The sequence below is a fragment of the Amycolatopsis sp. NPDC051903 genome, assembly GCF_044452505.1.
Classification (GTDB): Bacteria; Actinomycetota; Actinomycetes; order Mycobacteriales; family Pseudonocardiaceae; genus Amycolatopsis.
Genome location: NZ_JBITBT010000033.1, coordinates 1 through 95,025 on the forward strand (window position 1 = coordinate 1; position 95,025 = coordinate 95,025).

The window sequence follows — 95,025 nt, forward strand, 5'->3', positions numbered from 1 at the left end:
TGCCAACGGCGACGCCATGCAAGCCATACCCGGAGCCCCAGGGCCCACCGATCCTACGAATGACCAGTTCAGACCCAACAAAGAAGGTAGGACACCTCCATGGACTTCGAACGTCGCGTCGCCGGGATCGTCGAGCAGACCGAGCTGCTGCGCGCCGCCGCGCGGGGCGCGGATCCGGCCACGCGGATCGCGGCGTGCCCCGACTGGAGCCTCGGGCAGCTGCTGAACCACGTCGGCGCGGGGCACCGGTACGCGGAGGAGATCGTGCGCAGCGGCGCGCCCGAGCCGCCGTCGGACGAGTACCTGCGCAACCCCGGCCACGCGGTGCGGCCCGGTGAATGGCTGACCGCGGGCGCCGCCCACCTGGCGGCGACGCTGCGCACCGCCGGGCCCGGCGCCGTCGTGTGGACCCCCGTGCCCGCCGGGCCACCGTGCGCCGCGTTCTACGCACGGCGCTTCCTGCACGAAACGGCGATGCACCGCGCCGACGTGGCGCTCGCCCTCGGGCAGCCGTTCGAGCTCGACGCCGAAACCGCCGGCGACACGATGGGCGAGTGGCTCGAACTGGGCTCGCTGCCGGTGATGTTCGACTACTTCCCCGAGCGCCGCGCGCTCCAGGGGCCCGGCCACACGATCCACCTCGCCCCGACCGACCACACCGCTTCGTGGACGGTCGACCTCACCGGCGAGCTGCCCGCGTGGCAGCCCGGCCCCGTCGAGCACCCGGCGGTCACCGTCGAGGCGCCGCTGACCGACCTGCTGCTGATCGTCTACGGCCGCACTCCGGCCACCACCGCGAAGGTCACCGGCGACACGGATTTCCTCGGCCGGTGGCTGTCGCTCGTCAGCTTCGGCTGAGGCTCACCGCCGGGGTCAGCCGCACGGCCGAGGCACTTCGGACCCGCGCAGGAGGCGAACGGCCGCCGGGCACGGCACGATCGGCAGATGACCACCCAGCGGCTGGGCCCGCGCATCGCGTTCGTCGCGGAACTCGCGGCGCTCGTCGTGCTCGTGGTCCTCGACGCGGTGGTGTTCGCGCGATCGGGGCCGGCGCAGGGTGCGCTCGCGCTGATCGCCGTGGATTTCGCGCCGGGGCTGGGGCCGGTGGTGGCGGTGCTGGCGGTGCTGCGGCGGCGGTTTCCGCAGCACATCGTGCTGATCGCGGCGGCGGTGTCGGGGCTGTCGCTGCTCGGCACGGCCGTCACGGCGGGCGTCGCCGCGCTCGGGCAGCGGCTGCCGGTGCAGCCGAGCGGGGCCGAGGCGCTGGCGATCGCGCTGGTCGTCGGCGCGTGCTGCCACCGGTTGCAGCGCACACCGGCGGCGGCGCTGTCGATCCTGGGCGGCATCGCGGCCGTGGCGGCGCCGGTGCTCCGCTACGGCATCGGCTCGCCGGCCGCGCTGTTCTCCGCCGCCGCGGCCGTCGCGTGGGGTGCGGCGCTCGCGATCGGCCTGCTGCTGCGCGACGCCGACGCGCGGGCGCGCGCCGAGGCCGTCGAGGTGCGCACGGCGGAGCGGCTGAACCTCGCGCGCGAGCTGCACGACCTCGTGGCGCACCAGATCACCGGCATCGTCGTGCGCGTGCAGGCCGCGCACCGCGTGACCGAGCGCGCAGGCGGCGACACGAGCGCGTTCACCGAGATCGAGCAGGCAGGCGCCGAAGCGCTCGCGTCGATGCGGCGGCTCGTCGGCACCCTGCGCACGGAGGGCGAGAACTTGTTCAGTCCACCGTCCGGGCTCGCTTCGGCCGTCGACCGCGCGGTGCCCGACGACGGCAGCGTCACCCTCGACGTCCCCGACGACCTCACCGGCCTCACCGCGACGCCCGAGGTCGTGACCACCGTGCACCGGCTGATCACCGAGTCCCTCACCAACGTCCGCCGCCACGCGCCGCGCGCCAGCGAAGTGCACGTGCGCGTCCGGCGCGATCAGCACCACCTCGTCGTCGAAGTCGGCAACAACGGCGCCGCCAAACCCGCGCGGCCCGGTGGTTACGGCTTGATCGGCATGACCGAACGCGTCACCGCCGTCGGCGGTACGGTTTCGGCGGGCCCGGAGCCCGGGCACCGGTGGCGGGTCGCCGCCCGCCTGCCGCTCGACCCCGCGTGAAACCCCGCCTGACCCCCCGTTTGACCCGAAGCGACCTGGAGGAACCCCGTGCCCATCCGCGTGCTGATCGCCGACGACCAGGCGATGGTCCGCACGGGCTTCCGGCTCATCCTCGAAGGCGAGCCGGACCTCGAGGTCGTCGGCGAGGCCGCCGACGGTCAGGACGCCGTGCGCCTGGCCCGCGAACTGCGCCCCGACGTCACGCTCATGGACATCCGCATGCCCGGCGTCGACGGCCTGCAGGCCACGAAACTCCTGGCCGGCCCCGACGTCGCCGACCCGCTGCACGTCGTGATGGTCACGACGTTCGGGCTCGACGAGAACGTTCACGCCGCCCTGCGCGCGGGCGCGTGCGGCTTCCTGCTCAAGGACGCCGGCGCGACGCTGCTCATCGAGGCCGTCCACGCGGCCGCACACGGGGAAGCGCTCGTCTCCCCGGCCATCACCACCCGGCTGCTGGCCCACTTCGTCGGCAGCGCGAACAAGGCACAGTCCGAACCGGACAGTCCGCTCACGAACCGCGAGGTCGACGTCGTCAAAGCCGTGGCGCACGGCCAGACCAACGCGGAGATCTGCGAATCACTCGTCCTGTCGCTCTCCACCGTGAAGACCCACCTCGCGGCCGCCCAGCGCAAGCTGCGGGCTCGCAACCGCACCGAGATCGCCATCTGGGCGTGGGAGACCGGGCTCGTCCGCTGACGACACCACGACCGTGCCGGCCACGAGATCGCCGAGGCGCTGCCGCCGCGGCGTGCACAGCATGATCACCACACCCGCGAGGCCCCAGCAGAACCCGTCGACGACCATCAGCAGCGCCCGGATCACGAACGCGCGCAGCGGCGGCTGACCGCCCTCGAGCGTCACCACGCGCAGCTTCAGCCAGCGCATCGCGGGGGTCCGGCCGCCGTGGCGGTGCGGCCACCAGATCGTGATGAACCAGAACGCGAGCGCCCACACCACGAACACCGTGTACGCCTCGATCTTCAGGAACGTCACGAACGCGCCGAAACCCCGCGGGTGCAGGTACTTCGCGACGAGCACCGCCAGTACCGCGATCGGCACGGCCACGAGCAGCGCGTCGAGCAGGTACTGCGCGATCCGCCGGGCCACCAGTCCGGGGCCGGGCCGGGGAGTGGTCATGTCTTCATCATCACCGGTGCGGCCCCGCGGCGCAGTCTGGTCTCGTCCGCACGGCCGAGGCCGCGGCCGAAGTTCGTACCGCAGGCTGATCGCCGCCGTCCGCGCGCGCCCGACACTCGGTGGCGAGCCGACCACGGACGAAAGGACTTGCGGTGCGTACACCCAGAACAGGACTGGTGGCGGTCACGGCGCTGCTCGCGGCGGCGGTGCCGGCGACCGCGTCCGCGGCGGCCGACCCACTGGCGCGCTACACGAGCCAGCAGATCGCGTGGAGCGACTGCGCGTTCAAGACCGCCGACGGCGCGAAACCCGCGCAGTGCGCCGAAATCACCGTGCCACGCGACTGGGCGAACCCGGCCGCGGGCGTCGATCTGAAGGTGTCCATCAGCCGCGTCGCCGCCACGGGGGCGCGGCAGGGCGCGCTGCTGGTGAACCCCGGCGGCCCGGGCGGGCAGGGCACGTCGCTCGCCGGCCAGCTCGCCGGGCTCGAGCCGACGGTCAACGCGCAGTACGACTTCATCGGCATGGACCCGCGCGGCACCGGCCGGGAAGGCAGCTCCGACAAGGGGTTCCAGTGCCAGGTGCCCACAGACCGCCTGCCGGAGGGCACCACGCTCGACGCGCGCGACCGCTCCGCCGCGAGCATCGCCGCACACCAGGCGAAGCCGCGCGCGATCGCCGAAGCGTGCCAGAGCGACGCACTCGCGCCGTACATCACGACGTGGCAGACGACGCACGACATGGACCTCATCCGCACGCTGCTGGGTGAGCAGCAGCTCAACTACCTCGGCTACTCCTACGGGACGTGGCTCGGCGCGAAGTACGCGTCGCTGTTCCCCGGGCACGCGGGCAAGATCGTGCTCGACTCGAGCGTGAACTTCGAAGGCCGGTTGCAGGCCGACTTCGAGGCGTTCCCGGTGATCGACCAGCGGCAGTTCGACGACGTCTACGTGCCGTGGCTCGCGCGCCAGTTCCCGGACCAGCTCGGGAAATCCCCGGCGGCCGTGAAGCAGGAGTACGAGCAGGTGCGCGCGTACTACGCCGCCCACGGCGTGTCGCCCGACGCCTTCGACCAGTTCTTCGTCGGCAACGGCAGCAAGCTGCAGTGGCTGCTCGGCGCGCTCGTCTTCACGCAGGGCGCGGCGGCGCTCGACGGCACGAAACCGGCGCCGCCGGAGGACCTCGCCGCGGACCTCGACGCCGAGTCACGCGCCGCGTTCGGCGTGCCGGCCGCGGACCTGACCACGGCGGAGGTCGCCGCGGCCACGCCCGACTACGCGCCGGTGAGCGGCACCCGTTACGCGGTCGCGTGCGGCGACCAGCCGACGCGGTCGGCGAGCTGGTACCGGCACCTCAGCGACCGCCAGGGCCCCGCCGACCCGCTGTACGGCTGGGCCTACGGGCTCAGCGAAGCGTGCGGCTACTGGTCGGAAGCACCGCAGCACGAGCTGCCGGACCTGCCGGCCTCGGTCGCGAGCCACGTGCTCGTCGTCCAGGGCGAGTTCGACCCGCAGACCGGCTACGAACAGGCCCACGCCGCGGCTCGCGCGGCGGGCGTGCCGCTGATCTCCGTGGCCGACGCCCCGTTCCACGGCCAGTACGCGATCAACGGCAACCCGTGCGTCGACGGGCTCGTGAACACGTTCCTCACCGAGAACTCGCGGCTGGCGTCGACCACGTGCCCCGGGGTGCCGCTGCCGGGCGAGGACGAGGTGCACCCCGTGGCCGGTCCCGTCGGCCACCCGGCCGGCGGCGTCGCGACCGAAGTGCACGACGCGCTGTCACACCTGCGCCAGACCGTGCAGGACCTGATCCACACCCTCAACACCGGGAGGTAATCATGGGACTCCGCTGGTTGCCCCGCACCCGCGCCGCGGCCTGGGCCTACGTCGCGATCGGCTTGGTCATGCTCGGGCTCCTGATCGCCGAGCTGGCCACCGGGTTCGCCGGGGATTCGCTGGTGCAGTACGCGATCCTGGCGTTCATCGTGCTCGGCTTCACCTCGACCGGCGTGGCCAAGCTCGTCCTCACGAAGGACTAGCCCCACCGGATGGGGAGGCTCTTGAGGCCGTTCTGGAAGTTCGACCGCAGCCGCCGCGGTTCGCCCGCGAGGCGGACTTCGCCGAGCTGGTCCAGGACGGCCTCGAAGAGCGCCCGCAGCTGCACGCGCGCGAGGTGCGAGCCGAGGCAGAAGTGCGGGCCGTGGCCGAACGTCAGGTGCTCGCTCGGCGCGCGCGTGACGTCGAAGGCGTCGGGATCGGCGAACACGGTCTCATCGCGGTTGGCCGAGGAGAACCAGACCACGACCTTGTCGCCCGCCTTGATGTCCACATCGGACAGCCGTGTGTCCTCCGTGGCGGTGCGGCGGAAGTGCATGACCGGTGTCCACCAGCGCAGCATCTCCTCGACGGCGCCGGGCAGCAGCGTCCGGTCGTCGAGGAGCTTGCGGTACTGGACCGGGTGCGCGATGAGCGCCGCGAGCCCGCCGGGCAGGCCGTTGCGCAGGGTTTCGTTGCCCGCCACGGAAAACAGCCAGAAGAGGTTCTCGAACTCCGCGATCGACACCCGGCCGCCGTCGTCGTCGACGTGCTGCATGAGGTTGCTCATCACGTCGTCGCCGGGGTGGCTGCGTTTGTACTCGCCGAGCGCGTTCGCGTACGCGTAGAGGTCCGGCATGCCCGCCCGTGTGCGCGGGTCCGGCATCGCGCCGCCGGGCCCCGGTTCCGGCCGCACGGCCAGCGCTTCGCGGGCGAGGTCGGTGACGTCCTCGGGCCGGACCGTCGCGCTCACCGCGTATTCGGCGTCCTGGTAGCCGATCACGCGGTTGCTCCAGTCGAACATCAGCCGCCGGTCCTGCTCGGGCACGCCGAACACCTCGGCGAGCGTGAGCAGCGGCAGGTCGGCGGCCACGTCCTTGGCGAAATCGCACTCGCCGCGGCCGGCGACGGCCGCGACCAGGTCGTGAGCCCACGTCTCGATGCGCTCGGTGAGCCGGCCGACCGCGCGCGGGGTGAACGCCTTCGTGAGCAGGCCGCGCAGGCGCCCGTGCTCGGGCGGGTCCAGGTTGAGCATCATCCGGCGCACGTAGCGCAGGTCTTCCGAAGTCGCGGGGTCGCGGATCTGCGTGCCGCCGAGCTGCGACGAGAACGTGGCCGGGTTGCGCAGCACGTGGCGCACGTCGGCGTGGCGGAGCACGGCCCAGAAGTCGCCGACGCGCGTCACCGGCGTCTCGCGGCGCAGCCGCGCGAGCAGGTCGTACGGCACGCCCTCGACGTAGGTCTCCGCATCGGCGATCACGGCACTCGACACGGTTCCGACCCTAGCCCCGCGAGCCCCGGCTGCGGGAGGATCCGTCCGGTGGAAACCCTGAAGCTGCGCACCGGCGGCCGCGGTGAACCGGCCGTGCTGCTGCTCCACGGCCTCGGCGCGACCGGCGCGGTGTGGCACGGCCTGACCGAAGTGCTGGACCACCGGCTGCTCGTCCCCGACCTGCCCGGACACGGGGGTTCGGCGCCGCTGCCGGGGTATTCCTTCCCCGCGCTGGCGGCCGCGGTAGCCGCCGGTCTGGACGAGTCCGGGCCGGTGGTGGTCGCCGGGCATTCGCTGGGCGGGGTGCTCGCGCTGGAGCTGGCGAGCGGGCGGCACGGGCTCGACGTCGCCGGTGTGCTGGCGTTGGGCGTGAAAGTGGTGTGGAGCGAAGCCGAGCTGGACCGGGCCGCGGCGACGGCCGCCCGGCCGCCGCGGCTGTTCCCGGCGCGCGAGGACGCGGAAGTCGCGTACCTCAAGGTGTCCGGCCTCACCGGGATCGCGCCCGCGGATCCGGCCGGCGTCGTCGAAACGCCCGACGGCTGGCGGCTTTCGCTCGACGCGGCGGCGTTCGGTGTGGGCGCGCCGGACCTGCCGAGCCTGCTCGCACAAGCCCGGTGTCCCGTCGTGCTGGCAGCCGGGGAGAACGACCCGATGTCGCGGCCCGAACAGCTGCAGGCGCTGGCCGCCGACGCCGTGACGTTGCCCGGGCTCGGGCACAACGCGCACGTCGAAGACCCCGCGGCGCTGCTGCCGTTGTTGACGAAGCTCACCGAGCGTGACGGCTGAACGGTCACTTACGATGGCGGCGTGATCAGCGACCCCGTGCACCCCGGCATCGACCAGCTCCTGAAGCTGGAACCGCTCGAACGCAACCTCTTCCGCGGCTTCAGCCACGAGGGCTCACCGCAGCGGGCGTTCGGCGGCCAGGTCGCGGCGCAGGCCCTCACGGCGGCGGGCGCGACCGTGCCCGAGGACCGCGGGGTGCACTCGCTGCACGGCTACTTCATCCGCGGCGGCCGCACGGACCTGCCGATCGTCTACGAGGTCGAGCGCACGCGCGACGGCGGCTCGTTCACCACGCGGCGCGTGGCGGCGATCCAGAACGGGGAGACGATCTTCAGCCTGTCGGCGTCGTTCCAGCGGCCCGCGGAGAGCAGCGAGCACCAGGCGCGGATGCCGGAAGTGCCGCAGCCGGACGACGTCGAGGTGCGCGACGAGGACGAGCTGCCGATCATGCTGTCGGTGATCGAAGCGCGGTTCATCAGCGACCCGGACGCCGGGCTGCCGGACCTCGGCGCGGGACCGCGGCAGCGCATCTGGGTGCGCGCGAAGGGCCGGCTGCCCGACAACCCGCTCGCGCACGTGTGCGCGCTCACCTACATCTCCGACATCCGCCTGGCCGGCACGGCCGCCCTGCCGCACCGCGACGAGCCGGGCAAGCCGCACCTGACGTCGCTGGACCACGCGGTGTGGTTCCACCGCCCGTTCCGCGCCGACGAATGGCTGCTGTTCGACATGGAGAGCCGCAGCTTCTCGAGCGAACGCGGCCTCACCCACGGCGAGTTCTACACCACCGACGGGCGGCTCGTGGCGTCCGTCACGCAGGAAGTCCTGCTGCGGCGCCGGTGAGGTTCTCGTCCACAACGGACACTCCATTGAGGACTTTCGTAAGGCTCAGCGTCTCGAGCACCGCGAGCGCCGTGTTCCCCGCGGCCAGCACGAGGTAGAGCGCGGCCTGCAGCGACAGCGTGAACGGGTGCAGGCCCGACGCACCGGCCAGCAGCACGACGTGACACACCGCGACCAGCACCAGCGACGCGGCCGACAGGGCGGCGAACGCGAGGAGCAGGCCGCGCAGCACGCGCGTGCGGCGCCAGCGCAGGCGGCCCGTTTTGACGAGGTCGGGTGTGCTCACCATCACGAGGCCGCAACCGTAGCCGCAGAAGCCCCCGAGCACGCCGCCGCCGGCGACCAGCGCGGTGGTGGTGTGGTACGACACGGGCACGCGGTAGGCGGCCAGGATCGCGGCGACGCAGACCAGCAGGCCGAGCGGCAGGTGCGGCCACCCGAACCAGGGCAGCTTCCGCTCCATGCGGACGATCGTCGGCAGGTCGACGTCACGGTACGACCCGGAGTCAAGCAGGGGCATGTCGCCTGTTCCTGTTCTTCCGGTTCTTCTTCCGGTCCAGCGGTGGTCCGCGGTACTCCCGGTGATTCGGCGCAGCCTAGGCCAGCGGGCGCCCGCTCGCAAAAACGCCGGTCACGACGGTGGTCCACGGTGGACCGTTTTTTGTCGGTGGGCGCCGATAGGCTTCGCCCATGACTTACGACGAAATCCCCACCCTCGGCCGACACACGGCTGCCGGTGCCGAGGTTGCCGAAGACACCGTCTTCGCCGAGGACCTGACGCAGGGCCAGTGGTTCTGGCACGAGCCCGCCCCGGGCCTGGCGGGCTGGCCCCTGCAGGTCGCCACAGCCGAACTCCTGGACGACGCAGTGCGCATCATCACGACCGACGAGGTGCGTGAGCTGGTGTCGTACTCGCGCACCCGCCGCGTGCGCTTGGCCGCGGCTTCCTGAGTACGGAAACCGCTCGATGGGGGTTCGCCCACCCGGGTTTCCCGGGGGTGTGGAGGGGGAAGGTTCAGTCCAAGGGCGCTGACCTGGGCTGAACCGGTTCCGGCATGGGTGGCGCGCAGGCTTGTCCGGGCTCGCGGTGAACACCGCCGCCTCGTCCGGACCCGTGCCGGCCGTACCGCGGAACTCGACTCAGCGGGCGGATGTGCGCAGGTGCTGATTTCCGCGTCAGCAAGCGTGGCGGGCGAACGAATCCGCAACCACCACGCGTCCGCCGGTGCCCGAAACCCTGCTGGGCAAGGCAAACGCAGGGCAAAGCCGCCACCACGCCGGCTCGATCCGGTGCTCACTCCAGCAGGTGCAGATCCGATGCCAGCCGCACCAGTTCGGCGCGGCGGTGCACCTCGTGGCGGCGCAGCATCGACGCGATGTGGTACTTCACCGTGTGCGGGCTGATGTGCAGCTGTTCACCGATTTCGTGGTTGTTCTCACCCCGGCTGATGCCCCGCACGATCTCCAGTTCCTGAGCGCTGAAGGCGGCGGGCGCGGCGGTCCCCGCACGGCGCTGCAGGAGTTCGCTGGCGATGCGCGGTTCGAACCAGCTCCCGCTCGCGGTGATCTCGCGCAGGATGCCCGGCACGCGCCCGACCGAAGTCTCCTTGAGCATGTAGCCCGCGGCGCCCGCGGCGATGGCCTGGGCGAGCAGTTCCCCGTTGCCGTACGCGCTGAAGAGCACCACCGCCAGCCCCGGGTAGCGCGAGTGGAACGTGCGGCACAGGTCGATCCCGTTGCCGCCGTCGCGTTCGCCGATGCGGAGGTCGAGGATGGCGACGGCGGGGTGCACCTGCTCCACGAGGTGCTCGCCGTCCGGGACGGTCGTGGCGCCGCCGAGGAACTCGAGGTCCGGTTCGCGGTCGGCCATGGCGCGGAGGCCGTCGTGCACGACCTCGTGGTCGTCGATGACGCAGAAGCGGATCACGACGGCACCGTCCGGGGCGCGGGCCACACCGGGATCGTCGTGTGGACCACGGTGCCGTGGCCGGGCGCGGGAGCGACGGTCAGCTGCCCGCCCAGCTCCTCGACCGCCGAACGCATCGCACGCATCCCGAAGTGGCCCGAAGACGGCGTGAGCGCGGCGGCGTCGAACGTCCCGTTGTCCGTGACCTGCAAGCTCACCACCCGCGCGGTCGTCGTCGCCACCCGCACCGCCAGCCGCGAGCCGCCCGAGTGCTGCTCGGCGTTGGCCACGGCTTCCCGGCCCACGCGCACCAGCGCGTCGGCCACTTCACGCACCAGTGGCACGTCATCCCCCTCGAGCTCGACCACCCTCGGCACGCCACGGTCCGGCAGGCCGTCGATGCGTTCCAGCACCTCCGAAGCCCGCACCACCCCCGGGTGCGACCCGACGACGAGCGTGCCCAGCTCCCCGCGCAGCCGCGCCATGCACGCCTCCGCGGCGCGCGCGATCGCTGCCAGCCGCGACGCGGTTTCCGGGTCTGTAGCGGAAAACCCCGCCTGTTCGGCCTCGAAGCCGATCGTCACGAGCCCCCGGACCACGGAATCGTGCAAGTCATAGGCGACCTGCTCGCGCACGGACCGCTCCACCGTCGCCAGCCGGCGGCTTTCGCTCAGCCGCCGGCGCAGACCCAGCGACGCGTGCCCCGCGAATTCCTCCAGCAGGTCCTCGTCGACGGGCGTGAACGCGCGCATCCGCCGGTCGCCGACGTAGAGCACGGCGGCGATCTCCCGGCCCACCAGCACCGGCACGGCCATCGCCGAGATGATGCCCTCGTCGCGCGTCTCGCTCACGGGCGCAGCCTGCAGCCGCGCGTCGGCCGCGTAGTTGGCCGAGCGGATCGGCCGGCCCAGTTCGCGTGCGAGCCCGCCGAGGCCCTGCCCCAGCTGCACGCGCAGGCTCCGGAACGCCGGCGTCCGGATCCCCAGCACCTGGTCGAACACGAACGTCCCCGGCCCGCCGTCCGGCACGGCCAGGTACGCCACCTCCGAGCGCATCAGGTCGCGCGCCGACGTCAGCACCGCCGACAGCACGGTCGGCACGTCCGGGCCGTCCACCGCGGCCTCGGCCACCAGCCGCGCCGCACCCCGCAGCTGACGGCCCAACTGCACGGCGCCCGAGCGGCGCGCCTGGCGCAGGGCGCGCGCGATCGTCGTGCGGTAGTGGGTGCGCAGCGCCTCGTCGCCCAGCTGCGCCGGATCGCACACGGGCGCGCCGAGCGTCCCCACGACGACCGCGCCTGTGCCGTGCGCGTCGCGCCACGGCACCACCACGCACGCCGCGAGCCGCACGGCGTGGTTGCGCAGCTTCGACCGGATCTCCAGCTCCACGAGCGAAGCCGGCTCGCGCTGGGGCAGCGGCTGGTTGGCGACCACGGGTTCGTGCGGCAGGAACCGCTCGCTCCAGCCGGTGGTGCCCGACAGCACGACGTGCGGCGGCCCGCTGCGGCGCGGTTCGTAGACGACGAGGCCGACGTCGGCCGCCAGCAGTTCGCGGATCTCGTCGAGGATCGGGCGCAGGGCGTCGTCGATCGCCTGCAAACCACCACCGTCGACGAGGTAGTCCACGAGCGTTCGTCCTCTCTGCGCGCCCGCCAGCGTCCCACACGAGCCGCGAACCGTCACGGCTCCGGATGCGGCGAACCGGCCCGGACCGGCGGTTCGGGCGACAGGTCAGGCCTGCCGCGCCCAGCTCGAGTCCGCCGGAGGCGGTTCCACCCCGCGCACCTCGGGCAGGGCCTTGAGGCGCTCGTCCTCTTCGTCGTCGACCCACGCGCGGGCGATCTCGTCGCACGTGGCGAACCAGACGCCGTCGCGGGAGACGATGTGCTCGATGAGCTTCTCGTACCAGAGCATGTTGTGCGCCTGGCCGATGATCTGCGGGTGCACGCAGGAGGCGAACACCGGGTTCGGCACGCGTTCGTAGGCGTAGTCGAAGATGTCGCGCCAGCGCCGGAAGATCGTCTCCGTGTCCTGCATGCCGGTGGACGTCCCGGTGTAGGCGAGCGGCGGGAAGTCGTCGAGGTACCAGTTCACCGGGATCTCCAGCACAGAGCTGGCCGGGCCCGCGACGTTGCCCTTCTCCCAGTTGATCTGCCAGCGCTGCGGGTGGTACGGCACGAGGTCGCGCGCCATCAGGCTCGTGTCGTAGCGGAAGCCGGACTCCTCGATGATGTCGAGGGTGTTCTCGCTGTAGTCCCAGTAGGGCGAGCGGTAGCCGGTGGGGCGGATGCCGAGCACGTTCTTGTACGTGGCGAACGCGAGGTCCACGAGCCGGCGCTCGGTGTCGCGTTCGATGCCCGGCGGGATCTCGTGGTAGTAGCCGTGGTGGCCGAATTCGTGGCCCGCTTCCAGCACCGCCTTGCACTGCTCGGGGAACGTGTCCACGGAGTGCCCCGGGGTGAACCAGGTCGTGGTGATGTCGAAGCGCTGGTAGAGCTCCAGTAGCCGCGGCACGCCGACCTCAGCGCCGAACTGGCCGCGCGACATGAACGACGGGCTGGGCCGGTTGAACCCGCCCAGCCACAGCGACTGGGCGTCGAAGTCGGTGCCGAGGTTCACGGCGATCTTCTTGCCGGGCGGGAGTTGCAGGTGACCCATGGGTCCTCCTCTTTCCGTGGTGAGTTTCAGGCGGGGGTGGTTTCAGGCGGGCGGGTTCAGCTCGATCACGGTCTCCGCCTCCGCGTCGATCCGCTCCCGGCTGTAGAGCAGGGGGAAGGCCTCGCCGCGCGTCCACGCGGCGAACAGGTCGGTCAGGTGCGGGTCGTCGAGCTGGCCGGACTGGCCCGGCGCGTTCATGGCGAGCGACGAATCCCACTCGCCGACGTCGACGACGAGCCGGAACGTCGCGCCGGCCGACTGCACGAAATTCGGGCCGTACGCGGTGTTCCCGACGGTGTCGCCGCTGCCGCCGCGCGGAAGCGGTTCCGTCGCGAGCCGGTCTTGGGGCAGGTTGCCCAGCAACGCCTTAAGCGGGTGCTGCGCGCGGGCGACGTGCAGCCGGCCCCACGCCCACGCACTCCGGTCCGCGCCCAGCAGTTCTTCGACGTCGGCGACGGCGGCGGGCAGGGTTTTCGCGACGACGTCGGCGAACCCGTCGGAGTTCTCGACCAGCTCGAGGTCGATCCGCGCGTCGGCGAGCAGGTCCTCCGCTGGTGAGACGCGCGTGGCGGTCGCGTCGGCGGCTTCCGCGCCCACCAGCGGTTCCAGGGCCTGCGCGAGCAATGCGGGCCGCAGGTGCCGGCGGTACCAGACCTCGAACAGCGCGGCGGCCGCGCTGTCGGGGGCGAGCACCGCGTCCCAGCTCGTCAGCAGGTCCAGCCCGTCGACGTCCGCACGCAGCTCCCGCAGCCGCGCGACGATCCGCCGCGCCGGGATGGACAGGAAGTCGCTCTGCAGGGCGACCATGCTCTGCGGCGTGGCGTCCGTGGTCTGCGCGAGCACTTCGTCGATGCGGTGTTTGCGGTAAGGCGCGTACCAGTCGTAGGTGATGTGCCGCTCCGGCGGGTAGTCCGGCGGCAGGTTCATCTCGTTGGCCGTGGCCAGGAATCCCGCCTCCGGGTCGACGGCGCCGGGCAGCTGGTCGGTGTCGTAGAAGCCGGCCCACTCGAAGCGGCCGTCGCCGGGGACGGGCAGCGTGCCGTCCCAGTTGGGCCGGATCGGCGTGAGGCCACCGGTCTGCCAGGCGATGCGGCCCGACGGGTCGGCGTAGACCTGGTTCTCCGGCGGCGCGCCCCAGCGGTTCATCGCGGCCGAGAACTCGTCCCAGTTCCGGGCGCGCATGTAGTCCATGCTGCCGAGGTAGGGCGCCATGCCGGCTTCGAGCCAAGCCGCGCGCACCGCGAACGCCGTGCGCTTCTCCGGGTCCTGGTACACGACCGGGCCGTGACGGGTGAAGAGCAGCTCGACCTCGACCGGATCGCCGTCGCGCACCGCGATCGTCTCCGTGACGCGCCGCATCGGCTCCCAGCGGCCGTCGTAGCGGTAGTTCGCGGGGTCTTCGGGATCGGTTTCGTAGACGTAGAGATCTTCCTGGTCGATCGCGAAGATCGTGAGCCCGAACGCGATCTGCCCGTTGTGGCCGATGGAGATGCCGGGCAGCGCCGGCTCGCCGCCGCCGATCACGTCGAGGCCCGGCGCGTTGAGGTGCGCGATGTAGCGCAAGCCGGGCAACGCGGCGGCCGCGCGGTGCGGGTCGTTGGCCAGCAGCGGACGGCCCGAGCGCGTCCGCGAACCGGCGAGGACCCAGTTGTTGCTGCCTTCGGGCAACACGTCGCCCTGCGGGTCGTCCGGCGCGGGCGGCGCGAAGACCGGCGCGGTCGTCGCCAGGTCGTACACGCGCAGCACGTCGTCGGGGATCGCGGCGAGGTCGAGGCCGTCCGGGACCTCGACCGGCCGCCACGGCTCACGCCGGCGCCGCAGCTCTTCGACGTCCGTCGGCAGGTCGCGCAGCGTCCGGGCGCGGGCGACCTCCTCTCGGACGTTGTAGAAGAGGCCGTGGCTACGGATGCGCGCCACGTCTTCGGGTTCCCACCGCGCCGGCTCGTAGCCCAGCTCCCGGAACTCCGCGGGCAGCAGCTCGGGGTCGCTGCGCGTGAGCTCCACGAACGCGTTGACGCCTTCGACGAACGCCGTCGTCGCGCGTTTCGTGTCCGAGCCGTACGCGAGCCACTCGCGGTGCATGTCGCCGCGATAGAGGAACAGCCGCGCAGCGCGGTCGCGTTCCACGTGTTCGGCGCCGAAGACTTCGGCCAGCCGGCCGAGGCCGCGCCGGCGCCAGAAGTCGATCTGCCACAACCGGTCGCGAGCGGCGTTGAAGCCCTGCACGCGGAAGGCGTCGTACGTGCTCGCCGCGTAGATGTGGGGCACGCCCCAGCGGTCGACCACGATCTCGGCCGGCGCCGTCAGCCCGGGCAGCGTGTGGGACGTTCGTTCAGGTGCCACCACTGTCTCCCGTCTCGTCATCGAGGTGGCTGCAGTCAAACAGCCGGAGCGGTCGCCGCGTCGGCAGAAGTTCGCGGCCGCGCGGGTGGCGGGTGACTACCCGTTCGGGCAGCCGGGGACCTAAATCAAAAGTTAGTTACTTCGGCTACCGTGGTCGCCGTGCCCCAGCGACCGCGCGACTCCCGCGCCACGAAAGAGCTGCTACTGGCCGCGGCGACGGCGGAGTTCGCCGACCACGGCCTGGCCGGCGCGCGCATCGACCGCATCGCCGAACGGGCGGGCGCGAACAAGCGGCTCCTGTACGTCTACTTCGGCGACAAGGACCAGCTGTTCGAGGCCGTGCTGCACCGGCAGATCGGGCTGCTGCACGAGGAAACGCCGCTCGTCGACGGCGATCTCGAGGCGTACGCGGCCGCGCGGTTCGACTTCATGCGCACCCACCCCGACACAGCCCGGCTGGCCGCGTGGCGCCGCTTCGAGCGGATCCACCACAGCGAAGCCGAGATCACCAGCTACCGCGAAGCGATCGAGGCCGTCGCGGGCGCGCAACGCGAAGGACGGCTGGACGACCGGCTGCCGGCGGCCGACCTGTTCGCGATGGTCCTGCGGATCACCGAGAGCTGGCTCGACGCGCCGCCCGCGCTGATCACCGCGTCGGGCCGCGACGGGCTGGGCGAGCACCGGGCCGCGCTGCTGGAAGCCGTCCGCCGGATCACGGCGCCGCGCTCGTGATCACCCCGCGCTACGTGCGGGATCGGGCGGAGGACACCACCGAGGTCACGTTCGTCGAGCTGTTCTTCGACCTCGTCTACGTCTACGCCGTCACGCAGATCTCCCACCTGCTGCTGGGCGACCTGAGCTGGCTGGGCGCGTTCCACGCCGCGCTGGTGCTGCTCGCGATGTGGCAGGCGTGGATGTACTCGACGTGGCTGACGAACTGGCTCGACCCCGAGGTCCTGCCGGTGCGCGCCGTGCTGATCGCCACGATGCTCGTCAGCCTCGTCACGGCCGCCGGCGTGCCCGGCGCGTTCGGCGATCGCGGGTTCTGGTTCGCGGGCAGCTACGTGCTGATGCAGATCGGCCGCACGCTCGCCGCGTTGTGGCTCAGCCGGCGGGACCCGGCACTGCGGCGGACGTTCCAGCGCATCACGGCGTGGCTCTGCACTTCTGGAGCCCTGTGGCTCGCGGGCGCCACTGTGGACGGTCCGGCGCGTGATTTCCTGTGGCTGGCCGCGGTGATCGTGGACAACGTCGCGCCGCTGACGGGGTTCCGCGTGCCGGGGCTCGGCAAATCCGGGACGGCCGATCGCGTGATCACCGGTTCGCACCTGGCCGAACGCTGCCACCTGTTCGTGATCATCGCGCTGGGCGAATCCGTGGTGGTCACGGGGACGACGTTCGCGTCGCAGCACTTCTCGGCTTCCGCGGTGGCGGCGCTGATCGTCTCGTTCCTGACGTGCGTGGCGCTGTGGTGGACGTACTTCGACCGCTCAGCCCACTTCGGCGCGGAGGCGATCGCCGCGTCGGCGGACCCCGCGCGGATCGGGCGCACGGCGTACACGTACCTGCACATCCCGATGGTCGCGGGCATCATCGTCACGGCCGTCGCGGACGAGCTGACCATCGCCGAGCCGCACCACCACCTCACGCCCGTCACGGCGGCGGTTTCCTTGCTGGGCCCGGCGCTGTTCCTCGCCGGTCACCTGTGCTTCCAGCGGACGGTGTCGGGACGGTGGGTGGTGTCGCGGCTCGCCGGCCTGTGCGGGCTGGCGGTGCTGGTGCCGGTTTCCCTGGTGGTTTCCCAGCTCGTGCTCTCGTTCGTGATCATGCTGGTGGTGCTGGCCGTCGCGGTGCGCGACGCGGTGCGATGAGCCGGCGCCGCCGGTCAACCCGCCGCGTTCCACCAGGCGTTCCGCTGCTCGCCCGTCTGGTCGACGGCCGGCCGGTCGGCGTCACCCGTATCGGCGGCAGGCGGCGTGGGGAGGTCGAACAGTTTCGGAAGCCGGGCGTTCATCAGCTCGTCGTCCGCCCGCTCGTGCTGCATCACGCGGACCACGCGCTCCTGCTGCGTCGCGTCGTGCAGGTTCGCGCGCCGGCGGGCGCGGCGCACTTTGCGCGTCCACCGCGCCGCGGCCGACCACCGGCGCTCGCCGTCGCCCGGCGGTTTGCCCTCGCTCAGCAGCCGGGCGTAACGGTCGGCGGCCCGCTCCCGGCGACGCTGCAGCGCGTCCCGCTCGGGCTCGCCCAACCCCGTCCACGACAGCGCGGCGTCGCGCAGCTCGCGCACCAAGCGGCCGAAGTAGGACTGCTCGCCGGTCGTGCCGCTGTGGCGGCGGGCTTCGCGGACGTCGACGCCGAGGGCCTGGTGGATCGCCAGCAGGCCGAGCCCGGCGAAGACCAGCCGCACGACCAGCTCGCGCGGGTCGATGTTGAGCGCCACCGCGACGATGGCCTGGCCGCCGAACAGCGTCCACAGCAGCGCGCGGGCCTTGCCGAGGCCGGCTCGCTCACCGTCGGGCCGGGTGAGGATGTCGCGCATCTCCAGGGCCGCCGACAGCAGGCCGATCTCGATCAGCAGGAAGACGACCGCGGTCTCCCACGGGTGGAAGTGCAGCACTTGGGTGAAGTACCGCGCGGACGTGTCGCCGGACAGGAACAGCGCCCCGGCGAACATCGCGTACCAGCCCTTGGCGTGCAGCGGCGAACCCGCCTGCACCTCCACGGTCCGCTTCGGCGCCACTGCCACCAGCGTCCCGCCGATCGCGAGCAGCACGGCCGCCGTGCCACCGACCGCGATCAGGCTGTGCCACCAGCCCGGGCCCTCGGTGAGCCACGAGAGCCAGCCCGGAGCCACGTTGAGCAGCCGGAGCGCGACGACCAGTGCCAGCGCCACGACCGCCACCAGGCCCAGCGTGACGATGGCCCCGCCGACGGAGGCGCGCCAGCCCGTCCGGCGCTCGCGCAGCTCGGCGGGGACCGCCGCGGGTGACGGCTCGGCGGGCGCTGCCGCAGTGGGCTGGTCGTCGGACGGCTCGGCGGCGGTCCGGCTGGTCGAGCGGAGTGGTTCAGTCCTGTCGGCGAGGACGACCGGCGCGACGGTGGGCGCCTCGTCGTGCTCCTGCCGCGGGGGCGACGGCGGTGGGTCGGTGTGCGGTTTCGCCGAGACGGTCCGCGCGTCGAACAGAGGATTGGTCCGGTCAACAGTGGCCGCCTCGGCTCGTCCAGCGACAGGATCGGCCTCAACCTGCGGAGACGTCATGCGCAGCCCTTCGTTCCTCTCGATGCCGGCGGCTTGCGTTCCTCGATCAACATCCCACAGCCGACGAAGAGGCCCGGCGCCCCACCCCTTTTCCGCCCGGCTCCGTACGCGCGCCCTGCGGGACAAGGGTTCCCGGTGACCGAGAACCCTCAGCTGCCGATGGTCCGGACCAGGCAAAACGGTTCGGAAAACAGCGCCACGTCCGCCGGGTCCGGCAGCGACACCGCGGGGCCACCGGTCAACGGCTTGCACAGAAGCCGCCGGAACTGGTCCGAATTGACGGGCCCGTCGAGACTTTCGAGCAGGGCGACGAAATCGCGGTCCGCGGCCAAACGCGGGAACTGGGCCGGCAGCTCGCGTTCCAGCTCGGCGAGCAACTCCGCGAGCGACCCCTTGGCCAGGTCCGGTGGCCGGAGTCGCTTGTCCGTGAACAGTTCCCGCCAGTCGTGCCGGTCCTCGGCGTCGCCGTGGCGGACCTGCGTGCGGAATTCGTGGTAGCGCAGGAAGTCCCGGATCGGGCCCGGCTCGCGCGGGCTGACGATGACGCCGTAGAAGGTCGGGTATAAGTGCTGCAGCAGCACCACCCGCACGAAGTTCGCGACGCCGAGCTCCCAATCCGGCGTGGGACGTCAGCCGGGCTCGGCGTTGTTCATGGCGACTGGAGGTTCAGTCATCCCGCGTCGAAGACCAGGCAGAAGGGGTGACCGGCCGGGTCGAACAGCACCCGGACGTTGTCCTGCGGCTGGACCTCCGCCAGCGTGGCTCCCAGCGCGACCGCCTCGTCGACCGCCTCGGCGAGATCACCGACCTGGAAGTCGAAGTGGATCATCGGCCGCTGCTCCCCCTCGACCGGGGGCCAGGTCGGCGCCTGGTAGCCGTCGGCCTTCTGGCACACGAAAAACGGCCCTTGGGCAGATGCGGCCACGACCGCAGTACTCGGCTCCTCGTGCACGACCCGCCAGCCGAGGAGTTCGGCGTAGAACCGCGCCAGCAGACCGGGGTCCGGCGCTTCGATCGCGGTGCCCCACCACATCCCACCAGTACGAGATTTCATGCCGACAGTCTCACCGATGCCGGATGCCGTGTCTGCCCTTGGCGCAGCCGACCTCCACAGTCACCGCAACTGCCACCGGTGGCCCTCGCTCGTACCTGCCTGGAACGACAACTGAGACCGAAACTGAGACGGAACGCGGCCAGGGAGTTTCTCGTAACGGGAAACGCCCCGGTCAAGAGTGAGCCGCCAAGGGGGATCGAACCCCTGACCTTCTGTTTACAAGACAGATGCTCTACCAGCTGAGCTATAGCGGCCTGCGCCCCGCGCACGAGGCGAGGGCGCAGGCAGTATATCGGCCCGCCCGGGGTTCGCGGCACCCGGAAGGCGGCTGCGCGAAAGCGGCCGCGCGACCGGGTGCCGCTGCGCCGGCGGGCGTCAGATCCGGCGGGCGTTGTGGAACGGCATCGCGGACAGCGGCGAGATCTTGACCGGCTGGCCGGGCTGGCTGGCGTGCAGGACGTTGCCGCCGCCGGCGTAGATGCCGACGTGGCTCACTGGGGTGTAGAAGAACACCAGGTCGCCGGGCTGCAGGGCCGCGCGGGACACGGGCGTGCCGATCGTGGACTGCAGCCGCGAGCTGTGCGGCAGGCTGACGCCGACCTGCTTGAACGCCCAGACGACGAGCCCGGAGCAGTCGTAGGCGTTCGGGCCGGCCGCGCCCCAGACGTAGGGCTTGCCGCGCTGGGTGAGTGCGCGGCCGAGCGCGGCGGCGCCCTTGCCGGCCTGAGCGGTGGCCGAGGCCGGCGCCGGGGCCGCGGCGGAGGCGGTGCTCGCCAGGACCGGGCCGGCGGTGGCGGCCATCGCGGCGGCCATCGCCGTCGCGGTGAGGGCTGCGCGGATGACGGACCGCCGACGCGCGGGCGCGGCTTCCGGGCGATCTTCGGGGCGGTGGTGTGCCATGTCGGGGAGGGCTCCTTCCGGGGGCCGTCGGGGGGCTTGCCACGGTGACCCGCACCGTCCGGTCCGTTCGGGTGATCGGGGGTATCACCTCGGCCGGCGGGCAGCTTGCGGCCTTTGATCGACTTTCGATCGCAGGTCACCGCGAGAACACGGGCACATTACGAAACGAAATACAAGAATGCACGAAAGAGTGATTAGCGGCACAGATCAACAATTTCCGAGGGTTCAGACCTGCAAATACCCGGAGGTATCAACCACGATTTGCGCGCCGGATAACCTATTTCTACCTGCGGAAACTCACGAAACTTGAGCCACCCATTTCACCCGTCGAAGCCCGGCGAGGGACCATTTCGCAACCGGTTCCACCACGATTTCGCCCTCCGCGGTGGCGCGAAGCCGGAGCGCGGCCCGCGCAACCCGCCCCGAAAGCACCAAACCCCCAGCTCAACCCCCCGAAACGAGCACGGCCGGGGCGTCTGAGAGACGATCGACACCAGACGTGGTGCACACCACGCCGGCGGGTGTGCAACGGCCGGGGCGCGGCCGCCGATGGTCCCCGGGAACGTCGAGCACACGGACGAGGAGGTGGGATCGATCTTGAAGATCAACGAGCGCGCCGACCAGGGGGTTCACCGCAGACGGTGGCCGATCCTGGAGCCTCCGCGGCCGCGGTCGAACCAACGGCACCGGTCGAACCTGTTGCGCCGCCGCGCGTGGCACATCCTCGAGGCGCCGACGGCGGAACAGCCGGCCGTCGACAGCGGTGAGGCGCTGGGCCCGCAGCCGCCGGACGACGCGACCGTCAACTTCGTGCTCGACCTGACCCTGCGCATCGGCGAAGTGCAGATGGCCAGCGGCGCCGGCGCGTCCGACGTCACCGCCACGATCCTCGCCCTGACCTCCGCGCTCGGGCTCCCCCACTGCGAGGTCGACGTGATCTTCACGTCGATCACCGTCACCTGCCACCGCGGCACGGAACTGGCGCCGGTCACGGCGTTGCGAGTGGTCCGTTCGCGCAGCCTCGACTACACGCGGCTCACGCAGGCCGAGATCCTCGTGCGCAAGATCGTCCGCGGCAACGTGGGCGCCGAGGAGGCGCACACGGAGCTGGAGCGCATCACGTCGGCGCCGCACCCGTACCCGCGCTGGGTCGCGACCATCGCGTGGGGCGGGCTGGCCGCGTTCATCACCCTGCTGCTCGGCGGCGGCCCCGACATCGCCGTGGTCGCGTTCGTGATCTCCTCGGTGGTCGACCGGCTCGGCCGGCTGCTCAACCGCTACCACCTGCCGTTCTTCTTCCAGCAGGTCGTCGGCGGCCTCGTCGCGACGCTGTCGGCGATGGTGATAGTCAGCAGCAACGTCCTCACCACGGACCGGCCGACGCTCGTGGTCGCCGCGGCCGTCACCGTGCTGCTGTCCGGGCTCTCCACCGTCTCGGCGGTGCAGGACGCGATCACCGGCTACAACGTCACGGCCGCCGGCCGCACGATGGAAACGGCCCTGATGAGTGCCGGCCTGATCTCCGGGGTCGTCCTGGCGCTGAAGCTCGCCGTGCTGGTCGGGCTGCCGCGGACCCCGCTGCCGGAGGTCAGCAACTCGACGCCGCAGCAGCTGCCGATCGTCGTCATCGGCGGCGCCGGCGCGGCCGCGTGCTTCGCGCTCGCCTCCTACTCGACGATGCGCGCGCTGCTCGTCGCCGCGGCCGCGGGCAGCATCGGGGCGCTGGTCTACGGCGCGCTGATGCTCACGCAGCTGGACGCCGTGAGCGCGTCGGCCATCGCGGCGACGCTCGTCGGTTTCTGCGGCGGCCTGCTCGCGCGGCGGCTGAAGGTGACCCCGCTCGTCGTGGCCGTGTCCGGGATCACCCCCCTGCTGCCCGGCCTCTCCACCTATCGTGGTCTATACCAATTGGGCGTCGAGCCGGGCGGCAACCTCTCGACCCTGATGACCGCCGTCGCCATCGGGCTCGCGCTGGCAGCGGGCGTTGTCCTGGGCGAATACCTCGCGCAGCCCGTCCGGATGCGGCTCGGCCGGCTCGAGCGCAAGCTGGCCGGGCCACGGATGGCGGGACCGCTGGAGCCGTCGGAGCGGCGGTTGGAGTAACCGGTTGCGCACTGGCCGGTCACGCAACGCGCGCTAGGGTTTCACTGGGGCCGCGACCCGCGGGTGACGAGGGAGCAGCTGTAGTGACTGACGAGCAGAAGACCGCACCGTCCGCCGATTTCGTCGTGGTGGCCAACCGGCTGCCCGTCGACCTCGAACGCACCGCGGACGGCAGCCGGCGCTGGACCGCGAGCCCCGGCGGGCTCGTCTCCGCGCTCGAACCGTTCCTGCGGGCGCGCAAGGGCGCTTGGGTCGGCTGGCCCGGCGTGCCCGACGTCGACGTCGAGGAGTTCGACGACGACGGCCTCGTGCTGCACCCCGTTTCCCTCACCTCCGCCGAGGTCCGCGACTACTACGAAGGCTTCTCCAACGCCACGCTCTGGCCGCTCTACCACGACGTCGTCGCGCCGCCGGTGTTCGACCGCGCGTGGTGGGACAGCTACGTGAAGGTCAACCGCCGCTTCGCCGAGGCGAGCGCCGAAGTCGCCGCCCACGGCGCCACCGTCTGGATCCAGGACTACCAGCTGCAGCTCGTGCCGACGATGCTGCGCGAACTGCGCCCCGACCTGCGCATCGGCTTCTTCCTGCACATCCCGTTCCCGCCGGTCGAACTGTTCATGCAGCTGCCGTGGCGCGCCGAGATCGTGCGCGGGCTCATCGGCGCCGACCTCATCGGCTTCCACCGCCCGGGCGGCGCGCAGAACTTCCTCTGGCTCGCCCGCCAGCTCGTCGGCCTCGAGCCGACGCGCGGCGCCGTCGGCGTGCGGTCGCGGCCGGGCATGGTGCAGGTCGGCGACCGCACCGTGCGCGTCGGCGCGTTCCCGATCTCGATCGACGCGACGGGCCTCGACAGCGTCGCGCGCAGCAAGGGCGTGGTCGAGCGCGCGAAGCAGATTCGCCGCGACCTCGGCAACCCGAAGGCCGTGCTGCTCGGCGTCGACCGCCTCGACTACACGAAGGGCATCGACCTGCGGCTGCAGGCCCTGCACGAGCTGCTGCACGAGGAGCGCCTGCAGCCCGAGGACGTCGCGTTCGTGCAGCTCGCGACCCCGAGCCGCGAGCGCGTGGAGCACTACCAGCGCATGCGCGGCGAGATCGAGCAGATGGTCGGGCGCATCAACGGCGAGTTCGCGCGCGTGGGTCACCCCGTCGTGCACTACCTCCACCAATCGGTGAACCGCACCGAGCTCGCCGCGTTCTTCTCCGCCGCGGATGTCATGGTGGTGACTCCTCTGCGCGACGGGATGAACCTCGTGTGCAAGGAGTACGTCGCTTGCCGCCACGACCTCGGCGGGGCGCTCGTGCTCAGCGAGTTCGCCGGCGCGGCTGCGGAACTGACCAGCGCGTTCCTGGTCAACCCGCATGATCTGGACGGGGTGAAGAACGCGTTGGTGGCTGCCATTACGCTCGACCCCGCCGAGGGCCGACGCAGGATGCGCGCCATGCGTCGCCAGGTCCTCACCCACGACGTCGACCGGTGGGCGCGCTCGTTCCTGCAGGCGCTGGGTGCGGAGCCGGTCGACTGACCTCCCCCGTACCGCGCTGGACCTCCTGAGGAGGAGTGTTGACCGCCGAGGCGTTGCCCGCGGAGCTACGGCGCGCGATCGTGCAGATCGCCCGTACCCCGCGCCTGCTGGTCGCCTGCGACTACGACGGCACGTTGGCCCCGATCACCGCCAACCCCGACGAGGCCCGGCCGCTGCCGGAGTCCGTCGGCGCACTCAGATCCCTCGCCGGCCTGCACGAGACCACCACGGCCGTCATCTCCGGCCGCGCGCTGCGCGACCTGGCGACGCTCTCGCGCCTGCCGGCCGAGGTGAACCTGGTCGGCAGCCACGGCTCCGAGTTCGACATCGGCTTCATCCACGCCCTCGACGACAAGGCGCGGGCGCTGCACCGCCGGCTCGAGGCGGAGCTGGAGAACCTGGTGCTCGAGGTGCCGGGCGTGTCGCTCGAGGTGAAGCCCGCGAGCATCGCGGTCCACGTGCGCCGAGCCGAGCACGAGGCCGGCCGCCGGGTGCTCTCGGCCGTGCACGAAGGCCCGTCGACCTGGGAAGGCGTGTCGACCACCGACGGCAAGGAGGTGGTGGAGCTCGCGGTGGTCCAGACGGACAAGGGCCGCGCGCTCGACACCCTGCGCCACCAGGTGGGCGCCACCGCCGCGATCTTCCTGGGCGACGACGTGACCGACGAGAAGGCGTTCGCGCGCCTGTCCGGTCCGGACCTCGGCATCAAGGTGGGCGACGGCGAGACGCTCGCGACCTACCGCGTGCCGGACACCGTCGACGTCGCGCTGGTGCTCGCGTTCATGCTGGAGGAGCGGCGCAACTGGCTCTACGGCGAGTCGGCGCCGCCCATCGAGCGGCTGTCGCTGCTGGCCAACGAGCGGTCGGTGGCCCTCGTGACGCCCGACGCGAAGCTCACTTGGTTGTGCCACCCGGGTCCGGACGCGCCCGCCGTGTTCGCCGATCTGCTGGGCGGCCCGAGCGCCGGCTGCTTCTCGATCAAGCCGCACCGCAACGGCCTGCCGCTGGGCCAGCGTTACCTGCCGAACACGATGACGGTGGAGACGCGCTGGTCGCGGCTGCTCGTCACCGACTACCTCGAGCCGGAAAGCCCTGCGCACCGCACGGACATGGTGCGCGTGATCTCGGGTGAGACGGCGGCCGACGTGCTGTTCGCGCCGCGGCCGGAGTTCGGTGGTGTGCCGGTGAAGATCGTCCCCGAGGGCGACGGGCTGCGCGTGCTGGGCACGTCCGAACCGTTCGTGCTGCGCTCGCCGGGCGTGGACTGGACGATCACGTCCGACGGTCTGCACGACACCGCCACCGCGCTCGTGGAGCCGACGCCGGAGAACCCCGTGGTGCTCGAACTGCGCTGCGGCACCACGGATCTCGCGACCCACGAACTGTCCGAAATAGACCGTCGCGACCGCGCGGGCCGGTACTGGAGCGACTGGGCCGCCAAGCTCAAGCTGCCGACGGTGCAGACCGAACTGGTCCGCCGGTCGGCGCTGACGCTGCGCGGGCTCGTCAACACCGACACCGGCGGCGTGCTGGCGGCGGCGACGTCATCGCTGCCGGAGGAGATCGGCGGCGTCCGCAACTGGGACTACCGCTACTGCTGGATCCGCGACGCGGCCATGACCGTGCGCGAACTGGTGCACCTCGGGTCCAACGAGGAAGCCGAGGGCTACCTGGAGTGGCTGCACGGCGTACTGTCCACTTTGGCCGGTCCGGAGCGCCTGCACCCGCTGTACACACTGGCCGGCAGCGTGATCGGGGCCGAGGCCGTGATCGAGTCGCTGCCCGGGTACGCGGGTTCGCGGCCCGTGCGCGTCGGCAACCTCGCCAACCACCAGGTGCAGCTCGACGTGTTCGGCCCGGTCGTGGAGCTCGTGACCACGCTGGCCGAAGCGCGCGGCGAGCTGCGCGACGAGGACTGGCAGCTGGTGCGGGCGATGGCCGAGGCCGTCACGCGGCGCTGGAACGAGCCGGACCACGGCATCTGGGAAGAGCGGCACGTGCCGCGCCACCGGGTGTATTCGCGCGTGATGTGCTGGGTCACGATCGACCGCGCGGTGAAGCTGGGCCACGAGTGGGGCCGCGACGTGCCCGGCGCCTGGCCGGAGCTGCGCGAGCAGATCAAGGCCGACGTGCTGGCGCGCGGCTGGAACGACGAGGTCCAGGCCTTCACCACAGCCTACGACGGCACCGACCTCGACGCCGCGTCGCTGTTCGTGGGCCTGACCGGCCTGATCGATCCGGCCGACGAGCGCTTCCAGAAGACGGTGACGGCGATCGAGGCCGAGCTGCGCAGCGGCTCCACCGTGTACCGCTACCGGCGCGACGACGGCCTGCCCGGCGGCGAAGGCGGGTTCCACATCTGCGCCGCGTGGCTGATCGAGGCGTACCTCATCACCGGGCGGCGCAACGAGGCCGAAGAGCTGTTCACGCAGATCGTCGCCTCGGCGGGCCCCACGGGCCTGCTGCCGGAGCAGTACGACCCCATCGCCGAGCGCTCGCTGGGCAACCACCCGCAGGCCTACTCGCACATCGGGCTCATCCGCTGCGCGAACCTGCTCGCCGAAAAGCTGTGAACGCCTGTCACCGGCCTAGTGCGTTAGCACAGGTCGGTGACAACTGCCGTGAAGGTCACCTTGAGAGACCCACCGTCCCTTAAGGTGACGTTCACGAGCATTTGCACGGTCATCCGGCGTTCGGGGGCGGAGGTGACGGGATGAAGCAGTACTACGGGCAGCAAGCCACGGAGTACGCCCCCTTGCCGCCGCGCTTCGCCGCCCGGGTCCGCGGAGGTTCCCTGGTCACGGGCGTCGCCCTGCTGATCGGCACGGTGCTCGTCCTCGGCCTCACGGCGTTCGTCAACCGCCCGCTGCACGGGCACAGCCTCCCCGACTCCGCGGTCGGCGTGGTCGGCCTGCTGCTGCCCACGCTGGCCGTGGTCGCCACCGCGATCGTCGTCCTCTCGTGCCGCGGCTGCCTCCAGGGCGACTACCTCGTGGTCGCCCGCGCCCGCGTGGCCCGCAAAGCCCTCACCACGTGCTTCGCGGCGCTCGTCGTCGCCTGCCTGTTCGCGCTCACCGCGTCCGCCCTGGTGGACCTCTGGAGCGACCACGACCGCCTCGGCGCCACCGACCTGCTGGCGACGTTCACCAACTTCGCCCTCGGCGTCATCGGCCACGCCGCGGGCCTCTTCTACATCCGCCCGTCGGTCACGACGCTGGAGAAGTTCAGCGACCACCCGATCTGGTGAGCGCCCTCGTGCGGAAGCCGACCAGCCGGTCGTCCGCGTCGAGCCCGAAGGCGGCGAACCCGCTGGTCACGAACCGCACCGGCGACGTCTCGGCGAACCCGACGTAAATGACCTCGGCGTCCGTCGCGATCGACAGCACCGCGTCCTCGTCCGTGTGGCGACCGGCCGCCCACGGCTGAGGCCGCAGCCGGACGGTGCCTGCCACGGCCGGCACGTCCGGCGACGGCAGCACCGCGGCCCGCGCGGGTGTCACCACCACCGTGATCGCGACGACGGCCCCGGTGGTCGCGTCGTAGCCGAGGTCGACAAATCCGGCGCGGGCGTCTTCGCCCTCGCGCAGGCGGTGGTGGCTGGTCTCGCCGGCCCGCGCGTCCGGCCAGCGGACCCGGATCGGCAGGTCGTCGTCGCCCTCGTCCACGGGGGCGGTGGGTGCACCGATGTCGATGACCTGCATGATTCCCCGACCCTAGGGAGCGCGCGGAGATCGCCGCAAAAGTATTCTGCGCGCGTGAACGCTGCGGGCGCTTGCGGGCAACACAGGACATGCAGGTGATCCACGACGGTCCCGACCCGGTGTTACCGGAGTCGCTGGACCGCCCCGACCTGGGCGTTCCCGATCCGGGACCCGTGTTCGGGCGGTTGTTCGACGCGCACTCGCGGCAGCTGCACCGCTACCTGGCGCGCCGCGTCGGCGACGATGCGGCGCACGACCTGGTCGCGGAGACGTTCCTGGTCGCGCTGCGGCGGCGGGAGTCGTACCGGCCGGAGCTGGGCACGGCGCGCTCGTGGCTGTACGGGATCGCGACGAACCTGCTGCGCCACCACGTTCGCAGCGAGACGCGCGCACTGAAGGCGACCGCGCGGCTCGCGTACGCCGGCGACCACAGCACCGCCGGGCACGACGGCCGCGTCGCCGAGCAGGTGGACGCGCAGACGCGCGCGGCGCAGCTCGCGGGCGCGCTGGCGAAGCTCAGCGCCGCCGATCGCGACACGCTGCTGCTCGTGTCGTGGGCCGGGCTGGAGCCGTCGGAGGTGGCCGAAGCGCTGGGCGTGCCGCCTGGCACGATCCGTTCGCGCCTGCACCGAATCCGCCGTTGGCTGCGCGCCAACGCCGCGACCACGACTCCCGACACCACCGAGGAGGCGAAGGAACTGTGAACGACGACAACGTGCGCCACCTGTGGTCCGACGCCGAGCTCGACGAAGCCCTCGACACCCTCCACGCCGGCGTCCGCACCGACCCCGCCGAGCTGGATCGCGCCCGCTCGACGTTGTTTCGCGCCGCCGCAGCCGAAGCCGGCCGCGCGCACCCGGCCCCGCCGTCGACGAAGAAGCGCTCCGGAACGTGGCGCTGGATCGCCGTGGCCGCCGCCGTCGCCGTGGTGACGGGCGGAGTGGTGGTGGCCCGGGAGGTGGCCGAGCGCCCCGCCGCGGTGGCCCCGGCGGCGACACCGGCCGCCGACGTCCAGCCGGGGCCGGGGCAGTACACCCACGTGACCAACACCTACACGGACGTCGAATGGGTGGCCGACCGCAGCGCGTTCTCCGTGCGGCAGAAGGTCGAGTTCTGGATCCCCGCCGACCCGTCGGACCTGTGGATGCGGAAGTGGACGCGCACCGGCGACGCGACCATCCTCACGGGAAACCCCGCGGACGAGCCGAGCCTGCCCGGCGCGGATTCCGCCACGCAGGTCGCCCCCGGCGGGGACTTCAAGGAGTCGTTCCCCCACCCCGGGGGCTGGGACGTCACCGTCGGCCCGGACTGGTACCGGCCGACCCCGCAGTTCATCGCCACCCTGCCGGCAGACCCCGTGGATCTCACGAAGCTCCTCTTGGTCGACGAAGAGCGCTGGAAATCGGGCAAACTGTCGAGCGAGCCCGAGCAAATCCTCCCGCCGATGCTGTCCTACACCGGCAACACCCGGGTTCCGGATGGCGTCACCAGCACTCCGAAGACGCCGCAACCAGCCACCTTCGGGTCGGCGGTCGCCGCTTACCCAGGCCCCGGAGAAACGCAGATGCGCCTGCTCACCGTGCTCGCCTCGGGACTCGCGCCCCGCCCGCTGCGCACGGCGATCATCGAACTCCTGCGCAACTCGGCTTCCTCGAAGGAGACGCACGCCGACGTCGAGACCTACGCCATCAGCTACGGCAACCACGAACTCGTCGTCAACGTGAACACCGCGACCTCGCAGCTGATCGGCGCGGCCAACGTCACGACCCAGAACTTCTACGGGATCTCAGCCGGCCGCGGCCTCAGCTCCGCCGAGTTCACCTACGAGATCACCAGCGACTTCGGCTCCTGATCACTTCGCGTGGTTGGCGGCGTTGAGCGCGCTGGCGACGTCGCCGACCTCCAGCACGCGGATGCCGTCCGGGAGCTTGCCGGAGTCGGGTGGCACGAGGGCGTGGGTGAAGCCGAGCCGGGCGGCTTCGGCGAGGCGGCGCGCGACGTTCGGCACCCGGCGGACCTCACCGGCCAGCCCGACCTCGCCGACGGCCACCAGCCGCGGCGAAAGGGCGACGTCGTGCAACGACGACGTCAGGGCGAGGACCAGCGCGAGGTCGATCGCGGGCTCGGTGATCTTCATCCCACCGACGGTGGCGACGTAGACGTCCTTGTCGCCGAGCTTGAGCCGGCCGCGCTTCTCGAGCACGGCGAGCACCATGGCGACGCGCGCGGAGTCGAGGCCGCTCACGGCGCGCCGCGGCTGCGGCATGCTCGTGTTCGACACCAGCGCCTGCACCTCGCCGAGCAGCGGCCGCTTGCCCTCGACCGCGACCGTGATCGCCGTGCCCGGAACCGGTTCGGCGGTGCCGCTCATGAACAGCCCCGACGGGTCGGGCACGCCGACGATGCCGCCCTCGGTGAGCTCGAAGCAGCCGATCTCGTCGGCCGCGCCGAAGCGGTTCTTCACGCCGCGGACCATGCGCAGCGTCGAGTGCTTGTCGCCTTCGAACTGGAGCACCACGTCGACGAGGTGCTCCAGCACGCGCGGGCCGGCGACCGAACCGTCCTTCGTGACGTGTCCCACCAGCACCACGGGCAGCCCGCGCTCCTTGGCCAGCGCGACGAGCCCCGCCGCGACGGCGCGGACCTGCGTGACCCCACCCGGCGAGCCCTCGACCTGCGGAGATGCCATCGTCTGCACGGAGTCGACGATCAGCACCCCGGGTTTCACGGCGTCGACGTGTCCCAGGATCGCCGACAGATCGCTCTCGGCCGCGAGGAACATCTCGCCGTGCACGTTGCCCGTGCGCTCGGCGCGCAGCCGGACCTGCCCGGCCGACTCCTCACCGGTCACGTACAGGGAGCGCCCGGCCGTGGCGGCCCATTGGTAGGCCACCTCGAGCAGCAGCGTCGACTTGCCGACGCCCGGCTCGCCCGCGAGCAGCACCACGGCACCGGGCACCAGCCCGCCGCCGAGCACGCGGTCGAGTTCGGAGACGCCCGTCGCCTTGGCGCGAACCGTCTCGACGTCGACCTCGGCGATCGGCCGCGCGGGCGCACTGGGCGCGCCCGCGGCCACGCGCGTGATCGCGGGTTTGACCCCGCCGCGCTCCTCGAGGGTTCCCCAAGCCTGGCACTCCGGGCACCGGCCGAGCCACTTGGCGGCCTCGTACCCGCACTCCGCGCACCGGTAGACGGTGCTGGACTTCTTCACCACGCGCCGAGGTTAGCGGCGCGGACCGACAAAACCCGTCAGGGCTCGACGTGTGCCGGCGCGGCGACTGGCATCTCGACGGTGATCGGCCCGGCGTTGCGGAAGGTGAAGGTGACGTTGATCGTCATGCCCGACCACAGCGGCTGCTTGAGGCCCTGCAGCACGACCGTGCCCTTGCCCAGCTCGTTCGCCGCCGCGCCGCCGTCACCCGGCGAAGCGCTGCTCGCCGGAGCACCGGAGGTACCGCCCGGCGCGGTCGAAGCCGGGCTCGACGGGGTCGGCGGGGCCTGCTCGTTGGTCGACTCGACGGCGTCGTCCGGGCCGATGACCAGCGAGTGGCCGGCGACGATGTCGGTGGCGCCGGAGATCTTCGCCGGGCCGTTCGAACCCTCCGAGGTGACCGAGACGAGCTGGTCGTCCTGGGCGCCCTGGTTGACGATGGTGAGGGTGAGCGCCGCGGCCTGACCGGCCGAATAGGCGACCCCCTGCCCCGGGTACTGGACGGCCGCGTTGCGCAGGACCAGCGTCTTCACCTGCGCGTACGTGCCGTTGACAGCGGGCTGCTGCGTGTCGGTCTGGGTGATCTGACCGGCCCCGCAACCGGCGAGTACCAGCGCGGCGCCGAGCGCCGACACGGTTACGCCGAGCACGCGACGATTCTGCAGCCTCACGTCGGAGTCCTTCCATCTCACGGCCTCGTCACGACGAAGACTAGCCGGGCGCCCGCGCGCACGAGGAACCGGTGGGGGTTGCGGGCACCCCGCCACCCAAGATCAACCGTCCACTGTGGATTCCGAAACTGCTGATCACCGGTTCCACCGCCACCTGCATGAGCACGGGGCCTTCTGGTTTGTCAAGCCCAACCAGGCCGCTGACCTGCGACGACGATCCCGGGGCGCTAGGTGGCCATCTGAAGACCGTGCTAGGATGGACTCAGCGAAAGGGGCAGAGGACACATGGTTTTCAAGGTCGGAGAGACCGTCGTCTACCCGCACCACGGTGCCGCACTCATCGAAGCCATCGAGACCCGTGTGATCAAGGGCGAGGAAAAGAAGTACCTCGTCCTCAAGGTCGCGCAAGGGGATCTCACGGTTCGCGTGCCCGCTGACAACGCCGAAATCGTCGGCGTGCGCGATGTCGTCGGGCAAGAAGGACTGGACAAGGTTTTCGACGTTCTGCGTGCTCCCCACACCGAAGAGCCCACGAACTGGTCTCGTCGGTACAAGGCCAACCTCGAGAAGCTCGCCTCCGGCGACGTGAACAAGGTGGCCGAAGTGGTGCGCGACCTCTGGCGGCGAGAGAAGGACCGCGGACTTTCAGCCGGCGAGAAGCGCATGCTGGCGAAGGCGCGGCAAATTCTGGTCAGCGAGCTCGCGCTCGCGGAAGGCACCGACGAGGACAAGGCGGAAATCCTCCTCGACGAAGTTCTGGAAACCGCGACGGTCTGACCCCCGAGGTCACGCGGCTCCCGGCGGAGGCACCGGGGAGCTGCTTCTCTACGATCACGACCCGATGAACCAGATGGTGCACAGCGTCGCGTTCGTGACTGTCGCACACCGCACCGCCGACGAAGAGCGTGCTCTTTCGACGGTGAACGGTGACGTTCTCCTTCAGCACACCGTACGGGGACTGCTCGGCACACCGGAGCTCGATCTGGTGGTCGTGTCGGTCCCCCTGCGGTGTGCTGATTCGTATTCGGCGGCCCTCACCGGGCTGCCCGACCGCTGCCGGCTCGTCACCGGCGCGTCGCTCCGGCACGTGTTCACCGCCGTCGAGCCGTTGCTCTCCCCCGACGCGGTCGTGCTGGTGCACGACGCACTCCGGGCGTTCACTCCACAACGGACTGTCCGTGAGGTACTGGACACCGTGCGTGAAGGGTCGCATGTAGTCGTTCCGGTGCTGCCGATGTCGGACACCGTGAAGGCCACCGACGCCGCCGGGCTGATCACCGCCACCGTCGACCGCGACGGCCTGCGGACCGCTCAGACACCCCTCGGGTTCTCGCTCGACGCGTTCCGCGCGGCGTTGTCCGAAAGCGCCGATCCCGGTTTCGGCTCGGTGGCCGGCGCGACCACCGTCCCCGGCGATCCCGACGCGATGCGCGTCGCGAGCGCTTTCGAACTCACGCTCGCCGAAGCCCTCGTGGCCGGCGGCGACCAGGAGGCCCCGCTGTGACCGACCTGCGTGTGGGCAACGGCGTCGACGTCCACCCGATCGAACCGGGCCGCGAGTGCTGGCTGGCCGGCCTGCTCTGGCCGGGCGTCGACGGCTGCGCCGGGCACTCCGACGGCGACGTCGCCGCCCACGCCTTGTGCGACGCCCTGCTTTCGGCCGCCGGCCTCGGCGACCTGGGCGCGGTCTTCGGCACGGGCGACCCGCGGATGGACGGCGCGCACGGCGCGGACATGCTCGCCGAGGTCCGCGGCCTCGTCGAAGCCGAGGGTTGGCGGGTTGCCAACGCGACCGTCCAGGTGATCGGCAACCAGCCCCGCATCGGCAAGCGCCGCGACGAGGCCCAGCGCGCGCTGAGCGACGCCGTCGGCGGCCCCGTGAGCGTCGCCGGCACCACGTCGGACGGCCTCGGCCTGACCGGCCGCGGCGAGGGCATCGCCGCCATCGCCACCGCGCTCCTCGTGCGGGAGTGATCCCTTAGGGTCGCCGTCATGGTGACCTTCAACGACGCCACGAAGGCGTTGCTCGACGGCAAGAACTTCCCCGTCCTCGCCACCCTCAACAAGGACGGCTCCGCCCAGACGTCGGTGCTGTGGGCCAAGCGCGACGGCGAGACCCTGATCTTCGCCACCGTCCGCGGCCGCCTCAAGGAGCGGAACATGTCCCGCGACCCGCGCGTGTCCGTGTCGGTCTTCGAGACCGACAACCCGTACAACTACGTCGAGATCCGCGGTCGCGTCGAGATGACCGACGAGGGCGGGCGCGAGCTGATCAACGAGCTGTCGCACAAGTACACCGGCAAGGACTACCCGGCCGAACCGCCGGAGAACGTCCGCGTCCTCGTCCGCGTCATCCCGGAGAAGGTCACCGGCAACGCGGCCTGAGCCGCCCCGCCGCCGGGTTTGCGCGCCCGGCGGCGGCCGTCCTGGTTAGGGTTGGCGGGTGGCCATCAACGCTGTCCTCTTCGACTTCTCCGGCACCCTCTTCCGACTCGAGCAGGACTCCACCTGGCTCACCGACGTCCGCGACGACAGCGGCTCGGCCCTCGACCTCGAGGCCCAGACGGAACTGATGCGGCGCATGACCGCGCCCGTCGGCCAGGTCGTCGAGCTCGACGAGGAGTACCAGTACGCCTGGCACAACCGCGACCTCGACCCCGCGCTGCACCGCAAGGTCTACCTCGAAGTCCTGCGCGCCTCCGGCGTCCACCGCCTCGAGCAGGCCGAGGCGCTCTACCAGCGCCTGATCACCCCGGGCGAGTGGACGCCGTACCCCGACACCGAGGCCGCGCTGAAGGCCGTCGCGACCAGCGGCCGCAAGGTCGGCGTGCTCAGCAACATCGCGTTCGACATCCGCCCGGCGTTCACGCAGCGCGGGTGGGCCGCGCACGTCGCCGAGTTCGTGCTGTCCTTCGAGGTCGGAGCCGTGAAACCGCAACCGGAGATCTTCCGGGCGGCGATCGAACGGCTCGGCGTGCGCGCCGAGGAGACGCTGATGGTCGGCGACAGCGAGGAGGCCGACGGCGGGGCGCGGCTGCTCGGCTGCGCGTTCGCACTGGTGGACCCGCTGCCCACCGCCGAGCGGCCGGACGCGCTGCTCGGGGCGCTGCGGGAGCACGGCGTCTTCTGACGTCTTGCGACATCGCTCACGCCGACCCCGTACCCTTTCAGGGTGGCCCTACACCTGTTCGACACCGCGACCCGTGCCCCTCGGGAGTTCGTTCCCGTCCGCAGCGGAACGGCGTCCATCTACCTGTGTGGCGCCACCGTGCAGGGAGTGCCGCACATCGGGCACGTCCGAGGGGTCCTGAACTACGACGTCCTGCGCCGCTGGCTGCTCCACAGTGGACTCGACGTGCTGTTCGTCCGCAACGTCACCGACATCGACGACAAGATCCTCACCAAGGCCGCCGAAGCGGGCCGGCCGTGGTGGGAGTGGGCGATGACGCACGAGCGCGAGTTCGAGCAGGCCTACGACGACCTGGGCTGCCTCCCGCCGTCGGTCAACCCGCGCGCGACCGGGCACATCACGCAGATGATCACGCTCATGCAGCGTCTTATCGACAGCGGGCACGCGTACGCGGCCGAAGGTGACGTCTACTTCTCGGTGAAGACGTTCGACGGCTACGGCAAGCTGTCGGGCCAGCACGTCGACGAGGTCCAGCAGGGCGAGACGCCGACGCGCGGCAAGCGCGACGCGCGCGACTTCACGTTGTGGAAGAGCGCGAAGCCGGGCGAGCCGTCGTGGCCCACGCCGTGGGGCGACGGCCGGCCGGGCTGGCACCTCGAGTGCTCGGCGATGTCCACGAACTACCTCGGCCCGGAGTTCGACATCCACGGCGGCGGCGTCGACCTGGTGTTCCCGCACCACGAGAACGAGCGCGCGCAGTCCAACGCGGCCGGCGACCCGTTCGCGCGGTACTGGCTGCACAACGCGTGGGTGACGATGTCCGGCGAGAAGATGTCGAAGTCGCTGGGCAACACCGTGTCGATCCCGGCGATGCTGGAGCGCTACCGCCCGGTCGAGCTGCGGTACTACCTCGTGCAGCCGCACTACCGGTCCACGATCGAGTACTCCGACGGCGCGGTCGCCGAGGCGGCCCAGGGCTATCGGCGCGTGGAGGCGTTCCTGCGCCGCGCGGCCGCCGCCGGTGCCGTGCCCGTGGGCGCGGTGCACCCGGACTTCGCGACCGCGATGGACGACGACCTGGCGACGCCGGCCGCGTTCGCCGTGGTGCACAACACGGTGCGCGACGGTAACGCCGCCTTGGACGCGGGCGACACCCCCAAGGCGCTCGAACTCGCCGCTTCGGTGCGGGCGATGACCGACGTGCTGGGCGTCGACCCGCTGTCGGAACGCTGGGCCGACGGCGGCAGCGACACCCCCGTCCGCGAAGCGCTGGCGTCGCTCGTGGAAGGCCTCCTGGCCGAACGCCAGGAGGCGCGCGCCGCGAAGGACTTCGCACGCGCGGACACCGCCCGCGACCGCCTCACGGAGGCGGGCATCGCGGTGGAGGACACCCCGAACGGTCCGCAGTGGACGGTCAGGAACTCCTGACCCGAACGCTCGCGGTGGACTAAAGGACTCGGTTACACATGGCAGGCAACTCACGGCGTCAGGGCGCCATCCGCAAGGCCGGCACCAAGAAGGGCGCCGTCGTGGGCTCCGGCGGGCAGCGCCGCAAGGCGCTCGAAGGCAAGGGCCCCACGCCGAAGGCCGAGGACCGGCCGGGCCACAAAGCGCACCGGGCCGCCCAGGCGGCCCAGGCGCGCGACAACAAGCGCGAACAGCAGCGCCAGAAGAAGGCCGACCGGCCGGAGCTCATCGCCGGCCGCAACCCGGTCGTCGAGGCCCTGCGCGCCGACGTCCCGGGCACCGCGCTGTACGTGGCGCTCAACATCGACATCGACGACCGCGTGAACGAGGCCGTGCGCCTGGCCGGGGACAAGGGCATCTCCATCCTGGAGATCCCGCGCGAGGAGCTCGACCGCAAGACCAACCGGGCCGTGCACCAGGGCCTGGGCCTGCAGGTGCCGCCGTTCGAGTACGCGCACCCGGACGATCTGCTCACCGCCGCCCGCGACTCCGGCAGCACCCCGCTGTTCGTCGCGCTCGACGGCGTGACGGACCCGCGCAACCTCGGCGCCGTCATCCGCTCCGCCGCCGCGTTCGGTGCCCAGGGCGTGCTGCTGCCGGAGCGCCGCAGCGCCGGCATGACGGCCGTGGCCTGGCGCACCAGCGCCGGCACGGCCGCCAAACTCCCCATCGCCGTCGCGACGAACCTCACGCGCCAGCTGCGCGCCTGGGCGGCCGACGGCCTCATGATCGTCGGCCTCGACGCCGACGGCACCGTGGACATCGACGCCCTGGAACTCGCCGCGGACCCGCTGGTCGTCGTCCTGGGCTCCGAGGGCCGCGGCCTGTCCCGCCTCGTCCGCGAAACCTGCGACGCCACCGTCTCCATCCCCATGGCGGCCGGCGTGGAATCCCTGAACGCCTCGGTGGCCGCCGGGGTTCTCCTCGCGGAGGTCGCGCGGCGCCGCCGCTTGGCGGGTCGGCTGAGCTGACCTTGGCGGGTCGGCGGGCTGGCCTTGGCGGGTTGGCGGGCTGGCCTTGCCGGGTCGGCCGAGCAGCCCTTGCCGGGTCGGCCGAGCAGCCCTTGCCGGGTCGGCCGAGCTGACCTTGGCGGGCTGCCTCACTTCGTGTGGCCGCCCGCCATCCCCACGACTGCCCTCGCTCGGCGCCGGGCCGCCTCGGGCCGCCTGTCCTCGGCGCGGATGCGGTCGCCCGGTGCCCGGCCACCTCACCCCGCGACGTAACCCGCCGTCCGAAGACCGCCCTCACTCGGTGCCGGCGGCACCACACGCCGCCAACGTGCCCGCGATCCCCACGGACGCCGTCGCCCGCGCGGAACCTCCTCGCTCGCCGGCATCCCGCGCCACCGGAACCACGGCCCTCGCTTGATACCCGGCCACCTCTCCTCATGAGAGAACCGGCCACCCCAACGGATGCCCTTGCCCGACCCCGGGCCACCCCGCGGCGCCGACGTCGCCCGCCATCCCAGCGCAAGCCTTCGCCCAATGCCGGGTCGTCGCACCCAAGTCGCCCGCCATTGCACGAAAGACCCCACCCGCTGCAGGGCCGCCTCACCTCGCCGAGATCGCCCGCCATTCGAGCGCAAGCCCTCGCCCAGTTCCAGGCGACCTCACCTCACGCGATCACCCGGCATCGAACGATTGCCCTCGCTCGATGCCGAGCCACCTCACCCCACGAGTTCGCCCAGCCACCCACGTTAGCCGAGCGAATCGGCCAAACCCTGCCAGCCGACGCAGTTACCCACAGCCCGACCAAGTTGTGGACAGCTCCGCCCTCCACGCGCCTTCCGACCGTTTTCGTCGCCCCTCACCGATAAAATGGGACGGGGACGCCCCCCTGGGAGGGCGGGGGCATGTCCACCGGAGCGAGGCGCGCGCGGCGGTCTGTACCTGGTCACGCGAGCGGTCAGCGGGCCCCTTGTGCCATCACACTCAGTGATTCGCGTCGGGATCGGCTGGGCATCGCGGCACTGGGCCACCCACTCGGGCTAAGGTCAGCTCCGGAACCGAGGGGGTCCGTCACCGATGTCGTTCGTTTCGCCGCTGTTCTTGTGGTACTTCATGCCGGCGGTGCTGGTCGCCGTGCTGGTGTGCCCGCGCAGCTGGCGCAACGCGATCGTCGCGGTGGCGAGCCTGCTGTTCTACACGATCGGCGCCGGGCCGTACCTGTTCCTGCTGCTGGGCTGCATGGCTGTGAACTTCCTCGTGGGCCCGGCCCTCGAGCCCAGCCCGTGGGACGTGCACGGCAAGCGGCGCAAGCGGATCCTCATCGGCGTCGTCACGCTCGACGTGCTCGTGCTGGTGATCTGGAAGTACGCGGGCTTCGCGACGCAGCAGATCGCGGCCGTCGCACACTGGTTCGGCGGGGACGTCGGCGTCGCGAACATCGTGGTGCCGATCGGCATCTCGTTCTACACGTTCCACCACATTTCGTACGTCGTGGACATCTACCGCGGCGAACGGCACGCGCTGCGCAACCCGGTGTCCTTCGCGGCGTACATCGCGATGTTCCCGCAGCTCATCGCGGGCCCGATCGTGCGGTACCGCGAAATCGCGGACCAGCTACCGCAGCAGCGTTCGCACCGTCTCGACGACATCGCCGCCGGCTTCCCGCGGTTCGCGCTGGGCCTGTGCAAGAAGTCCATCGTCGCCGACTCGCTCTCCCCGATGGTCGAAGCGTGCTTCTCGACGCCCAGCGACCAGATGACGTTCGCGACGGCCTGGCTCGGCGCCGTCGGCTACACGCTGCAGCTGTTCTTCGACTTCTCCGGCTACTCGGACATGGCCATTGGCCTCGGCCGCATGCTGGGCTTCCGCCTGCCGGAGAACTTCGCGCGGCCGTACTCGTCGGTCACCATCACGGAGTTCTGGCGCCGCTGGCACATGTCCCTGTCACGCTGGTTCCGCGACTACGTCTACATCCCCCTCGGCGGCAACCGCTCCGGCGCCGGCAAGACCTACCGCAACCTCTGCATCGTCTTCGTCCTGACGGGCTTCTGGCACGGCGCCCAGTGGACGTTCCTCATCTGGGGCTGCTACCACGGCGCCCTGCTGGTCATCGAACGCCGCTTCAACTGGGGCAACACCCCGACCGGCCGCGTCGCCCGCCTCGCCCGCCGCCTGCTCACCCTGGTCCTCGTGGTGTTCGGCTGGGTCTTCTTCCGCTCCGCCGACCTGGCCCACGCGCTCTCCATGATCGGCCACATGCTCCTCCCGGACTTCACCGGCCTGGGCGACGTCGTGTCCAGCGCGCTGACCAACCAGCGCCTCCTGATCCTGATCCTGGCCCTCGCGGTCTTCCTCCTCCCCGCCCACCCCGTGACGGGCCCCCTTCTGGAGTCCTCCCGCACCCGCCCCGCCACGGCTCTCCGCATCGGCGTGATGACCGTCGGCCTCGTCTACGCCGCAATCCTGGTCGCGACGGGGACTTTCAGTCCGTTCCTCTACTACCAATTCTGACGAAACAGGGCCGGCCACCGACGGGCGAACGGTCCCGCGGTTTGGTCTTTCGTGGACGTAGCGGCATCGGCACGCTGCCGGCGTGAAGAACCGGGAGGCCTTGCCGCGGCTGTGGATCAGCGCTGGCCGTACCCCCGGAGTTTGTCCACCACGTGCTCGATCTCCTCCGGGGGCAGCAGCGCCGGGGTGCCGGCGGAGCGGGCCAGGAGCCACAGGCGGCAGACCCACTCGAGTTGCTGGGCGCGGTCGTACGCGGAGTGCAGGGTGTCGCCGTAGGTGATGGTGCCGTGGTTGGCCAGGAGGCAGCCGCGGCGGGAGTCGAGGGCTTTGAGCATGTTGTGGGCCAACGCGTCGGTGCCGTAGGTCGCGTACGGGGCGACGCGGGCGGTCGCGCCGATGGTGGCGAGCATGTAGTGGATGGGCGGGACCTCGTCGACCAGGGTCGAAACGGCGGTGGCGTGCACGGAGTGCGTGTGGACGACCGCGGTGACCGGGGCGCCGTCCGGGTCGGCGGCGCGGTTGTAGATGGTGAGGTGCATCGGGAGTTCGCTCGTCGGCCGCAGGTCGCCCTCGACGGGTTCGCCGTCGAGGCTCACGACCGGGATGTCGGCCGGACGCAGGCCGCCGTAGTCGACGCCCGTGGGCGTGACAGCGACCAACGCACCGTCGCGGACGGAGATGTTGCCGGAGGTACCGACGACCAGGCCGTCGGCCGTCAGGCGACGCGCGTAGTCGCAGACGGCGGCCCGCTCGTCCTCGAGGATCATCACAGCCTCCACAGTCCGCGCGCGGCGGCGAGGGATGCCTGGTAGTCGGCGTAACCGCGCTCGTAGACCTCGACATTCTCCGGCCGGACGGCCACGGTCCGCGAGTTGGCCGCCCACCGCTCCTGGTCGAACGGAGTGCCGAGCGCCGACGCGGCCGTGAGAACCGCGCCCCGCGCGCCGACGCCCGGATCGCTCGGGATCACGATCGGCCGGCCCAGCACATCGGCGAAGATCCGGATCCACTCCGGCGAGCGCACGCCCCCACCGCACGCGTACAGGCGGCCCGAAAGCCCGGCCGCCTCGAAGCAGTGCCGCGCGGCGAACGCGATCGATTCGCACAGCGCCCGCACCACGTCACCCCGGCTGCTTTCCAGGCTCAGCCCGGCGAACTGCGCCCGCGCACCCGCGTCGACGAACGGCGCGCGCTCCCCGGAAACCGACAGGAACGGCAACGACCGCACCCCACCCGCGCCCGCCGCGCTGCTGGCCAGCAGCGCGTCGATCTCCGTGACGTCGATGCCCAGCAACGCACACACCCAGTCGATGCCCGCGGTGCCGACCATCGCCGGCATCGCCCGCAGGAATCGCGATTCGTCCGGTGTGGACAGAAACATCCCGGCCGGCTCACCCTCGCGGTCGAACGCGGCGTCGGCCGTGAGCACCTGACACGCGAGGGTGGTGCCCGCGGTGAGGATGCCGTCGCCCGGCTCCCGCACTCCGGCGCCGATCGCGCTGGCGGGCAGGTCGAACGGCCCGGCCGTGACGGGCAACCCGACCGGCAGGCCCAGCAGCTCGGCTCCGCCGGCGTTGAGCCGGAAGACGGTCTTCGGTGGTGCCGGGTCGGCGAACAAGCTCCGCCGATGGCTGAGGCCGCACGCCTCGATCGCGCCTTCGTCGTACTGCCGGGTGGCCTGGTCGAGGAACGGCAACGACGCGTCGGAAGCATCGACGGTGATCTCACCCGTCAGCCGCTGCACCACCGCGTCGACGCAGTAGCCCGCCACCACCGCGCGGTCGAGCACCTCCGGCTCACGACCGTCCAGATAGGACATGATGGCCGCCGCGCAGCCCGGGAACATGCCGGATCCCGTGCGGCGGAACACTTCTCGCGCCACGCCGTCCGCTTGCCACTTCGACAGCAGCGTGTTGGCCCTGGCGTCGAGCCACGAGATCGCGGGACGCACAGCGGCGCCGCGCTCGTCGCGCAGCCACATGCCGTCGCCTTGACCGGTGAGAGCCAGGGCCGTGACCGGTTCGGGCAGTCGCGCGGCCACCTCGCGCACGACGGTCACGACCGTGCCAACGACCTGGTCGAGGTCCTGCTCCACGAGTCCACCCGTGTGGTGGTGCACCTCGGACGGGGTGCACGCGCTCGCGACGGAGCTGCCGTCCTCGTCAAACACGACCGCCTTGGTGAGTGAGGTCCCTATGTCGACTCCGACGATCACGGCCGCCGCCCGAGCACCTCGGGGTTCGCGACGTTCGCCAGCTGCTCACCGCGGGCGAACCGGCCGACCTCGGCGGCCACGATCGCCGCCGCACGTTCCGCCGTCTGCCGGCTCGCACCGGCCAGGTGCGGCGTGGCCACGACGTTCGGCGCGTCGCGCAGAGCCCAGTTCGCCGGCGGCGGTTCGACGTCGTACACGTCCAGAGCGAGTGCGCCGAGCTGCCCGGACCGCAGCGCTTCCGGCAGTGGCCCGTAGTCGAGCAGGCCGCCGCGCGCGGTGTTGACCAGCACGGCGCCGCGCGGCAGCAGCGCCAGTTTGCTCGCGTCGATCAGGTTCCGCGTCTCCTCCGTGAGCCGGGCGTGCAGGCTCACCACGCGGCTCTGCTTCAACAGGTCGTCGAGCTCGACGAGCCGCGCACCGTCAGCCTGCACCACGGCCCGGTCCGCGAACGGGTCGGCGACCACCACGTCGGCTCCGAACGCCACCAGCACCTTCGCGACGCGGGAACCGATCGCGCCGTAGCCGACGAGCCCGACCGTCGTCCCGCCCAGCTCGGACCCGGCCTGGTCGTAGGCGTAGTAGTCGCCGCGCCAGGTACCGCCCAGAAGCTCAGCCGACGACGTGGCGATCCGCCGCATCGCCGCCAGGATCATGCCCACCGCGAACTCCGCGGCCGCACCGGCGTTGCGCCCCGGAGCGTAAGTGACGGCGACGCCGGCCTCCGTCGCCGCCGCCAGGTCGACGTTCACCGGCCCACCCCGGCACACCGACACGAGCTCCAGGTTCGGTGTGGCCGCGAAAACGCGTTTGGTGAACGGCGCCATCTGCGTCACGGCGACCTTCGCGTCACCCAGCGCTTCGATCACCTGGTCTTCGGTGCCGCTGGCTTCCTGGACTTCACCGACCGGCCCGAACGGCTCGACGGGCCATGGCAGCAGCAGTTCGGCGACCTCGTGGTCACCGCCGAGCTCCGCTCGAACGGCTCCGGCCAGCAGGCCAGGGCCGACGAAGTGGTCTCCCGCAGCGAGAATGTGCAACTCTGCTCCCTCACTCGCTCTGTGCCGATCGTGCGCCCCGGCGGACGCCCGGCCTGGTGGTCAGTGGGCGTTCTCGTACTCGGTGATGTGCGCGACCTTCGTCGCGCTCGCCGACGCGGGGTCGAAGCGGTACCCGACCCATTCGGCGACGATCTTCTTCGCCACCTCGGGCCCGATCGCGCGGGCGCCGAAGGTGATCACCTGGCAGTCGTTGGACTTGACCGAGCGCTCGGCGGAGTAGGAGTCGTGCGCGACGGTGGCCCGCACGCCCGGCACCTTGTTCGCCGAGATCGCCATGCCGATCCCGGTGCCGCACACCAGCACCCCGCGGTCGGCGTCGCCCCGCGCGATGGCTTCGGCCGCTTCGAGCCCGAGCAGGGGGTACGCACGCTCGTCCCCGGCGTCGGCAACCCCGAGGTCGGCCACGTCGTCGACGCGCTCGTCGGCCAGCAGCAGGTCCCGAAGCTGGTTCTTGAGCTCGACGCCGGCGTTGTCCGCCGCCACCACGATCCGCATCAGCAACCGCTCCTTCCCAGCTCTTCGCCGACTGCCGTGACCAGCAAGGAGAACGAAACCGCACCCGGGTCGGAGTGGCCTTCACTCCGCTGGGCCAGCCTGGCCGCGCGGCCCTTCACCGGCCGCAGGTGCGCCGTCTCGCCTGCCGCGGAGACGGCCGCCTGTGCCGCCGTCCGCCAGGCCTGGACCACGTCGGCGTCGGTGTGCTCGCGCAGGGTCGAGCGGAACGGCTCGATGGCGTCGAGCATCGTCTTGTCACCCGGCTCGGCCTTGCCGAGTTCGGTGAACGCCCGCACTGCCGCGTCAAGGGCGTCGGCCAGCACCGACGTCGTGATCTCGTTGGCGGACAAGCCCTTCAGCCCCGCGCCGGTCTGCGCCAGCAGCACCCCGTAAAGCGCCCCGGACGCTCCACCTGCCGCGTCGGCGAACGCCGTGCCGGCCGCCAGCAACGCACCCGACACCGTTTCGCCGGTGCGCCGGGCCGCGGCGACCGCGGCCCGCATCCCGCGGGTCATGCCGAGCCCGTGGTCGCCGTCGGCGGCGACGGCGTCGAGCCGGCCCAGTTCCGCTTCGTTCTCTTCGATGCGCTGCAACGCCGCGGAGAGCACTCGGTCCACCACACCGGTTCCCGGTTCCGCTTGCGTCAACAGTTCATCCACTGTGGACTCGAGTCCGACCTGCGCCAGCGCCGCGCCGGTGGTGCGGTACCCCGGTGTGTCGCACGGCGCCGCGTAGAGCTCGGCCAGCTCGTCGTCGAGCACCAGGATCGACAGCGAGACACCGGCCATGTCGAGCGACGTGACGAACTCGCCCACCTCGGTGTGCACCGGGCTCAGGCCGGCCTCGCGAGCCGCTCGTGGACCCGCGCGTAGGCGACGAACATTTCCTCGTACTTGGTGCGGCCGAGCCCGTTCAGCAGGGCCACGACCCGCCCGTCGCCGGACGGCAGCTCCGGCAGGAGCCCGTCCACCAGTGCGTCGGCGAGTTCTGCCGCCGACAGCCGGTCGACCGTGCGGACGCCGGGTTCGCCGTGGATACCGAGCCCCAGCTCCATCTCCCGGTCGGCGACGGTGAACAGCGGGCCGTCGGCACCCGGCAGCGTGCAGCCGCCGAACGCCACGCCGAACGTGCGCGTCCGCGCGTTGGCCTTCGCTGCGACGTCGTGCACCGCGTCGAGGTCGTAACCCCGTTCGGCGGCCGCACCGGCGATCTTGAACACCAGGAAGTCACCCGCGACGCCCCGGCGCCGCTCGGGTTCCGTGGCGGGACCGCTCGCGATGTCGTCGGTGACGAGCACGGTGCGGCTCCGGATGCCCTCGGCGGCCAGCCGCCGCGCGGCGAGGCCGAAGTGCAGCACGTCGCCCTGGTAGTTGCCGAAGCCGAACAACACCCCGGCACCGTTGTCGGCCGCCCGGGCAGTGCGGTAGACCTGCTCGGCGCTCGGGCTGGTGAACACGTCGCCCACCACTGCGCCGTCGGCGAGACCCGGCCCGACCAGCCCGGCGAACGCTGGGTAGTGGCCGCAGCCGCCACCGATCACCACGGCGACCTTGCCGGGCCGCACCGCGGCTTCCCGGCGCAAGACTCCGTACGCGTCCGACACCTTGCGCACGGTCCGGCCGTACGCGGTGACGAACCCGTCCAGCCACTGTCGCTTGAACGTGTCCGGGGAACCCAGGGTGGTCATCGTCAGTCCCTCGCCGCCACCGGCTCGCCGGCCAGGTAGGCCAGCAGCTTCCGGCGGACGTCGTCGTTGTCTTCGGCGATCGCGCTCGCCAGCTCGAGCGCGTCGGGCTTCGGCGGGTACGCGGGGTTGGGCAGCGCGACGACCGTGAGCCCGGCCGCGACCGCCGCCCGGATGCCGTTGCCGGAGTCTTCGACGCCGAGGCAATCCCGGCCCGGCCGGCCGAGGCGCGCGGCGGCTTCCAGGTACACGTCGGGACTCGGTTTACCGCGCGCGACCTCGGCGCTCGACACCGTCGCCGTGAACTCGCCGCCGAGCCCGTGCTTGGCCAGCACCGCGTCGATCACCCGCCGTGCGGCGGACGACGCGAGCGCGATCGGCACCCGCGCACCGACCTCGCGCACCATCTCACCGGCGCCGGGCAGCAGAGGCGCGTGCCCGGCGTCGATCGAAGCGATCATGCCGTCCACCACCTCGCGTTCCACGGCCTCGGCCCGGCCCGGTACCCCGCAACGGCGTGCGAGGTACGCGGCCCATTCGGGCGCGCTCATCCCCTGCACCGACGCGGTGTCCTCGGCCGTCCACTCGACCTGGTGACGCGCCGCGCAAGCGATCCAGTTCTCCTCCCAGAGGTGTTCACTGTCAACGAGAACACCGTCGAGGTCGAACACCACCGCGTCGAGCGTCATCCAGCCATTCCTTCCAGAGCCTCCGTTCACACGGACTGTGTTAAGTTAACAGGGCTGATGAGAAGTTCGCAAGGGTCGATCACACCCGGAGGAGCACGAGTGGGCACGCGACTGCTGCTGACCAGGCACGGACAGACGGAATGGCACACCGAGAACCGGTACGCGGGCAGCAGCGAGGTCGCGCTGACCGACGAAGGCCTCCGCCAGGCCGAAGCGCTGGGTCGTTACGCACGCGAAGTGAAGCCGGACGCACTGTTCTGCTCGCCCCAGTACCGCGCCCGGCGCACGATCGCCCCCGCCGCCGAGGCCCTCGATCTCGCGCCGGAAATCGTCGACGACCTGCGGGAAGTCCACTTCGGCCTCATCGAGGGCAAAACGCGCGACGAGGTTCGCCGAACCAACCCCGACTCGGTCGAGAGGTTCCTCGCGGACCCGATCGCCGGGTCGTTCCCCGGTGCCGAAGACCCGGCCGCGGCGGCCGACCGCGGCGCGCGGGCCCTGCGCGAGATCTCGCGACGCACCGACGGAGTCGCACTGGTCGTCGCCCACAACACGCTGCTGCGGCTCACTTTCTGCCGCCTGCTGGGGATCCCCCTCGACCGGTACCGCACCGTGTTCCCCCGGCTGGGGAACACCGCGATCACCGAACTGGAGGTGGACGACGACCACACGGCCCTGCTGCGCTTCAACCTGCCGGTCGACACGCGATAATCACGCCATGTCGAGTGACAAATCGCCCGCGCACTCACGCGAGAGCCGCCAGCAGATGCTGGTCGACTACGTGTTCAACACGGGTTCGGCCACCATCGGCGACCTCGTGGACCTCACGGGCGTCAGCAACATGACGGTGCACCGGGACATCGACGAACTGGTCAGGAGGGGGCTGCTGCGGAAGTACCGCGGTGGCGTGTCGGCCATGCCGTCGACGGTTTTCGAGAGCAACGCCGAGTACCGGATGAACGCGCACGCCGGCGCCAAACGCCTGATCGCGATGAACGCGGTCGAGCACGTCGAGCCCGGGATGTCCGTCCTGCTCGACGATTCGACGACCGCGCTGGCGCTGGCCAAGCTGCTCCCGCCGATGGCGCCGTTGACGGTCGCGACCAACTACCTCGGCGCCATCGACGTGCTCAAAGACGTCGAAGACCTGCGGCTCATCTGCATCGGCGGGGACTACTCGCCCACGCACGACAGCTTCCTCGGCATGCAGTGCCTGGAAGCGATCGAGCGGCTTTCGGTCGACATCGCGTTCGTCTCGACGTCGGCGATGAACACCGAGATGACGTACCACCAGGAGCCCGAGATCGTGATGGTCAAGCGCGCGATGCTGGCCAGCGCGCGGCGCAAGGTGCTGCTGATGGACGCCAGCAAGATGGAGCGCACCGCGCTGCACCGGCTCGCGCCGCTGGGCGACTTCGACCTGCTCATCGTGGACGAGGAGATCGATGCGCACCTCGCCGACGAGCTGCGCAGCCGCGTCGAGCTCGAGATCTCCGAGGACATCGATTGAACTGATCGAGTTAACACTCTTGCGTGCGAACTTCACATGATCCATGATAAGTTGCACTCACGACGTCATGGAGGCGTGTATGAACGAGTCGGCACCAAGGGAGCTGTCCGGGTTCGGCCGTGTGCTCACGCGGTGGGGCCTGCCTGCGCCGCTGTTCCTCGGCTACGTGGGCCTGTTGCTGTTCATGATCGGCGACGGGGTCGAGTCGGGGTTCATCGCGCCGTACATGGCCGAGAACGGAGCGGGTACGGAGATCCGCGCGTCGTACGTGATCACCGTGTACGGCGTCGCGGTGATGCTGGCGTCGTGGCTGTCGGGTGCGCTGTCGGAACTGTGGGGGCCGCGCCGGGTGATGCTCATCGGCCTGGCGATCTGGCTGGTGTTCGACGTGCTGTTCCTGACGATCGGGCTCGGCGCCGGCAACTACCCGCTGATGCTGATCTGCTACGGCATCAGGGGCTTCGGGTACCCGATGTTCGCGTTCGGGTTCCTGGTGTGGATCACGGCGGTCGCCCCGGTCGCACGGCTCGGTGCGGCGGTCGGGTGGTTCTACTTCGCGTTCACCGGTGGGTTGCCGACCTTGGGGGCGCTGGTCGCGAGCTTCACCAACCCGCTGTTCGGGCACTTCGGCACGCTGTGGGTGTCGGTGGGCTTGCTGGCGCTCGGCGGGCTGATCGCGGTGCTGGGCGTTCGGCAGCGAACGGGTTACGGGAGGCTGGCACCGCCTGACGTGAAGCCGGTGCAGAGCCTCGTTTCCAGTGTGTCGATCGCGTGGCGCAAGCCGCGGGTCGGGGTCGGGATGGTCGTGCGGATCATCAACACCGCGCCGGAGTTCGGCATGCTGGTGTTCTTCCCGACGATCTTCATCGACCAGATCGGTTTCGGCGAAAGCCGGTGGCTGCTGCTGGTGTCGGTGATCTACGGGACGAACATCTTCTTCAACCTCATCTTCGGGGTGCTGAGCGACCGGATCGGCTGGCGCACCACGATCTTCTGGTTCGGCGCGATCGGCTGCGCGATCTCGATCCTGCTGCTGTACTTCGTGCCGATCGCGATGGGCGCGCAGTACTACTGGCTGGCGCTGATCGTGGGCGCGCTCTACGGGGCGACGCTGGCCGGGTTCGTGCCGATCTCCGCGTTGCTGCCGTCGCTGGCGCCGGAGAACAAGGGTGGCGCGATGGCGCTGCTGAACCTCGGCGCGGGCGCCGCGGCGTTCGTCGGGCCGGCGATCGTGTCGCTGTTCCTCGGGCCGGCGGGTGCGGCCGGCGTGGTCGTGATCTTCGCGGCGCTGTACCTCGTGGCCGCGGTGCTGGTGCGGTTCCTGAAGCTGCCCAAGGAGACGGCGCGGGCGATCGCCGGGGACCGCAGCCTGCAGGAAGTCGGCGGCGTGTGATCACGATCGGAATCGACGTCGCCACCGCGGGGGTCCGGGCCTTCGCGGTGGAGGCGGGGAAAGTGCTGGCCACGGCCGCCGCGGAGCTGCCGGCACCGGTGCGTTCCGGTGACGGGCGCAGCGAGCAGGATGCCCGGGCGTGGTGGCCGGCGGTCGAGTCGGCGCTGGTGAAGGTGACGTCGGCCGTGTCTGCGCGCGAGATCGCGGCGGTTGCGGTGGCGGCGACATCGGGAACGATCGTCGGTGTCGACGCACGCGGCGAGCCGGTGACGCCGGCGCTGATGTACGACGACCGTCGCGGCGCGGACCGGAACGCGAAAGCGGCGGAGTTGGGGGCTTCGCGTTGGCGGAGGCTCGGGTCCGGCGTCTCGCCGACGGCGGCGCTCGGCCGGATCGGGTGGCTGGCCGAGCACACGTCTTCGGTCGGCATCCGGCACACGGCGGACGTGATCGCGGCGAAGCTCGTCGGTGGTCCGGTGGCGGCGGATTGGTCGCACGCGTTGAAGAGCGGGTACGACCCGTTGGCCGGCGAGTGGCCGGTCGAGGTGTTCGACGGGCTGGGCGTACCGCTGTCGATGCTGCCGCCGGTGGTCGCGCCCACGACCGTGCACGGTGAGGTGGCTGCGCCGATCGCGGGGCTGCCCGCCGGGTGTGCCGTCGTGGCCGGCATGACGGACGGGTGCGCGGGCCAGCTCGCGGCGGGTGCCGTGGCGCCGGGCCGGTTCGTCGGGATCCTCGGGACGACGTACGTGCTGAAGGGGGTCACGGACTCGCTCGTGCCGGACCCGACCGGGGTGATGTACAGCCACCGGCACCCGGACGGCTGGTGGCTGCCGGGCGGCGCGTCGAACACCGGCGGCGAGGCGGTGTCGGACGCCGAAGATCTGGCAGCGCTGGACGCCGCTGCTGCGTCACGGGGACCGGCGGGGGTGGTGACCTTCCCGTTGCGACGGAAGGGAGAGCGGTTTCCTTTCGCGAGCGGAGACGCGGAGGGGTTCGTTCTCGGGTCGCCGGCCGACTCGGTTGAGCTACACCGCGCACGTCTCGAAGGTGTGGCGTTCATCGAGCGCCTCGCCCTGGACCACGTGCGACGGTTGGGAATCTCCGTCGAAGGACCTCTGCTCGCGGCCGGCGGCGGGAGCCGGAGTCCGTTGTGGACGCAGATCCGGGCGACGGTCACCGGCCTGCCGCTGAGCGTGGCACCGCACGCCGAGACCGCCTACGGCGCCGCCCTCCTGGCCGCGGCGGGGTTGCTGCCGGGCGGGCTGGCGGAAGCGTGCGCGGACGTGCCAGCCGGCAGGCTGGCGGAATCGTCGCTCTCCGAGCGGGGCGCGCTGGCGACGTCGTACCGCAGGTTCTGCACAGCCCTGCACGAGCGGGGGTGGATCGACGACGACTTGGTGAAAACCGCCCTGCGCTGACGACCTCTCAGGTGGCCGGGCCGGCGCACACCCCGGAGGCGATAAGTCGATACAGCACCCGGCGAACGTGGCGTGGCTTCGACAGCAAACGAATGGACCACCGCGGCGCCCGCACGGGGAACGGGCGCGGCCGATGGCGAACTCCACCTCGCCTGTCGTCGGAGAGTGGGCGGGCCGGATCCAACAGCCTTGAGCCCTCACGGACACCGGCCAATGGGCGTTTCTGTCGGCTGAACTCGCATGCAGGACTCCGCGACCCGCGACACGGCCAAGCCACCCCCGGTGCGGCCCGTTTGAACCAGCCGGCAGATCCCGCGACACGGGCCGGTCACGACGCCGCGCTATTCGACTGGGCTCGCACGCGAATGCAAGGGTTGAGGGCAAAGAAGAGCGGGCCCACCGGTGGTGGGCCCGCGAGGGTGGATGGAGGAATAGCTCAGCGGCTGGAGGGCCTGCTGGAGTTCGTCGAGTTGTTCGGCGTTGAGGGCGTGGCCGGAGTCGAGGGCTCGGCGTCTGCGGTGGCGGCGGACGAGTCCGTGTCCAGAGAGTCGGCCGGGGTCGGGTCGGCGGGGGTGGTCGGGTCGGTGGCGGCCTGGTCCTGAGGGGAGAGGAGGCGGAGGGCTTCCTGGACCGCCGCGTTGGTGGCGGCGATGCGGTCGGCGACCTTGGCGCGCAGGTCGAGCGCCAGGGTGCGGGACTCGGTGGCCTCGGCTTGCTTCTGGAGGGCGTCGGCGAGAGCGGAGTCCGTTTGGGACTTCTTGGTGGCGATCTCTTCGGACGCGAGGCGGTCGGCTTCGGCGCGGCCGGCGGCGGAGGCGGCTTCCGCGGCGGCGTCGGCTTCGGCGCGGGCGGTGGCGGAGGCCTCGTCGGCTTCGGTGCGGGCGCGGGCGGCGGCTTCGTCGGCCTCGGTGCGGGCGCGGTCGGCGGCCTGGGTGCGGGACTCGATGTCGGCGTTGGCCGCGGCGGTGCGGGTGGCGATGTCCTCGTTGCACGCAGTGGTGCGGGACTCGATGTCCTCGTCCGCGGCGCGGGTGCGGGATTCGATGTCCGCGTTGGCGGCGGCCGTGCGGGAGGCGATGTCCTCGTCGGCGGCGGTGGTGCGCGAAGCGATGTCTTCGTCGGCGGCGCGGGTGCGGAGCTCGATGTCCTCGTTCGCGGCGGTCGTGCGGCGCTCGATGTCTTCGTCGGCCGCGGCCGTGCGGGTCGCGATGTCTTCGTCGGCCGCAGCCGTGCGGGTGGCGATGTCCTCGTTGCACGCGGCGGTGCGGGTCGCGATGTCTTCGTCGGCCGCGCGGGTGCGGGATTCGATGTCCGCGTTGGCGGCGGCCGTGCGGGAGGCCATGTCCTCGTCGGCGGCGAGGGTGCGGGATTCGATGTCGGCGTGGGCGGCGGCGGTGCGCGCGGCGATGTCGTCCTCGGCGGCCTGCAGGCGGGACGCGATGTCGGCCTGGGCTTCGGCGAGAAGCCGGTCGCGTTCGGCTTCGGCTTCCTTCGCGAGGCGTTCCATCGTGCGCTGGGTTTCGTGCGCGTACTTGTCGGCCTCGGTGCGAGTGGAGGCGGCGTCGGCTTCGGCCGCGGCGCGCAGGTCGGCGATCTCCTCCTCGGCGAGCTGCATCATCATGCGCACGCGCTCAGCCATCGCGCCCGCGCCCGACGGGCTCGAGCTCAGCCGCACCAGCGCGGACTTCGCCTCGGAGAGCTCGTTCTGAGTGGTGGTGAGAGCCTTCGACAGCTCACCGGACGTCGCGATGGCCTCGTCGCGGCTGCGGGACGTCTCCCGCAGCTCGCGCGTGAGCGCGGTGAGGCGCTCATCGACCTGGCGCTGGTTGTAACCCCTGACGGCGACCGCGAACGCGGCGCTCTTCGGGGTGGCTTCGGACTTCTCGGGCGCGACCATCGGGCCACCTTAGTGAGGGACGGTGCGTCCGGACGTACCGCCAAACGGCTGCATTACGAAATGCGGAACCTGCCGTCACGCATGGCTTCCTGTCCGGCCGACGACAGTCCGGCTAACACCACGGTAACGGCAGAAGACCCGAATGGACAGTGCGCGAATCCTCGACGACCGCATCGCACGCCGGCGCGGACCCGACCACCCCGTTCACCGCCTACGACACCAAACGCCGAGAGGTCTTTCCCGACTCGATCCGGGGAAAGTGCCCGAAACACCCCGCCCGACGTTGGTCAAGACCTCGCGCAGGAGAACCGCAGGTCCTGCTCCTGCCGCGGCCCGCTACCGTGCGGTGGACGCGACACGGGGAGGGATCGCGGTGCAGCGCTGGCAGGTCTACGCGACGATGCCCCCGCGCTGATCGGCTACGCCACCAAGCGCGTGGCGATCGAAATGATGTTCGGGCCCGTCGAGTTCGTCGGCGTCAAACCGTTCCTCGGCTGGCGAGGGGGTGCTTCCCGCCAACGCCGAACGCATGGCGACGACGGCCACGGAAATGCTCACCACGAACCTCGTCGACCCGAAAGAAATCTTCGCCCGCCTCGACCCCGCGCAGGCGGCCGAGGAGATCGAGCAGCCGCTGCTCAAAGTCGCCGAAGACGTGACGCGCGAGGTGGTGGAGACCTACCAGCCGCGGCTGTGGGAGGTGCTGCCCGCCACCGCGTAGCAGTTGTTGCTCAAGCGCGTGCAGGCCGAAGCGCCGCGAGCCATCACTAAGATCATGCGCGAGATCTCCAGCACCATCGAGGACGTGCTCGACCTCAAGCACCTCGTCGTGACGAACCTCGTGCGCGACAAAGCTCTCCTCAACCGCCTGATCCGCGACATCTCCCGTCCAGAAATGCAGTTCATCGCCCGGTCGGGAATCGTCTTCGGCTTCGTTCCCGGCTGCGCGCAGCTGCTCGTGTGGACGCTCGCGAAATCGCCAATCGTGCTGCCGCTGTTCGGCCTCGGCATCGGCTGGGTCACCGGCTGGCTCGCGTTGAAGATGATCTTCCTGCCGCGTGAGCCGAAACGGTTCTTTCGCCTCTACACGTGGCAGGGCGTGTTCCAGAAGCGCCGCGACCAGGTGGCCGCCGACTACGGCGACCTGATCGCCCGCGAGATCATCACCGTCCCCAACCTCCTGGAAGCCGTGTTGCGCGGCCCTAAGTCCGATCGCCTGTTCACGGTGATCACCCGCGAGGTGCAGCGGACGATCGATTCACAGGCGAGTGTCGTGAAGCCGTTCGTCGCGATCGCCGTCGGCACGAAACGGTTCCAGGAAATGAAGCAGGCCGCCGCCGCGAAATCCGCGGAACGCGTGCCCGAGACGATCCGCCACGCCGAGGACTACGCCGTGAACGCGCTCGACGTGCGCATCACGATCGTCGACCGGATGCGCCGGCTCACGCCGCTCGAATTCGAGCAGCTGCTGCGCCCGGCGTTCCGGCAGGACGAAGGGAAGCTGATCGCCGTCGGCGCGGTCATCGGCGGACTCGTCGGCGAGCTCCAGGCGCTGGTCCACCTGCACTGAAACTGCGATACCGTTCTGCCCTGAGCGGGAGGGAGGCCGGTTTGGACGTTGTCCTCGACGACCTCGCGCGGCACTGGCCCGTCTACGCCACGATGCCGTTCATCGCCGCGCTCATCGGCTACGTCACCAAGCGCGTCGCGATCGAGATGATGTTCCGCCCGCTCGAGTTCGTCGGCATCAAACCGTTCCTCGGCTGGCAGGGCGTGGTGCCCAAGCACGGCGGCCGTATGGCGGCCATCGCCACCGAACTGCTCACGACGAACCTGCTCGACATCAAGGAGATCTTCGACAAGATCGACCCGGTCATCGTCACGCGCGAGCTCGAGCAGCCGCTGCTGCGCGCCGTCGACGGCATCGCCCGCGACGTGCTGGAGGAGCACCACCCGAGGCTGTGGGAGGTCCTGCCGACGCTCGCGCAGGAGCTGCTCATCAAGCAGGTCCAGGCCAACGCGCCGCGGCTCGTGCGCGAGTTCCTCGAGGACGTGCGCGACAACCTCGACGAGGTGCTCGACGTGCGGCACATGACCGTCGAAGCCCTCACGCGCGACAAGGCCCTGCTCGTGAAGCTGATCCGCGAGACGTCGCGTCCGGAGATGACGTTCATCGCGCGCGCCGGCATCTTCTTCGGGTTCGGCCTCGGGGTCGTGCAGGCGATCGTGTGGGCGTTCACGCGCCAGCCGCTCGTGCTGCCGATCTTCGGCGGCTGCATCGGCCTGTTCACCGACTGGCTCGCGATCAAGATGATCTTCCTGCCCCGCGAACCCGTCCGCGTCGGCCGGGTGATCCTGCAGGGCAAGTTCCAGCGCCGGCGCGCCGAGGTCGCCCGGCAGTACGGCGAGCTGATCGCCACCGAGGTCCTGACCACGGCGAACCTGCTCGAGGCGGTGCTGCGCGGCCCGAAGTCCGACCGGCTCGTGGCGATGGTCGAACGAGCGGTTGGCCACGCCGTCGACCAGCAGGCCAGCCTGGCGAAACCCGTGCTCACGATGGCCGTCGGCGGCCGGCGGCTGCAGGAGATGAAGCACGAAGCGGCGAAACGGGCGCTCGCGGAGCTGCCGCAGACGGTCCGCTACGCCGAGGGCTACCTCACGCAGGCCATGGACGTCGCCAAGGTCATCGAACAGCGCATGCTCGCGCTCACGCCCGTGGAGTTCGAGGGCCTGCTGCGCCCGGCGTTCCGGCAGGACGAGTGGAAGCTCATCGCCGTCGGCGGCGTGATCGGGTTCGTGGTCGGCGAGCTGCAGGTCCTGCTGATGCTCGGCTGAGTTTCGGCGGTTGCCCGCACCCCGTTCACCCGAAGTGGCTACCGTGAGCAAGTGGCGTCCGAACCTCACCAGCTGCCAGCCGTCCACGAGGCGTACCTGCCGCGCGAGCACGCGCTGCACCGCCCGCGCCACGGCAAGCGTCAGCTCACGGCGCTGATCTGCGCGTTGCTGTTCTTCACGACGCCGACGCTGCTGTGGGTGTTCGGGGTGCGGCCGACGGAGATCGAGAACCACAAACTCGCGGGTTTCCCGAGCATCGGCGACGGGTTCGGGTTCTTCACCGGCCTGCCGCAATGGGCGATCGACCAGCTGTCGTTCCGGGCGAGCGCCATCAACGCGGCCGACGGCGTCAGCCGCTCGGTCTTCGGTGAGGAAGCTCCGCTGGACCAGGGCCCGTCGTCGGACGCCGGCCCGATCCCGGCGCCGCCGCTGCAGCAGCCCGGCGCGCCGAACGCACCGACGACGCCCAGCTCGCCGGGCAGCAGCCAGGCCGGCTACCGCAAGGTCGTGCAGGGTCTCGACGGCTGGCTCTACTACGGCTACGACGCCGAGGCGAAGTGCACGCCGACCCAGGACCTCGACACGACGTTGAAGCGGGTCGACGAACTGCGCGCCGCCGTGGAGGCGTCCGGCCGGAAGTTCGTGTTCGTCGTGACCCCGGACAAGACGACGATGGTGCCGCAGTTCCTGCCCGACAGCTACCCGGGCAAGGAGTGCTCGCAGGCGGCCGCGCCGAACGACTGGTACAAGATGACCACCGTCGGTCACTCACTGGATCTGCGGCCGGCCCTCGCCGCGTCCGCCGCGCGCGTCGGGCACCCGATCTACGCGCCGAACGACACGCACTGGCGCGACGAGGGCGGGATCGTGCTCACGCGCACGCTCGCCGAGACGATCCAGCCCGGTGTCACCACCAGCTGGATGTCCACTCCGGACGGTCAGTACGACGCCATCGCCGACCTGCCGCTGCTGCTCGGCAAATCGGGCGTCAAGTCGAACACGCAGTACAGCCTGCGCCCCGACGGCGTCACCGACCGCGCGTCGGGCTTCATCGCCAACATCGACCAGCCCGTGCACCGCACCTCGGCCCCGCTGCCGGGCACGATCAGCAAGCCGACGCTCATCTACGGCGACTCGTTCAGCCTCGCGTCCTCGCGCTACCTCACCGCGGCGTTCACGAACCTGACCTACCTGGCGTACTCGACCGACAAGACGACCCAGGCGCAGGCGGCGAACCAGTTCGTGGACTCGCAGGTGGTGGTGTTGCAGGCCGTGGAGCGCAACGTCGCGGGCGGCCTGGTGCCGTTCACGGACGAGGGCTTCATCTCGGCGGTGAAGACGGCGCTGGCCGCCCACCCGATCCGCTGACTCAGTGACACCGGGGCGGGTCATCCACCCGAGTTGACCCGTTGGCTGACCGAACTTGAGGGGCCGAAGCGGCAGTGCGGGCCGTGCCGGCCGCCATCGTGACCGCAACCCCGAAGAGCCGAGGTGGCGACGTCGAGTCAGTCCGCGCGCCGTGGGTTGCGCGTCGCGGTAAGGATCCGGATTCAGGCCGCCAACCAAATGCACCCGGCGCGGGAGCGGCTCAGACGGCCACCGGCCGGCGCTCGGGCACGGTGAGCCTGACGCCGCTGCGACGGTCGCGGGCCCAGGAGATCACGCGGCACACCAGGTAGATCAGGAACGAGATCGCGGTGACGAACGCGCTCACCGGTTTGCCCGGCGCCAGGGACAGGACGATGCCGCCCAGTGCCGACACCTCGGCGAAGACCACGGACAGCACCGTGGCGCGCAGCGGGCTGGCCGTGACGCGGGCGGCGGCGGCCGCGGGCGTCACCATCAGCGCGACGACCAGCAGCGAGCCCACGATCTGCACGCTCAGCGCCGTCGCGACGCCGACGAGCAGGGCGAACACCACGGTCAGCGATTTGACCGGCACGCCGCGCGCGACGGCGACGTTGCGGTCCACGCTGGCGAACAGCAGGGGCCGGTAGACGCACGCCAGCACGGCCAGCACGGCGACCGCCGAGATGACCAGCGCGGTGAGGTTGGTCGAGTCCACCGTGATGATCTGGCCGGTGAGGATGCCGAACTTGTTCGCCGACCGTCCCTTGTAGAAGGACAGCAGCAGCACACCCATGCCCAGCCCGAAGGACAGGATCACGCCGATCACGGAATCGCGGTCGGCGTCGCGGGTGCCGAGGATGCCGAGCAGCAACGCGGCGGCCACGGCGCCGAGCAGCGCACCGTACTCGACGCCGATGCCCAGCAGCAGGGCGCCGGCCGCGCCGGTGAACGCGAGTTCCGACGTGCCGTGCACGGCGAACGACATGCGGCGCATCACGATCAGCGGACCGAGGATCCCGGCCACCAGCCCCAGCACGGCGGCGGCGATGAGGGCCGTCTGCACGCTGGGCAGCGCGACGATCAGCTCCCACGTCTTGCCGAAGTCGAACATGCCGTCCAAGGCTCAGCCCACTGCTTCCTGCTCGTGGTGGTGCGGTTCGTCTTCGCACAGCGCGCTCTGCGCACCCGCGATGTGGATCTGCCCGCCGACGCGCAGGACCTCGATCCGCGTCCCGTACAGCTCGGACAGCGTTTCGGAGTTCATGACCTCGTCCGGCTTGCCGATGCGGAACGAGCCGTTGACCAGGTACAGCACGCGGTCGACGAACTGCAGCACGGGGTTGATCTCGTGCGTCACGAACAGCACGGCCGTGTTCTCCGTGCGCCGGCGCCGGTTGATCAGCTCGCTGACCGCGCGCTGGTGCGCGAGGTCGAGCGACAGGAGCGGCTCGTCGCACAGCAGCACCGACGGGTCACCGACCAGCGACTGCGCCACGCGCAGCCGTTGCTGCTCGCCGCCGGAGAGCCGCCCGATCGGCTGCTTCGCGTACGCCGTGCCGCCGACGGCTTCGATGGCCTCTGCGACCCGGCGCCGCCGCGCGCGCCCGCCGAACAGGCCGGGTCCCCACCGGTGCCCGTCGAGGCCGAGGCCGACGAGGTCGATACCGCGCAGCGTGAGGCCGTCGTCGATCGCGCGCTGCTGCGGGATGTAGCCGACCTTGCGGTTCGCGCCGCCCGGGCGGCCGCCGGCGATTTCGACGCTGCCGGCCGACAGGCCCTGCATGCCGAGCAGTGCCTTCAGCAAGCTGCTCTTGCCGGACCCGTTGGGGCCGAGGATCGCGAGGAACTCCCCCGGTTCGACGTCGAGGTCGAGCCCTGACCAGAGGGTGCGGGTGCCGAACGCCAGGCCCGCCCCGCGCACGTGAACAGCGGGGCGAACCGTCGAGAGCGAGGCGGACATCAGCTGTTCAGAGCCCCGGACAGCGAGTCCACTTCCTTGGTCATCCAGTCAATGTAGCCCTTGACGTCGGCGGGCAGGGTCTCGGCCACGTCCACCACCGGCACGTTGGCGGACTTCGCCGTGGCGACCACCTGCTGGGTCAGCGGGGTGACCGTCTGGACGTTGTTGATCAGGGCTTTCACCTGCTTCGACTTGATCAGCTGGGTGAAGTCGGCGACGGCCGTCGCGGGCACGTCGGTCTCGTTCTCCACCGCGTCGGAGAAGGCTTTCGGCGTTGCGTCGGTGATCTTCGCGCTCTCGAGCAGGTAGTGGGCGACGGGTTCGGTCACCACGACCTTCGTGCCCGGGTGCGCCGCACCGAGGGCGGCCGCCTTCTTCACCAACGCGTCGACCTGGCCCTTGAACGCCTTGGCGTTGTCGTCGAACGTCTGCTTCGACGCCGGCTGGATCTGGCCGAGGGCGTTCGCGACCTGGTCGGCGACCTTCTCCACACCCGGCAGGTCGTACCAGACGTGCTCGTTCTCGTCGCCGGTCGCGGCGATGTCGTAGGCGACGAGCTTCTTCGCGTCGCTCGCCTGGTCGGCGAGCTTGCCGAAGAAGTCGTCGTAGCCCCCGCCGTTGGCCAGCGTGAGCTGCGCGTTCTTGGCCGCGAGCGCGTCGTCGGCCGTCGACTCGTACGAGTGCGGGTCGGCCGTGGGGTCGTTGATGATCGACTTGACCTGCACCTTGTCCCCGCCGACGGCTGAGACGACGCTGCCCCACACGTCCGTGGCGGCCACGACCTTGATCTGGTCCCCGGAACCGGACCCGGCGGTGCCGGAACCACCCGAGTCGGTGCTGGAGCAGGCGCTGAGCGCGAGCACGGCCAAAGCCGACGCGGCAGCGAGGACGCTCTTGGTGCGGCGGGAAGTCATCGAGAACTCTCCTGGGTGGTACCGATCAGCTAATGGAAATCGTTGTCAGATTCACTTTACCCCATCCGAATGACAACCCCCGCTCCACCGGGTGGCAGACGCCCTCGCGGTCACTCAGCGGATCGAGACGCTCACCACAGGGGTGTCGCTTCTGGAAAACGATCTGAACCGTTACGGTTTGCGGATGGGCCGTCCTATTCGCACCCGGAGGCAGGCGACACTGGCGTCGCTGGCGGCGGAGCTCGGGGTGTCGAGGACCACCGTGTCCAACGCCTACAACCGTCCTGACCAGCTGTCCCCGGAATTGCGCCGGCGCATCCTCGAAACCGCCCGGCGCCTCGGTTACCCCGGCCCCGACCCCGTCGCCCGCTCGCTGCGCACGCGCAAGGCCGGTGCCGTCGGGCTGCTGCTCACCGAGAACCTGTCGTACGCGTTCCGTGACCCGGCTGCCGTCGGTGTGCTGGAAGGCCTCGCCCTCGCTTGCGAGGACGCCGGGGTCGGCCTGCACCTGGTGCCCGCGAGCCCGGGCCGCGAAGACGTCGCCGCCGTGCACCGCGCGGGTGTCGACGGGTTCGTCGTCTACTCCGTGCCCGACGACGACCCGCACCTGGCCGCCGTGCTGGAGCGGCCGGTCCCGACGGTGATCATCGACCAGCCCCGGATCGACGGCGTCGACCGCGTCGGCCCGGACGACGCGGCGGCCGTGACCCGGCTCGCCGAGCACCTCGTCTCGCTCGGCCACCGGCAGGTCGGCGTGCTGTGCATGCGGCTCGCGCGCGAGCGCAATGACGACTTCGTCACGGCCCAGCGCCAGAGCAGCGCCCACTTCCACGTGCAGCGCATCCGCCTCGAAGCCCTGGCCACGGCGTTCTCCGCGGCCGGCGTCGACTGGGCCACCGTGCCCGTGGTCGAGCGCTTCGACCACACCGTCGACGACGGCGCTTCGGCAGCGCGCCAGCTGCTCGACGCGTATCCGCAGGTCACAGCCGTGATCTGCACGTCCGACATCCTCGCGCTCGGCGCGCTGGCCGAGGCCGAACGCCGCGGGCTGCGGGTGCCGCTGGACCTCACCGTCACCGGCTTCGACGGCATCGCCGAGGCCGAGCGCATCGGCCTCACCACCGTGCACCAACCCGTGCTCGAGAAGGGCAAGGTGGCCGGCCGGCTGCTGCTCGGCTCGGCCGAACGCGTGGGCCCGAAGGTCATCACGCTGCCGACCGAGCTGCGGGTGGGCCGCACGTCGGCGCCGCCGCGCACCGTCGAAGAGCCCTGGTTCGGGGGCTGAGCAAGGGGCTGAGCACACCCGAGTTGCTCCGTGCAGTCGGAGTTATCACGTTGTGGGGGACGCTTCGGGCGGGTTCCATGGGAGGGACCGCCCGTGTAGTCGGGGCAGCGTGGCCGAAGGGTGACCATGACCTCCATCGACGTCCTCCTCAAGCGCAACCGGGAGATCGGCGACATCGTCCCCGGCGACCGTTCGTCGCCGAAGCCGTCGCTCCAGGTGGCCGTCCTGACCTGCATGGACGCCCGCGTGCGGGTGTTCGAGATCTTCGGGCTGATCCAGGGTGAGGCCCACGTGCTGCGCAACGGCGGCGGCGTGGTCACCGACGACATGATCCGCTCGCTGGCGCTGAGCCAGCGCAAGCTGGGCACGCGCGAGGTCATGATCGTGCAGCACACCGAGTGCGGCCTGTCGATGGTGACCGAAGACGACTTCAAGGACGAGCTCGAACAGGCCACCGGGCTACGCCCGACCTGGTCGGTCGAGGCGTTCCGCAAGGTCGAGGACAGCGTGCGGGTCTCGGTGGAGCGGGTGCGCCGCAGCGACTTCCTCCCCCACCGCGACAACGTGCGCGGGTTCGTCTACGACGTGAAAACCGGGAGCCTGACCGAGGTCGCCTGAACCGCGTCGGTTTCAATGGTCCGCGTGGCTGTGGACGCGGACGTACTGATCGGCTGGTTCGGCACGCACGGGCGGGACCTGCCGTGGCGGGAACCGGATTGCTCCGCGTGGGGCGTGCTGGTCAGCGAAATCATGCTGCAGCAGACGCCGGTCGCGCGCGTGCAGCCGATCTGGCTCGAGTGGATGACGCGCTGGCCGGTGCCCTCGGCGCTGGCCGCGGAGACGACGGGCGAGGTCGTGCGCGCGTGGGGCAAGCTCGGTTACCCGCGCCGCGCGCTGCGGCTGCACGCGGCGGCGACGGTGATCGCCGCGGAGCACGGTGACGTCGTGCCGTCCGATGTGGACACGCTGCTCGCGTTGCCGGGCATCGGTGCGTACACGGCCCGCGCGGTCGCGGCCTTCGCGTACGACAAGCGAGCGCCGGTGGTCGACACCAACGTCCGGCGGGTGGTCGCGCGGGCCGTGCACGGCGCGGGTGACGCGGGCCCGGCGTCGAACACGCGCGACATGGCCGACGTCGAGGCGCTGCTGCCGGCCGAAGACGCGCCGGCCGCGAAGATGTCGGCCGCGCTGATGGAACTCGGCGCGCTGATCTGCACCGCGCGGGCGCCGCGCTGCGCCGACTGCCCGGTGTTCGACACCTGCACGTGGCAGCACAACGGCCGGCCCGAGTACGCGGGCCCGGCCAAGCCCGTGCAGAAGTTCGCGGGCACCGACCGGCAGGTGCGCGGGTTGCTGCTCGACGTGCTGCGCGGCAGCGAGGGCCCGGTGGAGAAGGCGCGCCTCGACCTGGTCTGGCACGAGGCCGGGCAGCGCGACCGGTGCCTCGATTCGCTGCTGGTCGACGGGCTGCTGGAGCAGACCGACAGCGGTCTGTTCGCCCTGCCCGGCGAACACTGAGGCGAACACTGACCGGGTACGACGAAAGTCGGCAAAAAGTTGTCTTGACCTTCCCGGCGGGTTAGCTTTCCCCCGAACGCTGTTTCCGGCGCTGTTTTCCGGCGGAGGAGATTCGTCATGGGGGAAGCCACTCGTCGCGCCGTCCTCAAGGGAGGGCTCACGGTCACCGCGGCCGGCGCGCTGGGGGTCGTCGCGGCGCGTTCGGCGTCGGCGGCGGTGCCGCAGATCCACCCGACGTCCGAGTGGAACGCCCGCCCGGCGTCGGGCGCGATCGTGGTGGAGAACCACAAGCCGACGTACCTCGTCGTCCACCACACCGTGGACCCGGGCAACAACACCGACTACTCGCTGGCCCACGCGCTGCAGATCTCGCGCGACATCCAGAACCTCCACATGGACACGCGCGGCTGGATCGACTCGGGCCAGCAGTTCACGAACAGCCGAGGCGGCCACGTGACCGAAGGCCGGCACCGCAGCCTGGAGATCCTGCGCGGCGGCACGCAGCACGTGCAGGGCGCGAACGTCGGCAACCACAACAGCGAGTGCCTCGGCATCGAGAACGAGGGCCTCTACAGCACGGTCGACGTGCCCGTGGCGTTGTGGAACTCGCTGGTGTCGCTGGTCGCCTACATCGCCGATCAGTACGGCATCGCGCCGAGCTTCATCAAGGGCCACCGCGATTTCAACTCCACGGAGTGCTGCGGCCAGGTGCTCTACGACCGGCTCCCCGAACTGCGCACGGCCGTCTCGCAGGTGCTCGGCGTCGCGGCGCCGCGAGCCGGCGTACCGGAGTGGCCGTTGCTCAAACCGGGCCAGACCGGGCCGAAGGTGGCGACCGCGCAAAGCTTCCTGCGCGCCGCCGGCTACGACGTCCCGGCCGACGGTGTGTTCGGACGGTCCACGGCGGACGCGGTGACCCGGCTGGCCGCCGCCCACGGGCTGTCGCGCGAGTCCTGCACGGCGGCCCGCGCGGCCGACGAGTCCGGGTTCCTCGGCTCGGACGTGTGGCCGCTGATCGTGCCACCGGGCAAGTCCGCGGCGGCGTGGCGCACGGAACTCGCCCACTGACCCGGCGGGTCACGTGAGCCGGCGAGGGCGGTGCACGTGACCCGCCGGCTTCTTCACAGCCCGGCGAGGAACGCCTCCACGGCGCCGCGGTAGACCTGCGGAGCTTCGGCGTGCGGCAGGTGCGCGGAGCCGGGCACGACGAGGTGGCGCGCGCCCGGCACACGCGCGGCGACCTCCGCTTGCTGGCCCGCGGGCATCGCCGTGTGCTCGCCCTCGACGAGCAGCAGCGGGCAGCGGATGGCGTCCACAGTGGACCAGTAGTCGCGGCGGCCCCATTCGGCGGCGATCTCGTAGAGCGTCTCCAGGTCGGCGATGAGGTGGTAACCGTCTTCGCGTTCCTCGACGCATTCGGTGAAGTAATCACCCGCGGTGCCGAAGAACGCGCGCACGTGGGCCAGCGATTCGAACGGCACGGGCCAGCTCTCGAAGTGGCCGCGCCAGGTTTCGACAGTGCGGCCGCGCTGATCGGGGGCGAAGTCTTCGCTCACGACGGCGCGCACGAGCTCCGGGTGCTCGGCGGCCGTCGCCCAGGCGTGCAGGCCGCCCATGGAGTGGCCGATGAGCACGGAAGGGCCGAGTTCCGCCAGGACTTCGGCCACGTCTGAGGCGAACTGCTCGGTGGTCCACGGCCCGGTCTTCGGCGCCCGGCCGTGGCCGCGGGCGTCCAGGCCGTGGACGGACCCGTAGGGCTTGAGCCACTGCGCGACGGACCACCACGTGCGAGCGCGGCCCATCAGCCCGTGGAGCAGGAGCACCGACACGCCCGTGTCCGCCTCGCCGCCGAAGTGGATCAGCCCAGGTCGCACACGATCTCCCCTCCCTCGCACGATCACCCGGGTACATCCGAGCACATAGAGTTCAAGGATGCGCAGCCACCGCCCGCTCGCCCTCGTCCTCGCCGGTGCGCTGGTGCTGTCCGCGTGCACGGCGGACAAAACAGACACACCGCAGCCGATGCACCCGTCGGCGGGCGCGAGCGGCGCGGGCGACCCGTACTACCCCGACGACGGCAACGGCGGCTACGACGCGCTCGACTACCACGTCGACGTCGGCTACGACCCCGCGAGCGACCACCTCGACGGCGACACCACCGTGACCGCGAAGGCCACGCAGGACCTCAGCCGCTTCGACCTCGACCTGCGCGGGCTCGACGTGCAGTCGGTCGAGGTCGACGGCAAGCCCGCGAAGTTCAGCCGGGAGAAGGAGTTCGAACTGGTCGTCACGCCGGCGCAGCCGCTGCGCTCCGGTTCGACCTTCCGCACGCGCGTGCGCTACTCGGGCGACCCGGCGAAGACGGCGCACGCCGGCGGCAGCGAGACCGGCTGGAGCCGCTCGGCCGACGGCGGCGCGTTCGTGGTCGGCGAGCCGCATTCGGCCGCGTTCTGGTACCCGGTGAACGAAACCCCGCGGGACAAGGCGACGTTCACCCTGACCGCCCACGTGCCCGACGGCTGGACCGTCATCTCGAACGGCCGCGAGCAGGGCAGCTCCGTGAAGGACGGCAAGACGACCACCACGTGGTCCGAGCCGAACCCGGTCGCGAGTTACCTGACGACGATCGCGATCGGCAAGTTCACCGTGCAGCGGGCGACGCTGCCCGACGGCACGCCGGTGGTGTCGGCGTACGCGCCGGGCGCCGAGGGCAATGACGCCACCGGCGACCGCCTGCCGGAGATCATCGCCTTCCTGGCCGGCAAGTTCGGCCCGTACCCGCAGAGCGCGGCCGGCGGGATCTACCTGAACGAGAACATCCAGTTCTCGCTCGAAACGCAGACCCGCCCGACGTACGCGAAGTGGGCCGACATCCTCACCGTGGTGCACGAGAACGCGCACCAGTGGTTCGGCGACTCGGTGTCGCTCGACTCGTGGTCCGACATCTGCCTCAACGAGTGCTTCGCGTCCTACGCGCAGTGGCTGTGGGCCGAACGCGAAGGGCAGAACCTCGACGACCGCTACCGCGCGGCCATCGAGATCTTCCACGGCAGCACGGACTTCTGGAACCGCAAGCTCGTCGGCATGGGCGCAGGCCACGAGTTCGAGGGCGTCTACGACAAGGGCATCCTGGCGCTGCACGCGTTGCGCCGGAAGATGGGTGAAGGTCCCTTCACCGCCCTGCTCCACGACTGGACCGCCCAGCACCGCCACGGCAACGCGACGTGGGCCGAGTTCGAACAGCTCGTGAACCGGCTCGCCGGGCAGAACCTCACGCCGTTCCTCGACGACTGGTTCCGCGGCGACCGGCTGCCTGCCGACGCCGACCTCTACCCCGGTTCATTGCGGCGCTGACCCGCGGCACCCAGCAACGACCTGGTCAGGGCGCTGCGGGCGTCGTTCATCTCGGTCAGCGCCGACGTGAGCTCGGCGTCGCCGATCACGACGTCCTCGTCGGGCCGCTCGGCGATGCTGCGCAGGGCCGCGCGCCTCAGCAGCTCCTTCACGAACGACGCCGTGACGCCCTCGGTGGCCTCGACGACCGGGCCGAGGTCGGCCGTCACGTTCAGGCCGCGCGAGTACAGCTCGAGCAACGCGGCGCGCCCCGCGGCGTCGGGCAGCGGGATTTCCACGGCGAGGTCCACGCGGCCCGGCCGGTCGGCCAGCGCCTTTTCGAGGTCGCCGGCCCGGTTGGTGGTGAGCAGGAACGTGACGTCGGCGTCGCCGCCGACGCCGTCCATCGCGTCGAGCAGGTTGTACAGCAGCGGCGTGCCGCCCGTGCGGTGGTCGCGCTCCTGGGCGATGAGGTCGACGTCCTCCAGCACCACGACGCTCGGCTGCAGCCGCCGCGCGATCGTCGCGGCCTTCGAGACGAACCGCATCGCCGTGCCGGTGAGGACGACGACCGTGCTGCCCGGCAGCCGCCCCATCAGGTACCGGACGGTGTGCGTCTTGCCGGTGCCGGGCGGGCCGTGGAGCAGCACCCCGCGTTTGAGGTGCTGGCCCGCCGCGAGCAGCCGCTCGCCGTGCTCGGCGATGCCGACGGTGTGCCGCTCGACCGCGTCGAGCACGCCTTCGGGCAGCACGACCTCTTCGGCGCCGATCGACGGCCGCGGCAGGAAGGAGAGCAGTTCGTTGCCGCGGTGCTCGCTCACGCCGAACGCGAGGACCTGGCCCTGCAGCACGTCGTGCTTCGCGATGAGCTGCTCGATGCGGTCGCGCGCCGCCGTGGCCGCGGGCCGTTCGCCGGCGATCACCTCCAGGCGGCACTGCAGCTGACCGTACTGCGGGTTGGCCCCGCGGACGCCGATCAGCACCGGCGTGCCGTCCGGCGCGGTGGTGCCGACGAGTCCGAGCTGGACGACCTCCACGGCCTGGTCGGGCCCGACGGCCGCGGTCGTGTAGTCGACGGCGCCCAGCTCGAACAGCTTGTGGTTGCGCGCGGCGAACAGCATGCCCACGAGGTCTTCGTGGCCGCGTTGCCCGCCCGCGATGCCGAACCAGTCGGTGAGCACGCCGTGCTCGGCCAGGTAGGCGTCGACGCCCGCCTGGATGTTGGCGTGCTCCCAGTCTTCGTAGTTGCGCGTGACCACCAGCGCCTGCGTGAGCGGCACACCGAGGTGGCCGGTGACGCGGTCGATCAGTTCGTTGGCGTGCTCACCGGCCACGGAATCGGCGGTCGCCCTGATGATGCGCTGCAGATCCCTGGCCAGCAGTTCGTGATCTTCCCCCATGCACCCCAGCGTGGCACGAATCGCCCGTCCCAGCCACTTGCGCCACGTTTCCGGCGGCGACCGCGGCTTTCGGCGACAGTAGGCTGGGGACATGGCAGTGGTGAAGATCAACGCGATCGAAGTTCCCGAAGGCGCCGGCCCCGAGCTGGAGAAGCGGTTCGCCGCGCGGCTGCACGCCGTGGACAACCAGCCCGGTTTTCTCGGTTTCGAGCTGCTCCGCCCGGTTTCCGGCGACAAGCGCTACTTCGTCTACACGAAGTGGGAGTCGGAGGAGCACTACCAGGCGTGGGCGTCCGGCCCGGCGCGCGAGGCCCACTCGGGCGAGCGCGCGAAGCCGGTGTCGAGCGGCGCCAGCCTGCTCGAGTTCGAGGTCGTGCAGGCGTCCAAGCCGGGTGAGTGACGACCTCGCGCAGGCCGCCGAGCTCGTCCACGGCGCCGGCGCGCTGCTCGTGTGCGCCGGCGCCGGGATGGGCGTGGACTCCGGGCTCCCCGATTTCCGCGGTGACGAAGGGTTCTGGCGCGCCTACCCGCCGTACGCCGGGCTCGGCCTGAGCTTCGAAGAGCTCGCCGACCCACGGCACTTCGCGGACGACCCGGAGCTCGCGTGGGGCTTCTACGGCCACCGGCTCGCGCTGTACCGCTCGACGGTGCCGCACGAGGGGTTCGCGCTGCTGTTGCGGTGGGGTCAGGCGAAACCCGGTGGCGTGCGCGTGTTCACGTCCAATGTGGACGGCCAGTTCCAGGTGGCGGGGTTCCCGCACCTCGCCGAAGCACACGGGTCCATCCACCACCTGCAGTGCCTCGACGGGTGTTCGGACGACATCTGGTCCGCTGCCGACGTCGACGTGGACCTCGACGAAACGACGATGCGAGCGCGCCCGCCGCTGCCGTCGTGCCCCCGCTGCGGCGGCTTGACCCGGCCGAACATCCTGATGTTCGGGGACTTCTCGTGGGTCCCCGGCCGCACCGACGCCCAGCTCGAGGAGCTGACCGCGTGGCGGCGCGCGAACCGCGACCTCGTGGTGGTGGAGCTGGGCGCGGGCCAGGCCGTGCCGACCGTCCGCCGCTACTCCGAGCTCGCCAGCGCGGCGACGGGCGCGCTGGTGCGCATCAACCCCCGCGAGCCGCAGATCCGCCACGGCCGTGGGGTGTCGATCGCCGCGGGGGCGTTGGAGACGTTGCTCAAGCTCGCTTGAGGTGCAGGAGCGGGAACGGCCGGCCCTCCGAGTCGAGCTCGGAGCGCCCCACGACCACGAACCCGTGGTGCAGGTAGAAGCCGACGGCCTGCGCGTTCTGCTCGTTGACGTCGACCGTCAGCCGCGGGAACTCGGCGAACGCCTTGCGCAGCAGCGCGGAACCGATTCCTTCGCCGCGGTGGGCGGCGTGGACGAACAGCATGGCCAGCTCGCCGCCGGCGACGCCCGAGAACCCCGCGACAACCCCGTCCACCACCGCCGCGGTGAGGTCGACCCCGGGGAAGTAGGCGGGGACGCGCGCGGCGAAGAACTCGATGTCGGCCGGCGTGAGGAAGTCGTGGGTGGCTTCGACCGAGCTGCGCCAGACCGCCAGCAATCGCGGGTACTCGTGTTCGCCCTCGACGGCGCGGAGTTCGAATCTCACGGCAGCTGCACCTCGGCGTAGACGGCGCGGTGGTCCGTGCCGGGGACGTCCAGCACCCGGTAGTCCCGCACGGCCGCCCGCTTGTCCACCAGCACGTGGTCGAGCGTGACCAGCGGGAGGGCGTCCGCGGGCCAGGTCGGCTGGAGGCCGTCGCCGAGTTCGTCGGCGGCGTCGTGGTAGCCGCGGCTCAGGACGGTCTGGAGCGCGGAGTGGTCGAGCGTCGCGTTGAAGTCGCCGGCGAGGATGCGCAGGCCGTGTTCGCCGGCGGCGCGGGAGAGGTCGCGGGTCTGGCGCACCCACTCGCCGGAGTCGGTGTCCGGGGACTGCGGGTGCACGGCGACGATCTCGACGACCGCCCCGCCGCCGAGGTCGGCTTCGGCACCGGGCTGCTTGGCGGCCGAATCGCCCGTGTAGTTCTCCTCCGTCAGCGGGAAGCGCGACACGATCGCCGACCCGTCGGCACCCGGCGCGGCGTGCACGACGCGGTAGGGCAGCTGCGCGAACAGCCCGGCCGCGTCCAAAGCGGACACTTCGGCGGGCGTCAGCTCCACCAGGTTCAGCACGTCGACGCGGTTTTCGCGCACCAGCCGCACCACCGCGCCCGCGTCGGCGTGACCGAGGTACAGGTTGGCCGACATGACGCGCAGCGATTTCCCCGCCACGGCCGGTTGCGCGTCCGGCATCACGCGTGGCGCGACGAACACGGCCAGCAGCACGGCCATCGCGAGCGCGATCCCGCCCGTCCACCAGCGGCGCAGCACCAGCGCGACGCCGCCGAGCAACGCGCCGTAAACGACCGCGTACGGCGTGAGCGCGAGCAGGACGAGCGTGTACCAGCCGCCGTCGAAGCCGATCGCGCGCAAGGCCGTGATCACCAGCAGGGGCACGCCGAACACCAGCAGCAGGCCCGTTACCAGCCGGCTGGGCTTGCGCACCCGTTCGTTGATCACCACGCCCCGAGTATGCCGATTCCCGCGGCTCCCGCACGCGGCGCCACGACACCTCCACAACTCCTCCACACGAGCTGGCAGGGCCTGGCAGCCGCTGTCAGCGCCGTGTGCGCGTGCTGACAGGCGCGAAGTCCACTGTGTTCTCCGGAGGGCGACGCAGGAGGAGGACACACCATGTCGCACGCGATCACGGCCGAGGGCCTGGTCAAACACTTCGGGGAGACGAAGGCGCTGGACGGGGTGGACCTGGAGGTCCCGTTCGGCAAAGTGGTGGGGGTGCTCGGGCCCAACGGCGCGGGCAAGACGACGGCGGTGCGCATCCTGGCCACGCTCATCAAGCCGGACGCCGGACACGCCACCGTCGGGGGTTACGACGTCGTGAAGGACCCCGTGCGGGTCCGGTCGCTGATCGGGCTCACCGGGCAGTACGCGTCGGTCGACGAGGACCTCAACGGCACCGAGAACCTCGTGCTGATCGGCCGGCTGCTCGACCTGTCGCGCGCCGACGCGAAGGCGCGGGCGAAGGAGCTGCTGGAGCGCTTCGAGCTGTCGGACGCGGCGAAGCGCCCGATCCGCACGTACTCCGGCGGCATGCGCCGGCGTCTCGACCTGGCGGCGAGCCTGGTCGGGCGGCCGGAGGTGCTCTACCTCGACGAGCCCACGACGGGCCTCGACCCGCACGCGCGCAACGAGGTGTGGGCCGTGGTCCGCGGCCTCGTCGCGGAGGGCGCGACGGTGCTGCTCACCACGCAGTACCTCGAGGAAGCCGACCAGCTCGCGGACAAGATCACCGTGATCGACCACGGCCGCGTGGTCGCCGACGGCCGCGCCGACGAGCTGAAGCGCCGCGTCGGCGGGCAGACGCTGCAGGTGCGCCCGACGCAGCTCGCGGACCTCGACGCCGTCGAACGCATCCTCGGCGAGCTCACCGGCGTACGCCCGGCGCGCGACAACGACACGGGCCTGCTGACGGCTCCCGTGTCCGACCCCGTGCTGCTGTCCACGCTCGTGCGCAAGCTCGACGAAGCCGGCATCACCTCCGACGAGCTCGCGCTGCGCCTGCCGAGCCTCGACGAGGTGTTCCTGGCGCTCACCGGCCACGCGGCCGAACCGACCGAACCCGAGCTCGAAGGGAGCCTCGCGTGACCACGCTCGCCCTCGAACCGCCGCGGCACATCAGCCCGATCAAGGGCGCGCAGCACGCCCTTTCGCTGGCGTGGCGGGGAATCCTGAAGATCCGGAAGAACCCGGAACAGCTGGCCGACGTGACGCTGATGCCGATCATCTTCCTGCTGATGTTCACGTACCTGTTCGGCAACGCCCTCGGCGGCTCGATTTCGAACTACCTGCAGAGCCTCGTGCCCGGCCTCGTCGTGATGAACATCCTGCAGGCGAGCCTGACCGTCGGCGTGCAGCTGAACACCGACGTCACCAAGGGCGTGTTCGACCGCTTCCGCAGCATGCCGATCGCCCGGTCGGCTCCGCTGATCGGCGCCGTGCTGGCGGATCTGGTGCGGTACCTCGTGTGCCTCGCCGTGCTCATGGTCGTCGCGATGGTCATGGGCTACCGCATCGAGACCGGACCGATGCAGTTCGTCTCCGCGATCCTGCTCGTGCTGGCGTTCGGCCTGTGCTTCTGCTGGGGGTCGGTGTTCGTGGGGATGCTGATGAAGTCCCCGGGAGCGGCGCAGGGGCTGATGTTCGTGTTCATCATGCCGCTGACCTTCGGCAGCAACGTCTTCGTCTCGACGGCGACGATGCCCGGGTGGCTCAAGGCCTGGGCGGACATCAGCCCGGTGAGCTTGATGGCGAACGCGTTGCGGGGCTTGATGAACGGTGGTCCCGTCGCAGGGCAGCTCGGTGGCGCCCTGGCGTGGATGGTCGGGGCTGTCGTGGTGTTCTTCCCACTGGCGACGTGGGCTTATCGCCGGCGGGTGTGAGATAGGGGGTTGGGACGGTCCCCTTCACCGCGGGGGTGGTGGAGGCGGCCGTTCCTGTTTTTCCGTCCTTCTCGCGCCAGCGAGGAACCCCATGACCAACGCAAGAAACCTCGCCAACGAATACGACCGGCCAGACCCCGCCCTGCATCCCGATACGAAGCCGCCACACGCTTTGCCCCTGCTTGTCAAGGTACGCTTTCCCGCCTTGACGAGCAGGGGCAAAGCGTAGTCACAATCGGGCTTCGGGATGCGTCGTGTGGTTCTTGGCGCGCTAGCGCCGTTTTCCGTTTGATGGCAACGTTTCCAGCCGCCAGCTCATCGGATGAGGTATATTTTTGGGGATATTTCTGGAGATTAAGTGCGTTGCGCTGTCGCCGACGTAGCGTGTGGTCGCTTTGGCGCGATAGTGCCTGCTTAAAGATAAAGAGGTAACTGGGGGAGCATCCCGAAGCCCGAGTGTCTTAAGGGAGGCTTCATATCGGGATGCAGGGTGGGGTGTGGCTGCTTCCTGCGTATTGGTGGTGTGGGTGGGTGCGAGACGGTGGTGTTTAGTCGCCGACTTCCTGCATCAGCCAGGTGATGCCGTCTGTTCGGTCTCTGGAGCGCATTTCGGTGACGATGGTCTGGTAGTGGTCGTGGCCCAATTTTTCTTGCAGGTTGCCGATCAGTGCCTTGACCTCTGGGCTGCCCAGGTCGAATTGGCCGCGGATGAGGGCGCTGAGGGCCAGGGCGCGGGCAGCCGTTTCAAAGTTACCTTGGCCGTAGCGGATGGCGGCGAGGACTTCGACGATGTCGGCGAGGTCGGGCATGTCGACGCGGCGGGCGGCGGAGCGGATGGCGGCGGTGAGGTAGGGGGCGGCTTCGTGGGGCTTGTCTTCGGCGAGGGCGAGTTTGGCGTGGAAGAGGCCGTACCACTCGTCTTCGAAACCGAAGGGGAAGGGCCAGTCTTCACGGGCGGCGGTGATGTCGGCGCCGACGGCGCGGGCTTCGGTGAGGCGGCGTTCGCGCAGGAGCAGTTCGAGGCGGCCGAAGGCGAGGATGACGTCGAGCTGGCGGTTGCCGCAGCCGCGGGCGTAGCGGTCGGCGGCTTCGAGTTCGCGCCAGGCGCCGGCGTGGTCGCCGGAGCGGGAGCGTTCCACGGCGAGGCGCCACCACTGCTGGATGACGTCGTCGTGGGAACGTAGTTCCAGGGCCAGGCGCAGGCCCTCGGTATAGGCGTCGATGGCGCCGGCGTGATCGCCGTTCTGGGAGAGGCTCGCGGCACGGAAGCTGAAGGTCATCGCGAGGCCCCAGCGGTCGCCGAGGTCGAGGAAGCCCGCGTGGGCCTGCTCGCGGGCGCGCGCGGAACCTTCGAGATCGCCTTCGTCGGCGAGCAGGAAGCTCTCGGCCCACAGGCCCGCGGCACGGCACCACGGATCGCCGCCCTCGGTGGCGCGGGCGATCTCGCGGCGGGCCAGGTCGCGGTGTCCACTGAGGAACGCCACCATCGGCAGGGCGATCGAGAGCCACGGGTTGCGCTTCGCCGCGCCCGTGCGGACGCAGTCGTCGATCAGCTCCTGCGCGCCTTCCATCTCCAGCGGGCCGGCGACCATGCGCATCATCACCTGGCTCAGCCGCAGGCTGGCCGCGATGTCCTCCGGCAACCCGTCGCCGAGAGCCAGGACCTCCTCGACGAACCGCGTGCCGCGTTCGCTCTGGCCGAGGATCGAGAGGTACCAGAACATGCCGTACAGCAGGCGCCCCGCCAGCTGCGCGTCGCCGGCTTCGATGGCGGCGCGCAGCGCGGCGGTGAGGTTGTCGTTCTCGTGCTCGAAAACGGCGATCGCGTCGAGCTGGTCGCGCGTGCGCAGCAGCGGCTCGGTGCGCTCGACGAGGCCGACGTAGTAGCGCACCATCGCCGACCGCAGCCGCTCCGTCTCGCCGTCCGCAGCGAGGCGTTCGGTGGCGTAGACGCGCAGCGTCTCCAGCATCCGGTACCGCGCCCCCACGGTATCCACAATGGACTTCTCGACGAGCGAACCCAGCACGTACACGATGTCTTCGGCGGGCAGGTCGTCGTCGGCGCAGACGGCGGTCACGGCCTCCTCGTCGAACGTCGCGGCGAACACCGCCAGCCGGCGCGCCAGCCGCAGCTCCGCGTCCGACAGCAGGTCCCAGCTCCACTCGACCACGGCGCGCAGCGTCCGTTGCCGCGGCAGCGCCGTGCGGCTGCCGGACGTGAGCAGGCGGAAGCGGTCGTCCAGGCGTTCGGCGATGCCGGTGACGGGCATCGAGCGCAAGCGCGCGGCCGCCAGTTCCAGCGCCAGCGGCATGCCGTCGAGCCGTCGGCAGATCTGCGTGACGGAGTCCACTGTGGACTCGTCGAGCGTGAAGTCGGGCCGCACGGCGACGGCGCGGTCGAGGAACAGGCGCGCGGAGTCGAGCGCGCCCACCTCGCTCGGCGGCGTCGACTCGACGGGCACGGGCAGCGGCCCGAGCGGGCACAGCGCTTCACCGGTGATGGCCAGCGGCTCACGGCTGGTCGCGAGGATCCGCAACGCGGGCACGCGGCGCAGCAGGTCGTCGGCGAGCTGCGCCGCGACCTCGACGACGTGCTCGCAGTTGTCCAGCACCAGCAGGGATTCGCCGCCGCCGAGCGCGTCGACGGCTTGGTCGAACGGGTCGAGCGGGCGGCGCAGCACCTCGGTTTCGGTGGCGCGCACGTCGCGGATCTCCAGCGCGGTGAGCAGCGCGCCGAGCACGTCTTCGGCGTCGCGGACACCGGCGAGCGGCACGAACCACACGCGTCCGGCCGCGTGCGCCGGATGGCGCGAAGCGGCTTCGGTCGCGAGCCGCGTCTTCCCGGCGCCGCCCGGGCCGACGAGTGTGACCAGCCGCGCGCCTTCGAGCAGCTCGGCCAGCAGCTTCAGCTCGTCGCCGCGGCCGACGAAGCTGGTGAGCCGCACCGGCAGCCGGTCGGCGACCACGGTGGCGGGCGCGAATTCACCGCGCAGCGCCTGCAGGTGGATCTCCTGCAGCTCGGCCGACGGGTCCACGCCGAGCTCGTCGGCGAGCGTCCGGCGCAGCGCGGTGTAGACCGCGAGCGCGTCGGCCTGCCGGCCCGCCGAGCACAGCGCGCGGATGCGCAACCCGGCCAGCCGTTCGCGCAGGGGGTGCGCTTCGGCGGCCGCCGTGAGGTCGGCGAGCACGTCGGCGTAGCGGCCCAGCCGCAGCTCCGCGTCGAAGCGGTCCTCGAGGGCCTCCGTGCGCAGCTCTTGCAGGCGCGCGGCGGGCGCGGCGGAGAAGGGCGCGTCGAGCACGTCGGCGAGCGCGTCGCCGTGCCACAGGTCGAGCGCCGTGCGCAGCAGTTCGGCCGCGCGCGAGTCCCGGCCCGCCGCCAGCTCCCGGCGACCTTCGGCGGCGAGCCGTTCGAAGCGGTGGACGTCGACGGCGTCCGCGGGTAGCGCGAGCCGGTAGCCGCCCGTGCCCGACTCGAGCTCCGCGCCGCCCGGCCGCAAGGCCCGGCGCAGCCGCGAGACCAGCGATTGCAGCGCGTTCGCGGCGTCGGCGGGCGGTTCGTCGCCCCAGAGTCCGTCGATGAGCACTTCGGCCGGCACGGCGCGGCCGGCGTCGAGCGCGAGCCGCGCGAGGAGCATGCGGAGGCGAGCCCCGCCGATGTCCACCGCGGTGCCTTCTTCCGTCTCCGCACGCAGCGGGCCCAGCAGCGCCAAGCGCATGCCACCAGCTTTCCAGACGGCCGCCCGAGGAGGTGCCCGAACGGCCGCGGGGGAACCGACCTAAGTGTGGACTTTTCGGACAAAAGCCGACAGGACGGCGCAAGTGGCGCGGCGCGGCGATACGTTGCGAGCGGGTTCGGAAGCAGCAGACAGGAGCGCATATGAGACTGCAGCACCGCTGGCGTCGCCCGGCAGTGACGGTCGTGGCCACGCTGGCCGCGCTGAGCCTGGGCGGAGGTGTCGCGGCGGCCGGTCAGGACGGCCACGGCTGGGGCAAACCGACGCCGGGTGCCGACGGCGCCGGCGACAGCTACTACCCGCAGGACGGCAACGGCGGCTACGACGTCGGGGACTACAACCTCAACGTGACGTACGCGCCGGACAGCCACCAGCTCACGGGGGTCCAGACGATCAGCGCGCGGGCCACGCAGTCGCTGAGTTCGTTCAACCTCGACCTCAACGGCCTCACCGTCGATTCGGTGAAGGTCAACGGCCTCCCGGCGAAGTACACGCGGACCGGCGACCACGAGCTCGTGATCACCCCGCGGGTCCCGCTGCTGAAGGGCCTGCCCTTCCAGGCGGTCGTCACCTACCACGGCGTGCCGGCGCCGATCATCGACCCGGTGCTCGGCGAGAACGGCTGGCAGTACAGCGCGGACGGCGGCGCGTTCGTCGCGGGCGAGCCGAAGTCGGCCAGCACGTGGTACCCGGTCAACGACACCCCGCGCGACAAGGCGACGTTCCACCTGGCCATCACGGTCCCCGGCGACTGGGGCGTGATCGCGAACGGGCGTGAGCTGGGCTCGCACCAGACGGCCAAGGGCACCACGCACACGTGGGCCGAGAACACCCCGGCCGCGCCCTACATGACCACGGTCGCCATCGACAAGTGGACCTTCGACCGGCAGAAGCGCGAGGACGGCACCCCGATCGTCAGCGCGTTCGCCCCGGGCACGCCCGACTCGACCAAGCAGGCCGAAGCGCGGCTGCCCGAGATCCTGGACTTCCTGGAGACGAAGTTCGGCAAGTACCCCGTGGACGCCGCCGGCGGCATCTTCCTGGCCGAGCCCATCGGGTTCTCCTTGGAGACCCTCAGCAGGCCCATCTACTCCGGCCGCGCGGGCAACGTCGACACGATCGTGCACGAGAACGCCCACCAGTGGTACGGCGACACCGTGGCCGTGGACCACTGGAAGGACGTCTGCCTCAACGAGTGCTTCGCCTCCTACGCCGAGTGGCTCTGGGCCGAAGCCAAGGAAGGTCTCAACCTCGACGACGAGTACCGCTCGGAAGTCGCCACCGCGTCCGACCGCTTCTGGAACGGCAAGCTCTACGACATGGGCCCGGGCAACGAGTTCACCTATGTGTACTCGAAGGGCCCGCTCGCGCTGCACGCCCTGAGCAAGTACATGGGCGAGGCCGCGTTCGACAAGGTGCTCAAGACGTGGCCCGCGCTGCACCGCAACGGCAACGCGAGCATGCAGGAGTTCCAGCACTACTGCGAAGCCCTGTCCCACAAGAACCTCCAGGGCTTCTTCGACGCCTGGATCTACGGCGCCGGCAAGCCGGCCGACCAGTACCTGTTCCCGGGTGACCTGAAGCCGAAGGCCTGACCTTCCGCTGTTTCGCCGACGGCCTCCCCCGCTGCGCCGGGGGAGGCCGTCCCGTTGTCCGGACCTAGGCTGATCTTCACGGCACAGGAAGGAGTATCGGCATGACGGTGCTGCTCACGGGGTTCGCGCCCTTCGGTGGTTCGGCGACGAACCCGTCGTGGCGGGCGGCGGGGCTGGTGGCGGGCCGGAGGGACGACGTGGTGGCCGTGGAGTTGCCGGTGGAGTTCGGGGCGGCGCTGCCGGCGTTGCGGGCCGCGATCGAGGCGCACGGGCCGGACGTGGTGGTGTGCGCGGGCGAGGCCGGCGGGCGCGACAAGGTGACCCCGGAGCGAGTGGCGATCAACCTCGTCGACGCGCGGATCCCCGACAACGCCGGGCGGCAGCCGGTCGACGTGCCCGTGGTGGCGGGCGGGCCGGCGGCGTACTTCACGTCGTTGCCGGTCAAGGCGGCGGTGGCGGCGATCCAGGCGCGGGGCGTGCCGGCGGCCGTGTCGTACACGGCGGGCACCTACGTGTGCAACCAGGTGTTCTACGGCCTGATGCACCTGCTCGCGACGGACTTCCCGGCGCTGCGGGGCGGGTTCGTGCACGTGCCGTCGGCGCCGGAGCAGGTCTCGTCCGGTGAGCCTGCGCTCGCGGTCGAGGAGTCGGCCGAGGCGCTCGAGGCTGTGATCGACGTGGCGCTGACCACGAGCGAAGACCTGCCCGTCGCGGCCGGGACGCTGAACTAGGTGACGCCGGGTTTGAGCTCGTCGGTGAAGTAGCGCACGAGGTCTTCGGCCTTTTCGTGTGTTTTGCCGGCGCCGGTGCTCACGAGCATGCCGCAGACGGGCCGGCCGTCGGCCTGGAAGAGCAGCAGGCCGGCGAGCGGGCCGATGCCGGCGACGTACCGGCCGGCCATCCCGCCGCCCGACCACGTGCCGCGCACGAGCTGGCTGCCCCCGCCCATCTGGGTCTGCGCGCCGGCTTCGAGGACGTCGAGGCTCACGCCCTGGTAGTACGTGACGGATTTGCCCGAGCCCAGCTCGCACGTCGCCGCGGATTGGGCGGACAGCGTCTTCGCCAGCGTCGGCGCGGGCGCGCACGACGAGCGGCCCGCGACCGTCCCGGCCAGCGGGCGCACGCACGGCGTGAAGCCGGTGGCATCCGGCGTGCCGACCTCGTCGCAGCCGCTCGCGACGGCAGGCGGCGGCGCGCCGCCGTCCGTGACGAGCAGGGTCACCACAAGCGCGACGATCACCGCCACCAGCACCGCCGCGCCCCCGATGACCAGCGGCTTGCGGTTCTTCTTCGCCGGCGGCCGCCAGATCGGCTGCCGCATCGGCGCCGGCGGCGGGAACCGCGGCGAGGCCGCCACCGGCTGCGGCACCTGCTGCGGCTGTGGCGGCACCGCAACCGCCCCGGGCCACTGCGGCGGTGGTGTCGCTTGTGGACGGACCGGCGCGAACGCCGGCACCGTCACGTCCGGATCCCGGTCGCCCAGCGGCACGTGGTGCAGTCCGAACGCGACGGCCGTCTCCGGCTGGTCCTGCGTGGTCGGCACGACCCCGAGCGTCGAGCCGAGCAGCGACGCCAGCAGCGGCATCCGGCTCGGCCCGCCGACGAGGTAGACGCCGCTGAGCTGCTGCGGCGTGAGCCCCGCCCGCCGGATCGTGGCAGCCGTCAGCTCGGCGCTGCGCAGCAGACTCGGCCGCACCAGCGCTTCCAGCTCGGCGCGCGTGACGAGCACGTCGCCGAACGGGTCGGGCATCGGCACCTCGGTCTGCGGGTGCCGTGACAGGCTTTCCTTGGCATCACGCACGTCCTGCAGCAGCGCCCGCCGCAGCCGGCGGTCGCCCGTCGTCTGCGGCCGCAGCAGCCGCTGCCACAACGCGGGGTCCGCGTGCGACACCGACCGTCCGATGTGGACGAGCAGGGCCTGGTCGACGTCGAGGCTGCCGAGGTCGGGCAGGCCGTCCTCGGCCAGCACGGAGAAACCCTGCGGGCCGATGCCGACCACCGCGCAGTCGAACGTGCCGGCCCCCAGGTCGTACACGGCGAGTGGACCCGGCCGAGGCGTCTGCGTGCGCAGCGTCGCGTAGTGCGCGGCCGCGGCGACGGGTTCGGGCACGAGCCGCACGGCACCGAACCCGGCCTTCGCGGCCGCCGTCCGCAGCGTCTCCTGGCGGGCGGCGCCCCAGCCCGCCGGGTGCGAAACGCGGATCTGGCCGGGCAGGCCCGAAAGCTGCCGCACGGCCTCCTCACCCATGCGCCGCAGCACGGCCGCGAACGCGTCGGCCACGGGCACGGTGCGGTCGCCCAGCAGGAGCTCACCGTCGTCGATGCGGCGCTTCGGGTTGGGCTCGAAGCGGCTGGGGTCGAGGCGGGCGCGGCGCTCAGCGTCTTGCCCGACCACGAGCAGGCCGTCTTCCGTCGCGTACACGGCGGACGACATGGTGACCGACCCGTCGACCTCGATCGCGCGCGGGCCGCGGCCGAACGCCGACAGCACCCCGACCGTGCTGGAAGTGCCGAAGTCGATCGAAAGGACGTCCACTCGCTCCCCTCCCGGAAACCCCGGGCATCGTCTCACGACCGGGTGAAAGCCCCGGCCGGGAAGGGGGTTTCGCGGCTTTCGTGAACGAGCCGGTCGTAGAAGTCGTTCATCACCACCGCGGTGGGCGCGTGCCGGGCCACCAGCCCGGCGACACCGTCGGGCAGTTCGACCTCGCCCTCGGCCGCGCGCCGCACGGCCGCCACGCGGCTGGCTCGGTCCCGGGTGCCGCGCAGCTCCGTGATCAGCCAGTTGACCAGGTGCATGGACACGTACGCCCGATCGTGGTCCGCGTTGAGCTCGGCGAAGGCCAGCTCCTCGGCGGTCAGGTCGAACCGGCGCGCGAACGCGAGCCCGAAATCGGTGAGGAAGAGGTCTTCGCCGTCGGTGAGGAAGTTGTCGAAGTGGGCGTCGAAGTGCAGCAGCCCCTGCGCCCGCAGGAAGGAGGTGGTGTCGAAGAGCTGCTCGGCCACGCGCTCGGTCTGGTCGAGGTGCCCGGGCAGCCAGCGGTGCAGCGTGGCCGGGAAGTACTCGCAGAACAGCACGATGCTCGACGCGGCGCCGGCCACCTCCGTGAGCCGACGGCGCACTGCGGCCGAGCCACCCCAATACGCCACGTCCTCCTCGAAACCGCGGTCGGGGACCCGGCCCGCGGCGAGCGGCAGCACGCGCCAGTGGTGCAGCAGCGGGAAGTGCGCGCACTCGCCGTCGAGCACCCAGCCGGTGGCCAGGACGTGCAGCGCCAGCTCCCGCCACGCCGAGCCTTCCGGCGAACCGAGGCCGTAGTGGCAGAACACCGGCAGGTCGTAGAGGTTGGCGGTGGACCGCGGGTGCCGCCGTTCGAGGTCGGTGAGCGGCACTCGCTTCGCGAACACCGGCACGCCCTCGACGGCCAGCCGCACGCCCGTGCCGCCGATGCCGGTGGCGACCACCGGCGCGTCGGCCAGCAGCTTCAGCACCTGCTCGTCGTCCAGCGCCGCCAGAGCGCCCGACACGACGGAGTGCCGGCGCACCCGTTCGTCCCCCATGCCCCGACCCTACGCGAGCCGGCAGGCCCCGAAACGCCGGAAGGGCGGCTCCCCCTGGTGGGGAACCGCCCTTCCGGGTGGTCAGCCGCGATCAGTCGTTGTCGGCTTCGCGGTTCTCGGCCGCGCCGATGCTGACCGGCGGGGCGTCCGGAACCGAGGACGGGCGCTTCTCACCGCGGAAGGTGAAGTGCGCTTCGTCGTCGCGGTCCTCGGGGTTGCCGCTCCAGCCCTCGACGTCGACCAGGATGATCTGGCCCGGTTCGACCTCGCCGAACAGGATCTTCTCCGACAGCTGGTCCTCGATCTCGCGCTGGATCGTGCGACGCAGCGGGCGGGCGCCGAGCACGGGGTCGAAGCCGCGCTTGGCCAGCAGAGCCTTGGCCTTCGCGGTGAGCTCGATCTCCATGTCCTTGGCCTTGAGCTGCGTCTCCACGCGCCCGATCATCAGGTCGACCATCTCGATGATCTGGTCCTGGGTCAGCTGGTGGAAGACGATGATGTCGTCGATCCGGTTCAGGAACTCGGGCCGGAAGTGCTTCTTCATCTCCTCGTTGACCTTCTGCTTCATCTTCTCGTAGCGGTTGGCCGTGTCCGCTCCGGAGGAGAAGCCGAGGCTCACGGACTTCGAGATGTCCGAGGTGCCCAGGTTCGAGGTGAAGATCAGGACCGTGTTCTTGAAGTCGACCGTGCGACCCTGGCCGTCGGTGAGGCGACCGTCTTCGAGCACCTGCAGGAGCGTGTTGTAGATCTCCTGGTGCGCCTTCTCGATCTCGTCGAAGAGCACCACCGAGAACGGCTTGCGCCGCACCTTCTCGGTCAGCTGCCCGCCCTCTTCGTAGCCGACGTAGCCCGGAGGGGCACCGAAGAGCCGCGAAGCGGTGTAGCGGTCGTGGAACTCACCCATGTCGATCTGGATGAGCGCGTCGTCCTCGCCGAACAGGAAGGCGGCCAGCGCCTTGGACAGCTCGGTCTTACCGACACCGGACGGGCCGGCGAAGATGAACGAGCCGGACGGGCGCTTCGGGTCCTTCAGGCCGGCGCGGGTGCGGCGGATCGCCTGGGAGACGGCCTTGACCGCGTCCTCCTGGCCGATGATGCGCTTGTGGAGCTCGTCCTCCATGCGCAGCAGCCGGGTGGTCTCCTCTTCGGTGAGCTTGAACACCGGGATGCCGGTCCAGTTGGCCAGCACCTCCGCGATCTGCTCGTCGTCCACCTCCGCGACGACGTCGAGGTCGCCGTCCTTCCACTGCTTCTCGCGCTCGCCCTTCTGGCCGAGGAGGGTCTTCTCCTCGTCGCGCAGGCGCGCGGCCCGCTCGAAGTCCTGCGCGTCGATCGCGGACTCCTTGTCGCGGCGGACGTCGGCGATCTTCTCGTCGAACTCACGCAGGTCCGGCGGCGCGGTCATGCGGCGGATGCGCATGCGGGCGCCGGCCTCGTCGATGAGGTCGATGGCCTTGTCCGGCAGGAAGCGGTCGTTGATGTAGCGGTCGGCCAGCGTGGCGGCCGCGACCAGCGCCGAGTCGGTGATCGAGACGCGGTGGTGCGCCTCGTACCGGTCGCGCAGGCCCTTGAGGATCTCGATCGTGTGCTCGAGCGACGGCTCGCCGACCTGGATCGGCTGGAAGCGGCGCTCCAGCGCGGCGTCCTTCTCGATGTACTTGCGGTACTCCTCGAGCGTGGTCGCGCCGATCGTCTGCAGCTCACCGCGGGCCAGCATCGGCTTCAGGATCGAAGCCGCGTCGATGGCACCCTCGGCGGCACCCGCACCGACCAGCGTGTGGAGCTCGTCGATGAACAGGATGATGTCGCCGCGGGTCTTGATCTCCTTGAGCACCTTCTTGAGGCGCTCTTCGAAGTCACCGCGGTAGCGGGAACCGGCGACCAGAGAGCCCAGGTCCAGCGTGTAGAGCTGCTTGTCCTTGAGCGTCTCGGGCACCTCGCCCTTGACGATGCTCTGGGCCAGGCCCTCGACGACGGCCGTCTTGCCGACGCCCGGCTCGCCGATGAGCACCGGGTTGTTCTTGGTGCGGCGGGACAGCACCTGCATGACCCGCTCGATCTCCTTGCCGCGCCCGATGACCGGGTCGAGCTTGCCCTCGCGGGCGAGCACGGTCATGTTGCGGCCGAACTGGTCCAGCACCAGCGACGACGACGGGGTGCCCTCGCCGCGGCCGGAGCCGCTCTCGGTGGACTTCTCGCCGGTCTGGTAGCCGGACAGGAGCTGCAGCACCTGCTGGCGCACCCGGTTCAGGTCCGCACCGAGCTTCACGAGGACCTGGGCGGCGACGCCCTCGCCCTCGCGGATCAGGCCGAGCAGGATGTGCTCGGTACCGATGTAGTTGTGGCCGAGCTGCAGCGCTTCGCGCAGCGACAGCTCAAGCACCTTCTTGGCCCGCGGCGTGAACGGGATGTGCCCGCTCGGCGCCTGCTGGCCCTGGCCGATGATCTCCTCGACCTGCTGGCGCACACCCTCGAGGGCAATGCCCAGCGACTCGAGCGCCTTGGCGGCGACACCCTCACCCTCGTGGATCAGACCCAGGAGGATGTGCTCGGTGCCGATGTAGTTGTGGTTGAGCATCCGGGCCTCTTCCTGGGCCAGGACGACCACCCGCCTCGCGCGGTCGGTGAACCTCTCAAACATGCGCACTCCCTCGACTGCTGCGTCGGCGGCCCGTTTCACCTCGCGGATAGCACCCACGAGGAGACAGCACCGTGAGACCACTGTAGTAGCCAAGCGGTCGCGCTTGCGTACCACTACGGCTTCCCGTGGCCCGTTGACACCCGGCAGGTGACCCGACCGGTCAACCTCCGACATCCGGTTGCCCTGCACTTTTGCTTCTAGTGGAACGTACGGGCGCGGACACGGATTCCGTTCAGGGTCCCCTGTCCGCTGAGCGCGAACAAGGGGTGCTAGCTGGAGGTTTCCACGAAGTGGGCACCCGATTGGCGCAACAGCGGTTTCTCTGTAAGGTTAGGCACGCCTAATGAGTTCGGCGGGTCAGGAGGGCCGCGGTGAACCAGCAGCGGTCCTTCCGGGAGCACCGGAACTCACGCGACGTCGGGGACGACCTCGCGTCGTCGCTCCTGCGGGTCGGGGGGCTCCAGGAGCGCGGCGAGCTGCGCCACGACGTCCCCGCCGGCTGGCTCCGCTGCTCCGACCTGCTCGACGAACCCGAGCGGTTCGGCGAGTGGCGCGAACGGCTGGCCGGCTGGCTCGTCGCCAACAACGGCGCGGCGCCGGAGCGCACAGCGGCCAGCTACGTCATGTCTTGGTACCTGCACGTGCCCGCGTACGTCGGCGCGCTGCTGCTGCACCACGAGCGGCGCGTGCCGTCGCTCAAGCCGGAGCAGCTGGCGTTCGGGCTCGGCGACGACCGCCCGCACCCCGCGGGCATGGCCGTGCTGGGCGTGGGCTTCTACTGCCTGCCCACGGACCCGGGTTCGGCGCGGCCGGAAGCGACGGTCGTCGCCGACGAGCGCGCGCTGGCCGCCGTGCTGCGCGCCCAGTACGTAGCCCACGCGACGCGCTTCGTCCGCGCGTACGCGCCCGGCAGCCGCCTGGGCCGCCGCATGCTCTGGGCCGCGGCCACGGACGCGCTCGACAACTGCCTGTGGTGGGCGGGCCGGCAGGGCGGCACGCCGGATGCCGAGGGTGCCGGCGTCGCGGATGCCGCACTCGTGCTCGGCGAGCGCTACCGGCCGTTGACCTCGGCCTCCACCCTGCGCGTCGCCGTCGACGAAACCGGGCACCGCGGCTGGGAGCGGCGGCGGGAGAGCTGCTGCTTCTCCTACTTGCTGCCGGGCGAGTCCGAGTGCGGGGAATGCCCGCGCGTCTGCTCCCGCTAGCTCACGCCGGCCAGCGCGGGTCGCGGCCCGTCGCGCTCAGCGCGCGGTCCAGCTGCCGGCACGGCCACCTCGGGGCCGTAGACGCCCATCGCGCGCGCCCGCTCGCCCATCGCGACGGCGGAGGCCCGGACGGCCTCCGCGGTCTCGTCAGGGCAGGTCAGTGCGGCTCCCGCGGCACCGCGACGCTTTAGCGTGAGGCACATTCGCCGGATCGCACGTGCTGCCCAACGTCGCGGTGCACGTGACCTTCTTCCCCGGCGCGAACGGCGGCTACGGACCCGGCCACACGCTGTTCACCCATCGGCTCGAAGGCCGCGCGCACGGCCTCGGCGTGCGGTTCCGGCCCGGTTGTTTCCGCCCGTTCCTCGGCGCGCCCGTGCGGAGCATCGCGGATCGATCCGCAGCGCTCGAGGACGTCTTCGGGCGCTGTGGCACCGAAGCGGCTGAATCGGTGCGAAATGCGAGTTCAGACGCTGCAATGATCGCTGCAGCCGACAAGTTGCTGATCGCAAAGCGGGTGACACTTCCACCCGCCGCGCGGGCGGCCGCGGCGGCGGTGGAAACAATCGCGGGCGATCCGGAAATCACGCGCGTCGATCACCTCGCCGCGAGCGAGGGCTTGTCCGCACGGGCACTTCAGCGGCTGTTCGCGGAACACGTCGGCTGCACGCCCAAGTGGGCGATCCGGATATACCGGCTGAACGACGCGGCGCGCCGGCTCACCGACGAGGAGTCACCCGATTACGCGGACCTCGCGGCCCGGCTCGGGTATAGCGATCAACCTCACTTCACCCGCGATTTCCGCGCCGTGACGGGACGGTCGCCCGCCGAGTTCGCCACGGCGGCCCGCGCCGCGGCGCCGACCGGACAGAAACCGGACAAGCAAAACGGCCGCCGGAAATAACCCGGCGGCCGTCGGCGAAGCACTGCCCCCTCAGTTCTTCTTGTGGTAGGCCTCCACGACCTCCGACGGGATGCGCCCCCGGTCGGAAACCGCGAAACCGTTCTTGCGCGCCCAGGCGCGAATGGCCTGGTTCTGCTCACGATCGACCGTCGCCGGGCGCGCCGCCGCCTTCGCGCCGGCCACCGGGCGCAGTGCCGCGCGCTTGCGGCCACCCGCGCGGCGGGCGTGCTCCACGTACTGGGCCAGTGCGTCGCGCAACTCCTCGGCGTTTTCCGAGGACAGGTCGATCTGGTAGGTCACACCGTCCAAACCGAACTCGACGGTCTCTTCGGCCTCACTGCCGTCGAGGTCGTCGACCAGGGAGACGAGCACCTTCTGTGCCATCTGATTCCTCCTGCGGGGCTTACGCGAATGATCTGGGTTACGGGGCGAGCCCCGGACAGAAGTCTTTGTCACTCATATTAATACCCGCTCACCCCGGCTGGTGCAAATCTCGTTTGAGATAAACCCCGGTGGTTCCTACCGACGGGTGGGGTTATTCAGGCCGCACGAGGGGGAAGAGGATCGTCTCCCGGATACCGAGACCGGTCAGCGCCATGAGCAGCCGGTCGATCCCCATTCCCACACCACCGCTCGGCGGCATTCCGTACTCCAGGGCCCGGAGGAAATCCTCGTCGAGACGCATCGCTTCGCTATCACCCTGCGCCGCCAGCTGGGCCTGTTCGGTGAGGCGCTGACGCTCCACGACCGGGTCGACCAGCTCGGAGTAACCCGTGGCGAGTTCGAAACCGCGCACGTAGAGGTCCCACTTCTCCGCGACGCCGGCCCGGCTGCGGTGCTGCCTGGTCAGCGGCGAGGTCTCGAGCGGAAAATCACGCACAAATGTGGGCGCGGTGAGATCGTCGCCGACGAGGTGTTCCCACAGTTCTTCCACCAGTTTGCCGTGGCCGAGCTTGGGGTCGACCTCGATCTCGCGCGCCGCGGCGATCTTGTGCAGTCGTTCGGCGGGGGTCTCGGGTGACACTTCTTCGCCCAATGCCCCGGACAGCGACTCGTACATGCCGAGCGTCGTCCATTCGCCGGAAAGGTCGTACTCCGTTCCGTCCGTGAGGGTGACGACCTGCGTGCCGAGCACGTTGTCCGCGGCCTCCTGGATGAGTTCGCGGGTCATCACGGCATTCGTGTCGTACGTGGCGTAGGCCTCGTAGTACTCGAGCATCGCGAACTCCGGCGAGTGCGATGAGTCACTGCCCTCGTTGCGGAAGTTGCGGTTGATCTCGAAAACCTTCTCGATGCCGCCGACCACGCAGCGCTTCAGGAACAGCTCCGGAGCGATGCGCAGGTACAGGTCGATGTCGAACGCATTCGAATGGGTGGTGAATGGCCTGGCCGCGGCACCGCCGTGCAGGGTCTGCAGCATCGGCGTCTCGACCTCGGTGAATCCGCGGCGGTGGAACGAGTCGCGCAGCGAACGGACCACGCCCGCGCGCGTACGCACCACATCGCGGGACCGGTCGCGCAGAATCAAGTCGACATAACGCTGCCGGATTCGCGTTTCCTCGGCGAGGTCCTTGTGCGTGTTGGGCAGCGGGCGCAGCGCCTTGGAGGTGAGCTGCCACGAGTCGGCCAGCACGGAAAGTTCACCGCGCTTGGAAGTGATCACCTCGCCGGAGACGAATACGTGATCACCGAGATCGACATCGCTCTTCCACGCGGCGAGCGACTCCTCACCGACCTTCGCGAGGCTGAGCATCGCCTGCAGTTGCGTGCCGTCACCCTCACGAAGAGTGGCGAAACACAGTTTGCCCGTATTGCGCAGAAACATCACCCGGCCGGTGATGCCGACCTTCTGACCAGTGGCGGTGTCGGGCGGGAGATCGGAATGGGCCGCGCGAACATCGGCGAGCGAGTGGGTGCGGGGAACCTCCACGGGGTAAGGATCGACACCCTCCGCGATTATCCGGTCGCGCTTCTCCCGGCGCACCCGCATCTGTTCGGGCAGGTCGTCTTCGGGCAGCGCATCGGGCGCGGGGAATTCGGTCATGGCCCACAGCGTACGAAGCCGCTGGTCGGCGACGCCAACCGGATTACCCTTCGGGCCGGGCCGTGCTGCCTTTTCCCGTATTAGTCTCGGATCCCGTGACGGATCCCACGTATGACCAGGAACTCCACGCCCGCCGCGCGTCGTCGTTCGGGCCCCACGCCGCCGCCTACGCCGAGCACCGGCCCGACTACCCGCTGGCCGCGCTGGACTGGGGGCTCGCCGGCGCCGCGCACCCGGCGCGGGACGTGCTCGACCTCGCCGCCGGCACCGGGAAGCTCACGCAGGGGCTGGTCGACCTCGGCCTCACCGTGACCGCGGTCGAACCCGACGCGGGCATGCTCGCGCAGCTCGCCAAGCTGCTGCCGGACACCACGGCGCTCACCGGCAAGGCCGAGGACATCCCGCTGGCCGCCGAATCCGTCGACGCGGTGTTCATCGGCCAGGCCCTGCACTGGTTCGATCTGGAACCGGCGTTCGCGGAGATCCGCCGCGTGCTGCGCCCGGGCGGGGTCGTGGTCGCGCTGTGGAACCACGACGACGTCGAGGTGGGCTGGGTCGTCGAATTCTCGAAACTCGTGCGCAGCGGCGTGACGCGCGTGGCCATGGCCGAGACCCAGACACTGGAAGCCGCGGGCTTCACGCCGTTCGAGGAGCGCCAGTTCCCCCATTCGCACCGGCGCACGATCGACTCACTGCTCGCGACCGTCGCCACGCACTCGAACCTGCTCGTCGCCGAGCCCGCCGACCGCGACGCGGCGCTGGCCGCGGCCCGCGACCACCTGCTCAGCGTGCCCGCGACCAGCAGCGGCGAATTCGACTACCCGCTGATCACGACCGCCCTCCGAGCGCGGAAGGTCTGAAGCCCGGCGACGAAGATCACCGGCCCGGGTCCTGTGCCGGTGTTAGCTTGGGTGTGACGCCGATCGGCGTTCCGGACGAGAGCGTCGTACCCGGTCACGACAAGACGGCGCAGTGAAAGTTCACTGCGAAAGGTTTTGTGTCGTGGCTTGGGTAGTGCTGGTTCTGGCCGGCTTTCTGGAAACGGTGTGGGCGGCCGCGCTGGCGGCGGCCAAGGGGTTCACGAAGCCTTGGCCGAGTGTTCTCTTCCTCGTCGCGCTCATCGCCAGCATGGGCGGGCTGGCGTACGCGTTGCGCAGCATTCCCCTCGGCACCGGTTACGCGGTGTGGGTCGGCATCGGCGCGGTGGGGACCGCGCTGTACGGGATCTTCGCGCTCCACGATCCCGCGACGGTCGGCCGGCTCGCGTGCCTCGTGCTCATCGTCGCCGGGGTCGTGGGGCTGAAGGTCATTCACTGATCAGGCAGATCTCCAACGCGCGCAGCCGCTCGGGGTCGGCGACGACGTCGATCCCGGTGATGGCGTCGCCGTCGAAGGTGAAGGCGAGCGCGACCCGGAGGTGCCCGAGCGGCGCCATGACCAGGGCCGGCGACCCGTCGACCAGCGCGAGCGTCGTGGCGCGGGCGCGGTCGGAGGCCAGCAGCGCGCCCCTGCTCACGCTGCGGACGCCGCGCAGCACCACGGGCGCCGGGGTGCCGGAGACGGCCGCGTCGGCGTGGAGCACCACGTCGGGGTCGAGCAGGTGGAGCAGGGCCTCGAAGTCGCCGCCGCGCGCGGCCGCCAAGTAGGCCTCCACGACCCGCCGGCCGCGTGAAAGGTCGGCCGGCCGGTCACCGCCCTTGACCCGGCGGCGGGCCCGGCTGGCCAGCTGGCGCACCGCCGCGGGCGTGCGGTCGAGCATGGGCGCGATCTCTTCGAACGGCACCGCGAACATGTCGTGCAGCACGAACGCGATCCGCTCCGCCGGGCCGAGCGAGTCGAGCACCACGAGCAGCGCGAGCCCCACGGAGTCGGCCAGCTGCGCCTCTTCTTCCGGGTCGGCGCTCAGGTCCCCGCGCTCGACGGGATTCGCGTCGAGCGACTCCTCGCGCCGGCGCTCCCGCGTGCGCAGCTGGTTGAGGCACACGCGCGAAACGACCGTGGTGAGCCACGCGGGCAGGCTCTCGATCTCCGCGACGGCCGACCGGTCGAGCCGCAGCCAGGCTTCCTGCACGGCGTCGTCGGCCTCGCTCAGCGAGCCCAGCATCCGGTAGGCGACGCCGCGCAGCCGCGGCCGGTTCTCCTCGAACTGCTGCGCCAGCCAGGCTCTGTCGTCCACGTGTCACATTCCTCCGTCGCGCGGGTTCACCGAAGTAGACCCCAACGAGCCCGGTCGCGTGACCGGAACGGAGGAACCCATGAGCACGATCCTCGTCACCGGCGGTACCGGCACGCTCGGCACCCTCATCACCCCGCTGCTGCGGGACGCGAAGCTGCGCGTGCTCACCCGCCACGCGCACGAGCCCACCAACGGCGTGGAGTACTTCGCCTGCGACCTGACGAAGGGCGAGGGCCTCGCACCCGCCGTCGACGGGGTCGACGTGGTGCTGCACCTGGCGGGCGGTCCGAAGGGCGACGACGTGGCGACCGAAAACCTCGTCCGCGCCGCTCAGCGAGCCGGGGTGGGCCACTTCGCGCTCATCTCGGTGATCGCCGCCGACCGCGTGCCGCTGGGCTACTTCACGCGCAAGCACGCGGCCGAAGAGACGGTGATCGAGTCGGGTCTGCCGTGGACGGTCCTGCGCGCCGCCCAGTTCCACGGCTTCTGCCTCGACGCCGTGCGCGCGGTGGCCAAGCTGCCGGTCGTCCCGGTGCCCGGCATGCGGTTCCAGCCCGTCGACGCGCGCGACGTCGCGGCCCGCCTCGCGGACCTGACGCTCGGCGCCCCGGCCGGCCGCGTGCCCGACCTCGCCGGGCCGCGGGTGTACGAGATGCGCGAACTCGTCGACGACTACCTGCGCGCCAACGGAAAGCGCCGCCCCAAGGTGCCGATCCGCCTGCCGGGCAAGGCCGGCCGCGTGTACCGCGCGGGCGAAAACCTCAACCTCGACGCCTCGACCGGCACCCGCACCTGGGAGGACTACCTGGCCGCCACGATCGGGACGGGCACGGGGAACTGAACCGCACCGCGAGATCGCGCCGGTTTCTGGACTGAGCGATGTGCTCGGCCCCTCGGGCTGAGCACATCGGGAAGGAAGAAACCGGATTTCAGCGATCTCGCCGCCTCGGCGGAGCCGGGGCCGACAACACAGCGAGCTGAAACACCTGTCTCACCGCACGTTGCGTTCGTACACCAAACGCAAACCGAGCAACGTCAGGTCCGGCACGTGTTCCTTGATCGTCTCCGATTCGCCGATCACCAACGGCGCGAGGCCGCCGGTCGCGAGGACAGCGACCGGTTCGGCTTCGTCGTGGCGCAGTTCGCGGACGATGCGGCGGACGAGGCCGTCGACTTGGCCCGCGAAGCCGTAGAGGATGCCGGATTGCAGGCACTCCACGGTGTTCTTGCCGATAACCGACCGCGGCGGGACGAGCTCCACCTTGCGCAGCGCGGCGGCGCGCGAGGCGAGCGCGTCGACGGAGATGTCGATCCCGGGGGCGAACGCGCCGCCGAGGAACTCGCCCTTCGCGGAGATGGCGTCGACGTTCGTGGACGTGCCGAAGTCGACCACGACGCACGCGGTGGCGTGCAGGTGGTGGGCCGCGAGCGTGTTCACGAGCCGGTCGGCGCCGACTTCCTTCGGGTTGTCGACGAGCAGCGGCACGCCCGTGCGCACGCCTGGTTCGACCACGATCTTCGGCAGCCGCGCGTAGTAGCGGCTGAGCATCACCCGCAGTTCGCGCAGCACGGCGGGCACTGTGGACAGTGCGCTGATGCCCGTGATCGCGTCGGCGTGCGGGCCGAGGAGGCCGCGCATGGTGAGCGCGAGCTCGTCGGCCGTCATGCGCGCGTCGGTGCGCATGCGCCAGTCACCGACGAGCTCCTGCCCTTCGTAGAGGCCGAGCACGATGTTGGTGTTGCCGACGTCGACCGTGAGCAGCAACGCGGACTTCCTTTACTGCGGCCCGGTTTCGCCGCCGCCTGGTGGGTTAGCTCTCTGCGTGCAGCAGCGCGTCGAGGCGGCGCGCGTCGGCCGTTTCGGCGACCGGGTAGGCGATCGTGTCTTCCTCGGGCAGGGTGACGGTGCCGGACAGCAGCCCCGAGCCCTCGGGCGCGTGCGCGGGGTCGGTCCCGCGCTCGACGATGCGGTTGTGCTCGTCGACGAAGATCACCCGCGGCTCGTAGGTGAGCGCCTCCGCGCTGTCCATCTGCCCGTAGGAGATCAGGATGACGAGGTCACCGGGGTGCACCAGGTGCGCCGCGGCGCCGTTGATGCCGAGCACGCCGCTGCCGCGCTCGCCCTTGATGACGTAGGTCTCGAGCCGCGCCCCGTTCGTGACGTCCACAATGGACACCTGTTCGCCGGGCAGCAGGTCGGCGGCCTCCATCAGCTCCTCGTCGACCGTGACCGAGCCGACGTAGTGCAGGTCCGCCTGCGTCACCGTGGCCCGGTGGATCTTCGACTTCAGCATCGTGCGGTACATCGTGGACCCTCCCTATTCCCCTGCGTCCAGCTCAACGCTCGGATGTTCCACAGCCTTTCCGAGCAGCACTCCCACGTTGTCGATCAGCCGGGTGCGCCCCACCCGGGCGGCGACCAGCAGCCGTGCCTCACCGTCGACGGGCGCCGGCCCGAGGTCGGTTCCCCGCAGCTCCAGGTAGTCCACTTCCACCTGCGGACGCTCGGCGAGCGTCCGGCGAGCCAGGTCGAGCACCGCTTCGGCCCCGTCGCGGCCGACGTGCGCCCCGGCGGTCAGCGCCGCCGAGAGCACCACCGCGTCCTCGCGCTGCTGCGGCGTGAGGTACGCGTTGCGAGACGACAGGGCCAGCCCGTCGCGCTCGCGGACCGTCGGCACCCCGATCACGCGGGTGTCGATGTTCAGGTCCGCCACCATCTTCTTGATGAGCACCAGCTGCTGGTAGTCCTTCTCCCCGAAGAAGGCGTAGTCCGGGCGCAGCAGGTTGAACAGCTTCGCGACGACCGTCAGCACCCCGGTGAAGTGCCCGGGCCGCACCGCGCCCTCCAGCTCGTCACCGAGCGGGCCGGGGTGCACGGTGACCATCGCGTTTTCGGTGTAGAGGTCGCTGGCCTTCGGCGTGAACGCGAGTTCGACGCCGGCTTCGCTCAGCACCGCGAGGTCGTCCTCGAGCCGGCGCGGGTAGGCCTCGAAGTCCTCGCCCGCGCCGAACTGCAGCGGGTTCACGAAGATCGACGCGGCCACGATCGTGTTCGGCAGGCGCTTGGCGCGGCGCATCAGCTCGCGGTGCCCGGCGTGCAGCGCACCCATGGTGGGGACGAGCGCGACCTTGCGGCCGACGCTGCGCAGCGCGCGGCTCACCTGGCTGACGTGCTCGGGCGGCTGGTACGCGTTGAGCGTGCCGCGCTGGAACTTGGGTGTGGTCACGGGGTCTGCCCTTCGGCGGGATCGTCGAGGAGGTCGGTCAGCTCGGCGGCGGTCGCCGCGTCGAGCAGCCCGGCGGCCCGGGACCGCTCGGCCGTTCGCCGGGCCAGCGCCCGGTAGGCCGGCGCGATCGCCGGTTCGGAGTCCGAGAGCACGGTGAGGTGCTTGCGGACGGTGCCGAGGTCGCCACGGGCCACCGGTCCGGTGAGGGCGCGATCGCCGTGGCGCAGCACATTATCCAGGGCGGCGGACAGCAGCGGTGCGACGAGTCGTTCCGCTTGCCCGATTCCGGCCTCGCGGAGGAGCTCGGTGCAGTCGGCCACCAGCGTCATCAGGTGGTTCGCGCCGTGGGCCAGCGCCGCGTGGTAGAGCGCGCGGGCGGATTCGGGGATGCGCACCGGCTCGGCGCCCATCTCGACGGCGAGCGCCTCGCCGACGTTCCACGCCGCTTCGTCGCCCTTCGCGGCGGTGACGCCGATGCTGGCGGTGCTGAGGCGGTCGAGGTCCTCCGCGCGGCCGGTGAACGTGAGCACGGGGTGCAGCGCGAGCGCCAGCGCGCCCGTTTCGGCGGCGGGCGCGAGCACGCCGACGCCGTGGGCGCCGGAGGTGTGGACGACGATCTGGCCGGGCCGCAGCGACTCCGTGGCGACGAGGCCGCGCACCATGCCCTCGAGCGCGTCGTCGGGAAGTGCGAGCAGCACCAGGTCGGCGCGGCGCACGACTTCGTCGGGTGGCAGCAGGGGGACGCCGGGCAGCAGGCGTTCGGCGCGGGCGAGCGACTCGGCCGACAGGCCCGAGGCGGCGACCACCGCGTGGCCCGCCCTGGCGAGTGCTGCCCCGAGAACGCTGCCCACCCGCCCAGCCGAGACGACGCCCACCGCGAGGCGGGCGGGCCGGCTCACGGCGTGCGCCTGTGGACGCTCATGGCTCGAAACTCCTATGGCTCGTTCCAGTCCCGCTCTTCCGGCGCGGGTACCAGACGACGGCGCGAGAGTAGCCCCGCTGCGTCCGGCTCGTGGAGCTCTGGTGATGAGCTTCACCCGGTCGTTCAATCGCGGAAGTACTTTAATCGCGTCGCCCTCGCGGGCTCGTGACCGGTCCGCCGCACCGTGTTGACCTCGGGTTTTTGGCTCGGTCGAGCTACCCCCGGAGGGGGATGCCGATCACCCCGCACCTCCGGTGGCGAGCCGGACGGCGTCGGCGCGGGCCGTTTGCAACGTGTGCAGCAGCTCGTCTTGGCGGTGGCGGTCTTCGTCGGTGCGGATGCGGTTGCGGCGCAGGAAGGCCAGTTCGGTCACGCTGGCCTGGTACAGACCCACCGCGCGCGCCGCGTCCCGCCCCGACTCGCGTCTTGCCTGCCGCCGCCAGGCGCGTCTGCCGGTCAGGCTCGACAGCAGGTCCACCTCCGACGGCGCGATCCACCGCCGCTCCACCATCTTCGGCAACGCGGCGGCCACGATCCGCTGCTCGCGCCGGCGTTGCAGCACGATCACGTACACGACGCCGACGAACAGCGGAACCATGATCAGGAAGTACACGGTGAGGAACGCTTTCGACCCACCGAGCGTGGCGGAACTGTTCCACAGCGCGTGCAACAGAACGCCGGCGACGTACCCGGTGAGCGGCGCCACGACGCGCAGCCACTTCTGCCGGGTCCGGGCCGCCACCCCGAATCCGATGCCCGCCATGACGGCGAACAGCGGATGCGTGAACGGGGAAAGCACGCCACGCAGGAAAAACGCCGCGAGGACACCGGCGTTTGCCCCGTTACCGAAGCCGTACTCGGCGAAAGCGCGGCCGAAGTAGTAGATGTTCTCGGTGAACGCGAAGCCCGCCGCGGAGAAGCCCGCGTACACGATGCCGTCGACGATCCCGTCGAACTCCGCGCTGCGCCGCCAGAAGATCAGGAGCACGAACGCGTCCTTCGCCGCTTCCTCGACGAGCGGGGCGGACACGAGCGCGCTGATCTTGCTGCCGTGGCCGCTGCCGAGCAGCAGGTCACCGACGGCTTCGGCGCCGCTGTTGATCGCGAGCGCCGTGATCGTCGCGATGCACGCCCCCCACGCGAAGGCCAGTAGGAGCAGCTTCGCGGGCTCCGGCTCCCACCGGTCCACCCACAGGAACCCCGCGACCACCACCACAACCGGCACCAGCGCCGCCACGACCCCGATGGCGACAGCCACCACCCCGACGCGCGTGGTCGCCAGCCCGAACAGGAACAGCCCGCACAGGGCCACCACGATGAGCCCACCGACGGGCAGCAACACCGTCACACGCCGCGGCAACCGCGCCCGCCTCCTCGGCGGCGCACCCTGCGCGGTGGGAAGGGTTCCGTTCACGAGCGGTCACCATACGGGGGTGAGGTGCGTGGTGCTGGCTGTGGCTCACCTGCCGTGGCCGGACCACTACCCGCTCCACACCAACGGACGGCAAACCCCGGCCCCCCACGGAAACCCACGCGCGAAACGACCGTGGCCACGCACGGACAACGCCGTGAACCGTCCGTCCAGGCGCCGCCCACGGTCTCGCTCTGACCGCCCGCCACGATCACCGATCCGCCCAACGACCCCCGCGCCCCGGTCCGCCCCGCACGGCAGCACCGCCCCGCCTTCCCCCCGCCCGCCAACGGGACGCCGAATCGCAACTGGCACTCCATCCAGCCCCCTGCACCGAAGCGCCACCTAGCTTCTCGCCCCCACCCGCCAACGGTCACCAACCCCGCACAACGCCCCGCACCAACCCCCACCCACACCTCAACCCCAGCGAACACCCACCCCCCAACAGCCACCGATCCACCCAACACACCCCCGCACCCAGCCCCCGCCCTGCACCTCGATCCCCGCCTTCCACGCGGTCTGGATCACCTTGTCAAGGCACGCTTTCCAGCCTTGACAAGGTGATCCA

The 95,025-nt window shown here is 71.0% G+C and carries 86 protein-coding genes, 1 tRNA gene, 2 pseudogenes and 1 riboswitch; of the genes and pseudogenes, 47 read left to right on the forward strand and 42 right to left on the reverse strand.

What is annotated here, in order from left to right:
- Positions 1-99: 99 nt before the first annotated feature.
- From ACIA77_RS40355 to ACIA77_RS40365, 3 genes are all read left to right on the forward strand, one after another.
- Positions 100-858, forward strand: a complete 759-nt coding sequence (locus ACIA77_RS40355) for a maleylpyruvate isomerase family mycothiol-dependent enzyme (RefSeq protein WP_395891419.1) — start codon at positions 100-102, stop codon at positions 856-858.
- Positions 859-945: 87 nt separating this feature from the next.
- A complete protein-coding gene (locus ACIA77_RS40360) occupies positions 946-2,106 on the forward strand; it encodes a sensor histidine kinase (protein WP_395891420.1) in 1,161 nt (386 codons plus the stop codon).
- Between the two features lie 48 nt (positions 2,107-2,154).
- On the forward strand, positions 2,155-2,805 hold the full coding sequence (locus ACIA77_RS40365) for a response regulator (protein ID WP_395891421.1): 651 nt from the start codon (positions 2,155-2,157) through the stop codon (positions 2,803-2,805).
- Here ACIA77_RS40365 and ACIA77_RS40370 read toward each other — a convergent pair.
- Positions 2,686-3,246: an RDD family protein gene (locus tag ACIA77_RS40370; protein WP_395891422.1), complete on the reverse strand. Its 561-nt coding sequence runs from the start codon at positions 3,244-3,246 to the stop codon at positions 2,686-2,688. The two genes, ACIA77_RS40365 and ACIA77_RS40370, sit on opposite strands and share 120 nt — an antisense overlap.
- Positions 3,247-3,398: 152 nt before the next feature.
- Between ACIA77_RS40370 and ACIA77_RS40375 the strand changes: the two genes are divergently transcribed.
- Together ACIA77_RS40375 and ACIA77_RS40380 are read left to right on the forward strand one after the other, a co-directional pair.
- Positions 3,399-5,084 carry an alpha/beta fold hydrolase gene (locus tag ACIA77_RS40375; RefSeq protein ID WP_395891423.1) on the forward strand — a complete coding sequence of 562 codons (1,686 nt, stop codon included), beginning with the start codon at positions 3,399-3,401 and terminating at the stop codon, positions 5,082-5,084.
- Between the two features lie 2 nt (positions 5,085-5,086).
- On the forward strand, positions 5,087-5,287 hold the full coding sequence (locus ACIA77_RS40380) for a hypothetical protein (RefSeq protein ID WP_395891424.1): 201 nt from the start codon (positions 5,087-5,089) through the stop codon (positions 5,285-5,287).
- Here the strand turns inward: ACIA77_RS40380 and ACIA77_RS40385 are convergent.
- The gene (locus ACIA77_RS40385; RefSeq protein WP_395891425.1) at positions 5,284-6,555 is read right to left on the reverse strand and encodes a cytochrome P450; all 1,272 of its coding nucleotides are present in this window, start codon (positions 6,553-6,555) and stop codon (positions 5,284-5,286) included. The two genes, ACIA77_RS40380 and ACIA77_RS40385, sit on opposite strands and share 4 nt — an antisense overlap.
- Before the next feature lie 48 nt (positions 6,556-6,603).
- Between ACIA77_RS40385 and ACIA77_RS40390 the strand changes: the two genes are divergently transcribed.
- Positions 6,604-7,341 carry an alpha/beta fold hydrolase gene (locus ACIA77_RS40390; RefSeq protein ID WP_395891426.1) on the forward strand — a complete coding sequence of 246 codons (738 nt, stop codon included), beginning with the start codon at positions 6,604-6,606 and terminating at the stop codon, positions 7,339-7,341.
- A gap of 21 nt (positions 7,342-7,362) precedes the next feature.
- Complete coding sequence (locus ACIA77_RS40395) at positions 7,363-8,184, forward strand: acyl-CoA thioesterase (RefSeq protein ID WP_395891427.1); 822 nt, start codon at positions 7,363-7,365, stop codon at positions 8,182-8,184.
- Here ACIA77_RS40395 and ACIA77_RS40400 read toward each other — a convergent pair.
- Complete coding sequence (locus ACIA77_RS40400; protein WP_395891428.1) at positions 8,153-8,704, reverse strand: hypothetical protein; 552 nt, start codon at positions 8,702-8,704, stop codon at positions 8,153-8,155. The two genes, ACIA77_RS40395 and ACIA77_RS40400, sit on opposite strands and share 32 nt — an antisense overlap.
- Before the next feature lie 170 nt (positions 8,705-8,874).
- Between ACIA77_RS40400 and ACIA77_RS40405 the strand changes: the two genes are divergently transcribed.
- Entirely contained in the window at positions 8,875-9,135 is a 261-nt protein-coding gene (locus ACIA77_RS40405; protein WP_395891429.1) for a hypothetical protein, read from the forward strand.
- Positions 9,136-9,478: 343 nt separating this feature from the next.
- On the opposite strand, the gene ACIA77_RS40410 is transcribed toward ACIA77_RS40405, so the two are convergent.
- The 4 genes from ACIA77_RS40410 to ACIA77_RS40425 form a co-directional block, all read right to left on the reverse strand.
- Positions 9,479-10,138 carry a response regulator transcription factor gene (locus ACIA77_RS40410; RefSeq protein ID WP_395891430.1) on the reverse strand — a complete coding sequence of 220 codons (660 nt, stop codon included), beginning with the start codon at positions 10,136-10,138 and terminating at the stop codon, positions 9,479-9,481.
- Positions 10,108-11,715 carry a GAF domain-containing protein gene (locus ACIA77_RS40415; RefSeq protein WP_395891431.1) on the reverse strand — a complete coding sequence of 536 codons (1,608 nt, stop codon included), beginning with the start codon at positions 11,713-11,715 and terminating at the stop codon, positions 10,108-10,110. Before ACIA77_RS40415 ends, ACIA77_RS40410 begins: the two co-directional genes overlap by 31 nt.
- A gap of 105 nt (positions 11,716-11,820) precedes the next feature.
- Positions 11,821-12,747, reverse strand: a complete 927-nt coding sequence (locus ACIA77_RS40420; protein WP_395891432.1) for a polysaccharide deacetylase — start codon at positions 12,745-12,747, stop codon at positions 11,821-11,823.
- A gap of 42 nt (positions 12,748-12,789) precedes the next feature.
- Positions 12,790-15,090, reverse strand: a complete 2,301-nt coding sequence (locus ACIA77_RS40425; RefSeq protein ID WP_395891433.1) for a penicillin acylase family protein — start codon at positions 15,088-15,090, stop codon at positions 12,790-12,792.
- A gap of 159 nt (positions 15,091-15,249) precedes the next feature.
- Between ACIA77_RS40425 and ACIA77_RS40430 the strand changes: the two genes are divergently transcribed.
- Together ACIA77_RS40430 and ACIA77_RS40435 are read left to right on the forward strand one after the other, a co-directional pair.
- On the forward strand, positions 15,250-15,822 hold the full coding sequence (locus ACIA77_RS40430) for a TetR family transcriptional regulator (RefSeq protein WP_395891434.1): 573 nt from the start codon (positions 15,250-15,252) through the stop codon (positions 15,820-15,822).
- Positions 15,819-16,961: a low temperature requirement protein A gene (locus tag ACIA77_RS40435; protein ID WP_395891435.1), complete on the forward strand. Its 1,143-nt coding sequence runs from the start codon at positions 15,819-15,821 to the stop codon at positions 16,959-16,961. The genes ACIA77_RS40430 and ACIA77_RS40435 overlap by 4 nt, the downstream gene beginning before the upstream one ends.
- Positions 16,962-16,975: 14 nt before the next feature.
- Here the strand turns inward: ACIA77_RS40435 and ACIA77_RS40440 are convergent, their stop codons facing one another.
- The 5 genes from ACIA77_RS40440 to ACIA77_RS40460 form a co-directional block, all read right to left on the reverse strand.
- On the reverse strand, positions 16,976-18,349 hold the full coding sequence (locus ACIA77_RS40440) for a hypothetical protein (protein WP_395891436.1): 1,374 nt from the start codon (positions 18,347-18,349) through the stop codon (positions 16,976-16,978).
- Between the two features lie 149 nt (positions 18,350-18,498).
- A complete protein-coding gene (locus ACIA77_RS40445; RefSeq protein ID WP_395891437.1) occupies positions 18,499-18,933 on the reverse strand; it encodes a hypothetical protein in 435 nt (144 codons plus the stop codon).
- Positions 18,934-19,019: 86 nt separating this feature from the next.
- A complete protein-coding gene (locus tag ACIA77_RS40450) occupies positions 19,020-19,403 on the reverse strand; it encodes a VOC family protein (RefSeq protein WP_395891438.1) in 384 nt (127 codons plus the stop codon).
- A 181-nt stretch (positions 19,404-19,584) separates the two neighbouring features.
- A tRNA-Thr gene (locus ACIA77_RS40455) sits at positions 19,585-19,657 on the reverse strand.
- Between the two features lie 121 nt (positions 19,658-19,778).
- Complete coding sequence (locus ACIA77_RS40460; RefSeq protein ID WP_395891439.1) at positions 19,779-20,303, reverse strand: NlpC/P60 family protein; 525 nt, start codon at positions 20,301-20,303, stop codon at positions 19,779-19,781.
- A gap of 597 nt (positions 20,304-20,900) precedes the next feature.
- Between ACIA77_RS40460 and ACIA77_RS40465 the strand changes: the two genes are divergently transcribed.
- The 4 genes from ACIA77_RS40465 to ACIA77_RS40480 all read left to right on the forward strand — a co-directional run bounded on the left by ACIA77_RS40465 (position 20,901) and on the right by ACIA77_RS40480 (position 27,179).
- Complete coding sequence (locus tag ACIA77_RS40465; protein WP_395891440.1) at positions 20,901-22,406, forward strand: threonine/serine exporter ThrE family protein; 1,506 nt, start codon at positions 20,901-20,903, stop codon at positions 22,404-22,406.
- Positions 22,407-22,489: 83 nt separating this feature from the next.
- A complete protein-coding gene (locus ACIA77_RS40470; RefSeq protein WP_395891441.1) occupies positions 22,490-23,932 on the forward strand; it encodes a trehalose-6-phosphate synthase in 1,443 nt (480 codons plus the stop codon).
- Positions 23,933-23,970: 38 nt separating this feature from the next.
- Entirely contained in the window at positions 23,971-26,505 is a 2,535-nt protein-coding gene (gene otsB, locus ACIA77_RS40475) for a trehalose-phosphatase (protein WP_395891442.1), read from the forward strand.
- 140 nt (positions 26,506-26,645) lie between these two features.
- Positions 26,646-27,179 carry a hypothetical protein gene (locus ACIA77_RS40480; RefSeq protein WP_395891443.1) on the forward strand — a complete coding sequence of 178 codons (534 nt, stop codon included), beginning with the start codon at positions 26,646-26,648 and terminating at the stop codon, positions 27,177-27,179.
- Here the strand turns inward: ACIA77_RS40480 and ACIA77_RS40485 are convergent.
- Entirely contained in the window at positions 27,157-27,633 is a 477-nt protein-coding gene (locus ACIA77_RS40485; RefSeq protein WP_395891444.1) for a hypothetical protein, read from the reverse strand. The two genes, ACIA77_RS40480 and ACIA77_RS40485, sit on opposite strands and share 23 nt — an antisense overlap.
- 89 nt (positions 27,634-27,722) lie before the next feature.
- Here ACIA77_RS40485 and ACIA77_RS40490 point away from each other — a divergent pair, with 89 nt between their 5' ends.
- Both ACIA77_RS40490 and ACIA77_RS40495 read left to right on the forward strand, forming a co-directional pair.
- A complete protein-coding gene (locus ACIA77_RS40490; RefSeq protein ID WP_395891498.1) occupies positions 27,723-28,337 on the forward strand; it encodes an RNA polymerase sigma factor in 615 nt (204 codons plus the stop codon).
- Complete coding sequence (locus tag ACIA77_RS40495; RefSeq protein WP_395891445.1) at positions 28,334-29,485, forward strand: hypothetical protein; 1,152 nt, start codon at positions 28,334-28,336, stop codon at positions 29,483-29,485. The genes ACIA77_RS40490 and ACIA77_RS40495 overlap by 4 nt, the downstream gene beginning before the upstream one ends.
- Here ACIA77_RS40495 and radA read toward each other — a convergent pair whose 3' ends face one another.
- Positions 29,486-30,847, reverse strand: coding sequence for a DNA repair protein RadA (gene radA / locus ACIA77_RS40500; protein WP_395891446.1), 1,362 nt, complete (start codon positions 30,845-30,847; stop codon positions 29,486-29,488). It lies immediately after the preceding gene.
- 35 nt (positions 30,848-30,882) lie between these two features.
- Positions 30,883-31,515 carry a hypothetical protein gene (locus tag ACIA77_RS40505; protein WP_395891447.1) on the reverse strand — a complete coding sequence of 211 codons (633 nt, stop codon included), beginning with the start codon at positions 31,513-31,515 and terminating at the stop codon, positions 30,883-30,885.
- A 285-nt stretch (positions 31,516-31,800) separates the two neighbouring features.
- On the opposite strand from ACIA77_RS40505, the gene ACIA77_RS40510 reads away from it, so the two are divergent.
- From ACIA77_RS40510 to ACIA77_RS40545, 8 genes are all read left to right on the forward strand, one after another.
- Positions 31,801-32,292 (forward strand): CarD family transcriptional regulator, encoded by a 492-nt coding sequence (locus tag ACIA77_RS40510; RefSeq protein ID WP_395891448.1) that lies wholly within the window; start codon positions 31,801-31,803, stop codon positions 32,290-32,292.
- A gap of 64 nt (positions 32,293-32,356) precedes the next feature.
- Complete coding sequence (locus tag ACIA77_RS40515) at positions 32,357-33,019, forward strand: 2-C-methyl-D-erythritol 4-phosphate cytidylyltransferase (protein ID WP_395891449.1); 663 nt, start codon at positions 32,357-32,359, stop codon at positions 33,017-33,019.
- Positions 33,020-33,024: 5 nt separating this feature from the next.
- Positions 33,025-33,489 carry a 2-C-methyl-D-erythritol 2,4-cyclodiphosphate synthase gene (gene ispF, locus ACIA77_RS40520; RefSeq protein ID WP_395891499.1) on the forward strand — a complete coding sequence of 155 codons (465 nt, stop codon included), beginning with the start codon at positions 33,025-33,027 and terminating at the stop codon, positions 33,487-33,489.
- Between the two features lie 18 nt (positions 33,490-33,507).
- Positions 33,508-33,900, forward strand: a complete 393-nt coding sequence (locus ACIA77_RS40525; RefSeq protein WP_395891450.1) for a PPOX class F420-dependent oxidoreductase — start codon at positions 33,508-33,510, stop codon at positions 33,898-33,900.
- 58 nt (positions 33,901-33,958) lie between these two features.
- Complete coding sequence (locus ACIA77_RS40530; protein WP_395891451.1) at positions 33,959-34,645, forward strand: HAD family hydrolase; 687 nt, start codon at positions 33,959-33,961, stop codon at positions 34,643-34,645.
- 42 nt (positions 34,646-34,687) lie between these two features.
- On the forward strand, positions 34,688-36,073 hold the full coding sequence (cysS, locus tag ACIA77_RS40535) for a cysteine--tRNA ligase (protein ID WP_395891452.1): 1,386 nt from the start codon (positions 34,688-34,690) through the stop codon (positions 36,071-36,073).
- Between the two features lie 38 nt (positions 36,074-36,111).
- A complete protein-coding gene (gene rlmB / locus ACIA77_RS40540) occupies positions 36,112-37,083 on the forward strand; it encodes a 23S rRNA (guanosine(2251)-2'-O)-methyltransferase RlmB (protein ID WP_395891453.1) in 972 nt (323 codons plus the stop codon).
- Positions 37,084-38,136: 1,053 nt separating this feature from the next.
- Positions 38,137-39,570 (forward strand): MBOAT family O-acyltransferase, encoded by a 1,434-nt coding sequence (locus tag ACIA77_RS40545; RefSeq protein WP_395891454.1) that lies wholly within the window; start codon positions 38,137-38,139, stop codon positions 39,568-39,570.
- Between the two features lie 116 nt (positions 39,571-39,686).
- Here ACIA77_RS40545 and ACIA77_RS40550 read toward each other — a convergent pair whose 3' ends face one another.
- The 6 genes and pseudogenes from ACIA77_RS40550 to ACIA77_RS40575 form a co-directional block, all read right to left on the reverse strand.
- On the reverse strand, positions 39,687-40,337 hold the full coding sequence (locus tag ACIA77_RS40550) for a class II aldolase/adducin family protein (protein ID WP_395891455.1): 651 nt from the start codon (positions 40,335-40,337) through the stop codon (positions 39,687-39,689).
- On the reverse strand, positions 40,337-41,785 hold the full coding sequence (locus ACIA77_RS40555; RefSeq protein WP_395891456.1) for an FGGY family carbohydrate kinase: 1,449 nt from the start codon (positions 41,783-41,785) through the stop codon (positions 40,337-40,339). Before ACIA77_RS40555 ends, ACIA77_RS40550 begins: the two co-directional genes overlap by 1 nt.
- The gene (locus ACIA77_RS40560) at positions 41,782-42,822 is read right to left on the reverse strand and encodes a 2-hydroxyacid dehydrogenase (protein WP_395891457.1); all 1,041 of its coding nucleotides are present in this window, start codon (positions 42,820-42,822) and stop codon (positions 41,782-41,784) included. Before ACIA77_RS40560 ends, ACIA77_RS40555 begins: the two co-directional genes overlap by 4 nt.
- A 60-nt stretch (positions 42,823-42,882) precedes the next feature.
- On the reverse strand, positions 42,883-43,338 hold the full coding sequence (locus tag ACIA77_RS40565) for a ribose-5-phosphate isomerase (RefSeq protein WP_395891458.1): 456 nt from the start codon (positions 43,336-43,338) through the stop codon (positions 42,883-42,885).
- Positions 43,338-45,025, reverse strand: a pseudogene (locus ACIA77_RS40570) (dihydroxyacetone kinase family protein). The gene ACIA77_RS40565 and the pseudogene ACIA77_RS40570 overlap by 1 nt, the downstream one beginning before the upstream one ends.
- Before the next feature lie 2 nt (positions 45,026-45,027).
- Complete coding sequence (locus tag ACIA77_RS40575; RefSeq protein WP_395891459.1) at positions 45,028-45,711, reverse strand: HAD family hydrolase; 684 nt, start codon at positions 45,709-45,711, stop codon at positions 45,028-45,030.
- 99 nt (positions 45,712-45,810) lie between these two features.
- Here ACIA77_RS40575 and ACIA77_RS40580 point away from each other — a divergent pair, with 99 nt between their 5' ends.
- The 4 genes from ACIA77_RS40580 to ACIA77_RS40595 all read left to right on the forward strand — a co-directional run bounded on the left by ACIA77_RS40580 (position 45,811) and on the right by ACIA77_RS40595 (position 50,035).
- Positions 45,811-46,422 (forward strand): histidine phosphatase family protein, encoded by a 612-nt coding sequence (locus ACIA77_RS40580; protein ID WP_395891460.1) that lies wholly within the window; start codon positions 45,811-45,813, stop codon positions 46,420-46,422.
- A gap of 7 nt (positions 46,423-46,429) precedes the next feature.
- Positions 46,430-47,221, forward strand: a complete 792-nt coding sequence (locus ACIA77_RS40585) for a DeoR/GlpR family DNA-binding transcription regulator (RefSeq protein ID WP_395891461.1) — start codon at positions 46,430-46,432, stop codon at positions 47,219-47,221.
- Between the two features lie 79 nt (positions 47,222-47,300).
- Entirely contained in the window at positions 47,301-48,614 is a 1,314-nt protein-coding gene (locus tag ACIA77_RS40590; RefSeq protein ID WP_395891462.1) for an MFS transporter, read from the forward strand.
- The gene (locus ACIA77_RS40595) at positions 48,611-50,035 is read left to right on the forward strand and encodes an FGGY-family carbohydrate kinase (protein WP_395891463.1); all 1,425 of its coding nucleotides are present in this window, start codon (positions 48,611-48,613) and stop codon (positions 50,033-50,035) included. The genes ACIA77_RS40590 and ACIA77_RS40595 overlap by 4 nt, the downstream gene beginning before the upstream one ends.
- A gap of 436 nt (positions 50,036-50,471) precedes the next feature.
- On the opposite strand, the gene ACIA77_RS40600 is transcribed toward ACIA77_RS40595, so the two are convergent.
- Positions 50,472-51,932, reverse strand: a complete 1,461-nt coding sequence (locus ACIA77_RS40600) for a hypothetical protein (protein ID WP_395891464.1) — start codon at positions 51,930-51,932, stop codon at positions 50,472-50,474.
- Positions 51,933-52,332: 400 nt separating this feature from the next.
- Between ACIA77_RS40600 and ACIA77_RS40605 the strand changes: the two are divergent.
- The 3 genes and pseudogenes from ACIA77_RS40605 (at position 52,333) to ACIA77_RS40615 (ending at position 56,135) form a co-directional block, all read left to right on the forward strand.
- A pseudogene (locus ACIA77_RS40605) lies at positions 52,333-53,502 on the forward strand (DUF445 domain-containing protein).
- A 41-nt stretch (positions 53,503-53,543) separates the two neighbouring features.
- Entirely contained in the window at positions 53,544-54,767 is a 1,224-nt protein-coding gene (locus tag ACIA77_RS40610) for a DUF445 domain-containing protein (protein ID WP_395891465.1), read from the forward strand.
- A gap of 51 nt (positions 54,768-54,818) precedes the next feature.
- Positions 54,819-56,135: a hypothetical protein gene (locus ACIA77_RS40615; protein ID WP_395891466.1), complete on the forward strand. Its 1,317-nt coding sequence runs from the start codon at positions 54,819-54,821 to the stop codon at positions 56,133-56,135.
- Positions 56,136-56,355: 220 nt separating this feature from the next.
- Here the strand turns inward: ACIA77_RS40615 and ACIA77_RS40620 are convergent, their stop codons facing one another.
- Genes ACIA77_RS40620 through ACIA77_RS40630 form a run of 3 tightly spaced genes read right to left on the reverse strand, consistent with a single transcriptional unit; the run spans position 56,356 to position 58,991 of the window.
- Complete coding sequence (locus ACIA77_RS40620) at positions 56,356-57,237, reverse strand: metal ABC transporter permease (protein ID WP_395891467.1); 882 nt, start codon at positions 57,235-57,237, stop codon at positions 56,356-56,358.
- 3 nt (positions 57,238-57,240) lie between these two features.
- On the reverse strand, positions 57,241-58,077 hold the full coding sequence (locus tag ACIA77_RS40625) for a metal ABC transporter ATP-binding protein (RefSeq protein ID WP_395891468.1): 837 nt from the start codon (positions 58,075-58,077) through the stop codon (positions 57,241-57,243).
- Entirely contained in the window at positions 58,077-58,991 is a 915-nt protein-coding gene (locus ACIA77_RS40630) for a metal ABC transporter solute-binding protein, Zn/Mn family (RefSeq protein ID WP_395891469.1), read from the reverse strand. Before ACIA77_RS40630 ends, ACIA77_RS40625 begins: the two co-directional genes overlap by 1 nt.
- A gap of 184 nt (positions 58,992-59,175) precedes the next feature.
- On the opposite strand from ACIA77_RS40630, the gene ACIA77_RS40635 reads away from it, so the two are divergent.
- The 4 genes from ACIA77_RS40635 (at position 59,176) to ACIA77_RS40650 (ending at position 62,862) form a co-directional block, all read left to right on the forward strand.
- Positions 59,176-60,276 carry a LacI family DNA-binding transcriptional regulator gene (locus ACIA77_RS40635; protein WP_204092924.1) on the forward strand — a complete coding sequence of 367 codons (1,101 nt, stop codon included), beginning with the start codon at positions 59,176-59,178 and terminating at the stop codon, positions 60,274-60,276.
- A 126-nt stretch (positions 60,277-60,402) separates the two neighbouring features.
- Entirely contained in the window at positions 60,403-60,894 is a 492-nt protein-coding gene (locus ACIA77_RS40640; RefSeq protein ID WP_395891470.1) for a beta-class carbonic anhydrase, read from the forward strand.
- Positions 60,895-60,918: 24 nt separating this feature from the next.
- The gene (locus ACIA77_RS40645; protein WP_395891471.1) at positions 60,919-61,794 is read left to right on the forward strand and encodes an A/G-specific adenine glycosylase; all 876 of its coding nucleotides are present in this window, start codon (positions 60,919-60,921) and stop codon (positions 61,792-61,794) included.
- 117 nt (positions 61,795-61,911) lie between these two features.
- Complete coding sequence (locus tag ACIA77_RS40650) at positions 61,912-62,862, forward strand: N-acetylmuramoyl-L-alanine amidase (protein ID WP_395891472.1); 951 nt, start codon at positions 61,912-61,914, stop codon at positions 62,860-62,862.
- Between the two features lie 53 nt (positions 62,863-62,915).
- On the opposite strand, the gene ACIA77_RS40655 is transcribed toward ACIA77_RS40650, so the two are convergent.
- Positions 62,916-63,656 (reverse strand): alpha/beta fold hydrolase, encoded by a 741-nt coding sequence (locus tag ACIA77_RS40655; protein ID WP_395891500.1) that lies wholly within the window; start codon positions 63,654-63,656, stop codon positions 62,916-62,918.
- A gap of 70 nt (positions 63,657-63,726) precedes the next feature.
- On the opposite strand from ACIA77_RS40655, the gene ACIA77_RS40660 reads away from it, so the two are divergent.
- Positions 63,727-65,148 (forward strand): M1 family metallopeptidase, encoded by a 1,422-nt coding sequence (locus ACIA77_RS40660; protein WP_395891473.1) that lies wholly within the window; start codon positions 63,727-63,729, stop codon positions 65,146-65,148.
- On the opposite strand, the gene ACIA77_RS40665 is transcribed toward ACIA77_RS40660, so the two are convergent.
- Positions 65,124-66,527, reverse strand: a complete 1,404-nt coding sequence (locus tag ACIA77_RS40665) for an AAA family ATPase (protein WP_395891474.1) — start codon at positions 66,525-66,527, stop codon at positions 65,124-65,126. The two genes, ACIA77_RS40660 and ACIA77_RS40665, sit on opposite strands and share 25 nt — an antisense overlap.
- 91 nt (positions 66,528-66,618) lie before the next feature.
- Here ACIA77_RS40665 and ACIA77_RS40670 point away from each other — a divergent pair, with 91 nt between their 5' ends.
- A complete protein-coding gene (locus ACIA77_RS40670) occupies positions 66,619-66,927 on the forward strand; it encodes an antibiotic biosynthesis monooxygenase family protein (protein ID WP_395891475.1) in 309 nt (102 codons plus the stop codon).
- Positions 66,920-67,723 (forward strand): SIR2 family NAD-dependent protein deacylase, encoded by an 804-nt coding sequence (locus tag ACIA77_RS40675; RefSeq protein WP_395891476.1) that lies wholly within the window; start codon positions 66,920-66,922, stop codon positions 67,721-67,723. Before ACIA77_RS40670 ends, ACIA77_RS40675 begins: the two co-directional genes overlap by 8 nt.
- Here the strand turns inward: ACIA77_RS40675 and ACIA77_RS40680 are convergent.
- On the reverse strand, positions 67,710-68,147 hold the full coding sequence (locus ACIA77_RS40680) for a GNAT family N-acetyltransferase (protein ID WP_395891477.1): 438 nt from the start codon (positions 68,145-68,147) through the stop codon (positions 67,710-67,712). The two genes, ACIA77_RS40675 and ACIA77_RS40680, sit on opposite strands and share 14 nt — an antisense overlap.
- Positions 68,144-69,100 carry an endonuclease/exonuclease/phosphatase family protein gene (locus ACIA77_RS40685; RefSeq protein WP_395891478.1) on the reverse strand — a complete coding sequence of 319 codons (957 nt, stop codon included), beginning with the start codon at positions 69,098-69,100 and terminating at the stop codon, positions 68,144-68,146. The genes ACIA77_RS40680 and ACIA77_RS40685 overlap by 4 nt, the downstream gene beginning before the upstream one ends.
- A gap of 171 nt (positions 69,101-69,271) precedes the next feature.
- On the opposite strand from ACIA77_RS40685, the gene ACIA77_RS40690 reads away from it, so the two are divergent.
- Both ACIA77_RS40690 and ACIA77_RS40695 read left to right on the forward strand, forming a co-directional pair.
- Positions 69,272-70,243, forward strand: coding sequence for an ATP-binding cassette domain-containing protein (locus ACIA77_RS40690; RefSeq protein ID WP_395891479.1), 972 nt, complete (start codon positions 69,272-69,274; stop codon positions 70,241-70,243).
- Positions 70,240-71,037, forward strand: coding sequence for an ABC transporter permease (locus ACIA77_RS40695; protein WP_395891480.1), 798 nt, complete (start codon positions 70,240-70,242; stop codon positions 71,035-71,037). The genes ACIA77_RS40690 and ACIA77_RS40695 overlap by 4 nt, the downstream gene beginning before the upstream one ends.
- 548 nt (positions 71,038-71,585) lie before the next feature.
- On the opposite strand, the gene ACIA77_RS40700 is transcribed toward ACIA77_RS40695, so the two are convergent.
- Positions 71,586-74,753, reverse strand: coding sequence for a BTAD domain-containing putative transcriptional regulator (locus ACIA77_RS40700; protein WP_395891481.1), 3,168 nt, complete (start codon positions 74,751-74,753; stop codon positions 71,586-71,588).
- 161 nt (positions 74,754-74,914) lie between these two features.
- Between ACIA77_RS40700 and ACIA77_RS40705 the strand changes: the two genes are divergently transcribed.
- Entirely contained in the window at positions 74,915-76,366 is a 1,452-nt protein-coding gene (locus ACIA77_RS40705; RefSeq protein WP_395891482.1) for a M1 family metallopeptidase, read from the forward strand.
- Positions 76,367-76,467: 101 nt separating this feature from the next.
- On the forward strand, positions 76,468-77,097 hold the full coding sequence (pcp, locus tag ACIA77_RS40710; protein WP_395891483.1) for a pyroglutamyl-peptidase I: 630 nt from the start codon (positions 76,468-76,470) through the stop codon (positions 77,095-77,097).
- Here pcp and ACIA77_RS40715 read toward each other — a convergent pair.
- The 3 genes from ACIA77_RS40715 to ACIA77_RS40725 all read right to left on the reverse strand — a co-directional run bounded on the left by ACIA77_RS40715 (position 77,094) and on the right by ACIA77_RS40725 (position 82,568).
- Positions 77,094-78,902, reverse strand: coding sequence for an Hsp70 family protein (locus tag ACIA77_RS40715; RefSeq protein WP_395891484.1), 1,809 nt, complete (start codon positions 78,900-78,902; stop codon positions 77,094-77,096). The two genes, pcp and ACIA77_RS40715, sit on opposite strands and share 4 nt — an antisense overlap.
- Before the next feature lie 32 nt (positions 78,903-78,934).
- On the reverse strand, positions 78,935-79,927 hold the full coding sequence (locus ACIA77_RS40720) for a hypothetical protein (protein WP_395891485.1): 993 nt from the start codon (positions 79,925-79,927) through the stop codon (positions 78,935-78,937).
- A gap of 91 nt (positions 79,928-80,018) precedes the next feature.
- A complete protein-coding gene (locus ACIA77_RS40725; protein WP_395891486.1) occupies positions 80,019-82,568 on the reverse strand; it encodes an ATP-dependent Clp protease ATP-binding subunit in 2,550 nt (849 codons plus the stop codon).
- 371 nt (positions 82,569-82,939) lie between these two features.
- Between ACIA77_RS40725 and ACIA77_RS40730 the strand changes: the two genes are divergently transcribed.
- Positions 82,940-83,773: a (2Fe-2S)-binding protein gene (locus tag ACIA77_RS40730; RefSeq protein ID WP_395891487.1), complete on the forward strand. Its 834-nt coding sequence runs from the start codon at positions 82,940-82,942 to the stop codon at positions 83,771-83,773.
- On the opposite strand, the gene ACIA77_RS40735 is transcribed toward ACIA77_RS40730, so the two are convergent.
- Positions 83,770-83,976: a hypothetical protein gene (locus ACIA77_RS40735; protein ID WP_395891488.1), complete on the reverse strand. Its 207-nt coding sequence runs from the start codon at positions 83,974-83,976 to the stop codon at positions 83,770-83,772. The genes ACIA77_RS40730 and ACIA77_RS40735 overlap by 4 nt on opposite strands.
- Before the next feature lie 14 nt (positions 83,977-83,990).
- On the opposite strand from ACIA77_RS40735, the gene ACIA77_RS40740 reads away from it, so the two are divergent.
- Complete coding sequence (locus ACIA77_RS40740) at positions 83,991-84,677, forward strand: helix-turn-helix domain-containing protein (protein ID WP_395891489.1); 687 nt, start codon at positions 83,991-83,993, stop codon at positions 84,675-84,677.
- 30 nt (positions 84,678-84,707) lie between these two features.
- On the opposite strand, the gene ACIA77_RS40745 is transcribed toward ACIA77_RS40740, so the two are convergent.
- Together ACIA77_RS40745 and lysS are read right to left on the reverse strand one after the other, a co-directional pair.
- Positions 84,708-85,061: an Lsr2 family protein gene (locus ACIA77_RS40745; RefSeq protein WP_395891490.1), complete on the reverse strand. Its 354-nt coding sequence runs from the start codon at positions 85,059-85,061 to the stop codon at positions 84,708-84,710.
- A 151-nt stretch (positions 85,062-85,212) separates the two neighbouring features.
- The gene (lysS, locus tag ACIA77_RS40750; protein ID WP_395891491.1) at positions 85,213-86,721 is read right to left on the reverse strand and encodes a lysine--tRNA ligase; all 1,509 of its coding nucleotides are present in this window, start codon (positions 86,719-86,721) and stop codon (positions 85,213-85,215) included.
- A 95-nt stretch (positions 86,722-86,816) separates the two neighbouring features.
- Here lysS and ACIA77_RS40755 point away from each other — a divergent pair, with 95 nt between their 5' ends.
- Positions 86,817-87,581, forward strand: a complete 765-nt coding sequence (locus tag ACIA77_RS40755) for a class I SAM-dependent methyltransferase (protein ID WP_395891492.1) — start codon at positions 86,817-86,819, stop codon at positions 87,579-87,581.
- Between the two features lie 51 nt (positions 87,582-87,632).
- Positions 87,633-87,695: riboswitch (guanidine-III (ykkC-III) riboswitch) on the forward strand.
- Between the two features lie 28 nt (positions 87,696-87,723).
- Positions 87,724-88,038 (forward strand): DMT family transporter, encoded by a 315-nt coding sequence (locus tag ACIA77_RS40760; protein ID WP_395891493.1) that lies wholly within the window; start codon positions 87,724-87,726, stop codon positions 88,036-88,038.
- On the opposite strand, the gene ACIA77_RS40765 is transcribed toward ACIA77_RS40760, so the two are convergent.
- Positions 88,028-88,897, reverse strand: a complete 870-nt coding sequence (locus tag ACIA77_RS40765; RefSeq protein WP_395891494.1) for a sigma-70 family RNA polymerase sigma factor — start codon at positions 88,895-88,897, stop codon at positions 88,028-88,030. The two genes, ACIA77_RS40760 and ACIA77_RS40765, sit on opposite strands and share 11 nt — an antisense overlap.
- Positions 88,898-88,976: 79 nt before the next feature.
- Here ACIA77_RS40765 and ACIA77_RS40770 point away from each other — a divergent pair, with 79 nt between their 5' ends.
- Positions 88,977-89,738, forward strand: a complete 762-nt coding sequence (locus ACIA77_RS40770) for an SDR family oxidoreductase (RefSeq protein ID WP_395891495.1) — start codon at positions 88,977-88,979, stop codon at positions 89,736-89,738.
- Between the two features lie 150 nt (positions 89,739-89,888).
- Here ACIA77_RS40770 and ACIA77_RS40775 read toward each other — a convergent pair whose 3' ends face one another.
- From ACIA77_RS40775 to ACIA77_RS40795, 5 genes are all read right to left on the reverse strand, one after another.
- Complete coding sequence (locus tag ACIA77_RS40775; RefSeq protein WP_204092903.1) at positions 89,889-90,662, reverse strand: type III pantothenate kinase; 774 nt, start codon at positions 90,660-90,662, stop codon at positions 89,889-89,891.
- A gap of 46 nt (positions 90,663-90,708) precedes the next feature.
- Complete coding sequence (panD, locus tag ACIA77_RS40780) at positions 90,709-91,203, reverse strand: aspartate 1-decarboxylase (RefSeq protein WP_395891496.1); 495 nt, start codon at positions 91,201-91,203, stop codon at positions 90,709-90,711.
- A 12-nt stretch (positions 91,204-91,215) separates the two neighbouring features.
- A complete protein-coding gene (gene panC / locus ACIA77_RS40785) occupies positions 91,216-92,124 on the reverse strand; it encodes a pantoate--beta-alanine ligase (protein ID WP_395891497.1) in 909 nt (302 codons plus the stop codon).
- A complete protein-coding gene (locus ACIA77_RS40790) occupies positions 92,121-93,062 on the reverse strand; it encodes a Rossmann-like and DUF2520 domain-containing protein (RefSeq protein ID WP_395891501.1) in 942 nt (313 codons plus the stop codon). Before ACIA77_RS40790 ends, panC begins: the two co-directional genes overlap by 4 nt.
- A gap of 222 nt (positions 93,063-93,284) precedes the next feature.
- Positions 93,285-94,388, reverse strand: coding sequence for a PrsW family intramembrane metalloprotease (locus ACIA77_RS40795; RefSeq protein ID WP_395891502.1), 1,104 nt, complete (start codon positions 94,386-94,388; stop codon positions 93,285-93,287).
- Positions 94,389-95,025 lie beyond the last annotated feature (637 nt).

Coding starts and splice junctions, on each gene's coding strand:
- ACIA77_RS40770 (WP_395891495.1), top strand. CDS start 88,977: ATGAGCACGATCCTCGTCACCGGCGGTACCGGCACGCTCGGCACCCTC.
- ACIA77_RS40515 (WP_395891449.1), top strand. CDS start 32,357: ATGAACCAGATGGTGCACAGCGTCGCGTTCGTGACTGTCGCACACCGC.
- ACIA77_RS40660 (WP_395891473.1), top strand. CDS start 63,727: ATGCGCAGCCACCGCCCGCTCGCCCTCGTCCTCGCCGGTGCGCTGGTG.
- ACIA77_RS40670 (WP_395891475.1), top strand. CDS start 66,619: ATGGCAGTGGTGAAGATCAACGCGATCGAAGTTCCCGAAGGCGCCGGC.
- ACIA77_RS40650 (WP_395891472.1), top strand. CDS start 61,912: ATGGGGGAAGCCACTCGTCGCGCCGTCCTCAAGGGAGGGCTCACGGTC.
- ACIA77_RS40665 (WP_395891474.1), bottom strand. CDS start 66,527: ATGGGGGAAGATCACGAACTGCTGGCCAGGGATCTGCAGCGCATCATC.
- panD (WP_395891496.1), bottom strand. CDS start 91,203: ATGTACCGCACGATGCTGAAGTCGAAGATCCACCGGGCCACGGTGACG.
- ACIA77_RS40510 (WP_395891448.1), top strand. CDS start 31,801: ATGGTTTTCAAGGTCGGAGAGACCGTCGTCTACCCGCACCACGGTGCC.
- ACIA77_RS40725 (WP_395891486.1), bottom strand. CDS start 82,568: ATGTTTGAGAGGTTCACCGACCGCGCGAGGCGGGTGGTCGTCCTGGCC.
- ACIA77_RS40355 (WP_395891419.1), top strand. CDS start 100: ATGGACTTCGAACGTCGCGTCGCCGGGATCGTCGAGCAGACCGAGCTG.
- pcp (WP_395891483.1), top strand. CDS start 76,468: ATGACGGTGCTGCTCACGGGGTTCGCGCCCTTCGGTGGTTCGGCGACG.
- ACIA77_RS40380 (WP_395891424.1), top strand. CDS start 5,087: ATGGGACTCCGCTGGTTGCCCCGCACCCGCGCCGCGGCCTGGGCCTAC.
- ACIA77_RS40550 (WP_395891455.1), bottom strand. CDS start 40,337: ATGATCCTCGAGGACGAGCGGGCCGCCGTCTGCGACTACGCGCGTCGC.
- ACIA77_RS40630 (WP_395891469.1), bottom strand. CDS start 58,991: ATGACTTCCCGCCGCACCAAGAGCGTCCTCGCTGCCGCGTCGGCTTTG.
- ACIA77_RS40690 (WP_395891479.1), top strand. CDS start 69,272: ATGTCGCACGCGATCACGGCCGAGGGCCTGGTCAAACACTTCGGGGAG.
- ACIA77_RS40705 (WP_395891482.1), top strand. CDS start 74,915: ATGAGACTGCAGCACCGCTGGCGTCGCCCGGCAGTGACGGTCGTGGCC.
- ACIA77_RS40420 (WP_395891432.1), bottom strand. CDS start 12,747: ATGGGTCACCTGCAACTCCCGCCCGGCAAGAAGATCGCCGTGAACCTC.
- ACIA77_RS40720 (WP_395891485.1), bottom strand. CDS start 79,927: ATGGGGGACGAACGGGTGCGCCGGCACTCCGTCGTGTCGGGCGCTCTG.
- ACIA77_RS40450 (WP_395891438.1), bottom strand. CDS start 19,403: ATGAAATCTCGTACTGGTGGGATGTGGTGGGGCACCGCGATCGAAGCG.
- ACIA77_RS40370 (WP_395891422.1), bottom strand. CDS start 3,246: ATGACCACTCCCCGGCCCGGCCCCGGACTGGTGGCCCGGCGGATCGCG.
- ACIA77_RS40625 (WP_395891468.1), bottom strand. CDS start 58,077: ATGTCCGCCTCGCTCTCGACGGTTCGCCCCGCTGTTCACGTGCGCGGG.
- lysS (WP_395891491.1), bottom strand. CDS start 86,721: ATGACCGAATTCCCCGCGCCCGATGCGCTGCCCGAAGACGACCTGCCC.
- ACIA77_RS40460 (WP_395891439.1), bottom strand. CDS start 20,303: ATGGCACACCACCGCCCCGAAGATCGCCCGGAAGCCGCGCCCGCGCGT.
- rlmB (WP_395891453.1), top strand. CDS start 36,112: ATGGCAGGCAACTCACGGCGTCAGGGCGCCATCCGCAAGGCCGGCACC.
- ACIA77_RS40600 (WP_395891464.1), bottom strand. CDS start 51,932: ATGGTCGCGCCCGAGAAGTCCGAAGCCACCCCGAAGAGCGCCGCGTTC.
- ACIA77_RS40640 (WP_395891470.1), top strand. CDS start 60,403: ATGACCTCCATCGACGTCCTCCTCAAGCGCAACCGGGAGATCGGCGAC.
- ACIA77_RS40480 (WP_395891443.1), top strand. CDS start 26,646: ATGAAGCAGTACTACGGGCAGCAAGCCACGGAGTACGCCCCCTTGCCG.
- ACIA77_RS40545 (WP_395891454.1), top strand. CDS start 38,137: ATGTCGTTCGTTTCGCCGCTGTTCTTGTGGTACTTCATGCCGGCGGTG.
- ACIA77_RS40400 (WP_395891428.1), bottom strand. CDS start 8,704: ATGCCCCTGCTTGACTCCGGGTCGTACCGTGACGTCGACCTGCCGACG.
- ACIA77_RS40635 (WP_204092924.1), top strand. CDS start 59,176: ATGGGCCGTCCTATTCGCACCCGGAGGCAGGCGACACTGGCGTCGCTG.
- ACIA77_RS40700 (WP_395891481.1), bottom strand. CDS start 74,753: ATGCGCTTGGCGCTGCTGGGCCCGCTGCGTGCGGAGACGGAAGAAGGC.
- ACIA77_RS40490 (WP_395891498.1), top strand. CDS start 27,723: ATGCAGGTGATCCACGACGGTCCCGACCCGGTGTTACCGGAGTCGCTG.
- ACIA77_RS40745 (WP_395891490.1), bottom strand. CDS start 85,061: ATGGCACAGAAGGTGCTCGTCTCCCTGGTCGACGACCTCGACGGCAGT.
- ACIA77_RS40735 (WP_395891488.1), bottom strand. CDS start 83,976: ATGTGCCTCACGCTAAAGCGTCGCGGTGCCGCGGGAGCCGCACTGACC.
- ACIA77_RS40440 (WP_395891436.1), bottom strand. CDS start 18,349: ATGACGTCTCCGCAGGTTGAGGCCGATCCTGTCGCTGGACGAGCCGAG.
- ACIA77_RS40525 (WP_395891450.1), top strand. CDS start 33,508: ATGGTGACCTTCAACGACGCCACGAAGGCGTTGCTCGACGGCAAGAAC.
- ACIA77_RS40565 (WP_395891458.1), bottom strand. CDS start 43,338: ATGCGGATCGTGGTGGCGGCGGACAACGCCGGCGTCGAGCTCAAGAAC.
- ACIA77_RS40360 (WP_395891420.1), top strand. CDS start 946: ATGACCACCCAGCGGCTGGGCCCGCGCATCGCGTTCGTCGCGGAACTC.
- ACIA77_RS40405 (WP_395891429.1), top strand. CDS start 8,875: ATGACTTACGACGAAATCCCCACCCTCGGCCGACACACGGCTGCCGGT.
- ACIA77_RS40485 (WP_395891444.1), bottom strand. CDS start 27,633: ATGCAGGTCATCGACATCGGTGCACCCACCGCCCCCGTGGACGAGGGC.
- ACIA77_RS40590 (WP_395891462.1), top strand. CDS start 47,301: ATGAACGAGTCGGCACCAAGGGAGCTGTCCGGGTTCGGCCGTGTGCTC.
- ACIA77_RS40575 (WP_395891459.1), bottom strand. CDS start 45,711: ATGACGCTCGACGCGGTGGTGTTCGACCTCGACGGTGTTCTCGTTGAC.
- ACIA77_RS40585 (WP_395891461.1), top strand. CDS start 46,430: ATGTCGAGTGACAAATCGCCCGCGCACTCACGCGAGAGCCGCCAGCAG.